Here is a 110,667-nt window from a genome sequence, read left to right on the forward strand (position 1 = left end):
GGGCCTGATGCTAGGCCTTCCGGCCGATGCCGACAATGGTGAAGCCGTGGCGGCTCACCTCCTCCGGCCGGTAGACATTGCGCAGATCGACCAGCAGAGGCGTCGCCACAGCCGACTTCAAACGCGCGAAGTCCAGCGCGCGGAACTGGTCCCATTCGGTCACGAGCGCAATGGCGGACGCCTCTTTCGCGGCCTCATAGGGATTCCGGCAATAGACCACGTCCGGCATGAGCTGCTTCGCCTGCTCCATGCCCTCGGGATCGTAGGCCTGAATCACCGCACCAGCATCCTGCAGGGCCTGCACGATCGAGAGTGAGGGCGACTCGCGCATGTCGTCGGTGTTCGGCTTGAACGTGAGGCCGAGGATGGCGATCGTCTTGCCGCGCACATCGCCGCCCATGGCCGAGATGATCTTGCGCGCCATGGCCCGCTTGCGCGTGTCGTTGACGGCGACCGTGGTCTCGATCAGGCGCAGTGGCGCGTCGTTGTCCTGCGCCGTCTTGACCAGCGCCACCGTGTCCTTCGGAAAGCACGAGCCGCCATAGCCGGGGCCCGCGTGCAGGAACTTGCCGCCGATGCGGTTGTCCGCACCGATGCCGCGCGCCACCTCCTGCACGTTCGCGCCGACCTTCTCGCAGAGGTCCGCAATCTCGTTGATGAAGGTGATTTTCATCGCCAGGAAGGCGTTGCCCGCATACTTGATGAGCTCGGCCGTGCGGCGCGTGGTGAACATCATCGGCGAAGCATTGATGAAGAGCGGCCGGTAGATCTCGTTCATGACCTGGCGCGCACGGTCGTCATCCGTGCCGACGACGATCCGGTCCGGTCGCTTGAAGTCGGAGATCGCCGCACCCTCGCGGAGGAACTCGGGGTTCGAGGCAACGGCGACATCGGCATTGGCGTTGGTCTCGCGGATGATGCGCTCGACTTCATCGCCCGTGCCGACCGGCACCGTCGATTTCGTCACGACCACGGTGAAGCCTTGTACCGCACGCGCGATCTCGCGCGCGGCCTCGTGCACATACGAGAGGTCCGCGTGGCCGTCGCCGCGCCGCGAGGGCGTGCCGACCGCAATGAAGGCGGCGTCCGCTTCGGCGACCGGCCCCTCGAGCTCGGTTGTGAAGGCGAGCTGGCCGCTCTTCGCGTTCTTGGCAACGAGCTCTGCGAGACCCGGCTCGTAGATCGGGATGCGGCCTGCCTGCAGCGCCTCGATCTTGCGCGCGTCCTTGTCGACGCAAGTGACGTTGTGGCCAAAGTCGGCAAAGCAGGCGCCGGACACCAAACCCACGTAGCCGGAACCAACCATCACGATGTTCATGAACCCCACCCGTCATCAATAGGCGCACCGCGCCGGCGACCGCCACGCGCTACGGCCCGAACATGTCAGCGTTGTGTCACAATCTGGCCGCAGCATCAGCACCCGCAGCCCCCATGGTCAAGCCTCGAAGACGGGCCGATCCGTTCGGTAGTGCTCACGCATCAGCGGGCGGTAATATTTCATGAGCGCCTCGTGCGGCCGCAGGTCCGGCTGGCGATCGAGCGGGATCATCGGCCGGTAGGTCGTCCCCGCGATCTCCTCCGAGAATGACGTCCTGACTTCCGCCCGGAGCGCCTCGTCGCACAGGCATTCGAGAATGCTGCCGGATAGTGCCTTCGCGGCGGCGATTATCCCTTTGTGCGCGATGGAGGTGGTGAGCATGGCGCCGCCACTCCAGTGATGGAAATGGATGTTCGGCACGCTTCCCGGGAACCACAGCCTGCCCATCGGCACTTTCCAGGATATATCACCGCAGTCGTTGGACGACATTTCGGGCTGGTCCGGGCCGCGCATTGGCGAGATCTCCGTGCGCAGGCCATCGACGCGCACGCCGGCAGACTGCTGCAGACGACGCGCGAACGAGACTTCCTCATCGGTCCAGACGGGCATTCCGATGTCGCGCATATTGCGGTCGAGAAGGGCCGCGAGCACACGATTGCAGCGCGTGGGCCAGACGGCGCTCTTCACGTCGACCGAGAGCGTCGTCCGCGTCATCTTCGCGGCGCCCTCGGCGATCTCGGTCGCACGCTCGAAGAGATCGCGCGTGTCGTCGGCCGAGAGGCCGCGGAAGTACCACCACGCGGCGGCCTTCTCGGTGATGACATTGGGCTGTGTGCCGCCGTGCGTGATCACGCGATGAGCGCGCATTTCCGGACGGATGTGCTCGCGGTGCTGCGCCATGCCGTTGTCCATCAGGATGACGGCGTCGAGCGCATCGCGGCCGAGCCACGGCGTGAGCCCGGCGTGGGTCGTCTCGCCGTGGAAGGTGAACTCGGCTGATATGAGCGAGATCTGCGTCTGGCCGACTTCGGTGTAGAAGGCATCGCGGATGTGATTGTGGAAGGCGATCTCGACATCGTCGAAATAGCCATCCCGCACGAAATAGGGGCGGGTGAGGACGAGCTCCTCGCCTGGCGCGCCGAACAGCTTCAGCGTGCCGGCGATCCCGAACTTTTCCATGGCGGATTTTGCTGCCAACGCGGAGGCGAGCATGACCGTCGAATTGGCCTGGTGGCCTTCGGCATGACCTGGCGCGCCCGGAACGATCGGATCGTGCGTCGCGCTCCCTGATTTCTGGGAGCCGCCGGGCGTTCCATCGTATTCGGCATGAAGCGCGATAACGGGACCGCCGCCCTTGTTGCTCCAGGTCGCAACGAACGCGGTCGGGAAGCCGGATATGCCGGTCTCGACCTCGAAGCCGGCCTCCTTCAGAAGCGCGACGAGGAAAGCGGCGGACTCGTACTCTTCCATCGACGGCTCGCCGAAGGAGAAAAGGCAGTCGTTGGTTTGGAGGATCGCTGGCGTGTTGCGATCGATCCAGGCCGTGGCTTGGGACTTTGCGTCTCTGATTGTGCTGAGCACCGCCGGCATGACAGCTCCTTCGATCGCCTTTGATGGCAAACACCGCTCACAAGGACATAAACGTCCACGACGCATCCGCAAGCGACAGCACCGAATTGGCGCGGCCCGGCATTGCCGCCGCGCGTGCAGCGCTTAGGAAGGATCAAGTCGTCTAGGACATGGCGCGCGCGACAAGTGTTGAACCTGCGCGCGCGCGCGAAGGGCAGCAGAGATTTCAGTACGTGCTGGCGGTCTTCTTCCCCGCGGCGGCCGGGGCGGAGCCCGTCAGCATTCCGCGCATGCCTTCGCCGTTGATGCGCCACCAGTCGTACAGGATCCGAACATCCCACCCGATGCAGAAATGCTTTACGCCCATTTCGATGTACGGCGCGGCGAGCGAGATGTCGGCGAGCTCCACGCGCGGATGCAGGCCCATCTTCAATGCCGTTTCAATGGTCTTGCGTTCCGCCTTGACGACATCGGGGTGTTTGCGCTGGCCGGTGAGGCCGAGGCTCATCGAATAATCGGACGCACCGAACTGCACCATGTCGATCCCTTTGATGGACAGGATCGCGTCGAGATCTTCGACGCATTCCCGCTTCTCGACCATGATGGCGATCACCACCTCGTTCAGCGCCTCGACATAGGCCGGCGAGCCGCCTTCGCGCACCGTGCCGACATCGCGCCGCATGCCGACGCCAAGGCGACCGCCGGTGCCTGGCGTCTCCGCGCGCACGGCCGCGATGCAGGCTTCGGCATCGGCGACAGTGCGCACGTCCGCGAACAGGATGCTCTGGAAGCCCGAGCCGATGGCCCGCATGGCCTGATGCGTCCATTGCGTTTGCTCGACCTTGATCATGCCGCCGAGGTTCTTGAGCTCCAGCGCGCGGCCGATATTGTCGAGGTCGTGCATCGTGAAAGGCGAGTACTCGGCCGTGAGCTCGACATAGTCGTAGTTGCCGGCATCGCCGATCAGCTCGACGAGCGTCGGCCAGGTGGACAGCAGATGCGTGCCGATCGTCGGCTGGTTCGCATTGAGCAGGGCGCGGAGGCGGTTAGGGCGCATGATGGGCGTTTCCTCATTTTTTTGGTTGGCAGAAGCCGGGATCAGACGAAGGTCGTCCAATATTGGCTTTTGATCAAGAATAGGTCTTCGCCGTGCGCTCATGCACTTTAGGCACGAGAGGGTTTCGATGGCCGGCCAACTGGGGGATTTTCGAGGACCATGGTGGGCGCGACAGGGATTGAACCTGTGACCCCACCCGTGTGAAGGGTGTGCTCTACCGCTGAGCTACGCGCCCGCTCTCTCTCGCTGCGCCGAACCGCCGGGCGCGAAAAAGCTCCCGCTCTTTATCGCAGGCCGCGAGGTCGCGCAACCTCAGTTACCGGGTTCAATTGCTTTGGGTCTCGCGGCCCTCCTGGAGGGCCAGCACGTGGCCCGCCAGATAGAGCGAGCCGCAGATCAGGATGCGCAGCGGCCCTTCCGCCGCGCGCGCCGCGACTTCCAGGGCCTCTTTTACGCCCTCAGCCGCCACCGCATTGAGGCCCACGCCGCGTGCGACCTCGGCGAGCACTTCGGGCTTCACGGGCGGCATGTGCGCGCCGGGAACGGGCACCGTGACCACCCGCCGCGTCAGGCCGGCGAAGGGCTGGAGGAAGCCCGCGGCATCCTTCTGGCCCATCATACCGACGATCAGCGCGAGCGGACGCGGCGAACGCTCCTCCAGATCGGCGAGCGTGCGCGCGAGCACCTCGCCGGCCGCCGGATTGTGTCCCCCATCGAGCCAGAGCTCGCAGTCGGGCCGCAGGTCTCGCGTGAGAGCGCCGCGTCCGAGCAGTTGCATCCGCGCCGGCCAGCGCGCGCCCGTCAGCCCCGCGGCGATGGCGCGCTCGTCGATGCCGAGCTCCAGCGCGGCCGCAACCGACGTGCCGGCATTGACGATCTGATGCGGGCCGATGAGCGCGGGCATCGGCAGGTCGAGCAAGCGGTCCTCGCGCTGGAAGACGAGGCGCCCACGCTGCGCGAAGGCATCGAAGTGCTCGCCCCAGCGAATGAGCGGGGCCCCACGCTTTTGCGCTTCCGCCGCAAGCACGTCATCGACCTCCGGCGTCTGACGCGCGACGACGCAGGGCGCGCCGCGCTTCATGATGCCGGCCTTCTCCGCCGCGATCTTCTCGACGGTATCACCGAGCTTGTCGGCATGATCCATGGAGATCGGCGTGATGATGGTGAGGGCCGGCTTGGCGACGACGTTCGTCGTATCGAGGCGGCCGCCGAGACCGACCTCCAGCAGCAAGAAGTCAGCAGGGTTCTCGGCAAAGGCGAGGAAAGCCGCCGCTGTCGTGATCTCGAAGAATGTAATCTGCTTGCCCGCATTGACAGCTTCGACGCGGCTCAGCAGGGCCGTGAGCAAATCCTCGTCGATCGGCTGCGCACCCTTGGGGCCTGCAAGCGCAATGCGCTCGTTGAAGCGCACGAGATGGGGCGAGGTGTAGGCGTGCACGCGCTTGCCGGCGGCCTCAAGCATCGCCCTGAGGAAAGCCGTCGTCGAGCCTTTGCCGTTCGTGCCGGCAATGTGGACGACGGCCGGCAAGCGCTCGTGCGGACTGCCGAGCTCGGCAAGCATTCGCTCGACGCGTTCGAGCGAGAGGTCGATGAGCAGCGGATGGAGCTGTTTCATGCGCGCGAGCACGTCATCAAGGCTGGTCATGGCGATGGCGCTTCGACCTCGCTGAACATGCGCAAACGACCGCTGCGGAAGCCCCGAGCAGCGGCCCCACGCGATAGGCCTCAGGGTGTGTTGGGGGCGCCCTTCGTCGGCGGCTTCGCTCCGGCCCCCTTCTTGGATTGCGTCACGAAGCGATCCTCGTCCGGCACCGGCTCGACTTCGATCGTCTCCGCATCGCGCGCACTCGTGCCGAGCAGCTTGGGATCGACGGGCGAGCCATTGGCGTGCCCATTCACGTGCTTCAGCGGATCAGACGACTTCGCCGCCGTCGCGATCTTGGCACGTCCGGCCATGAGAATGCCGACGATACGCGCCAGCGTCTCGGTGAGCTTGTGGCGATGCACGACCATGTCGATCATGCCATGGGCAAACAAGTACTCGGCGCGCTGGAAGCCCTCGGGAAGCTGCTCCCGGATGGTCTGCTGGATCACGCGCGGGCCGGCAAAGCAGATGAGCGCGCCGGGCTCGGCAATCTGGATGTCGCCGAGCATGGCATAGGAAGCGGTCACACCGCCGGTCGTCGGGTCGGTCAGCACAACGATGTAGGGAAGGCGCGCCTCGCGCAGCTTCTGCACCGCGATCGTCGTGCGCGGCATCTGCATGAGCGAGAGGATGCCTTCCTGCATGCGCGCACCGCCCGAGGCCGCGAACAGGATGAAAGGATGGCCCTTGGCCACCGCGTGCAGCATTCCGGTGATGATGGCTTCGCCCGCCGCCATGCCGAGCGATCCGCCCATGAAGCGGAAGTCTTGCGCCGCAACGGTCACGGCCTGGCCGCCGAGACGGCCATCGGCGAGCAGCACGGCATCATCGAGCCCGGTCGACGCCTTGCTGTCCTTGAGACGGTCCGTGTAGCGCCGCCCGTCGCGGAACTTCAGCGGATCGACGGGCACTGCAGGCACCGGAATGCGCGTGTAGCTCGCGCCATCGAAGATGTGCTTCAGGCGCTGGTCCGCGGACATGCGGTCATGATGGCCGCAGCAAGGGAAGACGAGCTGGGATTCCTCGAGCGTCCGCCGGTCCGACATCTGCCCGCAGCCGGGGCACTTTTTCCAGAAATCATCGGGCGGCTCACGACGGGTCGTGAGCAGGCTCCGAATCTTCGGACGGACGACGTTGTTGATCCAGTTCACGCGACTTCGGCTCCTCAGAGCAATCTTTCGAGCAGTTCTCGGCGAGCAGTCCTATCTCAGCCCGGCCGCTCCGCCTACTATGCCCGCGCGTCCAGCAGCACAGCGATCAAACGTCGCCCAATTGTGGCGAGCCTGTGGCGCGAGGACCTGTAAGTCTAGAGATCCTTAACCAAGAGGCCAATTCGCCGCCGCCGATGTGCACATCAAACACGCGCCGTCGCGCTGCGCAATCCCGCCGCCAGGTTCTGAACGATCCTGTGCACGGCGGAGATGGTATCCGGCCCGGCCCGGCCATCCGGCCCGAGCGTCGTGCGGATCGTCTCGACCAGGGCCGAGCCGACCACTACGCCATCGGCGCAGTCCGCGAGCGTCCGCGCCTGCTCCGGCGTGCGAACGCCAAATCCCACCACCACCGGTAGCGGCGTCGAGCGTTTGATGCGCGCCACCTGCGCGCGCACATCCGATACCACCGGGGCGGCGGCCCCGGTAATCCCGGTAATGGAAACATAGTAGACGAACCCCGACGTGTTCGCGAGGACCGCGGGCAGGCGTGCATCGTCCGTCGTCGGCGTAGCGAGGCGGATGAAGCTCAGGCCCCGCTCGATAGCCGGCAGGCAGAGCTCTTCGTCGGCTTCGGGCGGCACGTCGACGACGATCATGCCATCCACGCCCGAATCCCGCGCCTCATCGAGGAAGGCATCGTTCGGGTAGACATAGATCGGGTTGTAATACCCCATGAGGATGATCGGCGTGAGATTGTCCTTCTCACGGAATTCGCGCACGAGCTGAAGCGTGCGCTTCATGGTCTGGCCGGCCTTGAGCGCGCGCAATGAGGAGGCCTGCACGGCAGGGCCGTCGGCCATGGGATCGGAGAACGGCATTCCGATCTCGATCACGTCGGCGCCGGCTTCGGGAAGCCCGAGCAGGATCGCCTTGGAGGTTTCGTAGTCCGGATCGCCAGCCGTGACGAAGGTCACGAACGCCGGGCGCCCCTCGCGCTTCAGCGCGGCAAAGCAGCGGTCGATGCGGGTTTCGGGGCGCATTGGGGATCAGCTTTCGTTCTTAGCGGCCAGCTCGTTGAGCGAGGCCTGCAAGGCTTCGAGAATCTTGCCGCGCAATTCCTGCTCGGCTGGCTCGCGCTCGTTCATATCGGCAGGAATGAGCAGATTGGCGATGTCCTCACGCAGCGCATCGATCAGCTCTGCAGCCGCAAGACCACTGCGCACACTCGGCAGCACGACATCGTCGTTGTCGGCCTTGACCTCGCGCACCTCGCGCGTGCCCTGCGATGTGGCTTTGGAAACCGGCGCACCTGCCGCGGCATTGCGCCCGGGAAACATCTTCTTGTGCAGGCCCTCGATATAGCTCGCGTCCTCGGCGGCAAGCGTGCCAGCCTTGTGCTCGCCGAGTAGCTCGCGCAGCGTCTCCTTGGTCTCGTCCCACACGCCCGTGTGCTTGAGAAGGTCGTCGACGCGCTGCTCGATATCCACGGTCATTCTCTCCCCGTCCCTCCCAAGCCGATCAGATTTTCATCCCGAGATAGCCGGCGACCGCAAACACGTCCTTGTCGCCGCGCCCGCACATGTTCATGACGAGGAGATCGTCCTTCGGCAGTGTCGGCGCGAGCTTCATCACGTAGGCGAGCGCGTGCGAGGGCTCAAGCGCGGGAATGATCCCTTCGAGCTTGGCGCAGAGCTGGAAAGCTGCGAGCGCTTCGGTGTCGGTGATCGGGACATAGCTCACACGCCCCGTATCCTTGAGCCATGAGTGCTCGGGGCCGACGCCCGGATAGTCCAGGCCCGCCGAGATCGAATGGCCTTCGAGGATCTGGCCGTCCTCGTCCTGGATGAGATACGTGCGATTGCCGTGCAGAACGCCCGGGCGGCCACCATTCATCGATGCGTTGTGCCCGTTGGGCACATCAATGCCGTGACCGGCCGCCTCGACGCCGAAGATCTTGACGGACTTGTCGTCGAGGAAGGGATGAAAGAGGCCGATCGCGTTCGAGCCGCCGCCGATCGCCGCGACGAGCGTGTCCGGGAGCCGGCCTTCGCGCTCGAGCATCTGCTTGCGCACTTCGTTGCCGATCACGGCCTGGAAGTCGCGCACCATGGCAGGATAGGGATGCGGGCCCGCCGCTGTGCCGATGATGTAGTAGGTATCGCGGACGTTGGTCACCCAGTCGCGCAGGGCTTCGTTCATGGAGTCCTTGAGCGTTCCCGCACCCGCCGTCACCGAATTCACCTTGGCGCCGAGCATGTGCATACGCGCGACGTTCGGCGACTGACGAGCGACGTCCGTCGCGCCCATGTAGATCTCGCACGGCAGACCGAAGCGCGCGCATACGGTCGCGACCGCGACGCCGTGCTGGCCGGCGCCCGTCTCCGCGATAATGCGCGTCTTGCCCATGCGCCGCGCGAGCTGGATCTGACCGAGGCAATTGTTGATCTTGTGGCTGCCCGTGTGGTTGAGCTCGTCGCGCTTGAAGTAGATCTTGGCGCCCTTCAGGTGCTCGGTCAGGCGCTCGGCGTAGTAGAGCGGGCTCGGCCGGCCGCCGTAGTGCTCCAGGAGATCGCGTAGCTCGGCCTGGAAGGCCGGATCGTTCTTTGCCGCCTCGTAGGCCTTTTCGAGCTCGAGGATGAGCGGCATGAGCGTCTCGGCGACGAAGCGCCCACCGTAGAGACCGAAGAAGCCGTGATCGTCAGGCCCGGCACGGAAGCTGTTGGGGGCCTGAGGCTCGGATTTGGTCGGGGATGGCATGGTTGTGCGTATCCGGTTCTGGCGCGGTGTCGGCGCCTCAGGCTGGGGCGTGCACCGCGCGGGCGGCGTCGATGAAGCGGCGAATGAGATCAGGGCTCTTGATGCCGGGCGCCGTCTCGACGCCCGAGGAGACGTCGACGATCGTTGCGCCGGTCGCGGTGATCGCGGCGCCGACATTCTCCGGCGTGAGCCCGCCCGACAGCATGTACGGCACGCGGTCCTTCACGCCATCGAGCAGGTGCCAGTCGAAGGCGAGGCCGTTGCCGCCCGGGAGCGCGCCGGCGAGATCCTTCGGGGCCTTCGCGTCGAACAGGACGAGCCGCGCGATGCCGACATAGGCGAGCGCCTGCGCGGCGTCGGCGGCCGTCTCGACCTTGATCGCCTTGATCACGGATTTGCCCCAGCGGCGCGTGATCTCGATGACGCGCTCGGGCGTCTCCGATCCGTGGAGCTGGAGCATGTCGGGATTGACCGTCTGCACGATCCGCTCGATCTGCGCGTCATCGGCATCGACGATCAGCGCCACGATGGTTGCCTGGCCGCGGGCGAGCTCGGCGAGCTCTGCCGCAACCTCGGGTGCGAGGCTGCGTGGGCTCGGCGGGTAGAAGACGAAACCCACGAGATCGGCACGCGCGGCAAGCGCCGCCTGGAGCGCCTCCGGCGTCTTGATCCCGCAGATTTTGACTTTCACCGCCATTCAGCAGCCTAAGGAGCGATTGTCGTGCGGCCGAGGCCGCGGATGCCCGCATCCTATGCCGGTTTTTCGGACCCGGATCAACGTCTGCCGCCATCCTGGGGGCGCCCGGGACGGGCCCGGTAGGGCGGCAGCGACCAGCCGAACCAAAGGGCCAGCCCGCGCACGAGGAGGCAGGCAAGGAAGCCCGCCAGCAGGGCATTGGACTGGGCGAGGCCGAGCGCCTGACCGCCGACGAAGACGGCCGCCCCTGCCAGCGCCGCCGTCACGTAGATTTCCTTCCTAAGGAGCACCGGCACCTCGCCGCCGAGGATGTCGCGAATGATGCCGCCGAAGGTCGCCGTGATGACGCCCATCACGATGGCGATGACGGGGTTCGGGACCACCTCGAGCGCCCGATCCGCGCCGACCACGGCGAAGAGCGAGAGCCCGATCGCGTCGAACCAGAGGAGCAGGCGGTAACGGGACTCGGGCAGGTGGGCGGTGAAGAACAGGACGACCGCGACGATCACGCAGACGAGGATGTAGGCCGGCTCTTGCACCCAGAAGACAGGAAGGCGACCCAGCAGCAGGTCGCGCACCGTGCCGCCGCCGACGCCCGTCACGATCGCGAGCAGCGCGAAGCCGAAGACGTCCATCTCCTTGCGCGAGGCGACGAGCGCACCCGTCGCCGCGAAGACGGCGATGCCGAACCAGTCGAGCGCGATGAGAAGGGATGCGTGCATGCTTTATGGCCGCGGGCTGCTGGGAGGAAGGTGCTTCGCTTGCGATCCGTGGTGCTATGCCCGCGGCGGCCATACCGACAAGTCGAATGCGTAGCCGCGGGCTGTGCTTTCTTCCCCTTCTCCCCGTTCTGACGGGGAGAAGGTCGGGATGAGGGGCGGCGCCACTTACTGACGTCGGAGTATGCCGCCGCCCCTCACCCTAACCCTCTCCCCGCAAGTGCGGGGAGAGGGGATCCGCTGCGATTTGTTGGAAGCTTGTGCCTTATCGCCCCGCGACGGCGAGGGCCTTGCCGGCACCCTGCTCGCGCCGTTGAGCGGCGAGCGTCTGATCGCGCTCGCGGGCGAGGCGGTCGGCCTCGGCCTGCCAGCGCAGCGCCTCCTGGGCGCGGCGGCGGGCCGTGCGGCGCCATCGGGCCTGGGTCATCCAGGTCGCGGTCCCGCCGAGGGCGACGCCGATCACGAGCGCAGTAAGCAGGTAGACGTAGAAGGGGAGGTCGATCCAGAGGACGGGCGTCTCAGGCCGGAAAGGATCGAGCACGAGCCGGACCGCGTGCCGGTTGGCGACGGCCAAGGTCACGAGGATTGCGGCAGCCGGAAATGCCACCAGCAGCCAGACGATACGCCTCAGCACGATCTCACCCTCCGACCCCGGCCGGAGGAGACATCTCCGCCCGCCAACCACAAGCGCCACCACCCTCCGCCAGGGCGCGGCGCGTCACGCACGTTTACCCGGCGTCGCCGTTGAGCCGCTCGCGCAGCTCTTTTCCGGTCTTGAAGAACGGCACGAACTTCTGCCCGACCGAGACCGTCGCCCCGGTGCGCGGATTGCGCCCGGTACGCGGGGGGCGGTGCTTGACCGTGAAGGCGCCGAAGCCACGGAGCTCGACCCGGTCACCACGGGCGAGCGCCTCGACGATTTCGTCAAAAATGACGTTCACAATGCGCTCAATGTCACGATGAAATAAATGCGGATTCGCCGCGGCGATCCTCTGTATAAGTTCTGACTTGATCACGACAGCCTCGCTCCCCGGTGAACTTTCTTGAAATTCATCGATTTTCCAGAGGCTGCCAAACTGCAACAAGACCGTCAAGCTGCAACGTCGCAAGAACACGCGCATTCATCAACCGCGTCGCCGCATCTCCGAGCGGTCCCCCGATCCACTGCGCCATGGCCATGGCGGCATCCCCGAGGAGCCCCCAGGCCGGTTCCCGCGCCGGCTTCCAGTCGACGATCCTGAGGTCCTTGGTCACCCCTCGGGTCTCCTCGAGCCAGCGCCGCACCTCGTCCTCGCCGCCGATACGGTCGATGAGCTTATGGCTCAGTGCCTCGCGTCCGGAGTAGATGCGCCCCTGCATGAGGCCCGGCACGGCAGCCGTATCGATGCCGCGCCGCTCGGCGACGAGGCCCGCGAACCACTGGAAGGAGTCCGCGATCATGTTCTGCGCGACCTCCTTGCCCGCCTCGTCGGTCGGCTGGAAGGGCGAGGGCGTCGCCTTGAGGGGGCCGCTCTTCACCTCGTGCATCTTGACGCCGAGCTTGGACATGAGCTCCGTCACCTCGGCCCATTGGAAAATCACGCCGACGGAACCGGTGATCGAGTTGCCGCGGGCGACGATCTGGTCCGTCGCGAGGCCGGCGATATAGGCTGCCGAGGTCGCGACCGTACCGAACTGGGCGACGACCGGCTTCTTCTCCGAGACCTTGCGAATGGCGTCATAGAGCGCCTCGCCACCGGTGGTGGTGCCGCCGGGGCTGTTGATGAAGAGAATGAGCCCCTCGACATTGCGCGCGTCCGCGACCCGCCTGAGCAGCTCGAGCTGCTTGCGGTCCTCCGTGATGACGCCTTCGAGCGATACGCGGGCGATCTGCTTGGTGCCGATCCGCGATGTCTGGTCGGCCGTGAGGCCCACTGCGGCGCCGATCGCCAGCAGAACTGCGAGAATGGCAAGTCCCCGCCAGAAGGAGGCGCGCCGACGAAGTCTGCGGCGGTCGAGTACGGCTTCGGTTTCGAGCGACATGAGGGAGGCCTCTTCAGTTGGGCTGCGCTGCGCGCCGCCAACGCCCTTGGCGCACTGATAGCGGGATTATTCAGGTCCCTCAATGTAGTACCGCCCTCGACGGAAAGAAAGAAAAGCAGCGCACGGCTGGATAACGACTGGTTGAGCGTTCACCGCCGGTTCAGCCACGGGCCCACGATCCGCCGCCAAAAGGCCCGCCCCCATCCGCAATGCCTCCGAAATACGGCCCGGAACACCGGCTAGTTGCATGTGGGCTGAATTTTCTGGGAGTGACACTCAATGCATTTGCGCCTCGCCGCCCCGATCATGTTCGCCGCCGCCAGCCTCGGCATGGCCAGCGCCGCGACCGCGGCCCCCGACGCCGCCACCACGATCGCCGCCCCGCACACGCACGAGAACCTCGCCATCTTCCTCGTGCGCGGCCGCTCGATTGAAGGCGCCGCGCCGGCCACGCTCGAGGAGGCCCTCGCCAAGGGCTCTGTCGTCGTCCACGAGACCGGCAACGTGCGCGAGCTCAAGATCGAGAACACGGGCAATGAGCCGGTCTTCATTCAGTTCGGTGACCTCGTGAAGGGCGGCCAGCAGGACCGCGTGCTGACGACGAGCCTGCTCATTCCGCCGCGCTCGGGCCGGATCGCGATCGGGGCCTACTGCGTCGAGCAGGGGCGCTGGAACAGCCGCGGCACTGAGGACGTGACGAAATTCTCGGCGTCGAACGCTCAGCTCTTCTCGCGCAAGGCCAAGGTTGCGATCGCACGCGCGCCTGTCGCGGGGGCCGAGTCGCGCCCGGCCGCTCCCGCGGAACGTGGTACGTGGCGAAACAGCTTGAGCGCCGAGCCGCTCATCAACCAGGTCCGGCCTGGGGTCCAGCTCCCGGCCCCGGATTCGCAGCGCATCATCCAGGAGCGCAGGCCACGCAGCCCGAGCGGTCAGGGCGAGGTCTGGGACAGCGTCGCCGTGGCGCAGCACCAGCTCGCGGCGCGCCTCGCAGCGCCCATGGCTTCCGAGCAGTCCAAGACAAGCCTTCAGCTCACGATCGAGAACGAGCGGCTGAAGAAGGCGCAGGAGACCTTCGTCACGACGCTCGAGCCGAAGGCGCTCACGGACGATACGGTCATCGGCGTCGTGATCGCGATCAACGGCAAGGTCGCGAGCGCCGACATCTACCCGTCCAACGGGCTCTTCAAGAAGATGTGGCCGAAGCTCGTGCGCGCAGCCGCGACCGAAGCACTCGCCAATCCCCTCAGTGAGGCATCAAAGGCTCCCGAAATCGCGGAAGTCGAGGCGTTCCTGGCCGCCGCCGAGCGCAGCGAGGCCAACACGCGGGCGCTCGCGAACATCGCCCAGCACGAGACGCGCGAGAGCGCCGACGTCCTCAAGGTCGAGGCGCGCACCGCCGAGGGCCGCTGGATCCATCGCAACTACCTGGCTGCCAAGTAGGAGCGGCGAAGTAGGGAGGGCTCAAGCCGCCGCGGGGCGCGCTGCGGCCGGGCGCGCGGCCCTGTGCTTGTGCGGGTTCTTCATGAAGAGCAGCGCCGGCATGCACACCAGAATGACGACGGTGATGAGCTGATAGTCGGCGATGTAGGCGAGCAGCTTTGCCTGCTGCACCACCGCGCGCTCGAGCGCCGCCAGACCGACCGGATCGGTAAGGCTCCACGGCGCGGGCAGATGGATGTGGCGGAAGATCTCGTTGTCCGGCCGGACATGCTCGGTCAGCGTCGACTGATAGGTCTGGCTCGAGCGCACGAGGTAGCTCGAGAACAGCGCAACGCCGAGACTGCGGCCGATATTGTTCACCAGTGAATAGAACGAGGTACCGGCATCGCGCAGCTCGGGCTTCAGCGTGACGAAAGCCACCGAGTTCAGCGGCACCATGAACGCACCGAACGCCAAGCCCTGGACGAAGTTGTTGATGACGAAGGCCGTCATGTCGATGTCTTCGGTGAAGGTCGAGAGCTGCCACATGGTGGCGGCCATCACGATCATCGCCGTAGCGATCACCTTCCGAGGATCGACGTAAGGCAGCAGGTAGCCGACCAGGAACGAGGCGAGCATGGTGCCCGCGCCTCGCGGGGCCATGGCATAGCCGCTGAGCAGGGGCGGATAGCCGCCGATGTCCTGGATGAAGGGCGGCATGATCACGAGGCTGCCGAAGATGAGCACGCCGAAGAGCGTCCTCAGCACCGTGCCGGCGAGATAGTCGCGATCCTTGAAGAGCACAGGCTCGATGAAGGGCGTGCTGGTCGTGAAGACATTGACGATGAACAGCCAGAGGGCCGCGAAGCCGACCAGCGCGATCGTCACCATCATCGGCGACTCGAACCAGTCGTAACGCTCGCCGCGGTCGAGGATGAACTGGAGGGACGCAATCGCGATGCCGAGCGTGACGAAGCCGTAGTAGTTGAACTTGCGGAACGTGCGCACGCCCGTCCGCGGCACTAGAAAGGCCGTCATCAGGAAGGCGGTAACGCCGATCGGCAGATTGATATAGAACGCCCAGCGCCACGTCAGATACTCGGTGACATAGCCGCCGATCGTCGGGCCGAAGACCGGGCCGAACATCATGCCGACGCCCCACCACGCCATAGCAATGCCGAGCTTCTCGCGCGGGTAGATCGTCAGCAGAGAGGACATGCCGAGCGGCAGCAGCGCCGAGCCGAAGAAGCCCTGGACAGCGCGCCACACGAGGATCTCCGAGAGCGACATCGAGTGGCCGGCCAGCATGGCACTGCTCGTGAAGCCGGCGATGCAGATGAGGATCAGTCGCTTGCGACCGAACATGCCCCCGAGCACGCCCCAGACCGGCGTGAACACGGTGAGCGTAATGAGATAGGACGTGATGACCCAGGCAATCTGGTCCTGGGTCGCGGAGAGCTCGCCCTGCATGTGACGCAGCGCAATCGATACGGTCGCCGTATCGAACACTTGCACCAAGGGGCCCAGAATGAGGGCAATCGTGATTAGGAGCAGGCGGCCGCCACCATAGGCAGGGGGCATTCCCGCCGGTGACGCCGCAGTGCTCATTGTTTTGTTCCGGGCCGCGCTGCTTCTTCAGCCGACACGACATCCGCCCAGCCGAGGAAGCTCATTGCCCATTTGGGCACGGCGCGCCGATGCTCCGTGTCGATCGACACGACGACGCTCATGCCCGAGCGCAATGTTGGCGCGTCCTCGGCATCGATGCGCAGGCGCACAGGCAGCCGCTGCACGACCTTGACCCAGTTACCCGTGGCATTCTGCGGCGGCAGCAGCGCGAACTCCGCGCCCGTCGCCGCGCTGATGCTGGAAACTGACCCGCGGAACGCCCTACCCGGGTACATGTCCACGTGGATAGTCGCGCGCTGGCCGATCTTGACGTTGGTGAGGTCCGTTTCCTTGAAGTTGGCCTGCACCCAGATGTTTTCCGAGCCGACCATGCTGAAGACGACGCTGCCCGCCGTCACGTAGGTACCAGGCTGCAGATCGAAGTTCGTCACGACGCCGGCAACCGGCGCCCGGATCTCCGTGCGCTCGAGATCCCACGCGGCGCGGTCACGCACGGCACGCGCCTCGCGCACCGACGGCTGCTGCTCGGGCGGGCGTGCCGGATCACCGCCGAGACGCGCCTGCACCTCCGCGATCTCCTGGTGTGCAATCACGATCTGGTCGCGCGCGTTGCGCAAGCCCCGCTCCGCGAGATCCATGCCCGAGCGCGAGACGACGCCGGTCTTGGTGAGCGAGTCCTGGCGATCGAAGTGCTGCTGGTGGAAGGTGAGATCACCCTCGGCAAGTTTGAGGCGCGCAACCTTCTGATCGTAGAGCGAGCGCAGCGACTGCGCCTCCTGGGTCGCGGCGGCAAGCTGCGCTTCGGCGCGATCGAGCGCGATGCGGAAGGGCTGCGGGTCGAGACGGAAGAGCAGCGTGCCCTGCTGCACAACCTGGTCGGCGTCGACATAGACTTCGCTCACGCGGCCGGCGACGTCGGCGCTGACGGCGATCTTGTGCGCCTTCACATAGGCGTTGTCGGTCGCTACGTAGCGGCCACTGGCGAAGTAGTAGTAGCCACCCGCGATCGCCGCGACGAGCGGGCCGAGCAGGGCAATAGCCAGGATCGACAAGGTTCGTCGCGATGGCCTGAGCTGGAACCGCCGCGCTTGTGCGGCGCGTGCGGCCTCGACGTTTCCCACCGTTTCACGATCCGGCTCTGTCGCGCTCTTCTGCATTGGCGCGCCTCATTCTTCGTCCAGGGATTTGGCCTCATCCTCAGGCTTCGGCCCGGGCGGGTCGGCGGCCTCGAGAGCAGTCAGATTGGCTTTGATTTTCAGAAGGGTGTCGATCAGGGCCTCCGACTCCGCGAGCGGGATGCCCTGCAGCACTTCCTTGCGATTGGCGTTCGAGATGGTGCGGAGCCGGTCGAGCACCGGCTGCACCTCGGGCTTGAGAAAGAGGCGCCAGGCGCGCCGGTCACGCGGGTCGGGGCGCCGCTCGACGAAATCCTTCTCGACGAGCCGGTCGATGTGGCGGCCGAGGGAGATCGGCTCGATCTCCATGATCTCGGCAAGCGCGGTCTGATTGATGCCTTCGCGGCGCCGGAGCTGCGCCAGCACGCGCCACTGGGCGCGGGTGAGGCCGATTTCCCGGGCACGCTGATCGAAACGACGGCGCATGAGGCGGGAGACATCCGCCAGCAGGAAGCCCAGGGCCCGGGTCAGAAAGGGGTCTGTCGTCATAAAGTTGCAAAATATATACATAGCTTATTATAAGCCAGCATATACTTGGCCATCTGATACTGCACTTTGTGCATACCGGGCAGCGATTTTGCGCCGGTTTCGCCCCTAACCGTCTTCGAACTCGGCCTCGTTGTTGGCAGGCGCGAGCGCGCCGCGCGTCCATGTCGAGGGCCGCTTCAGGAAGTCGTGGAGGGTCTTGCCCCGCTCGGACTTGAAGGGGTCCTGGGTGACCGCAAATCCGTCCATGCGGTCGAGGCGGAAGGTCCTGAAATCGCTACGGAGTTCGCACCAAGCCGCCATCACCCACACCGGTCCGAAGAAGGCGAGCGACAGCGGCCGAACCGTGCGCTCGCTACCCTGGCGCAGCACATCCGTATAGCGGAACCGGACCTTCAGACGGCTCCTGACGGCGCGCCTCAGCTCGGCGAGATCGAACGCGATCGGCGCCATGTAGTGGGCACAGGGGGCGAGCAGCGCCGTATTGGCCATGTAGACCTTGAGCTGGTCCGGGATGACGGCCTCGATCTTGGCAATGGCATCGCTCGCGGCCTCGGCAAGCTCCGCATCCGCCCAGCTCTCGACGATCCGCGCGCCCAGGACCAGCGCCTCGATCTCCTGCTCCTTGAACATCAGCGGCGGCAGGTCGAAACCGGCCCTGAGCACGTATCCGACGCCGGCCTCCCCCTCGATCGGCACGCCGCTCGCGATGAGATCGCGCACGTCGCGGTAGATCGTTCGCTCGGAAACTTCGAGCGATTCGCTGAGCTCGCGCGCTCTCACGGTCGGCTTGCGCCGCATGTGCTGGATGATCTCGAAAAGGCGATCGGCTCGGCGCATGACGCGTCTCCCGGGAGGCGCTGGATTGGGGATAATTTTCGACCCCGCACCTCCTAGCGCAAGCCTCCTGACAGCACCCTGTCAGGAGCCTCCAGACCTGCTGACACAAGGCTGTCAGGGGCCCTCAGGCATTGTCCGCTCGTCGCCGGCGCTCGATGTCCGGCGGCGCTCACAAAACAAGAATAGCCCAGGAGATCGATCATGATGCAAGTCGTCCTGACACAAGCATTGAGCAGAGCCGAAGAGCAGGCCCGTCCAGGCCTTTGGGCCCGGGTGGTCGGTTGGGGCCATGGCCGGTGGGAGGCCCACCGCCAGCAGCGACGGTACCGGAACACGGTTCGCGCGCTGAGCGTCCTCGATGACCGGACCCTGCACGACATCGGGCTCGAGCGCAGCGAGATCACGTCCTACGCCACGCGTGGTGGCGAGGGCCGCCATCCCGTTGACCGGTTCATGCCTCGGTACATCACGCCGATGTTCTGAGGCAGCCTCGGCCGCGCGCCAGCTTTTGGCCCTTTCCCTGGCGCGCGGCCGACCCCATGTCGAGACTAGTGAGTACTGCAGGCCAGAGTGATCGAAGGAGTAGGACCATGATCAATCACATCTCGATTGGCAGCGCCGACCTCGCCAAGGCTCGCAAGTTCTATGACGCCGCCCTGAAGCCGCTCGGCTACACCTGTCTTACCAAGGACGACACGAGCGCCGGCTACGGAGAGGACGAAGCCCAGTTCTGGGTCCTGAAGTCGGAGCGGGCGTCTGCGCAGCATCCCGAGAGGGGCCTGCACCTCTGCTTCGATGCACCGACGCGCAAGAGCGTCGATGCCTTCCACAAGGCTGCGCTCGCAGCCGGCGGCAAGGACAACGGCAAGCCGGGCGTTCGCGAGAACTATTCGCCGAACTATTACGCGGCCTTCGTGATCGACCCGGACGGTCATCACATCGAAGCGTACTGCGGCGGCGCCGCGTAAGTATCCCCATGCCGCAGCCTGCTCGGCATCGCAAGGAAGCCGAGAATCACCACACTAGACGCAAGGAGCCCGACTCAGGAGTTGAGACCATGAGCCGCGATACGAACCAAGCCGACGAGCGCTACCTCCTCTTCCCGACGGCGTTCGGAACGTGCGGTATCGCGTGGACTGACGGTGGCCTGACGCGCTTGCAGCTTCCCGAGCGCGACGTGTCGGCCACCGAACGCCGCATCGCTCTGCGTGCGACGGCGGCGCTCCCCGACGAGGAGCCACCGTGGGTACAGTGGGCCATCGTCGCGCTTCAGCGCTATTTCGCCGGCCGGACCATCGACTTCAGCTCGATCCTCGTCGATCTCGAGCGTTGCACACCGTTCCACCAGCGCATTTATGCGGCCCTGCGCGAAATCGGCTGGGGCAAGACCACGACCTACGGTGCACTTGCCACTGTGGTCGGCGCCCCCGATGCGGCGCGTGCCATCGGGCAGGCCATGGGCCGCAATCCCGTGCCGATCATCATTCCCTGTCACCGCGTGCTCGCGAGCGGCGGCCGCATCGGTGGCTTCTCCGCGCCCGGTGGCGCGACGACAAAAGAACGGCTCCTCGAGCTCGAAGGCGTGAAGCGACCGAGACCGGAAACGCCGCCGCTGCTGGCGCTGTTGGAGCAGGGCCGGAGCTAGATCGCGCCTGACTAAGTGAGCTACGATCCTGCCAACTATGTCGGCTTGCGACACGCTCGATCGGAGCTATTCATCGCGGAGGCGCGCGATGTATCGCGCGACCGAGCCCGCGACCACCTGCTTGCCATTTGCATCTATCTGTCCCCGGCCCGAAAACGAGCCGTAAACGGCATCGAACGCGAACGGCTCGAGAATTTGCGCCATGCGCTGAACCTTGGCTGCGGAGAGCGGAAGCAGGTTCGGGTAGGACCACATGAAGCTGACGTGCCCGCTCGGGACCACCTGTAGGATATCGCCCGAAAGCAGTACGCCGCGCCCCTGGTTCCAGTCCGCCCAATGCAGAACGGTGCCGCCGTCGAAGTGCCCTCCCAGCCGTACCAGCGTGAGCCCTGGACCGATTGGTTTCGTGTCTCCCTCCCAGAGCTGAACGGCAGTGTCGGTCCGCATTACCCACTGCCGATCATCCCCGTGCAGGTAGATCGGCACATTGCCGAGCGCGCGGCTCCACTCCACCATGGTGGTGTAGTAGTGCGGGTGGGAGATTGCGATCGCCTTGACGCCACCAAGACCGTTCAGCACGTCGACCGTAGCGTCATCGATCAAGGCAATGCATTCCCACAATACATTCCCCGCCGGGGTGCGTACCAGGAACGCTCGTTGTCCGATGCCGAACGCTGGCGTGGTCTCGATCGTAGTCAGACCTGGCGCGAGACGGCGGAACTTGTTGCTGTACGCCTTCCGCATTCCCTCCAGCGTGGTCCAAGACTGCCCAGATGCGGGAACGAACTGCCGCTCGTCCGTGCAGACCCGGCAAACGCTGGGAGGCGCGTCGGATGGCGGATACTGCGTGCCACAGGCCGCACAGATGAAGCTCGTCATCGCACCGATGGTCCTTAGGTTGGGATCCCACAGTTCAGCCTCAGGCGAGAAGAACTCGCAGAAGCAGGCTGACGACGGCAACCATACCCACTTCATCGCGAGGAACAAAAATACATAATGAGCGCGTTCGTATAATCTCCAGTTATGAAACTGGAAGCCCGCTTACGCGCATTCGCGGCGTTTGCCCGGCAGAGATCCTTCTCTGCAGCCGCTGTAGAGCTGCGTATCAGCCAGCCGGCGATCTCGAAACACATCGCCGAGCTGGAGAACGCCTTGGGTCTCAAATTGGTCGAGCGGACGCGGCGAGGCGGTGCCCTCACCAGCGCCGGCGATTTCCTGGCCAACTACGTTCTTCGGGCGGAGGCCCTCCTGGTGCAGGCCGACCTTGGCGCCGCTCAGCTCCGCCAGAGCCGGCAAGGATGAACCGGCGTCCCTTGTGAGTATTGCATGGCGGCGTTCCAGCAGGCTCCTATCTGCCATTGTCCCGCCTATTGAAGACCCTATCTAGGAGTATCCAACGTCACGATGGCATCGAGCGAGATGCGGTCATGAAAATCGACATCAATAGCCAAGAGTACTTTCGGGATCCTGCTGCGTCTCTCGCGCGTCTGCGCACCATGGGCCCGGTCGTCGAGATCCGCTTTCCCATCGTCGGCAAAGTGTGGATCACGACAAACCAGGAGACTGCCGGGCGCGTCCTCAAGGACAGCGAGACGTTCACGCTCCGAAAGAACGGCGGTGCGATCGCGGGTCTCAGGTGGTGGATGCCGGGCGTCATCAGAACGATGGCCGACAACATGCTCACCATGGACGAGCCGGACCACACGCGGCTTCGAGGCATCGTCGATGAGGCCTTCCGGCGCCGCGCCATTCTCGATATGGAACCGCGCATTCGCGCCATTGCCGATGACCTCGCGAACGCGCTGTTCGCCGACGGCAGTCCCGCCGACCTCGTCGACCGCTACGCCCGCCGCGTCCCGCTCGCGGTGATCTGCGAGCTTCTGGGCCTGCCGCTCCGCGACCGGCCGCGCTTCATGAAGTGGACCAACAGGCTGTTGAACATCACCAATGCTGCCGGCTTCTTCGGCCTGATCCCGACCATGTATGTCATGAAGCGCTATCTGGGAGGCCAGCTTGAGGCTGCCCGCCGGGATGGCGGCGAGGGCCTGATTGCGGAGCTTATCCGTGTCGAGCGGGAGGGCGGCCGGATCAGCCCGGACGAGATGGTCGCGATGGTCTTCCTATTGCTCGGCGCCGGCACCGAAACCACCACGCACCTGATCAGCGGCTCCGCTTTCGAGCTGTTGCGCGATCCCAAATTGCGCGACTGGCTCGAAGAGGATTGGAGCCGCGCCAACATGGCCATCGAAGAGTTCCTGCGCTTCGTCTCGCCCGTGCAGTTCTCGAAACCGCGCTTCGTGCGCAAGGACGTGGAGCTCGATGGCGTTCGCCTCAAGGCGGGCGAAAGGGTCATGGCCATGGTCGCCGCCGCCAACATGGACCCGGCAGCGAACGAAGCCCCCGAACGGCTCGACCTCACGCGGCGCCCGAACCGCCATATGGCGTTCGGCACCGGCATTCATTTCTGCCTCGGCCATCAGCTCGCACGGATCGAGGGCAAATGTGCGCTCGAAGCCCTGCTGACGCGATGGCCGAAGCTCGCGCTCGCCGTCCCCGAGGATCAGATCAGGTGGCGCGAAAGGCCGGGCATCAGGGCGCTCGCCAGCTTGCCGGTCATCCCCGAGCGACATTGATGCAGGCATCGCCAGCAAGCAGTATCGGCAGCGATTGTGAGCGCAGTTATTTTTTCCGTTCATGAATTGGAGAACGATTGGATGACCTCATCACCGAAGGACATGGTCGCGGTCGTGAAACCTGGCCAGACATACGTCGGAAAGCAGGGGATCACGTATGGGGCAGGTGCGTCGGCCGAAACAGTGGGGACGAGCAAGATCTGCATGAACGTCATGCCGATGCCGCCCGGCGCAAGCGCCAAAGCCCACTATCACAAGAGCATCGAGACCATCGCCTACATGCTTGAGGGAGAATGCGTCGTCTACTACGGCGCGGGTCTCAAGAAGAGCGTGCTCATCAATCAGGGTGAGCAGTGCTTCGTTCCTGCCGACTTGCCCCACGCGCCGAGCAACGAGAGTGGGAAGCCGTGCACTTGGATCGTCGTGCATTCCTCTGCCAGCGACCAGGATGACATCGTGATGCTGCCGGAGCTCGATGCCGAGCTCGCCAAAAGGCTCAAGGGCGCGGCGTAGATTGCCCCCGGGCCATTCGTACGGCCTCGGCGCCTCGGAAAATGGGCTCTACCTCCCTGTCCTCACCGGCAGCGACTTCAACCCGCGCATGACGAGGCTGTCGAGCCAGACGGGCGGCGATGAGCCGGGCGACATGTTCGGGAAGCGCTCGATGAGCTGCGGGAGTGCAATGCGCGCCTCGAGCCGCGCGAGCTGGGCACCGAGGCAGAAGTGCGGGCCCTGGCCGAAGGTCAGATGGCGGTTCGGCTGGCGGCCGACATCCACCTTGTCGGGATCGGTGAACTGCGATCCATCGCGGTTCGCCGCATTGATGATTGCGAAGAGCCGGTCGCCTTCCTTGAGCGTGACGCCGCGCACCTCATGTGTCGTGCGCACGACGCGCCCCATGGCGTTCGTCGGCGCCTCGGTGCGCAGAAACTCCTCGACGGCCGTCGACGCCATATCCGGGCTGGCCGCAAGCCGAGCCCGCTGATCGGGATTGCGCATCATGGTCAGCGTCGCGGTGCTGAGCAGGTTCGTCGTCGTCTCGTGACCGGCGAACAGCAGAAGCATGGCCGTTGCGACCAGCTCGTCCTCGCTCAAGCGGTCCTGCTCGTCGCGCGCCGCGATCAGCAGGCTCAGGAGGTCGTCTCCCGGATCGGCGCGCCGCTTCTCGATCTCCTCGCGGAAAAGACCCGCCATCTCCACGGCTCCGCGGCGCGCGCGCTCGTACTTGTCCGGCGTCGCTCGGGCCGTGCCGATGAACAGCATGATGTCGTCCGACCAGCCCTTCACGTCGTAGAGGCGCTCCTCGGGCACGCCCATCATGGCCATGATGACGAGCGCCGGCAGAGGCATCGTGAAATCCGCGACGAGATCGGCCTCGTCCTTCTTGGCAAGCCTGTCGAGCTGGCGCGTGACGATCTTCTCGATGAGCGGCTTGAAGCTGAGGATCGTGCCTGGGAGGAAGGCCTTGGCCACGAGACCGCGGAGCCGCGTGTGCGCGGGCGGATCGCGGAACACGATCCAGAGGTTCAGGTAGCGCATCATCTCGGCGAGCAGGCTCTGGGTCTCACCGGGGAGCGCAGCATAGAAGGGCGTGAGCCGGTCCGGGCTCATGGCGGGGCCGGAAAGGGCAGCCGCCACATCCTCGTAGCGCGTCAGGATCCAGCACCTCAGCCCCGGGTGCCAGTGCACGGGATCCTCTTCGCGCAGGCGCGCGTAAGTCGGATGAGGGTCGGCGCGCACGACCGGATGAGCCGGATCGTAGATCATGGTCATGACTGGCATTTCCCCGCGGCAGCATTGTTGTTGTCGCGATCATACAGGCTTCTGCCTCCGACGGCAGGCCGGCAGACGCATCGCGCCAATGCAACGACCAATCGGCGGCGCGAGCAACGCCCGTTCGATCCTAAGGGGTCATTAAGTCGGCTGGCTGAGAATTTGTGTGATTCGTTCAGTTTCTTTCACACAAGCCATCAGGGGGGAGCATGCGCGCGCTGGTCATCGCAGGCCTGATTTTTGCTGCCTTTGCAAATGTATCGCAGGCCGCGGAGAGATCTTCCGTCTCCGGGTACAATTGGAGCGGATTTTACGTTGGCGCACATGTCGGCCGCGCCTGGGGAGAGGCTGGCAACTCGTGGCGCAACATATCGGCGGGCTATCCCAATTGGGGGCCGGATGGAGACATTTCCTACAGCAGCACAACGGGCGGTCTCCACGCCGGCTACCTCTGGCAACAAAGCTGGTTGGCCTATGGCATCGAGGGCGATTTCAGTTGGGCGTCCCTCAAGGGCGACGACAGCCAGTTCGCAGGCTACGTGAATGCCCTGGAGATCGACTACATCGGCACCATCAGGGCGCGCGCCGGTGTGGCGTACGGTCGTTCGCTCGTCTACGCGACAGGGGGCATCGCCTTCAGCTCCATCGAAAAGAAGGATCTTACCAACGGCCGCTCCGTGTCCAACGACCTTGTCGGCTGGACGCTCGGCGGGGGCTACGAGCTCGCGCTTGGCAAGGGCCTGCGCGGGCGGATCGAGTATCAGTATGTCGATTTCGGCAGTGTCGTCTCCGCTCTCGACTACGATCATCGCGCCGATGGCCTGAGCGTACATTCGGTCCGAGGTGGCTTGAGCTACGCCTTCTAGGTCGGGAGCGAAATCTCCAAGGCGGCCTCCGCGATGCGCGGCTTCATCGCCGTGCAGCACGCGCGATCGTGCATCCCGCCAATGCATCTTCCCAAATCACGATCATCGGGTACGATCGCGCCAACGAAAAAACCCTGCCTTTCCCCCGGAGGATCGCCGATGGACGCCCAGACGATCGAAACCCCTCTGCTCGAGCGCTTCTACGAGCAGATGCAGCGCGTGCGCCGGTTCGACCAGCGCGTACACGAGCTGTTCCTGGAAGGGGTCGTCAAAGGTACGGCGCATTCCTACGTCGGCGAGGAAGCCATCGCCGTCGGCGCCTGCGCGGCGCTCGAGGACAAGGACTACGTCGTCAGCCACCACCGGGGCCATGGACACTGCGTCGCCAAGGGCGCCGACCTCACGCGCATGATGGCCGAGCTGTTCGGCCGCGACACAGGCTATTCCAAGGGCCTCGGCGGCTCCATGCACATCGCCGACATCGAGCGCGGCATCCTCGGCGCGAACGGCATTACCGGCGCCGGTCTCGGGCTCGGTTCCGGCGCCGCGCTCTCGGCCAAGCTGCGCGGCAGCGGTCAGATCTGCGTCGTCTTCTTCGGCGATGGTTCCTCCAATGAAGGCATCTTCCACGAAGCGCTCAATATGGCGAGCATCTGGAAGCTGCCGGTCGTCTTCGTTCTGGAGAACAACCAGTTCGGGCTTTCGACCCGCATCACCGACGTTGCTGCCATCGACCGCTTCTCGCGTCGCGCCGCAGGCTACACAATGCCGGGCGAGACCATCGACGGCAACGACGTCGTGGCCGTCTACGATACCGTCAGCCGTGCCGCCTCGCGCGCGCGCAACGGCGAGGGCCCCTCGCTCATCGAATGCATCACGTGGCGGTGGGGCGACCATTCCATGCGCGCCAATCTCCCGGCCTATCGCGGCGAGGACGAGGACCGCGTCTGGCGCGAGGAGCGCGACGCCATTCGCCGCGCCGGCGACCGCCTGAAGGAGCGCCAGGTTACGGATACGCGGCTCGCCGAGATCCGCGCAAAAGTCGAGAGTGAGCTCGAACTAGCCATCGAGACGGCCAAGCAGGCCGCCGAACCCACCATCGCCGTGTTCGAGGATGCTGTCACGGCACCTCATCATGACTTCGGGCCCGAGCCGGGCCCGGGCCATGAATCCGCGCGCGAGCTCGGCTACGGCGAAGCCATCCGCGAGGCCATCGACCAGGAAATGGCGCGCGATCCACGCGTCTTCGTCATGGGCGAGGATGTCGGCAAGATCGGCGGTATCTTCGCGGCTACGCGCGGTCTCATCGACAAGTACGGCAAGGAGCGGGTGCGCGACACCCCGATCTCGGAGATGGCCATTTCCGGCTCGGCGGTCGGCGCGGCCATCACCGGAATGCGGCCGATCGCCGAGATCCAGATCTTCGATTTCATCACCCACATGATGGATCCGATCGTCAATCAGGCAGCGAAATTCCGCTACATGCTCGGCGGCGTGCCGAAGGTGCCGGTCGTCTTCCGCGGCCCGCAGGGTGGCGGCGTACGCCTCGCCGCACAGCATTCGCAATCGCTCGAGGCGTGGTTCTGCCACGTGCCCGGCCTCGTGGTGATGGCGCCGTCCACGCCATATGACGCCAAGGGCCTGCTCGCTGCCGCCGTGCGCGACGACAACCCCGTGATCTTCTGCGAGCACAAACTGCTCTATGTGCAGACCAAGGGGCCCGTGCCGGCCATCGAGTACGTCATCCCGGTCGGCAAGGCGGACATCAAGCGCCCCGGCAAGGACGTGACCGTCGTCGCGACGCTGGCACTGGTCGCACCGGCCTTGCGCGCAGCCGAGCAGCTCGCCCGCGAAGGCCTCGATGTCGAGGTCATCGATCCGCGCACGCTGCGCCCGCTCGATACCGAGACGATCATCAACAGCGTGAAAAAGACGGGCCGCCTCGTCATTGCGCACGAGGGCTGGAAGAAATGGGGCTTCGGCGCCGAGGTCGCGGCCGTCGTGCAGGAGGAGGCGTTCGACTATCTCGACGCGCCGATCGCGCGCGTCGGCATGCGCGACGTGCCCATGCCCTACAACGACACGCTCGAGCGCATTGTCATCCCCGGTCAGGAAGACATCCAGGCAGCGATCAAGGCCGTGGCGTATCGGTGATGGAGAAGTGAGGGCACGCCTCACTCCTCCCCCTGCTCGCCCACGGCATTCGCATCGCGCCACGTCGCCGGAGGGACGCCGACGGCGCGGCGGAAAGCGCGGCTGAAGGCGGCCTCGGATTCATAGCCCACACGCGCCGCCAGCTCGGCGAGACCGGCATTGCTTTCACGCAGCAGCCGTCGCGCGAGCTGCATCCGCCAGCCCGCGAGATACTGGATAGGCGCCTCGCCGATCAGATCGACGAAGCGCTTGGCCAGGGCCGAGCGTGAGGCTCCCGCCTCCTGCGCCAGGGTCTCCACTGTCCATGCACGCGCGGGATCGGCGTGCATGAGCGCCAGCGCGCGCCCCACGTGCGGGTCGTTCAGGCCGGCGAGCCAGCCGCCATGACCACCGCTGATGTACGTGAGCTGCCAGCGCAGAACCTCCATGAAGAGCAACTCGGACAGGCGGCCCAGGACCGCGCGATTGCCCGGCCCCGAGCGTTCGGCTTCGCGGGCCAGATGAACGATCGCTGCCCGCCACCAGTCCGGCAGCTCCGGTAGCTTGACCGGCGCGGAATAAGGCCCGCCGTCGGTATAGGCCTCGAGCCACAGCGCGCCATCGCGTGTCCGAATGCAGGTGAGTGCCGGCATGGCATCCATGAGCGGGCCAAAGCGCTGGTCCGAATGCAGGAAGCCGCAGATGAAGCGCGCCTCCTCGCCGCCGCCGCCGTGACGAAGCACGGTGACGCGATCTGCCGCCGGTCGGTAGATGTCCCTAATGGGAACGGGCGCGACGTCCTTCGCACTCGCGAGCACGTGCTGGGTGCCGCGCGCGAACACGACGACATCCCCGGCCTCGAACGCGATCGGCGCCACCTCTCCCCAGCTCAGCCAGCATTTGCCGCTCGTCGCCACATGAAAGGGCGTGATCGCTTCCGCGCCCGGAAAGAAGCGCTTGGCCAGCATCTCCGGGGGCGAGGAAAGAATGGCCCACGGGTGGGTGAACTCGGCGCAGAAATGAATCGCGCCTGAAAACCGTACAACACGCAGCACCTCGGACAGGACGTCCATGGCATCCCCTCAGAATTGCGCGAGCATCGAGCAGAAATGGCGTTCCGGCAAGGATTCTGGGTGTTGCGGTCATGGCGTCAAGGGTCACGTCGGATCAGACTTGGCGCGCTGACAACCCGTGGAACCCCACATGGACGCAAGACTGCAAAAGCGCGTGCAGCGATATGGCTGGGACAGGGCTGCGCCGCACTACGAGCGCTACTGGCAGGAGCAGCTCGAGCCGGCGCAAACCGCGCTTCTGGAAATGGCCCGCCTGATGGGGCGAGAGCGCGTCGTCGATATCGCCTGCGGAACGGGGCTGGTGACGTTCAGGGCCGCCTCGGAAGTAGGGCCGCACGGAGAGGTCGCGGGCGTCGATATCTCGGAGGAGATGATCACCGCAGCCTCGGCAATGGCGCACGCGCGCGGGGCGAGCAACATCACATTCTCGCGCATGGATGCCGAGGCCCTCGAATTCGATGACGCCTGCTTCGACGTTGCGCTGTGCGCGCTCGGCCTGATGTATACGCCCGACCCGGAGCGCGCCGTCGCCGAGATGCTTCGCGTAGTACGGCCCGGCGGGCGCGCAGTTTGCGCCGTGTGGGGCGAGCGCCGCATGTGCGGCTGGGCGTCGATCTTCCCCATTGTCGACGCGCGCGTGCAGTCCGAAGTCTGCCCGATGTTCTTCCGCATCGGCACGGGCGACGCACTGCGCCTCGCGTTCGCCTCCGCGGGTTTCAAGAACATCTCGCTCCGGCGACTGCAAACGACGCTCTTCCATTCGAATGCGGCGGAAGCCTGCGCCGCAGCGTTCGTCGGAGGGCCTGTCGCACTCGCCTACAGCCGCTTCTCGGAGGACGTGAAGGCAGCGGCGCAGCAGGATTATCTGCATTCGATCGAGGAATACCGCCTGGGTGATGGCTACGCGATCCCGGGCGAGTTCGTCATTGTCGCCGGCAACACATAGCGAGGAGATACCCCATGTCCAATTTGCGCGCCAAAGACGCTCTCGAGCGGGCGCACCGCCTCTTCCTGGAGAAACCGGCCGCAGCGAAGCGGCCCAATGCGATGGCGACGGCCGTGTGGCGCGACGGCCTGCTCTGCGAGGTCGCAGGGCCTACAGGAGAAAAAGCCACCACCGATATGCCCGAGCCTATGGGCGGCAGCGGCGCGGGCTCCAATCCTGGCTGGCTCTTGCGTGCCGGCATAGCTTCCTGTGCCGCAACCGCGATCGCCATGCGCGCCGCCATGCTGGGCATCGAGCTTCGTACGCTCGAGGTGAATGTGCAGAGCGAGTCCGATGCGCGCGGGCTTCTCGGCATTCCTGACGCGCCAACGACGCTCGGCAATATGCGCATGGCGATCAGGATTGCCGCTGAAGGGGCTGACGAAGCGACATTGCGAGAGTTGGCGGCATGGGGCGAAGCAAATTCACCCGTGAGCTGTACCCTTCGCGACAGCCCAGTGGTCGCCGTCGATGTCACGATAGCCTGAAGCAGTGGGCCGAGCGAGTTTGCCCGGCCGGGCGACGGCATGAATTTTATGGATCGGGAGCGAGCGGTCACCAATTCAGCCGCTCGCTCCGCGCGCACGCGCGCAAAGGCGAACTTACTGCTTCGGTTTCTCGGCTGCCTGCGCCGCGTCCTTGACCTCTGACTCCTTGAGCTTCAGCGTGAGGCTATCAGGCTTGACCTCCTGGATTTGGTCAGAGGTGATGCGGTAGCGCACAGCGCCGATGCCGAGGAAGTTGCCCGTGTCTATGAAAGCCTCGGTGACCTTGTTTTCAGGATCACGCCGGAGCTCGACAATCTCCCCGATCTTCTTGTTGTCGCTGCTGTAGACCGGTCTCGCGATCCAGTCCTTCACCTGATCTGCCGGCACGATGATGGTGACGCGTTCCGGCGCTGTGATGGGCGTCTCGACCTTGGTCGGCGGAAGCGTGGCAACGGTCTCGGTCGGACCCCGGAGCATGTACCAGGCAAGGCCGCCCAGCACGAGAAGTCCGAGCACGGGCAAGATCCAGCTAAGATGCCGCGAAGCCGGCTGCGGGCTCATATAAGAGGAAGGGCCGACGCGCGCCGTCGTTGCGCCGACGCGATCGAGAATGCCCGCACCGCTGAGATAGTCGGAGAAGCCAGAAGGCATGGCGCGGGCAATATTGTCCTTTTGTGAGATGAGCAGGTTTCCGAGACCTGCCGCATCGAGGCCACCTGCGCGCTGCTGTTGTCCGAGCACGCCCAACACGACCGGCCCAAGCAGGCCCATCAGGTTTCCCGAGGTCTCCGTCCCGATACCGACAAAGCGGCCGACAGCGCTCGTGAGTGCCGACATGGTCGGGGCTCCTAGAAGTGACGTCAGCGTGCTGCTGCCGCTGTCAGCAAGGGATGCTTGCCCCGAGCCGCCGAGCACGCCGGCCAGATTCGTCAGCACGCCGGGCTCTTGCTGCGCGACGGCCTTGCCCAGCATGGACGCGCCTCCGGGCTTGGAGACGAGAGACGTGAGCGCGGCCAGCAGGCCGGGGACACCCGCTTGGAATGCTCTTTCGACGAGTGATCGGTCGATGCCGAAGTTCGAGGCGAGTCGTGCCACGACATCGGTGCCGAGGACCTGAGCGATGGTCGAGACAAGATTCGTCGTCATGGGATCCTCCTTGCAACTGTCCCCCGAAGACGAAACCCTCCATCAGCAGAAAGCACGATTTCGCGCCCTCGATGCTTTCACATTCGTAAGCACGGGCAATCAATTCTTGGAGAGCGGCAGGCAAACGGCGTTCCAGCCGCCAGCTACCGCCGCCCTTTTCTCGAGAACCCGCCGAGGGGCTCTCAGGTCGCAAAGCGGCGATGCAGCGTCTCGGGCCACTGCGCCGTCAGATAGCGGTAGAACCAGTTGCCGCGGGTCTTGAGCCGCTGATAGCTGGACTTGAGATCTAGAACGAGCGTGATCCGCCGGCTCCCGCAGTTCAGCTCGCCATGATCGTGGGTGGCGATCTGCTGGAAGCCCATGACCCGCGTATGAAAACCGAGCGGGCTGTGCGGATCATCCTCGAATACGTCGGTGATCACGTGCGTGTAGCCGCGCAGCACCATCTCCCGCGTCGACGCGCGCATCAAGGCAGCCGCGAGCATCAGGTTGCCACGATGCTCGGGGAGCACCGCGAAGCGCCCGACTTCTGCAATGCGCGTGCCGCTGAGCAAGCGCTCGATGTCCATGCTCGGGTTGGTGAACTTCAAGCCATATTCGAGATACTGCTTCACCGGCGGATCGAAGAGCGTCCGCAGCACGCCAGCCGGTTGCCCGTCGACGCGCACGATGTACCAGGCGATGTCCCTGCGGCGCACATCGCTGCGGGGGATCTGGGCCTCGGGATCGCTCACCCAGCCCTTTTCGCCCTGATAGGTCGCAGCGAGCACGGCGAGAGCCGCGCGCCTGCCTGTTTCAGTGAAGATCCGTGCGGCTCTGATCCGCTTGCTTTCATCGGCCACGGCTCGCTCCATCGGTCCAGATCATGTTTGAAAGTCGCGCAATCTCGCCCATGATTGTCGCGTGCCAGGCACGCACCTCGCTCAGAGATGCACGCGCCTCTGCTACCTTCTCCGGAGCCATGGGCGCTCCGATCACCAGTTCCATCACTGATTTCGATCGTGTCCTTCGGCCTGCTTCGGCCTCAGGAAAGCGGATACCCATCGGAACTACGGGAACGCCTGTTTCGAGTGAGAGCCGCGCCGCCCCGTGGCGCCCGCGCAGCAAATTTTGACTGTCCTCGTTGACCTGCCCTTCGGGAAAGATGCCGATCGAGCGCCCCGCGACGAGGTGGTCTCTGGCATCGTGGCGCGGCGCCGGGAAATGCCTGTAGAGACCCTTGAGAAAATTCAGCGCCGGCGGCCGCGCCGGCTTGCGCAGGACAGTGACCACGCCCGCGCGCCGGTAGATGAGACCGATCCCGGGCACGAGCCTGTAGTTCCAGTCCGCAAGGAAATGGATTCGCTTGCCGCCTCTGTGGAGGAAGAGCATCGACGGCACCAGCACGGACTCGTGCATGGTGCTGTGGTTGGCGGCCAGAATGAAGGGATCACGGGCGGGGAGTATGTGCTGCAGACCCTCGATCGACACGATACTGCGCGAGGCGATGAGCGCCAGCCCACGCAACAGGACGCGATCGGGCGCGCCGATATGGGGGAGATCACATCCCAGTATCTGACCGAACGCCGGGGCTTGGGCGGCGGATCGGCTGAGTGCCGTCGTCTCGGCACTGTCGGTGGTCCACATGGCGGCACCTCCGGTGAGGCTTCCTCATATCCGGAGATTCCGTTGCAGGAGCATGACGTTACGGTTGCGGATTAGTGAAGGCACGCGGCCCGCGTCACGCCGGTGACATATGCCCGTCGATACCCGGGACGTAGTGAAGACAGTGACGTAGAATCGAGCCGTCGTGCCTCTCCATCTTCCCGATCCCGCTTCCCGATCCCGATAGGCTGTTGTCGCGAGGACGCTTCCTTGGACCTGAAGGCAAATGACGCCAACGCAAACGCCGCCCACTTCGACATGCGCGTCGACGACATCTTCGCGCGGATCGCGGGGCGTTACGATCTACTGTGCGATCTGTTCAGCCTCGGCCTCCACCGGCTGTGGAAGCGCCGTGTCGCCAATCTGATCGCGGTCGCGCCATGGGAGAGCATGCTCGACGCCGCAGCAGGAACCGGCGCGATCGCTTTGCGGCTCGCGAAACTCCATCCCGAGCGATGCCGGTCCGGTTCGATCGTCGTCTCGGACATCAGCCTGCCGATGCTCGCCATCGCCGAGCAGCGCACCGCCGCACTCGGCGTGCCGTTCGCCTTCCGGCGTCTCGATGCCCATGAGATGCCGGAGATTGCCGACGCGAGCGTCGATCTCTATTCGATCTCACTGGCATTGAAGATCTGCGACCGCCATCGCGTGTTCGCGGAGGCACTGCGCGTGCTGCGCCCGGGCGGCACATTCATCGCGCTCGAAGCATCGAGCATCGGAAGTGCCCGGATGCAGCAGCTCTATCTCATCTACATGCGGCTTTGCATGCCGCTGATCGGGTGGATCGCCACGCGCGGCGATGCATCCGCCTATCTCTACCTGCTGCGTGGCATCGAAGCCTTCCCCGACGCAGCGAACCTCGCCGAGGAAATGCGCGGCATGGGCTTCGAGAATGTCACCTTCGAGCGCATGACCCTCGGCATCGTCGCCATCCACATGGCAAGGAAGCCTGGCTGAAGCTGTTCAGATTAAGCCTATCCGTTGCGATAGGTGTAGCTGTAGCCGTTGATCGCCGGCGCCCCGCCGAGGTGCGCGTAGAGCACCTTGGATCCCTCGGGAAAGTGGCCTTTTTTCACGAGGTCGATCATGCCCTGCATGGATTTGCCCTCGTAAACCGGGTCCGTGATCATGGCCTCGGTGCGCGCGGCGAGACGGATCGCATCGTTCGTCTCCGCGCTCGGCACGCCATAGGCGGGATAGGCGTAGTCCTCGATGATGACGATCTCGTCGTCGCGCACTTTGCGGCCGAGCTCGACCAGCTCGGCGGTATTGTCGACGATCTCGCGCACCTGCGTGCGCGTCTGCGCCGGCGTCCCTGAAGCGTCGATGCCGATCACGCGGTCGGCACGGTTGTCATCCGCAAAGCCGACGATCATGCCGGCCTGTGTCGAGCCCGTGACGACACACACGATGATGTAATCGAACTTGATGCCCATCTGCTTTTCCTGGGCGCGCACTTCCTCGGCAAAGCCCACATAACCGAGCCCGCCGTACTTGTGCACGGAGGCGCCGGCCGGAATGCCGTACGGTTTGCCGCCCGCATCCTTCACGGACTGGATGGCATCCTCCCAGCTCTTGCGAATGCCGATGTCGAAGCCGTCCTCGACAATGCGGCTGTCCGCACCCATGAGACGCGTCATCAGGATATTGCCGACGCGGTCGTAGACGGCATCCTCGTGCGGCACCCAGCTCTCCTGGATGACGACGCACTTCATGCCGATCTTGGCCGCCGTGGCTGCGACCATGCGCGTGTGGTTCGACTGCACGCCGCCGATGGAGACGAGCGTATCGGCATTCGAGGCGATGGCATCCGGCACGATGTACTCGAGCTTGCGCAGCTTGTTGCCGCCCATGGCGAGGCCCGAGTTGCAGTCGTCGCGCTTCGCGTAGATCTGCACCTTGCCGCCGAGCGCGGCCGTCAGACGTGGCAGATGCTCGATGGGCGTCGGGCCGAAAGTGAGGGGGTAGCGTTCGAACTTGTCGAGCCTGAGCATGTCCGTCTCCTCGTCGCGCGAATGTGCCTGGAGACTAGCTCAGCAGCAGAGATAAGTGCTTTCAATATTGAGCCCCATACTACAAAATGGCCTCATACATCTCGGCGCAGACATGCATATCATCCGATCAGATCGCATAAAATGAAACAATCTTCCAATAGTCCAAACCTGGATCGCCTGGATCGCCGCATCCTCCAGCGGCTCCAACGCGACGGGCGCATGACGAACGCCGACCTCGCCAAGGCCGTGAACGCGAGCCCCGCGACGTGCCATCGCCGCACGGAGCGGCTCTTCAAAGATGGCTACATCCGCCGCGTGCGCGCCGAGATCGCGCCCGAGAAGGTGGACCGCGGCACGCTCGTCATTGTCGGCGTGGTGCTCGACCGCTCGACACCCGAAAGCTTCGGTGCCTTCGAAGCCGCCGTGCGGAAGCTTCCCTTCGTGCTCGACTGCCATCTGGTGGCCGGAGACTTCGACTTCTTCCTCAAGATCCGCGTGCGCGACATCGCCGACTTCAATCGCCTGCACGGCGAGCAGCTCATCGCGCTGCCCGCCGTCCGCCAGACGCGCACGTTCTTCGTGATGAAGGAAGTCGTCGACAACGCGATCCTGGACTTCTAGCGCTTCGGCCGTGGGCGCGGCCTCGGCTGCTTGCCGACAGCCTCACGCGCGGCCTGCCCAAGACGGCGCGCCGCTTCGCGCAACTCACCAAGCGGATGACCCGAATAGCCGAGGATGAACCCTTCGGGGCCTGCTGCCGTGAGGCGTGTCTCGGAAAGAAGCTTCGCGTCGACATTGGCGCTCGCGCGAATGCGTACGGCATCGTCACGCGACAGCCCGCCCGGCAGGCTCGCCACGAGATGAAGTCCCTGCACCGGCCCGTAGAGCTGAAGCGCATCGCCTGCCGCCTCGCGGAGGGTTGCAACGACGGCATCGCGCGCCTCCCGATATCGGCCGCGCATACGCCGCGTGTGACGCGCAAGCGAGCCGTCCGCGAGCAGGTCGGCGACGGCATCCTGCATGAAGCGCGGCGGGAAGCGGTCCAGCGTCGCGCGGATCGCGATCACGCGCGCAGCTATTTCGGGCGGCAGAACCATGTAGGCAAGACGCAGGCCGGCGAAGAGGATCTTGGTGAAGGTGCCGACGTAGATAACGCGCTCACCTCCGATGCCGGCCAGGGCCGTCAAAGGCGGACCAGCGAACCGATACTCGCTGTCGTAGTCATCCTCGATGATCCAGCTTTCGTTCGCCCGCGCCCAGTCGATGAGGGCTATGCGCCGGCGCATGCTCATCGTAACGCCGGTCGGGAACTGATGCGACGGCGTGACGTAAGCCGCGCGCGCCTTCACTTTCATGCAAAGCCCGGCAGCAACGTCGATGCCTTCGTCATCCACCGCCACAGGCACGAGCTTCAGACCCGCTGTCCGCAGCGTGGCCTGCGTGGCGTAATAGCCTGGATTCTCCATCCAGATGGCATCGCCACGCGCGAGGAGTGCCTCCACGCACAGGCGGAGCGCGTGCTGGGTGCCGCTGACGATCATGATACATTCGGGATCGCAGCGCACGCCGCGGTGGACAGCGAGATGCTGTGCAATCTCGGCGCGGAGCCGCGCACTACCGCGCGGATCGCCGTAGCCGATCTCCTCCGCGCCTGCCGTCAGCACATGATGACGCAGATAGCCGCCGAGCCTGCGAAGTATGTCGTCCTCCACGAACGTATGCCCGAGGGCGAAGGCTCGCCGTCTCGGCGGAGCAAAACTCAGCTCAACAGGCGACGCCTCGCCGACGGGCATGGGCAGGTCCTTCGCCACGTACGTGCCGGCGCCGTGCCGCGCATCGAGGAGGCCATCGCTCGCGAGATGCTCGTAAGCCGCGACGATCGCATTTCGCCGCACGCCAAGCTGCTCGGCCAGGCTCCGGCTCGATGGCAGTTGCAGGCCCGCCTGAAGGCGCCCCTCCACGATGGCCGACCTCAGCGCAGCGTGCACGCGGGCGCTCTGGTTGCGGATGGAGCTGTCGAGCGCGATCGGCAGATCGGATATACGGCTGCCGCCGCGCGAAGTGGTTGCTGATTTCATGGCAAAGTGGACCTCGATTTCGACCACTCTGCGCATTCATTCTAAGGAGGTCAACGCCCAAGGAGCCCACCATGGCTGACGGCCAGAGCTATCCCGTCGATGAGGTCAACAAGGTCAAGCGGCGGCACGACCGCGGTCACTACGACCACGAGACTGTCCATGCGCTGCTCGATTCAGCCGTGCTCTGCCACGTCTCGTACGTGATCGACGGCCAGCCGTTCTGCACGCCGACCCTGTACTGGCGCGAGGGTACGCGCCTCTACTGGCACGGCAGCAGCGCGAGCCGGATGCTGCGCAATCTCTCCGAGGGCGAGCCCGCCTGCCTGACCGTCACGCATCTCGACAGCCTCGTTCTCGCGCGGTGCGGCTTCAATCACTCGGCCGACTACCGCTCGGTCATGGCCTTCGGCAAGGCGCGCATCGTCGAGGATCAGGCGGAGAAGGAACAGGCGCTCGTCATGATGGTCGACCGCATCTTCCCAGGCCGCACGGCGCAGCTCCGCCAGAGCGACAAGCAGGAGATCAAGGCGACGGCCGTCATCTACATGGATATCGAGAAGGCCTCGGCGAAGATCCGCGCCAAGGGCGTCGCGGATGACGACGAGGATTATCTCCTGCCCATCTACGCCGAGCGCCTGCCCATCTACACGGTCATTGGCAAGCCCGAGCCCTGTCCGCGCCTCATGGATGGCGTCGCGCGGCCGGCCAATCTGGCGCCCTACGCTACGGGACGTCTGCTGGAAGAGGCCGCAAAGGAATCGTACGCCGCAGCGTATGCGGTGACGGAGAAGGCCTGAGCCACCGAGGTGCTTGTCCAGCGGAGCCAAAAAACCCCGCTGGACTCAGACCTTTTACGCCGGCAGGCGCCGCTCGTATTCCTTCTGCAGGCGGTTGTAGGCCGACCAGAAGGTCGTGGGCTTGCCGCCTGAAGCACGCAGAACCAGCACATCGAGATGGCTGTGCCAGCCTGGGGCGACCTTGAGCAGCACGTCGCGACTCGGAATGCCGCGGTGCGTAACCGTGAGCAGCACGCGCTCGCCGCGCGGCGCGAGCTCGAAGGTCACGCTGCCGCTGCTGAACCAGGTGAACGTGATCCGATTGGGCGGATCGAGCTCGGTGATCCGGCTCTCCATGCTGTGCTCTTCCGACTGGCCGGGCGGCCTGACTTCAGGCGGGTCCGTCAGCTCGCTGTTGCGCCACGTCAGCGTGAACGGCGCGCCGACCTCCATCTTCATGTCGCCTGCCGCGAGCCACTGACGGCGCAGGTCGCTCTCAGTCAGGAAAGCCCACACGCGCTCGATGGGGCCGGGCAGAAAGCGCTGGATGACCAGCGTCGAAGGCTCCGTCAGGACACCGTATCCGTCGTTGGGTGCGAGATCACTCATGACTTAACTCCTCTCTTCGGGGCAGGTGATTTGCGGGCAGGCGCGGATTGTTTGCGGGCGTCGTCCTCGCGAAGAAGACGTTCGAGGGCGTCGAGATGATCCGTCCAGAATCGCTCGTAGAAGCTCAGCCAGTCGTGCGCGCCGGCCAGCGGCGCCGGGGCAAGGCGACACATGTGCGTGCGTCCGCGCACCTCGCGGTGGATGAGCCCGGCGCTCTCCAGGGCCTTGATGTGCTTCGAAGCTGCCGCGAGCGACATATCGAAGGGCTCGGCGAGCTGGCTCACAGTGCGTTCGCCTTGGGTCAACGCGCGAAGCATCTTCCGGCGCGTGGCATCGCCAAGAGCGTGGAAGACAGCGTCGAGCTGAGCGGGATTATGTTCAACCATGAGGTTGAATGTAGAGGCGCGCGCAGCAATAGTCAACCACATAGTTGAATATTATCGCGGCGCTCGAAGAAGCCGCCGAAATGCCCGCATCTGCGGCCTTTGCGGAGGGCCCGTAGGTAGTTGCGACCTCGAATACGGGGGTTGCCCCGAATTCTGAGCCGGCGCCCCGATGACACTATTCGTGCTCGGCCTGCTCACAACGAGGATTGCCAAGCCATGAAGCGCAAACTCTCGCATCCGGGGTCAGGAACGCAGGCAAACAGCGGCACGCCCAGCGTCCTCCCCCGAGCCGATTTCCATTTTCCCGGAGAGGTCGGACGCACCTATCTCGAGTCCGATCCGGCACAGTTCCCGAAGCCCGTGCAGGCGCCCAAAGGCGCACCCAACATCCTGCTGATCCTCATCGACGACTGCGGCTTCGGCCAATATGGGACGTTCGGCGGCGGCATACCCTCGCCCACCATGGACAAGCTTGCCGCTGAAGGACTTCGCTACAATCACTTTCACACGACCGCCCTTTGCAGTCCGACGCGCGCCGCGTTGATCACGGGCCGCAATCATCATTCGGCATCGTTCGCCGGCATCACGGAGCTCGCCACCGGATACGACGGCTATACCTGCATCCTTCCGCGAAGCTGCGGCACGGTCGGCGAAGTCTTGCGCCAGAACGGCTACATGACCGCGTGGATCGGCAAGAACCACAACACGCCGACCTGGGAGACGAGTGCTGCTGGTCCGTTCGATCGCTGGGCCAATGGTCTCGGGTTCGACTACTTCTACGGATTCAACGCCGGCGATATGAACCATTGGAATCCGGTGCTGTATCAGAACCGCGATCTCGTGCCGGCTTCGACCGACCCGAACTATCACCTCACGACCGACCTTGCCGACAAGGCGATCGCCTGGGTGCGGCAAGCGAAGAGCATCGCGCCTGACAGGCCGTACTTTCTCTACGTGGCGACCGGCGCGACACATGCGCCCCATCACACGCCCAAGGACTGGATCGAGAAGTTCAAGGGCAAATTCGACGGCGGTTGGGACAAGTATCGCGAGGAGACGCTGGCGCGGCAGAAGAAGCTCGGCGTGGTGCCGAAGGATACCAAGCTCACCGTGCGCTCGAAGGGACTGCCTGCGTGGGACCAGCTCAATGCCGAGCAGAAGCGCCTCTATGCGCGCATGATGGAGGTGTTCGCGGGGTACGCCGCACACTGCGACCACGAGCTCGGGCGCGTTGTCGAGGCTTGCAAGGAGATGCCCGACGCCGACAACACGCTCGTCATCTACATAGCAGGCGACAACGGCGCGAGCGCCGAGGGCGGTCTCGAAGGATCGCTGTGCGAGAACATGTTCTTCAATGGCTTTGCCGAGAAATGGCAGGACAACATCAAAGCCATCGACGAGCTCGGCGGCCCGAAGCACTTCAACCACTTCCCTTCGGCTTGGGCCCACGCCATGAACACACCCTTCCAGTGGACGAAGCAGGTCGCGAGCCATTTCGGCGGCACGCGCAATCCGATGATCATTTCATGGCCCACGCACATCAAGGACAAGGGCGGATTGCGCAGCCAGTTCCTGCATACGATCGACATCGTGCCGACACTGTACGAAGTCTGTGGCGTCACACCGCCGACCGAGCTCAACGGCGTGCAACAGAAGCCGATTGAAGGGCTGAGCTTCGCCCATACATTCGACGATGCAAATGCCGAGAGCCGGCGCAAGACACAGTACTTCGAGCTGGCCTGCAATCGCGGGCTCTATCACGAGGGCTGGATGGCCTCATGCCCATCCTTCGTGCCCTGGGATCCGAACCGTGGCGATTGGGATCCCGACAAGGCGCCGTGGGAGCTCTACAAAGTCGACGAGGACTTTTCACAGGCGAACGATCTCGCCAAAAAGCACCCGGAGAAGCTGCGGCAGCTCCAGGACATGTGGTGGGTCGAGGCCTCGAAGTACAACGTCCTGCCGCTCGACTGGCGCGGCACGATCCGCATGAACGCCGAGGCCATGGGCCGCCCGAGCCTCACGCGTGGACGCACCAAGATGACGTACTATCCGGGCACCGTCGGCCTGCCGGACGCGGCCTCTCCACCCATGTGCAACAAGTCCTGGACGATCACCGCCGAGATCGAAGTGCCTGCCGGCAAGGCGGAAGGCATGATCATCACGCACGGGGGACTCGAAGGCGGCTACGGTCTCTATCTGCGCGATGGCAAGCCGACGTTCGTCTACAATTTCCTGTCGGTCGAGCGCATGACGTTCGCCAGCACCGATCCCCTCCCCAAGGGCAAGACGAAGCTCGTCGTGGATTTTGCCTATGACGGCGGCGGCATCGGCAAGGGCGGCGACATCACGATGAAGGCCAACGGCAAAAAGATCGCCGGCGGCCGCTTGAAGCGCACCATCCCGATTCAATTCTCGCTCGGCGAGGGCATCGACATCGGCATGGACCTCGGCTCGCCCATCGACTTCACGTACGAGCTGCCCTTCGCGTTCACGGGCAAGATCGAGAAGGTCACCATAGAACTGAAACCTGCCCATGCGGCCGGCATGGCCGAAGCGGCCGAATAGCAAGCGCCCTATTGCGACGAGCAACCGATAGAACGGCGGCGCCTTCTTCGAGATGAGGAAGGCGCCGCATTACCTCCTGAGGTTTTGCGCCCGATCATTCCGGGTTCTCCCCCATTCTCCGACGCGCCCATTGCAGCAACCATCCGACGCTGCAGCAACGGCTTCACGTTCGCGGCCTCAAACAGGCCTCCGCGCAGGCTCGAGCCAAAGGAGACTTTGCCGTGAGAGTTCTCAACACACACTTGCTGGCAACGGCGCTGATGACGGCGGCAACTTCAATCGCGCTGGCACAAGCGCCCACCGGGAAGGCCGTTCCTGTCACGGTCGATAACTTCCCGCGCGCCGAGTCGGACATGTACATGGGCCGGACTGTGAAGGACGGCGGCTTCGGCAAGTTCATGCATTACCGCACGCCGACGGAGATCGACAAACAGACGGTCATCCGCATGAACCGCGACACGCTCTATTCAGCAGCCGTGTTCGATCTTGATGCCGCCCCGGTGACGGTCACCCTGCCGAATGCCGGCAAGCGCTTCATGTCCCTGCAGGTCATCAACGCGGATCACTACGTGCCGCTCGTCGTCTACGGGATCAAGCCTGTAACCCTGACCAGGGACTCCGTCGGCACGCGGTACGTGATGGTCGCCGTGCGAACGCTCGTCAATCCAACGGATCCCAAAGATCTCGATCAGGTCCATGCGCTGCAGGACGGGATCAAGGTCAACCAGAAGAGCACTGGCACGTTCGAGGTGCCGAACTGGGATGAGGCATCGCAGAAGCAAATTCGCGATGCGCTGTTGGTGCTCGCATCAAAGATCGACGGGTTCAAGAATGCGTTCGGGCCGAGAGGAAAAGTCGATCCCATCCGGCATCTCATTGCTACGGCAGCCGGCTGGGGCGGCAACCCCGACAAGGACGCGACGTATTTGAGCTTCGTCCCGGCTCAGAACGATGGTGCGACCGTCTACAAGCTCACCGTCGGTCAGGTTCCGGTCGACGGGTTCTGGTCCATCAGCGTCTATAACAGCGAGGGATACTTCGAGAAGAACCCCTACAATGCCTATTCGATCAATAATCTGACCGCCGCGAAGGACCCCGGCGGTGCGGTCACGGTCCAATTCGGAGGATGCGACGGACGCACGCCGAATTGCCTGCCGACCATGAAGGGGTGGAACTACACCGTGCGGCTCTACCGCCCGCGCCCCGAAATCCTGGCCGGAAAGTGGAAGTTCCCCGAGGCGCAGCCGATCGAATTCACATCGCGCGCTCTTCAGTAGGCCCGTCGTGCGGCCAGCGCGCAACTGGCAGGTCGTGCAGGACGATTGCAATCACATTCGGATGTGCGAATATCCGAATCCACCTGTCAGACGTCCCCAGCGGAGCGGCCCTTGTCCTGCCTGAAGAAAGAGATCGCGCTCCCCTCGCGGGCTGGCATCGGCGGCCTCGACTTCAACCCCTATGATGTCATGGCGCCGCGCAAGCCTGGTGCGACGCCGGCCGCTGCGAAAAATGGCGCGCGCGTGAAGCACAACAATGTGCCGCCCGAGGGCGTGTACCTACCGAACAACAACCGGCTGGCGCCGCACATGCGCTCGCCGGACTACGTGCAGATGTCGACCGCCGCGGCCATCACGCTCGGCGTCATGCCGGGCAAGATGCACCGCTGCTCCTGCACGCGCTGCCTGAACCTGCTGCTGACCTATCCCGAAGGTTGCCGCGCGAACTGCGCCTACTGCGGACTCGCCCGCCATCGCGAGGCCGACCGCGACTACGCCGACCGCAATTTCATCCGCGTGGACTGGCCCGCCGTGCCCATGGATCAGGTCGTGGAGATCGTCGCGGAGCAAGGCGAGGCGACGCCCTTCCACCGCATGTGTATTTCCATGATCACGCACCCGCGCTCCGACGAGGACACGGTGACGGTGCTGCGCAATTGGACGAACCGCATTGATCCGGCGACCGTGCCCGTCTCGATCCTCTCGAATCCGACGACCATGACGCGCGCCGACGTGCAGCAGCTCCGCGATCTCGGCGCGGACATCTTCACGGTCGCGCTCGACGCAGCGACGCCTGACCTCTTCGATCGCACGCGCGGCAAGGGCGTCGCGAGCCCGCATTCCTGGGCCAAATACTGGGAGATCCTGGAGGACGCGCGCGACATCTTTGGCGCTGAGAAATTCGGCGCGCACATCATCGTCGGCATGGGCGAGACGGAGCACGACACGCTGACACTGATCCAGCGCCTCGTGGACATGGGCGGGCACAGCCACATGTTCTGCTTCTTCCCGGAGAAGGGGTCGCTCATGGACCACCTTCCGGCAACGCCGCGCGACCAGTGGCGGCGCGTGCAGCTCGCGCGCTATCTCATCGACTACCGTGGCGTGCGCGTCGAGCACATGCGCTTCGACGAGCAGGGCCGCGTCGCCGACTTCGGCGTTCCCAAGACTGAGCTCGATTCAACCATTGACGAGGGCGTTGCGTTCCGCACGTCGGGATGTCCTGGCAAAGTGCGCGAGGACATCTCGGCGTGCGATCGCCCATACGGCGACAGCCCGCCTTCGAACATCGCGAGCTATCCCTTCCAGCCCGTCGCGGTGGACATCCGCAAGATCCGCCACCAGCTCGACATGGAAAAGCCGGGCGAAGCCTACGTCGAGGGCGAGGAGTTGGAGGTGTAGGGGAGTCACCGGCGACGCCCACTTCCCCTTCTCCCCGTCCTTCACGGGGAGAAGGTCGGGATGAGGGGCGGGAGCTGGTTGAAACGTCGGCGTTTGCCGCCGCCCCTCACCCTAACCCTCTCCCCGCACGCGGGGAGAGGGGACAGGTCGCGTTCGTTGCGAGCGCTTCCTCACTACCCCTTCCACGTCTCTGGATCGCGGACCGCGTCGACGAGCGCATCGCGGCACACGTCCATGAGACGTTTTCCCTTGTCGGCCGTCGATCGGCGGGCGTCGCCGACGACGCCGGTGGGTGTGAACTCGCCATAAGAGCGATGGCGCAACACCTGCAGCGGCAAAGGCGTCTGCCGCGCAGGCCCGACAGCCTCGGGAAGCTTCTCGGCGCGCACGAGATCCGGCGCCACGGCCATCATCATGGAGGTCTCGCCTTCGCAGGCGTGCCGCACGCGTTCCTGATCCTCGAGGATGGCCGGCATACCCGGCTGCGCGAGCTCGAAATACGTCGTCACGCGGATGGTGAGGCCCGTCTCGCGCACGAAGTCCGGCAGGAAGGCCGAGAGCGCGCTGATGTTGCCGCCGTGACCGTTCACGATGAACACGCGCTTGAAACCGTGCCGCTCGATGCTCTTGAGGAAGGCGAGCAACACCGCGCGATAGGTCGGGATGTCGAAGGTGAAGGTGCCGCCGCGCGGCATGTGGTGCTCGGCCATGCCGCACCAGAGCGTCGGCGCGACGACGATCGGCATCTCGGCTGCGAGCGCCTCGGCCGCGCGCTGACACACGGCCTCGCAGAGCACAGTGTCCACGCCGACGGCCATGTGCGGCCCGTGCTGCTCCATGGAGGCAACGGGCATCACGACCAGCGCGCCGGCCTTGGACTTCTCGACCAGCTCCGGCGCCGTCAGCTCCTTCCACATCACCGACTTCGCCATCGCCGCATTACTCCTTGATGACCTGGCCGGTCTTCTGCCAATCCGCCATGAAGGCTTCGAGGCCCTTGTCGGTGAGCGGATGCTTGATGAGCGCCTGGAGGATCTTCGGCGGGATGGTCGCAACGTCCGCGCCGGCGAGCGCCACCTGCTTCACATGCTCTTCCGAGCGGATCGAGGCCGCGAGGATCTCCGTCCCGAGTTCCGGGTAGTTGTCGTAAATCGTGCGGATGTCCTGGATGAGCTCGACGCCGTTCTGACCGATGTCATCCAGGCGGCCGATGAAGGGCGAGATGAACGTTGCGCCGGCTTTGGCGGCGAGCAGCGCCTGGTTCGCGGAGAAGCACAGCGTCACGTTGACCATGATGTCGTCGTCGGTCAGCGCGCGGCAGGCCTTGAGGCCGTCCCACGTCAGCGGCACCTTCACAGCGACGTTGTCGGCGATGTCGGCCAGGATCTCGCCCTCGCGGATCATGCCCGCGGCATCGAGCGCCGTGACCTCGGCCGAGACCGGCCCCTCCACGATGTCGCAGATCTCCTCGATGATGGTCTTGAAATCACGCCCCGTTTTCGCCACCAGGGAGGGGTTCGTGGTCACGCCGTCGAGGAGGCCCAAGGAGGCCAGCTCACGGATTTCGGCGACATCCGCCGTATCGACGAAGAACTTCATGGGTACTCCTCCTGGGGACCAGCCGGGACCGCCCTCGGATCGCCGCCCGTGAGCGGCTAAAGTGGCGGGCTGATTCGAGCTGTAGTCCTAGTCTGAGTGTAGGGTCTTTGGAAGACTTGCTTGCAACGATGCTTGGTCCACCCGCCGTCGCGCGCCCGCGCGTGCCGGTGCTGCTGCCCGTTGCCCTCGACCAGACCTACGACTACGCCGTACCCGCCGGTTTGGAGATCGAGCCCGGCGATTTCGTGATCGTCCCCTTCGGGCCGCAGACCCGCATCGGCCTCGTCTGGGACCAGCCGGTCGGGGACCAGGGCAAGCCCGTCGACGAGAAGAAACTCAAGGCCATTATCGAGCGGATGGACGTGCCAGGCCTGCCGGCCATCTCGCTGCGCTTTGCCGAGTGGGTCGGGCGCTACACGCTGGCGCCGCTCGGTATGGTCGTGCGCATGATGATGAGCGCGCAGGCGGCCTTCGAGCCGGCCAAGCCGCGCCTCGGCGTCGCGCGCGTCGAAGGGGCCGCCGAACCGCCACGCATGACGCCGGCCAGGAAGCGGGCACTGGACATTGCGGCCGACGGCCTGATCCGCGCCAAGAGTGCGCTGGCTTCCGAGGCGGCGTGCAGCGCGGGCGTGATCGATGGACTAATCGAAGCGGGCTGTCTCGTCGAGGTCGTGATCCCGGAGCGGCGCTTTCCACGTCCCGATCCCGCGCACGCGACCGTCACGTTCACGGATGCCCAGCAGGAGGCAGTCGAGACGCTGGCCGCTGCCGTCGAGGCCGGGACGTTCTCCGTCTCGCTGCTCGATGGCGTGACCGGCTCGGGCAAGACGGAAGTCTATTTCGAGGCCGTCGCGCGCACGCTCGATCAGGGACGGCAGGCACTGATCATGCTGCCCGAGATCGCGCTCACCAGCCAGTTCATGGACCGCTTCAAGGCGCGCTTCGGTGCGCCCCCGGCGGAGTGGCACTCGGCCCTTTCCGGCCCCGAGCGCGGGCGCGTGTGGCGCGCCGCAGCGACCGGCGAAGCACGCGTGATCGTCGGCGCGCGCTCGGCATTGTTCCTGCCCTATGCGGACCTCGGCCTCATCGTCGTCGACGAAGAGCACGACCCGGGCTTCAAGCAGGAGGATCGCGTTCACTACCAGGGCCGCGACATGAGCGTCGTGCGCGCGCATCTCGGCCGCGCGGCCGTGGTGCTGGCCTCCGCGACGCCTTCCATCGAAAGCCACGTGAATGCCCGAACCGGGCGCTATCGCCATCTGATCCTGCCGGGTCGCTATACCGGCGTGGATCTTCCCGAGATCACGCCGATCGACCTGCGCTCAGCGCCGCCGGAAAAAGGCCGTTGGCTTTCGCCCGTGCTGGTCGAGGCCATGGCCGAGACCATGGCCAAGCGCCAGCAGACGCTGCTCTTCCTCAACCGGCGCGGCTATGCCCCGCTCACGCTCTGCCGCTCGTGTGGCCACCGCATTGAATGCCCGCAGTGCACGGCTTGGCTCGTCGAGCACCGCTTCCGCAATCGGCTGAACTGCCATCACTGCGGCTTCTCCATGCCGCTCCCTTCCAAATGCCCGAAGTGCGGGGAGGCCGACAGCCTCGTTGCCTGCGGTCCCGGCGTCGAGCGCATTGACGAGGAAGTGCGCGAGCGTTTTCCCGAGGCGCGCATTGCGCTCCTCTCCTCGGACCTCATTCCCTCGCTCACCGAGATGCGCGACATCATCAAGCGCATCGAGGGCGGCGAAATCGACATCATCATCGGGACGCAGATCGTGGCCAAGGGCCACCATTTCCCGGATCTCTCGATCGTCGGCGTGATCGACGGCGACCTCGGCCTCGCCCAGGGCGCCGACCCGCGCGCCGCCGAGCGCACCTTCCAGCTCCTCCATCAGGTGACGGGCCGCGCCGGCCGCGCGCTCGCCAAGGGCGCCGGCTACATCCAGACGCACATGCCCGAGCACCCGGTCATGGACGCCATCGTGCGCGGCGACCGCGAGGCCTTCATCGAGCGCGAGATCCGCACGCGCCAGCTCGCCATGCTGCCGCCCTTTGGCCGGCTGGCCTCGCTGATCGTCTCGGCCCGTCATAAGGAGACCGCAGAGAGCGTCGCCCGCGACATTGCCCGGCGCGCGCCCGCCGCCCCCCGCATCGAGGTGCTCGGCCCCGCGGAGGCCCCTATCTCCGTGATCCGGGGGCGCTACCGCTGGCGCCTCTTGCTGAAGGCCCCCCGCGAGCTGGACATCCAGGCCTATCTCCGTGCCTGGCTGGCCGAGATCCCCGAGATCAAGGGCGACCTGCGCCTCACGGTCGATATCGACCCCTACAGCTTTCTCTAGCTCGTGTGATGATCGAGAAATTCGCCAGATCTCGGGGCGCGGTACCGAGCGAATTTCTCGATCTGAATCACACGAGCAAGATTATGATTCTAGTGTCCCTTTTGATTCCGAAGTTCGCTCGGGACGCCAGCATCGAGGTGGGGCGAACTTCGGAATCGGGACACTAGCGGCCATCTGTCCCAGCCCTGCGGCGAACGGCTCAACGAGCGGGCCCAATACTGCCGTATTGAACGGAATTATGGCGCCGCAACAAGCATTGTTGCTCCGGGCTAAGATATCAGAATTGCTCGGAAATTATGCTTAACATAGCTGTCATTCGGGAGCAGTATTGTGCAACGCAATAGAGAACCCGATATGACAGTGTGAGACCGGTGCCGCCAAAGAGCACCGGCTCGCGTGTGCCAACTCAAGGGGTACATCATGAGCAACACAACATCGCGCGCCGTCATAGACCCTGACGACGCACCCGAGGCGCTGCAGCCCGGAACCCGCGCGATCTCGGCCGCGACCGTGCGCAAGCTTTGGCCGACCGAGGCCGAACTCTTTCGCAACCATCTGCTTCGGCTCGACAAAGACAGCCGACGGCTGCGCTTTGCGCATGGCGTGTCGGACAGCTTCATCGAGGACTATGCCGCGCGCATGAACGACATGGGCTCGATCGTCTTCGGCTACTTCGTCGATGGCGAGATCCGCGCGGCGGCAGAGTTGCGCAAGCTCGCCGATGACTGGGGCGTGGAGGCGGAGGCCGCTTTCTCGGTCGAGCGCACCTATCAGGATCAGGGCATCGGCTCGGCCCTCATGGGCCGCGTCATCCGCTCGGCGCGCAATCGCGGCATCAGGCTCCTCTTCATGAGCTGCCTCGCCGAGAACGCGAAGATGCAGGCCATCGCCAGAAAGCACGAGGCGGATCTGCGCTTCGAGTACGGCGAGGTGATCGGCGAGATCATCCCCGATGGGCCGGACTACTTCTCGCTCCTCGCCGAGGCCGCCGACGACCGCGTCGGCTACATGATGGCGGTTCTGGATCTCTCCTCGCGCCTCGTGAAGGCCGCCTAGTGTGATGATCGAGAAATTCGCCATATCAGGCGGCACGGTACCGAGCGAATTTCTCGATCTGAATCACACGAGCAAGATTATGATTCTAGTGTCCCGATTCCGAAGTTCGCCCCACCTCGATGCTGGCGTCCCGAGCGAACTTACGGATAGGGACACTAGTTACTGAACCGGGGATACTCGGACAATCGTCACAGGTTTGACCTGTTCCGACGCGATGGAATGTGCTGGCCGTGGTTGCCTCGCGAGGCACTGCGCGCTAGCACAACTACGAACGCACGGACCGGCGGCACCTGCGGATGACCGAAAGCCTCACACAGCTCATCAAGGAGAACCGCACGCTCGCCGTGGTCGCGGTGATCCTGCTGCTGCTCGTCTTCGTGCCGCCCGTGCGCGCGGCGACCAAGGTCGCACTGCGCATCCTGGCGCGAATTCTCCTGCTGCTGGCGCTCATTGCGCTCGTTAGTGACGGCACGCGCACAATCGCCAATGACAGCGGCATCGTGATCACCTCCGCGCTCCAGTACTGGAACGAGGCTGCCCCGACGATGCTCGAGAACCTGAAGCGGACGCTTTCGCTGAAGATCCATCCGCTTTTCTGGGACGGGTTGCTGGTGCCATTGCTGAGCCTGCCGGCCTGGCTCGTTCTCAGCGGGACGGCGCTCCTTATCCTCTATCTCGCCCGCAAGCGGCGCGAGACGAACATCTTCGCAAATGCCTGAACGAGGCGACCGATGAAGGTCCTGGTGACGGGCGCCAATGGCCATGTGGGGTTCGGCGTGTGCAAGGCCTTCGCTGCCGCTGGCCACGAGGTTCGCGCCTCGATCCGCTCGGCCAACGACGCGGCGAAGTCTGCGCCGCTGCGTGCGCTCGGCGTTGACGACATCGTCGGCCTCGACGTGCGGACGTTCGATCCGTTCGTCGAGGCCTGCCGCGGCGTCGATGTGCTGGTCCACGTCGCGGCGACGTACGCCATGCATGTTGCCGGCCCTGCCGAAACAGATGCCATGCTGCGCGACAGCACCGAAGGCGCCGCGAATGCGGTCCGTGCCGCCGCGAAGGCCGGCGTACCGAAAGTTGTGCTCACATCCTCGGTGGCGACGCTCCCGCGCGTCAGTCCCGATGCCGCGCCCGTGACCGAAGCCGATTGGGCGACCGACCTCGGCGTTCCCTACTTCCGCGCCAAGACCGAAGGCGAGCGCGCCGCCTGGAAGGCCGCCGAGGACACCGGCATCAAGCTCGTCACACTGCTGCCAGGCACGGTCGGCGGCCCCGATTTCCATCGCCGCACACCATCAATCGGCATGATCGAGAGCATCATGCTCGGCTCCATGCGGCTCGGCGCGCCGAACACGAACATTGCCTACGTCGACGTACGCGATGTTGCCGCCGCCCACGTGCTCGCCGCCGAGCGCGACGTCACGGGCCGCTTTATCATCGCCAATGATCATGCGCCCGAAATGCGCGAGCTGAGCCTGCTCATGCACTGGTCGGACGCGTCCATTCCGGCAGCGCCCGCCGTGCTCCCCGACTTCGTCATGAGTGCCGGCCCAGCTCTCGACTGGCTGCGCGCGAGCCTCACCCGGACACCCCGCATGGTGAGCCCGGAGCTCGTCGCGACCATGCGCGGCAAGGTCACCAAGCTCAGCAACGAGCGCGCCAAGAGCGAGCTCGGCTGGCACCAGGCCATTGGCCTCGACCGCAGTCTCTCCGAGACCATGGCCGCCATCCGGGCGCTCAGGCGCCGGGAAGGTCACAGGCGCGTCATCTAGCATTCCCGCATTCGAGGACATTCTCCTCGGAATTCGTTCGCCATTGACATTCGGGGGGCACTTCATCATGTTCCCGCGCATGAGCAACGGTTTCGCCCTCATCCGACGTATGCGCGCGCGCCCCCTGGCGCGGCAGCGATGACGGCTTGTTGTCCGAAGAAGCCCGTTAATCGTAAGCCGCGCCCTTGACGCGGCTTTTTTTGCGCCTTCGCGCACCTGCTCTCTGAATAGGACGACGACCATGGCCACCATGACCGCTGCCAAAACCAGCAATCCCGCCGGCATCAAGGGCAAAGTCCCGGCCGTCTTCATCGACGGCGAGGCCGGCACCACGGGCCTCGAAATCCGCCAGCGGCTCGCGGGCGCCAAGGGCATCGAGATCAAGTCGATCGATCCGGAAAAGCGGAAGGACCCGGCCGCGCGCAAGGCGCTCATGGCCGAGACCGATGTCGTCATCCTCTGCCTGCCCGATGACGCCGCGAAGGAGGCTGTGGCCCTCGCCGACGAGCTTGGCGGCAAGAGCCCCCGCATCATCGATGCCTCGACCGCGCACCGCGTCGCGCCCGGCTGGACGTACGGCTTTCCCGAGCTGACCAAGGGCCATGCCGAAGCCGTCGCGGCAGCGAAGCGTGTGACGAATCCCGGCTGCTATCCGACCGGCGCCATCGCGCTCATCCGCCCGCTCGTCGAGGCAGGGATCATGCCAGCCGACTATCCTGTGACGGTCAATGCCGTGTCGGGCTACTCGGGCGGCGGCAAGTCCATGATCCAGGCCTATGACGCGGGCACCGCGCCGTCCTTCGAGCTGTACGGCCTCGCCCTCACACATAAGCACGTGCCCGAGCTGCAGAAGTACAGCGGCCTCACGCGGCGGCCGATCTTCGTGCCCTCCGTCGGGAACTTCCGGCAGGGCATGCTCATCAGCATCCCGCTCCACCTCGACACGCTGCCCGGCAATCCGTGCCCCAAGGACTTGGAGCTGGCGCTCGACAAACACTACCAGGGACTGAAGCTCGTCAGCGTCCTCAAGGAGCCGGTCGCCACACTTCCGAGGATCGAGGCCGAAGCTCTGAATGGCACGGATCAGCTCGAGCTCTACGTGTATGGCAGCTCGGCGCTGCATCAGGCCGTGCTCGTCGCGCGGCTCGACAATCTCGGCAAGGGTGCGTCCGGCGCAGCCGTGCAAAGCCTCGGGCTGATGCTCGGGCTGAAGTTCTAAGCCTGCCACGCGTTCGCGCCTTCGGCGCGACGAGGGGTTAGCCGCGATCGCCCCGGCGTCCCTTCTCCCCGTCCTATACGGGGAGAAGGTTAGGATGAGGGGCGGGAGCTTGTGCGACGTTGGCATATGCCGCCGGCCCTCACCCTAACCCTCTCCCCGCAAGCGGGGAGAGGGGACAGCGGCACGCTCGCGGCTCGCTCCAAATCTACAAAAGACGGGGGTGCGGGGGTGTCCCCCGCGCGGGGCGTGGGGCCTGCGGCCCCACTCGCGCCGGAGGCGCGATCAGCTCACGGTAATCGGCGCGAAGCTCGCAGAAAGCTGCAGCACCAGTTCGTTGAGCACAAAGCGGCCGGCGCGCGTCGCGACAAGGCGATCGGGTGCGTGGTGCTCCACAAGCCCGAGCTTCTCGAGACGCTCGATAGCTACACGGGACGGCCGCACCCCGCCGAGGGCTTCGAGGCGCCGGAGATCGATGCCTTCGGCGAGTCTCAAGCCCATGAGCAGCATCTCGTCGGCCTCTTCGGATCGAGCGAGCGTCGTATCCTCGATGATGCCGTGGCCGTGCTGCTCCACGGACGCGGCCCACGCTTCCGGCTGGCGCTCCGTCACGAGCGCGTGGCGCACACCATCGATGACCAAGCGGCCGTGCGCGCCTGGGCCGACGCCGGCATAGTCGCCATAGCGCCAGTACGTGAGGTTGTGCCGGCTCTCAGCGCCCGCGCGTGCGTGATTGGAAATTTCGTAGGCAGGAATGCCGGCGGCTTCGGTCAGCTCCTGCGTGATCTCGTAGAGTGTGTCGGCCAGTTCGGGATCCGGCACGGCGAGCTTGCCCGCGCGATGCAGGCCGGCGAACGGCGTACCTTCCTCGATGGTGAGCTGATAGAGCGAGAGGTGATTGCGCATCATGGCGAGCGCTTCGGAAAGCTCCGCGCGCCAGGCATCGGGCGTCTGCGCCGGCCGCGCGTAGATCAGATCGAAAGAAAAGCGCTCGAAGGTGCGCGCGGCGATGTCGATGGCGCGACGCGCTTCGGCAACCGAGTGCAGGCGGCCAAGCGTTTTCAGGTCGCCATCATTGAGCGCCTGCACGCCGAGCGAGACGCGATTGATACCGGCAGCGCGATAGCCGGCGAAGCGTTCGGCTTCGACGCTCGACGGGTTCGCTTCCAGCGTGATCTCGGCATCGGACGCGATGGACCATGACGCGGCGATGCGGTCGAGAATACCGCCGACCGTCTCCGGCTTCATGAGCGACGGCGTGCCGCCGCCGAGAAAGATGCTCGTCACGGTGCGCCCCGGCGCGAGCGCGGCCATATGCGCGATCTCGCGCGCGAAGGCGGCGGCAAAGCGCGGCTCGTCGATGCCGGCCATGCGGACGTGGCTGTTGAAGTCGCAGTAGGGGCACTTGGACGCGCAGAACGGCCAATGGACATAGATGCCGAAGCCGGGATCTGCGGTTACCGGGCGATCCGCATCGCGATCGCGCGACGCCTGTCCCCCTCCCCCTTGTGGGGAGGGGTTAGGGGTGGGGGGAATCCCGACCGCAGATGTTCTGCGATCCCCCCCTCCCTTACCCTCCCCCACAAGGGGGGAGGGGATTGCGGAGCGGCCAGCCCTACCCATCGCTTCGATCCAGACAGGCGGCGACGAAGAGTGCGAAGGCGCGCGCGCGGTGGCTGATGGCGTGCTTGGCCTCGGCTTCCATCTCGCCAAAAGTCAGCGTCTCACCGTCGGCCAGGAACATCGGATCATAGCCGAAGCCCTTTTCGCCGCGCGGCGGCCAGACCAGATGGCCGAAGACCTTGCCCTCGAAGACTTCGGCCTCGCCATCCGGCCATGCGAGGCAGAGCGTGGCGGTGAAATTGGCACGGCGGCTCTCGGGATCGCGCGCGAACTTCTCCTGCAGCTCACTCTCCACACGCTGCATGGCGTAGTTGAAATCCTTCGCGGGACCGGCCCAGCGCGCGGAGTACACGCCCGGCGCGCCGCCGAGCGCCTCCACTTCGAGACCGGAGTCATCCGAGAGCGCAGGCAGGCCGCTCGCCTTCGCACTGTGCAGCGCCTTGAGGCGCGCGTTGCCGGCGAAGGTCGTCTCGGTTTCCTCGGGCTCACTGATGTTGAGCTCGCCCGCAGAAACAGCGCTCATGCCATAGGGGCGAATGAGATCGTTGATCTCGCGGATTTTGCCGGGGTTGTGGCTCGCGACCACGAGGCGGGTCCCGGCTTCGAGTTTGCGCATCAGCAGAATCCTTAAGAGTCCAGGCCCCAGATCTTGGGCTCAGCAAACTCGAGACAGTTGCCCGCAGGATCGCGGAAGTAGATGGAGCGCCCGCCGCTCGGCCAGATGAAATCCGCTTCGATGGCGACGCCCGCCGCTTCGAGGCGCCGCTTCCAATCGTCGATCTCATCGCGGCTCGCGCGGAAACAGACGTGCCCTTCACCTGTCGCGCCATGCGGCGGCACGGGGAGCTTCGCATCCGCATGCGGCGGCACGACCGTCGCCTTTGGATTGAAGATCAGCAGCACCTGATCGCCGCAGCGGTAGAAGAGCTGGCGCCCCGCGAGCTTGGAGAAGGGCACCATGCCGAGCACATTCGCGTAGAAGGCCTCTGCCGCGTCGAGGTCGATCGCGTACATGACGGTTTCGAGAATGCCGGACGGTGGTGCCTTCTCGCGCAAGTTCTCTGGCATGGGGCGGTCCCCAACTACTGCAACTCCTTAGCTCTTCTGCCCGCGATTGCGCTGTGCGAGCGTGCGCAGGCGAAGCGCGTTGAGCTTGATGAAGCCCTGAGCGTCCTTCTGATCGTACGCGCCCTGGTCGTCCTCGAAAGTGACGAGCGTCGAGGAATAGAGCGACTTCGGGCTCTCGCGGCCAGTGACGATCACATTGCCCTTGTAGAGTTCGAGCGTCACTTCGCCTTCGACGTGCTCCTGGCTCTTGTCGATCAGTGCCTGCAGCATCTCGCGCTCGGGGCTGAACCAGAAGCCGTAGTAGATCAGCTCCGCATAGCGCGGCATCAGCTCGTCCTTGAGATGGCTGGCGCCGCGATCGAGCGTGATGCTCTCCATGGCACGATGCGCGGCGAGCAGAATGGTTCCGCCCGGCGTCTCGTAGATGCCGCGCGACTTCATGCCGACGAAGCGGTTCTCGACGAGGTCAAGACGGCCAATGCCGTTGTCGCGGCCGAGATCGTTGAGCGCCTTGAGCAGCGTCGCCGGGCTCATCTTCTGGCCGTTGAGCGAGACGGCATCGCCCTTGGAGAAGCCGATCTTGATGGTCGTCACCTTGTCGGGTGCCGCCATGGGCGAGATCGTGCGCTGATAGACCATCTCCGGCGCCTTCTGCGCGGGATCTTCCAGCACCTTGCCTTCGGACGAGGAGTGCAGGAGGTTCGCGTCGACGGAGAACGGTGCCTCGCCCTCTTTGTCCTTGGCGATCGGGATCTGGTGGCTGCGTGCGAAGTCGAGCAGCTCCGTGCGGCTCTTGAACTCCCACTCGCGCCAGGGCGCGATGATCTTGATGCCCGGCTCGAGCGCATAGTAGCTGAGCTCGAAGCGCACCTGATCATTGCCCTTGCCGGTAGCGCCATGGCAAACGGCGTCCGCGCCCGTCTTGCGCGCGATATCGATCTGCGCCTTGCTGATCAGCGGCCGCGCGATCGACGTGCCGAGCAGGTACACACCCTCGTACACCGCATTCGCGCGGAACATGGGGAAGACGAAGTCGCGGACGAACTCCTCGCGCAGATCCTCGATGAAAATGTTCTCGGGCTTGATGCCGAGCATGAGCGCCTTCTCGCGCGCCGGTCCGAGCTCCTCGCCCTGGCCGAGATCGGCCGTGAATGTCACGACCTCGCAGCCGTACGCCTCCTGCAGCCACTTCAGGATGATCGAGGTATCGAGGCCGCCCGAGTAGGCGAGGACGACTTTCTTTACGGACTTCGGCGCAGACGACATGGCAGCTCGACCTCTCGGGCGCGGATATGGGTTTGCGCCGGCACTATAGGGAGCGGCGCGGCTACCGCAAGAGCCGCGGCAGGCGGCCAGTTCAATGGAACAGCCTGAACGATTTACCCTGAAGCGCGCGACGGGTGCTTCCTGAGCGATGGGTTGTCCGCGAGAACCTCGGCGAACCAGGGCACGAGCACTTCGGCGGATTTGTAGGCCTCCTCCGATGAGGCATAGACCGCACCGGAGAAATACTGGACCGGTGTCCACACTCCGCCGTCCTCGACGTCGCGTCTGAACTCTTCGAAGCCGAACGTCTGGTCAGGCCGCCAGAACACATCGACGCATCTGCTGTGGTCGTCGTTCTCGACGCTGGCGAAGACCACCCATGACTTGTCGATGCGCTGCGACATCGCTTGGCTCAGCCACCCCCGACGGACTGGCGGAAATAGTTCAGGCCCTGTCCTATGACATCGCCGAACATCAGGAGCACGAACGCCCAGAGAAAGGCCGAGGACCAGTTGGCGAGCTGGAATTTGGCGCGCGGCATCTCGACGATGCCGGCAACCAGCGGCACCGAGGCCCGGAGCGGCCCGGAGAAACGGCCGAGAACCACCGCCCAAGGCCCCCACCTTTCGAAGAAGGCATGACCTTTGGGAATGAGGTCGGGGTAGTTCCTGAGTGGCCACATGGCCGCGATCTGCTCGTGGTAGTGCCGCCCGAGCCAGTAGGAGACCCAGTCACCGAGCGCGGCACCAATCGCGGCCATGCTCAGAATGAACCAGAAGTCGAGGCCGCCGCTCGCGCCGATGAGCGTGCCGATCGTGACCAGGATGGCCCAGAATGGCAGCACGAGCGAGATGAATGCGAGGGACTCGCCGAATGCGAGCACGAAGACGGTCGGTCCCGCCCAAGCCTTGTGCTCTTTCACGAACGCGATGATGGCGTCCGCATAAGCTTCCAGTCCCATTCGCCCTCCCGAGATCTCCCCCTCCCCGCGCGCGGGGAGAGTGGATCAAGTAAGGCAACGCTGATTTGACCGCAACTGATTGCGCGCCGTGTCACACCCGGACCCGGCAGCCGCGCCGGCGGATCTCCGCGCCGAGCTCCTTGGAGACCTCGGCCGCGAGCATGGTGCCGCGGGACTTCTGAGCGGGCGAAAGGCCGCCCGAGTACGGACCGTTCAACACCGTCGGCGCCGCATCGGCCTCGCGCTTGCCGTGTGCAAGCTCGTCGCAGGAAAGCTCGCGCTTGCGGCTTCTGAACGCAAAGAGTCGCACGCCTGCCGCATAGGAATGTGCGCTCGCCGGCTCGCGGATCCAGGTCCGCTTCGGATCGGCCAGCATCTGCTTGAGGGCTTCACCGCGCCGCTGAACGCACGGCGGGCTGTCATCCACGCAATCCGCCCGCGGAGGCTCGGTCGCCGCGGTCTCGAGGTTGATCCCGGCACAGGAAGCAAGCGCGCTCGCGAGCACGGCCACCGAAGCTGGCATGAGAAGGCGCCCTGTCGGGCGTCGGACGGTCATGGATGGCCCTCTTGTAAGCAATGCGGTGCGGGCATAGAAGCCTCAGAAATGCGGCCATCTGAGCACCGGCCGCCGCGGAAATATCACAATTCAGTAACCGGAGTAACGGAATTCGGGCTAGGTCGCTAAACTTGGTAGGAAAAGTAGCCTAGCAGCCACCACTCATCATCACATTCAGGGAGAACGCTCTTCATGGCGCACGCCATTCGAGTTCACAAGTACGGCGGCCCCGAGGCCATGAGCTATGAGGCCGTCGACGTCGGCGCACCGGGTGCCGGTCAGGTCAAGCTCAAGCAGCACGCGATCGGCGTCAACTTCATCGACGTTTATCAGCGCACGGGTCTCTACCCGCAGCCATCCATGCCATTCACGCCGGGCAACGAGGGCGCGGGCGAGGTCACGGCCGTCGGCGAAGGCGTCACGGACCTCAAGGTCGGTGATCGCGTCGCCTATGCCGGTGCGATCGGCGCCTATGCCGACGAGCGCCTCGCGCCCGCCGACAAGCTCGTCAAGCTTCCCGACGCGATCCCCTACGAGACGGGCGCGGCCATGATGCTGCAGGGCATGACCGTGCAGTATCTGCTTCGCCGCACCTACAAAGTGGGTCCCGAGACGACGCTGCTGATGCACGCCGCTGCGGGCGGCATCGGCCTCATTGCATGCCAGTGGGCGAAGCATCTCGGCGCGACGATCATCGGCACGGCAAGCTCGGACGAGAAGTGCGCGCTCGCCAAGGCGGCTGGTGCGACGCACATGATCAACTACAAGACCGAGAACTTCGTCGAGCGCGTGAACCAGATCACGGGCGGCAAGAAGTGCGATGTCGTCTACGACTCGATCGGCAAGGACACGTTCCCGGCCTCGCTCGACTGCTTGAAGCCGCTCGGCCTGTTCGTGACCTTCGGCAATGCCTCGGGTCCGATCGATGCCTTCAACGCGGGCATTCTCGCGGCGAAGGGCTCGCTCTACATGACGCGGCCGACGCTCAACACCTACACGGCGACGCGCGCCGATCTCGTCGCGACGGCGAAGGACCTCTTCGATGTCGTGGCCTCGGGTGCGGTGAAGATCAACGTGAACCACAAGTTCGCGCTGAAGGACGCGGCGCAGGCACACAAGGATCTCGAGGGCCGCAAGACCACAGGCTCGATCATCCTGCTGCCTTGATTTTTGCTTGCCGCGGGCTGCTGGGAAGAGGTGCTGTCGCCTTCCTTCGCAGTGCCATGCCCGCGGCGGCCAGATCGACAGGACAGAGCAAGAGGCCACGGGCTGCTGCCTCCCGTCCCCTCTCCCCGCGTGCGGGGAGAAGAGGGACAAATCGATAGGACAGAGCAAGAGGCCGCGGGCTTGTTCCGCGGCCTTTGTTTATGGGCGCGCAACGATCAGGCGCAGCGAGCCATCGAACTCAGGCGCCGCGCGCAGATGACCGTGCTTGCGATCCCAAGTGCCGGACTGAAGATCACTGCGCAGGTGATCGACATAGCCCGCGGCGGTCTCCTCGCTCACGAAGCTCCACGCCGAGCACGCAAGGCGCGCCGCCGGCTCGAGCAGCCGCTCGGGTCGGCCGTAGTAAGCCTCGTTGAAACCATCGCGGCACATGAGCGGAATGGGGACCGGCACGATCTCCACTGAGCCACCGATGATTGCCGCCATGCGATCGCGCGCAGGATAGCGCCGCGCCTCGGCCGCAAGCACACCCGGCGCGTAGTCGTTCAGCCAGAAGCGCTGCACGAGATCGGGATCGCAGGAAAGAATAGCCACAGGTCCGCGCGTCACACGGCGCATCTCGCGCAGACCATCCTCGAGGCGCGTCCATTGATGCACGGAGAAGGTCGTCATCGATGCATCGAAATACCCATCCGGGAAGGGAAGGCTTTCGGCCACGGCATCGATTGCGGACGCAAGATGCGGCGGGCGCTGCGCGCGCATGGAAGCGGACGGCTCGACGGGCGTGACATCGCGATCGGTCGGTTCGTACGAGCCCGCGCCCGCACCGACATTCAGCACCGTCCGCGCCGCGCCCAGCACGCGCGCGATCAGCGCAGCAATGGCGGGGTCGGGCTGCCTGTAGCTCGCATAGTCGCGCCCGATCGTGCCGTAGTCGGCATCCCCGGCGCTGCCGTCGGCTTTCCGCTGCACCATGCTTCTCTCGAATGATTGGAGAGCAACGGCGCAGCGCGCCGTCAGACCTTTTCCTTGAGCGTCGTCGGCCCGCCGAGCGGTGCGGAAGCCTGCCGGCCGATCTGCGAGCCGGGCTTGGGCGGATTGCCGGAAGCAAAACCGTCGAGCACCTTCTCGAGAAGCTCAGGCGTCAGGTCCTCGTAGGTATCCTTGAAGATCTGCACCATGGGCGCATTGGCGCAGCTTCCGAGACACTCGACTTCTTCCCAGGAGAAATTGCCGTCCTTGGAAAGATGGTGCGGATCGTGGTGGATGCGCCGCTTGCAGACTTCCTTCAGCGCCTCCGAGCCGCGCAGCATGCACGGCGTCGTTCCGCATAGCTGGACGTGCGCCTTCTTCCCCACCGGCGCGAGCTGGAACATCGTATAGAAGGTCGCGATCTCGTAGACACGGATGTAGGCCATGTCGAGCATGTCGGCGACGTAGCGGATCGCCGGCTCCGGGAGCCAGTTGTCGTGCTGCTCCTGCGCCCGCCAGAGCAGCGGGATCACGGCCGATGCCTGCTTGCCTGCCGGATAGCGCTTGATGACCTCCTCGGCCCAGGCAAGGTTCTCGGGCGTGAAGTCGAACGTAGCCGGCTGATCGGGATACAGTCTGCGGACGGCCATTGGATTCCTGCTCGCTCGGTCGGTTGCTGCGACGCGACACGGTGAATGCCACGCCGGCGCGCCCAGGGCAACGGTTACGCGGCCGCGGCAGCCCCGCTCAGGCGACGAACCAGCTCCCCAGCAAGAGCACGACGGCGCCGGGTGCCAGCAGCAGGGCGCTCTGCGCGCCGACCTTGAACAGCACGACCCAGATGAATGCGCCGATCAGACCGAGCAGCATCACGAGCGGCACCGAGGCGCCGCCGAGAGCGAAGGCGACAGCGAGCGCGACGGCGATGGCGCCGAGGCCGATCAGAAGCGGTAGCAGCGGCCGCTGGGCCTGCCATGCGCCCATGGGCCAGGCATTCTGGAGTGCGATCCACCGGTAGGACGCGAGCGAGAGCCCCCAGGCAAAAGCTGCCACAGCGAGTACGAACACCATCACGCTGTACATGCTCCGTCCTCTGATTCGTCCCATCATGCCACGACACGCCGCGCCTGTGCATGCCGCTGCACGTCGTTAATCCGCGCGCGTCATAACTCGCCCTGTCGCAAGGCGCCAGCAGCCTCGACAACCATGTGGACAACTCCCACGTCCGGTCGCAGATCAGGCTCGGCGTGGCAAGAGATATCCGCATCCTTCGAAGGCGGCCACCGCGTCTCATGCGCGCGCCGCCATCGCGGGAATAATCATTTGATTTCAATCAATGATGGCAATTTGTCGCCAGCACTCTGCGCGGCCCATTTGGGGCCTCCAGGCACCATGCCGCGGCAAAATCTGTGACCTTTGCGCAACCCAAAGGCGCGGCCATGCAGTTTGACGGTCGCAAGAGGACGAACTAACCCTGACTTTGGCGTAAACCATATTAGTCTCCGGCGCGATGCCGCTTCGAGGTTCGCGAGCCATGCTTATACGTGTGCTGACTGCCATAGTGGCGACAGTGGCCCTTTCGGGCAGCGCCCTCGCTCAGCAGGAGCAGAGCTGCGGCCGGGAGACCTTTTCGAAAGCGGTGGACGATGCTGCCGCCGTGCTCCGCCGGCACAGCAGCGAGACACAGCCGCGTATCCAGGCCGGCATCCGTCAGCTCAAGACCCGTCACGGCTGGCGGGACGAGGAAGAGGCGGAGCGCGCGCGCGAGCTGCTGGCGAATCCGGAGTCCGAGGCGCTCGATCACAAGGCGGCTCAGCTCCTGGCCGCCATGGACCGGCTCTCCGAAGAGGGCAATCAGCGCCCCGGCGACTGCGCGAAGCTCGCCGAGCTGCGCGCGACAGCGTCAGCGCTGAGCACCACGGTCCGCAGGAAGAGCGATCTCGCCCTCATGCGCATCGATGCAGCCCTGGCGCTCCCTCCCGGGGGGCGCCTGCCGAGGCCGTCGGAAACCGCGCAGCCAAAGGCGCCGTCTCTCAGCGCGGCGCCGCGGATCCCTTCTGCGGCCCAGCCCATCGATGCGGTGCGCCCCATCGTCGAGACGCGTGCGCCCGAGACCGCGAGCGCTGCCGCCAGTGCACCTTGGACAGCCCCGTGGGCCGCACCTTTGGTGCCACCGCCGGCTGCCGCAGTGCCGCCCCTCGGCCAGTGGACCGTGACGACGACGCCTGAAGCGACGACGCCACCTGCGGGCGCCGTACCGCCACTGCCGGAGCCTCGCAGAGTTGCAGCCATCGCGCCAACCGTCGCAGCCATCCCGCCGACCGCGAAGCCCGGCAACGGCAAACCCGCCGGCGAGACCTATTCAATCGACGAGATCAAGACCGTCGCGCGTGGCGGCCTCCCCAATTGGTCGGCGAGTGTCGGGAGCGTGATCGAGCACGCCTTCTCCAACTATGGCCGCCCGACCGCCTACGTGATCGGTGAGGAGGGCGGCGGCGCCTTCATCGCCGGCGTCCGCTACGGCAAGGGCAAGCTCTACATGAAGGGCAAGCCGGTGGCGAAGATCTACTGGCACGGCCCCTCGGTCGGTTACGACTTCGGGGCCGCCGGCTCACAGACGCTCTTCCTGATCTATGGAATGCGCGAGGCGCGAGACCTGTACCGCGGCTTTTCGGGCATCGACGGCTCCGCCTACTTCATCGGCGGTGCCGGCATCACGTTCCTGAGCAACCAGGAAATCATCATGGCGCCGATCCGCACGGGGCTCGGCTTCAGGCTCGGCGCCAGTGTCGGCTATCTCCGCTTTTCGTCCAAGTCGACCTGGAACCCCTTCTGAGGGCCGCTCAGCTCATCGGGCAGGCGTGCGCGAACGAGCTTTGCGCAGTCACTGGTTGTCGTATTCCGGCGCTTCGAGCGCCGGCGGTGAAAGCGCATCGATCTCCTCGAGAGCCTTGCCCGCGATGCCCTGCAGGTCTCCGTACATGCCGACAGTGGCCTCGACGACGCCGCGGATCTGGGCTTCCCGCTTCGCCCACAAACGCGTGGTTGCCTTGCGCTCCTTGTCCAAGTCGGACTGCATGTCGGAGAACTTCTCGACGATCGCCTCGATGCGATGGCGGAAGCGCGGGCCGGTCAGGTACTCATAGACCAGCTCCATCTTGGTCTGCTGGCCATTGCCCGCCTGCCGCACCTTCGCGATCTCGATTAGCGACTGCCGCAAAGCGATGGCGACGGGGATCGCGCAGCGGTGCTCGGCAACCCAGATGCCATCCACATGGTCGAACGCTGTCACGCCCTTTGGCAAGGCGTTGGAGATCAAGAGCGCCAGCTCCGCATTGGCGGACCTTTGATCGTCACGAAGCTTGGCGAGCCAGCCGTCGCTCCAGTTCTTCGTCCGCTTGGATTCCCACAGTATGGTTCCGCAATGCTGGCCTGAAACGCCGAGGACGCGCTGCAGCACGTCACCGCCGAACTCGCCCTTCGGCACAGGTTCGATCGAATCCAACGGAAACTTGGAGCGTAGCAACGACTCGAGCTCCAGCTCCTGAACCTCGCCCTGGAGCTGCTGTGATCCCTGCTCGGCTTTGCGCTTCAACTCCTCGATCTGCCGCTGCATGGAGGAAATCTGCTCCTCCTTCTCCAGCACGCGCAGCTTGAGCGCCTCTTCGCCTTCCTGCCTCGCCTTGTCGCGCACGGCGATGAGGGATTCCTGCACCTTCTTCTCGATGGTGAGGTCCATCTCGCGCTTGGCATCGTCGAGCTCGCGCTGCTTGCGGATGAGCTCGGCCTGCGCCTTCTGCGCATCGGCCAGCTTGGCGTCCCGCTGCTTCAGCACTTCCTGCAGCTCGCCGAGCTCTTTCGTCTTCTGCTCGAGATCCGACGCTGCCAGAAGCTTGGCCTTCTTTGCCTCCTCGGCCGCGATGGCGGCGCGCTCGGCTTTCACCTTCGCCGCGACCTGCTCATCCATGGATGCCTTGGCCGCTGCAAGCTCACCCTCTCTCGTCTTGAGCGCGGCCTCGCGCTTCGCAACCTCGGCATCTTTGGCTGCGAGGGTCTGCTCGAACTGCCGGCGCGTCTCGGCAATAAGCGGCGCCGCAAGGGATTCGGTGAGCTTGATCTCGGTGCTACACGTTGGGCAGTGGATGACGGGTTCGTTCATAAGCTCCCATCCGGTGGGACCACCAGGAAAGCGGTGGTCACGTTCGTTATTTCAAAGCTGATCCACCCTAACACATGTTCTCTAATTGTTCTACGGAAATTTCGCAATTTTCCCCCGGCAATTTGGCCGAGGCGGCGAGCCAGAAAATCAATGGGGGATGGGTCCGGGGGGTGTGTCCCTCCCGGTGGAGGTTTGAGCAAATCGCGATTGCTCCGGCAATCCCGCTCGCGGGGAGAGGGCTAGAGTGAGGGGCAGCGGCATACGCTGACGTCCACACAAGCTCCCGCCCCTCATCCTAACCTTCTCCCCGTATAGGACGGGGAGAAGGGACGCCGGGGCGATCGTGGCGAATGGCGAAGTCATAAAGGCGGGTGGGTTCGGGAGGGTGTCCCTCCCGATGGGGGATCGGGGGCTAGCCCCCGTCGCGCCGAAGGCGCGAGCCCTCTCCCCGCAAGAGCAGGGAGAGGAGGATTTAGGAAGCGAACTACCGTCCGACGTTCGCAATACGCGTCGGTACGCCGAACTCGCGATTGCAGATCTCGGCGAGCTTGGCCACACCCTCGCGGATGGTCTGCTCGGTCGGATTGGCGAAGCAGAGACGCAGCCGCGACTGGCCGTACGCGGGATCGACCGACCACTCCGCCCCGGGGTTCAGTGTGACGCCTTCCTTGCTCGCCGCCTGGAAGAGCTTCGCCGTATCCACGCTATCCGGCAGCTTGATCCAGAGGAAGATGCCGCCGTCCGGATAGTCGAACTCTGCCGCCGTGCCGAAGTTCGCACCAACCGCCTCGACCATCGCGTCGAGCTTGCGTTTGAGCGTCTTGCGCAGCTTCACGACGTGATTGTCGAAGTGGGCCTCGCAATACTCCGCGATGACCATCTGATCGATGGCGCCGGTGCCGGAATCCGTTTTCAACGACAGCAGCCGGCTCATGAGCGGCCAGCCCGCGACGATGTAGCCGAGCCGCAGCGCAGGCGCGATCGACTTCGAGAACGAGCCGACGTAGATCACGCGATCATCGCCTGTGATGCCGCGCATGGCCTGCGGCCGCTTGCCGTCCCAAACGAGATCCGAATAGCACTCGTCCTCGAGGATCGGCACGCCGTAGCTCTCGCAAAGCTTGATCAGCGCGTGGCGCCGCTCCAGCGGCAGGATGCTCGCCGTCGGGTTCTGCACGGTCGGGATGGTGTAGAGATACTTCGGCCGGATGCCTTTGCTCTTCAGGTCGGCCAGAGCGCGCCCCACCGCCTCGATGTCGAGCCCCTGCTTGTCGAGCGGCAGCGGGACCATATTGACCCCGAAGCGCTTCACGCGGGAGAGAAAGCCGCCGTAGCTCGCCTCTTCGACGACGATCGTATCGCCCTTCTCGAGCAGCAGCGAGTTGACGAGTTCGAGCGCCTGTTGCGAGCCGCCGGTGATGAGGATGTCGTCGGCGGCGCAGGCGATGCCGGCGTCCCGGCCGAGCTTCTTGACGAGGAACTCGCGCAGCGCGCGATAGCCCTGCGGGCCGCTCTGCAGGCCGTACGTCGCGAGCGTCGAGCCTTCGCGCTTCAGGACATTGCTCGCCGCCGCGATGAGATCGTCGACCGGAACGCTCCCCGCATCATTGTGGCCGCCGACGAAGTTGTATTTCGGAAAGCCGTTGTACTTGACGGCAGCCGCCGGCAGGTTGGCGCGGAACAGCGTGGTGTAGTCGATCATGCGAGCATTTCCTCGGTTGGTTTGATTTTCGGGTTTTCTGGATCGGGCCTATTCGGCGGCATCCTTGCGCGCGCCGGCATAGCGGCTCTCGGCATCGTAGTAGGCATCGAAACCGACGGTGCGCTTCAGGTCGTCGAAGCTCATGAGCTGGTCCGCGGGATGGCGCTCCGTCTTCATGGCGGCGAGGCTTGTCGCGATCGCGCGCATGGAGGCCGAGAACAGGGTCAGCGGGAAGATCGCGAGATTGAAGCCGAGCTCGCGCAGGCGGCCCATGGGCGGGATCGGTGTCTTGCCGCCCTCGACCATGTTGGCCATGTGGATGCCCGGCGCTTCCTTCGTGATGCGCACCATCTCGGCCTCGGACTGCGGCGCTTCGACGAAGAGGATGTCGGCGCCGGCATCGCGGAAGGCATTGGCGCGCCAGACGGCCTCATCGAGGCTGTCGACACCACGCGCGTCGGTACGCGCCAGGATCAGGATGTCGCCCCCTGCACGCCGCACCTCGTCGCGGGCGTGGGCGGCAGCACGAATGCGATCGACGGCCTCGGCACGGTCGACCACCAGCTTGCCCTTGGTGTGCCCGCAGCGCTTCGGCGCGAGCTGGTCCTCGATCATCACGCACGCCGCGCCGGCCTGGGCATAGCCCCTGACGGTGCGCTCGACGTTGAGCGCGTTACCGTAGCCGGTATCGCCGTCGCCGATGACCGGGATTGGTGTCGCCGCGCAGATGTCGCGAAGCTGGCCAGCCATCTCGGCGTAGGAAATGAGGCCCGTATCGGGAAGCCCGAGGCGGGCCGCCGAGACCGCAAATCCCGACATGAATGTGAACGGAAAACCGGCATCGCCGATCATCTTGGCCGACAGGGCATCCCAGCAGCAGGGCACCATGTGGCAGCGATCCTCCTTCAGGCTCGCACGCAATTTTTCCGCCTTCGAGGCCATGCCCCCGCTTCCTCCTGACCGTCTTCTTTCTGAGCGGCTCGGGCCAACATCGCAGACGCCGGCCAGAGCGGCAAGCCGATGACCGGGGCCGATCTGCCATGCGCCGGCAAGGGTCTCCCGCACCTTGCCTCCCTACCAAGTCGGCCGCTATTGTCCAGACAATCATAACGAACCGGGAGAACGCTCATGGCCTCTGAAAATGCCGCCCCCGAGATCCGTGCCTTCTGGCAGCCGGGATGCACGAGCTGCCTGCGCATGAAGGAATTCCTCCAGCGCCATGGCGTGCCGTTCACCTCGGTGAACGTGCTCGAGGAGAAGGGCGCCATGGAGGAGCTCGCCTCGCTCGGCTACCGGACCGTGCCGATCATCCGTCGCGGCAATGACTCGGCCAACGGCCAGGTGCTGCGGGATGTGGCCCGTGTCGCCGGCATTCCCTATGGCGGCACCAAGATTCATCCGCCGGCAGAGCTGATGCGGCGCCTCAACGAGGTGCAAGGCGCGGCCCGCCGCTTCCTCGCGCAGCTTCCCGACGAGAAGATCAACAACTTCCTGCCGAACCGGCCGCGCACGTACGCGCAGCTCACCTACCACATCTTCAATATCGCCGATGCCTGGCTCGAGCATGAAGTGGATGGCGAGCCGCTCAAGGAAGGCGCTTATAATCGCGTGCCGCCGCCCGAGATGGACAGCAAGGCCAAGATCCTTGCTTACGGCGAAGGCGTGCAGCGCCGCCTCGACGACTGGTGGAAGGCGAAGAGCGCGACGACGAACTTCCAGGACAAGGCCAAGGTCTATTACGGCGACCAGTCGAAGCACGAGTTCTTCGAGAGGACGACGTGGCACTCGGGCCAGCATGTGCGCCAGTACAGGCTTCTCCTGGAGACGCTCGGCATCGCGCCGGATAAGCCGCTTCCCGATTCGATCTGGGAAGGCCTGCCGATGCCGGTGAAGGTCTGGGACGACGAGAAGCCCTTCGTAGCGGCTTGATTCTACTTGCCGCGGGCTGCTGGGAAGAGGCGCTGTCGCATTCCTTCCGCGGTGCTCTGCCCGCGGCGGCCATATCCACAGCGGTCAGGTGGGACCGCGGGCTGCTGGAAAGAGGTGCTGTCGCATTTCCCTCCGCGGTGCTCTGCCCGCGGCGGCCATGCGGACAGCGCGGCGCATGAGGCGCCCTACTTCCCCTTCTCCCCGTTCTGACGGGGAGAAGGTCGGGATGAGGGGCGGCACACATGCCGACGCTCGCGTATGCCGCTGCCCCTCACCCTAGCCCTCTCCCCGCAAGAGCGGGGAGAGGGGATGAGATGGGCGCTTACGACAAAGAAAAAGGCGGCGCACTCAGGGTGCGCCGCCTTCTTGTTTTCAACCGTCTGGCGCGGCTTAGTGCACGCCGTAGATCTCGAGCGTCGCGGCGCCGCGGAAGTTCGGGCGAGCGCGGTACACGAACTCGATGCGGTCGATCACGCGGGCCTCGTTGCCCCTGAGATCGATCGGCTCCGAGCGCTGGCCGGCGCGCAGAACGCGACGGAGCTGGATGTCATCGGGCGGGCCACCACGGCCGTAGAACACCTTCATGTCCAGGATCTCGATGTCGTTATCGAGCGCGCGCAGGGCGATCCGGCGGAAGCGACCTTCCTTGCGACCGACCCGAAGCACATCGCGGTCAACGGCGAAACCGATCTTCTGAGAGCCGAGCAGCTCGACCTGCGGGCCGGGGCCCGGGCCTGGGCCTGGCGGGCCGCGACGCGCTGCGAGCGCCTCGACGCGCAGCCTTGCCTCGCCCTTGAAGTTCAGCCGCGAACGATAGACGAACTCGATCTGCCGCAGAAAGCTCCGGTCACCACGCAGGTCGAGAGTGAAGCTCTGCCGCTGGCGGAGAAGCTGATCGATGCGGAAGTCCTCCGCAAAACCATTGAGGTACACGACCCGCACATTGATCATGTGGATGTCGTTGCCCTCGGCCGTGAAGCGGAGGGTGCTGAACGGCCCCTCGCGGCGGAACCAGTCCTCATTCTGGTTGATCCGCAGCACATCGCGATCGACCAGAAACCCGACGCGCTGCTCGCCCAAGGGCACCCAGCGATCACCGCCCGGCCCGCGCTGCGCCACAGACGGCCCAGCCAACAGCATCAACAGGAGTGCTGCTGCACTCGCAATGCGGAACATTGCCGAACTCCCTTCCTTGCGTTCTTCCCAGGAAATGCGGGCTGGCAGAGCCCGCCGAAAAGCCAAATCATAGAGACCACGCCCGAAGTACAGACGTGCCGGCATCGTGGCCGAGCTCATTGACACGCGTTAGACGACCCCCGCCCCGACGCCGCACCAGTACGGTCCAAATAAGGTTAAGTGGTGTACCACTTAAGTCAACAGGAAGAAGGTCCTTCTAATAATAACATCATAATAGGCCGATCATCCGGCGGATGTCGGCTGGCGTAGCCCCAGCCGCCCGAAGCTCAGCGAGACTCGTATCGCGTGCACTCTTGGCGAGCTTGCGCCCCGCCTCGTCGACGATGAGGCGGTGGTGCGCATAGAGCGGCTCGGGCAGATCGAGCAGCACCTGAAGCAGGCGATGGATGTCGGTCGCCGCGTAGAGATCGCACCCGCGCGTTACGTGCGTGATGCCCTGGCAGGCATCGTCGACAACTACGGACAGGTGATAGCTCGTTGGGACATCCTTGCGCTGGATCACGACGTCACCCCACCGCGCAGGATCACAGAGAATACGCTGCGCGGCCCCCTCCTCATCGAGCTCGACAAAATCGAGCGGCGCGCCATCGAGCCGCTCCGCTGCTATCGCGAGCGCGCGCTTCATGTCGAGACGCATGACGTGCGGCTCCCCGCGCCGGCGTCGCGCGGCAACCTCCTCGGCCGGCATGGCGCGATGCAGGCCGGGATAAAGCGGGGCACCATCAGGATCACGCGGCGCACCTTCGGCGGCGCTCGCCTCGGCAATCTCACGGCGGCTCGCAAAGCAGGGATAGAGAAGGCCAAGCCCGGCGAGCCGATCGGCGGCGGCTTCATAGCGATCGAGATGTTGCGATTGGCGCAGCACCGGCTCCTCCCAGGGTACGCCGAGCCAAGCGAGATCGCGGAAGATCCCCTCGATATGGGCCTCGCTCGAGCGCTCCGGGTCGATATCCTCGATGCGCACGAGAAAACGGCCGCCGAGGCGCTGCGCCCAGGCCCAACCCGTCAGCGCGGAGAGCGCATGGCCAAGATGCAGCGGCCCATTCGGGCTCGGGGCAAAGCGCAGCACCGGGCGGCTCGTCGTCGGCATTCTGCTCGTCTCATCCCTGCTCGAGCCTGCCTGGAAAAACTCCAGCATTCTCCGCCGTTGCCATGCCCGCGGCAGCTACCTACAAAGCCTGCGAACGAGATCGGCCTCAGCGCTCTGCTTCTCGACCATCACAAGCGCGCGGATCATAAGCGCACGCGAGGGCTCCGACATATCATGATCGACCGGACTGGCTTCATCCTCGCCAACACGCGGCTTCTGGCGCCGCCATTGGTGCCGGAGATCCGCCTGCACCTTGCCGAGGAATCTCTTCCGATCTGGCGCAAGACGGAAGAGGAGCTTGGCGAGATGGGGCTGCCGCCGCCGTACTGGGCCTTTGCCTGGGCGGGCGGGCAGGCGCTCGCGCGCTACATTCTCGACAATACCAGCCAGTTTGCAGCAAAGCGCGTCCTCGACATCGGCGCCGGCTCCGGCATCGCGGCCATCGCCGCTGCGAAGGTCGGCGCGGGGCAGGTCACGGCTGCCGACATCGATGCGCTTGCCGTCGCCGCCATGGGCCTCAACGCGACGGCCAATGACGTCGAGATCGCAGCCACAACCGACGACTGGCTGAGCGGCGCGGCGCCGTCGGGCGATATCGTGCTCGTCGGCGATCTCTTCTATGAGCGGCCGCTTGCCAAGCGCGTCATGGCATTCGTCCGCCAGCAGGCCGAAAAGGGCAGCCTCGTACTCGTCGGCGATCCGCGGCGGAGCTATTTTCCGACGGATGATTTCGCGCCTGTCGCGCACTACGAGGTGCCTGTGACGCGCGAGCTCGAGGATGCCGAGATCAAGCGCGCCGCCGTCTGGCAGCTTCGGAAGTGATGGAGGAGGGCAAGGACCATGCACGTCACAGGGATCAGCTACACGGCCGTTCTGGTCGCCGCAGTTGCGAGCTTCATCTTCGGCGGCATCTGGTACGGCATCTTCGCGCGGCAGCGCATGAGCGCCGCGAATGGTGCGGAGCGCGGGCCGCGCGCAGGCGGCCTGACGCCCATGCAGTTCGTCATCACGTTCATTGCGCAGCTCGTCATGGCTTGGATGCTCGCCGGCATCCTGCTCCACGTCACGCGCGGCGGCATTCCCTTGACGATGCGGAATGCACTCATCTCAGCCATCTTGATCTGGGTCGGCTTCGTGATGACGTCGCTGGCTGCGAGCAACGCGCTGCAGGGTACGCGTTTCAGCGTCACGCTCATCGACGGCGGGCATTGGCTCGGCGTGCTGCTGATCCAGAGCGCCGTGCTGGTGGCGATGGCGACCTAGCCGAAGCCGGTCGCCCACCGGAACGCGACTAGAGAGGCTCCCCGCCAAAGGCCGACACGCCGCATGTCACGCGCCGCGCGCGCAGCTCGCCGCACACGCGGTTCGCGGCCGTGGTGCTATCGATCGGCCCGGCGATCAGGCGGTACGCGGGACCGCTGCCGCTCGTCGAAGGCACGAAGCGCGGCTCGTAGCCACCGAGGATCTCCTTGTGCCGATCGGCAAGCAGCATCCAGCTAATGCGAAGGGCATCGACCGACGGACCGGTCGCGATCTGAATGCCCCTCGGTGTTTCGGGTGCGGCGGCCGCCGGCTTGACCTGCGGCGCACTGAACGTGATGCGTTCAGTCTCGCGTGGCGGTGGTGGACGACGCGTCGGAAGCTCGGCAGCCCGCGGAGGCTCCACGATCTGTCCCTCGATCGCGCTACCTGCCCCGTCGCTCGGCCCCCGATTGACGCTGGCTGTCGCGAGCGGCACCCCCTGCTCGCTCACGCGCTGCGCCTCGACGGCCGCTAGGCGCGCCGCAAAAGCCTGCTCCCGCTCATCGCGCGTGGCAATCTGCGTGCGAAGCGCGGTGATCTCACGCTGCAGGCCCTCGACGCCTTGGCGCAGTGCGGCAATGTCCGTGCGCACGCGCTCGTCACCGGCATCACCGGAGCGGCCCTCCACGCCGACGAGCGCCGCGACCTGATCGCCGACCCCTTCGGCAAGGTCTGGGCGAACAGAGAGCATGACAAGATACGTCAGCGCCATGCTCGATAGCACGACCCACACTGCAACATACGGACGCGGCAGACCGCTTCGGCGCCGCGACGATGCATGGCTGGCCGGACTACGTTCCACGATAACCCCCAATACTCCCCCGGAGAGCCTGCCGACCCCTCGGCAAGCCCGCCCCTCACGTAGCCGATCGCAACCCGAGTCGGGGGTGGGGGTCAACGAGGCCCCGGGCAGGATAGGGGGGCGGATTGTGGATTGTGGGCTGATCGATACACTTCGCAGCCGCTGCGTTGCATATCGGCCATTAGCGCGGCGGCCGGCATAAGTTTCAATTCAAATGGAAGTCGCCGGCGGCAATCCGCAGCTCCCGGGGAGAGATCAGCGCTTTGTGGGCCACGGTTATGCGGAAAAGCCGCCCTTCGAGATTGGCCGTCCAGAACCCGAGAAAAGCCATGAGCCGTGGAAAACGCGGGTGGAGATCATACTCCTGCCAAACATAGGTCTGCAGCAGGGAAGGATGATCGGGCAGGCGATAGAGTATTTCTGCCGTCGTCAGACTGAAGCCCTGCAATTGCGCGAGCGCATCACGATCCGCCATGCTCGGCCTCCATATGCCGTCGCTGCCGTCTCACCATCAGAATATCCAGGCCTACGGCGGCCGCAATCCCATTATCCAGGCATTTCAGCGTGTTAGCAGCGGATATTTGTGACTGCTAACACTGCCCGAAGCAGGTCCGCTCGACCCGATTTTACGAGGCCTGCAAACCGGCGAGCCGCCATTTCCGCTTCCGACAGGTCGCCATTCGCCATTGCGCGAGCATGGGTCATTTCGTCGAATGCGAACGTACTAAGACGGCGACAAATGCTCCGCGCGGTGAATGCACGCCGTTCGCATAGAGAGAAACAGCGCGTTACTCCGGGCAGTGATTGTCAATATATCTGTGGCGCCCGCGGCATATCCCATCGCACAACGCGAACCATCGCCAAAAATAACCGCAATTCGTATTGCGTGGCGCCCAAATTAGAAATAGAAAGCGGCAACAACCCGAGTTTCGGCATGACCCCAATCCGCACAAAGGGAGCGCGAGGTAAGAAGATGGCGACCGTGAATTACGATAAGATGCCCCTCAAAGAGCTGCTGGATCACGAGGCTCGGATCGCGAAGGCCATCGTCGCAGCTCGCCGCAACGAATTCAGCAATGCCCGCCAGAAGGTCATCGCGATGGCCGAAAGTCTCGGCTACAAGATCGAGGAGCTGGCTGGCGCGGCGCGTACCGGAAAGCGCGGGAACAGCTCGAAAGTTGCTGTGAAATATCGCAACAAAGACAATCCGGAAGAAACCTGGACGGGCCGTGGTCGCCAGCCGAAATGGCTCGCCGCAAAACTGGCCAAGGGCTCAAAGCTCAGCGATTTCGCCGTCTGAAGTTTGCAAATTGGGGAGTGGGCCAGAGTTTAGCCCACTTGCGATAAATACCTTGAACGTGGCCGCCGGATGATGCGCGTTTCGCGCGGAATCTTCGGCGGCCATTTGCTTTTCGGCCGCCGCTGGCAGCCAAACACTTCTCCGGCCAGACAGGTCCCCTGGAGCGGGCACCGTAGCACCCCGGCATCATCGCCCGGAAAAGCGGCGTTCGCGCCTGAACTCGCGGCAGGAAGCCGGCTATCCGAATGTCATACGAATCACCTATCATCCTAGAGAAAGCAGGGGTTTTTCTGCTTTCCACGATCCGGTCACAGGCCGGGGCGTTGGGTTGGTTGCGTCGCTTACCTGCAGCCGAGGTGGAAACCACCCCTGGCTAGGCAATGAGCGAGGGCATGCTGGCGAGTTACTCGAACAGCGCGACTGAGATCCGGCGGACATGGATGGGGCCGCCCCCGGATCTTCCCCCGTCTCGGACCAAGAAGCCCATCCTCACCAGCCTTCATTGCACCCGATACGACGGAAACTGCCGTCCGACCGAGGCCGTTACGCGCGCGTCGCGTGGCGCCAACCCCGTTCGGGCGTCTGGACTTTCTCGGCAGGGAAAGGTGGGGCTTCGCAACGACGATGGAGTGGCCAATGCCGACACGCCGTCTTCCACATCGCAGTCGCTCGGGTCCGACAACCGGCAAGTCCGGTTGGAACGGGCCCCGAAGCCGTAGGCTTTTCGAGTTCGAAGATCTGCGCTGGCGTGTCAAACCACAGCATCCGCCAACTAGGCCCTAGTCACGTACCCGCCGTTACGACGGCCACAAGTCAAAAGCCGGCCCGTAGGCCGGCTTTTTCTTTTTATGACCGCGGGCTTCGTTGATTTTCTGTACGGCCTAGCGGCCGGCGCGCGGTCGCACGCTCATGAAGCAGGTGCGGAACGGAGGCCCCGCAACGGCGCAGGCTCAGCGCTTCGGCTCGTAGTTGAGCACCGGAGCGAGCCAGCGCTCGACCTCGCCAACTGACCAGCCCTTGCGCCGCGCGTAGTCCTCGACCTGGTCGCGCTCGATACGGCCGACGCCGAAATAGTGGCTGTCCGGGTGCGCGAAATAGAGCCCCGACACGGAGGCGCCAGGCCACATCGCGAAGCTCTCGGTGAGCTTGATGCTGGTGGCCGTCTCGACGTCGAGGAGCTGCCAGATGGTCGCCTTCTCGGTGTGATCGGGCTGGGCGGGATAGCCGGGCGCCGGCCGAATTCCCTGGTAGGATTCGAGGATCAGCTCATCGTTCGACAGCGTCTCGTCCTTGGCATAACCCCAGAACTCGCGCCGCACGCGCTGGTGCATACGCTCGGCGAACGCCTCGGCAAGACGATCGGCCAGCGCCTTCAGCATGATCCGCCCGTAGTCGTCGGTCTTGCTGATGCGTGCATCGAGCGCCGCCTCCTCCCCGATGCCGGCGGTGACTGCGAACGCACCGATGTAGTCCTGCCGGCCGCTGTCCTTCGGCGCGATGAAATCGGCGAGCGCAGTGTGGGCGCGATTGCGGCCGGGATCCCGCGCGATCTGCTGGCGCAGCGTATGGAACACGGCGACCGGCGCGTTGCGGCCGTCCTCGGCATAGACCTCGATATCGTCGCCGACGGCACTCGCAGGCCAGAAGCCGATGACGGCATTGGCCGTCAGCCACTTCTCCTTGACGATGCGATCGAGCATCGCCTTCGCATCGTCGAGCAGCTTGCGCGCCTCGGGACCGAATTTCTTGTCCTCGAGGATCATCGGGTAGCGCCCCTTGAGCTCCCAGGTCTGGAAGAAGGGCGTCCAGTCGATGTAGGGCACGAGCTCGGCGAGATCGTAGGCTTCGAAGCGGGTGGGCCCCATCGCGGCAGGCCGCACGGGATCGAAGCTCGTCCAGTCGACCTCGAACCTGTTCTGCCGCGCCGCGTCGATCGAGATGCGCTGCTTGTTCTGCTCGGAGCGCAGATGCGCCTGCCGCGCCTTGTCGTACTCGGCGCGAATGTCCGCAATGTACGGCGCGCGCTCCGTATCCGACAGGAGCTTGGAGACCACGCCGACGGCGCGGCTCGCATCGAGCACGTGAATGGCCTGGTTGCGCACGTAGTTCGGACTGATCTTGACCGCGGTGTGCACGCGGCTCGTCGTCGCGCCGCCAATCAGCAGCGGCACGTCGAAACCCTCGCGCTCCATCTCAGCCGCGACGGTGCACATTTCATCGAGCGAGGGCGTGATCAGGCCCGAAAGACCGATCACATCCGCGTTCTCCTTCCGCGCCACCTCGAGGATCTTGGCCGCCGGCACCATAACGCCGAGGTCGATAACCTCGTAGTTGTTGCACTGGAGGACGACGCCGACGATGTTCTTGCCGATGTCGTGCACGTCGCCCTTCACCGTCGCCATGACGACCTTGCCCGCAGCGGGTCTGTCGACAAGGCCCGACGCCTCTTTCTCCGCCTGCAGGTAGGGCTGCAGATAAGCGACGGCCTGCTTCATCACGCGCGCCGACTTGACCACCTGCGGCAGGAACATCTTGCCGGCGCCGAACAGGTCACCGACGACGTTCATACCGGCCATGAGCGGCCCTTCGATCACGTGCAGGGGCTTGGCGGCGGCCTGCCGCGCTTCCTCGGTGTCGGCCTCGATGAAATCGGTGATGCCGTGCACGAGCGCGTGCTTGAGGCGCTCCGCGACGTCGCCCTGGCGCCACGTCAGATCGGCTTCCTTGCGCTTAGCGCCATCACCTTTGAAGCGCTGCGCCGCCTCGAGCAGACGGTCGGTGCCATCGGCACGGCGGTTGAGGATCACATCCTCGCAAAGCTCGCGCAGATCCGGGTCGATGTCGTCATAGACGGGAAGCTGGCCGGCATTGACGATGGCCATGTCCATGCCCGCCTTGATGGCGTGGTAGAGGAACACCGAGTGCATGGCCTGGCGCACGGTCTCGTTGCCGCGGAAGGAGAACGAGAGATTGGAGACGCCGCCCGAGATGTGCGCGCGAGGGCAAGCCTCCTTGATCCGGCGCGTCGCCTCGATGAAGGCGACGCCGTAGCCATTGTGCTCGTCGATGCCGGTGGCGACAGCGAAGATGTTCGGATCAAAGACGATGTCCTCAGGCGGGAAGCCGACCTTCTCCGTCAGCAGCTTGTAGGCCCGCGCGCAAATAGCGACCTTGCGCTCGACGGTATCGGCCTGCCCCTGCTCGTCGAAAGCCATGACGACGACTGCCGCGCCGTAGCGAAGCACGCGACGGGCGTGCGCGAAGAAGGCATCCTCGCCTTCCTTGAGGCTGATCGAGTTGACGATCGGTTTACCTTGAACGCACTTGAGGCCCGCTTCGATCACGCTCCACTTGGAGCTGTCGATCATCACCGGCACGCGCGCGATGTCGGGCTCGGAGGCGATCATGTTGAGGAACGTGGTCATGGCCTTCTCGCTGTCGAGAAGACCCTCGTCCATGTTCACGTCGAGGATCTGGGCGCCGCTCTCGACCTGCTCGCGGGCGACGGCGAGCGCGGCTGCGTAGTCGCCGGCCTCGATCAGCTTCCTGAACTTGGCCGAACCGGTGACGTTCGTGCGTTCACCAATATTGATGAAAGTCGCCGCGGTTGCGGGCGCGGACTCTTGAGTTGCAGTGTCCATGATGAGGAGCGGGATCCGCCGATGCTGCATCGAGGCCCGGACCAATTGGCGGTGCGGGCGGGCTGGCGGCTACGTGTATATGAAATCACCGGAAACTCAAGGACAGGGAACGCGGCCAATGGACCGATACGAGTCCGTCACACGGGCGCGCTGAGCCAACCGCGCATCGAAGCGCACAAAAAAGCAGAACGCCCGCTCCGGGGAGGGAGCGAGCGCACTGTTCGGTGATATCTGCTTCTGCCGGCCGCGCAAAATGCCGCTAGGCCAGCCAGAAATCAGCCGCCGCCGGCGCCGGCGCCGGCGGCACCCTTGTTGAGCTCCGTCGAGACGTTGGTGAACACGCTCGTCAGGCTGCCGCTCACCAGGTTGAGCGACGCAATGATGGCAACCGAGATGAGGGCGGCGATCAGGCCGTACTCGATGGCCGTGGCGCCCGACTCGCACTTCGCAAAACGAACGAGGGTCTTCATGACAATTACTCTCCCACTCTGACTAACTCCGCGACCCCGTAGGTCGAAGCCCGCCGTCCATTGTGTACCCGGCTGAACTTGAGGCCACACTACGCCGCCCGAATTAATGACAAGTAAAAATGACATATTTTCGCGAAAGAAATCCACATTGGCAAACAACGCATTAAATCTATGAGCGATGTTCTTTAGTAAACATCACCAATATCCACTCAAATATCATGGATTTTATTTTACACTACATCCTATGATTGGCAGTCACTCCGCGTATATCGTGGTTTATTACCAGTTAATATGATCATACAGAAAGTCATATGCGAGCATTTCGCCCACGCAGCACCCGAGCGGCCTGCTCGCTAGCCTGCCCAGACTGCCCCGGCGCACCAGATCTGCAGGAATGGCGGGCGCGCGCGCCAAGCGGATGCTTGGCCGGCTGCCGGCAGCGTGCTTCCATGCCCATCAAGAGTGCAAGAGCTGCTCGCCGACAGACAGGGAAGGAACGCCTCAATGAAATTGGGAGATGCCATAGCGACGATCCTCAAACAGGAGGGCGTCGAGTACATCATCGGTTATCCCGTCAATCACCTCCTCGAGCACGTAGCGAAGTTCGATATCCGCCCGATCATCGTCCGCCAGGAGCGGGTCGGCCTCCATATGGCCGACGCCGTGAGCCGCGTGACCTCGGGCAAAACCATCGGCATCTTCGCCATGCAGCACGGCCCTGGCACGGAGAACGCCTATGGCGGCGTCGCACAGGCCTGGAGCGAGAGCGTCCCCATCCTCGTGCTGCCCATGGGCTACCCGCGCCGCCTGGCTTGGGTCGAGCGCAACTACAATGCCTCGGTCTCCATGCGCTCCATCACCAAGACCGCCGAGCCGATCACCTCCGCCAAGGAGATCTCGAACATCTTCCGGCGCGCCTTCCAGAACCTGAAGTCAGGGCGCGGCGGCCCGGTGCTCGTCGAAATCCCGACCGACCTCTGGAATGAGGAATTCGATCCCAAGGACTACATTGTGCCGCAGCGGATCCGCACCGGCACCGACCTCTCGGCCGTTGCCGAGGCCGCCAAGATGCTCGTCGCCGCCAAGCGGCCGGTCATCTACGCCGGGCAGGGCGTACACTGGGCCGAAGCCTGGACCGAGCTCAAGGAGCTCGCCGAGCTCCTCGCCATCCCCGTCACGACGAGCCTCGAAGGCAAGAGCGCCTTCCCCGAGACGCATCCTCTGTCACTCGGCTCAGGCGGCCTCGCGATCCCCCAGGCCGTGCGCACATTCCTCGACAAGTCGGACCTCATCTTCGGCATCGGCTGCTCGTTCACCGAGACGAGCTTCGGCGTGAAGATGCCGGCCGGCGCGCGCATCATCCAGGCGACGCTCGATCCCGGCGACATCAACAAGGACGTGCCCGTCGTGCTCGGCATTGCGGGTGACGCCAAGATCGTGCTCGAGGCCATGCTTGCGGAAGTGCGCAAGCTCCACGGCAACAAGCCAAAGGATGCGAAGGCCGTCGCCAAGGAGATCAGCGACACGAACGAGCCCTGGCTTGCGAAGTGGATGCCGAAGCTCACCAGCAACGACGCGCCGCTCAATCCTTATCGCGTGCTCTGGGAGCTGCAGAAGACCGTCGATGTCGCGAACACCATCATCACGCACGACGCCGGCAGCCCGCGCGACCAGCTCTCGCCCTTCTGGAAGGCGATCACGCCGCTCTCCTACATCGGATGGGGCAAGACCACCCAGCTCGGCGCCGGCCTCGGCTTCGCGATGGGCGCAAAGCTCGCCAAGCCCGATAAGCTCTGCATCAATGTGTGGGGCGATGCGGCCATCGGCTTCACGGGCATGGACTTCGAGACTGCGGTGCGCGAACGCATCCCGATCCTTTCGATCCTGCTCAACAACTTCTCGATGGCGATCGAGCTCAAGGTGATGCCGGTCTCGACCGAGAAGTACCGCGCGACGGACATCTCCGGCGACTACGCGGCCATGGCCCGCGCCTTCGGCGGCTACGGCGAGCGGGTGGAGAAGCCGGGCGACATCGTCGCCGCCATCAAGCGTGGCGTTGCCGCCACCGAGAAGGGCCAGCCGGCGCTGCTCGAGTTCATCACGTCTAAAGAAGTCGAGGTCTCGCGGCTTTGATTTCTTTTTGCCGCGGGCTGCCGGGAAGGGGTGCTATCGCCTCCTACCGTGGTGCCATGCCCGCGGCGGCCACACGGACAGGTCCGCACTCGGGGCCGCGGGCTGCTGGGAAGAGGCGCTTCGCAACCCTTCCGCAATGCTATGCCCGCGGCGGCCAGACCGCGGGCTCATAGTTTGCTGCCGCGAGCTGCTGGGAAGAGGTGCTTTCGCCTCCCCTCTTGATGCCGTGCCCGCGGCGGACTTGCGGGCAGCTTGGCATTAGCCGCTGCGGGCGTTACTGCCGCGGCACGCTTGACGTGGTGATACGCGAGCGCTCCTGCTCATGAGCCACCTCGGCCGCGATGGCCTCGCGGATCAACACATCGGGATCCGCCTCGGCCACGGGAGCAGCAGGCACCCGCGGCCGGGCAGCAACGGCGCGAACGGGCGGAAGCTCGTTGCGCGCAACGGCCTGCTGCGGGGCCGGCATTGTACGCTCGGCCGTCGGCGCAGGCGCGACCACTCGCTGAGCGGCCGGCGCGGCGGACGCCACGTTCGCGGGCGCTGGCCGCGCTGCAATCGACACCGGTGCGGCCGCCGGCGGCAGCGGCTGGTCATATCCCATGGCCACCCGCGTCGCCTCCTCCTTCTTTCCCTGGAGCTGCAGGACCAGAGCGAGGTTCTGGCGCACGCGCGGATCGGCGCCCGTGCTGGCATTGGCCTGCCTCAGCATAGGCTCGGCCTGCGTTGCCTGCCCGTCCATGGTGTAGACGAGCGCGAGGTTGTTGATCACGCTCGGCTGGTTCGGCGCCAGGGCGCGCGCGCGCTCAAGGAACGGGACCGCCGCCTTGTAGTGCCCCTGCTGGGCAAGCGCGACGCCACGCGCTGAGAGAACGCGCCAGTCCGGCTTCGCAGGGTCGTCGGCCCGTTCCAGAAGCTGCTGCGCCATCGGGGCGTGGCCCTGATCCAGCGCCAGTCGTCCGAACTCCGAAAGGTACTCGCGATCCTGCGCATTATAGAGGTAGGACGACTGGAGCACCGCGAACGCCTCTGCCTTGCGATCGAGCGCCTTCAGGCTGCGGGCGTAGTTGAGCGCGGCCTTCCCGTTGCGCGGCTGGCCGGCATGCGCCTTGCCCCAATGCTCGGCGGCCTTCTCGGCTTCGGAACGCGGCACCTCAGCACCCGCGACCTTGGAGGTTCCAGGGACTTCAGGCTCGCTCGTGAGCAGACCGCTCGATTGTGAGCAGGCTCCCAGTGACAGCGCCAGCCCGGCGACCAGCGCCACCCGCGCCGCTGACGCGCGCGCCCGCAACGACAACCCGTACGTCATCGAAATTCATGCTCCCTGCCCAAGCCCGCGCATCGACCCCGCACGGACCGCCCTGGCGCGATATTTCGGCACAGCCGTCAATAAACATTTAAAGGATTCGGAGCACAACTGGAGGTTTAAATATAGAAGGGGATACACGCCATTGAGACGTCCCGAGAGCATCGAGAAATGCTCTTTGTCATCAATGTGCTAAATGCGCCAACCCGAGTGAATGGCAGCAACGCCGCCCGTCAGGTTGCGGACGCTGATATTTGCAAATCCGGCCGCCTTCACCAGCTCCGCAAAAGCTTGCTGATTCGGGAAATTGCGAATGCTCTCGACGAGATAGCGATAGGGCTCAGCAGCTCCGGCAGCGAGGGCGCCGAGGCGGGGAATGACCTCGAACGAGTGGAAATCATAGAGCTTGTCGAGGATCGGCACGTCGACGTGCGAGAACTCGAGACAGAGGAAGTGCCCGCCCGGCTTCAGCACACGATAGGCTTCCGCCAGCGCCCGATCGATGTGCGTGACGTTCCGAATGCCGAACGCGATCGTATAGGCGTCGAACGACCGGTCGGCGAAGGGGAGCGCCTCGGCATTGCCAAGGACAGTCCCGATGCGCTCCGCGTAGCCGGCTTCGGCGATCTTGCGCTTCCCAACGGCCAGCATTTCGGGACTGATGTCGCACACGACCGCGCTGACGCCCGTCCCGCCCGCCGCCAGGGCCTTGAGCGCAATGTCGGCCGTACCACCCGCCACGTCGATGAGCCGGAAGGGCGTCGCACTCTTGGGCGGATTGAGGCGGACGATGAGGTCGTCCTTCCAGAGCCGATGCAGGCCCCCAGACATGAGGTCGTTCATGAGGTCGTAGCGCTCGGCGACGCCACTGAAGACCTCGTTCACGAGCCCCTGCCGTTCGCCCTCCGCGACCTCGCGGAAGCCGAAGGTGGTGCGCGCCGCGTCAGTTGATTTCTCTTGAGGGCCGTTCATCCGCGGGACACTAGCGCCGCAGCGCGGGCCGCGATAGCCACTAAACCGCCGCGGCCCGCACGCTGCTCAGGTCTCGCGCGGGCCCTGCATTAGGCGCAGCGCATTCTCGATCCGGCGCCAGTCCGAGGCCCCGGCTTTGTCGCCGGACTGCTCACAGTCCTTGGCCTTCTTGTTGGCCTCGACGATCGCCCGTGCGCCGTGGGCTTCAAAAAGCATGCGCGCTTGCGTCTGAATCTCGACTGCCTGCATTCGGGTATCTCCTCACGCTGTTTCTTTCCGATGCATTCCAGTCCCCAACACCCAAAGTTGCATATGGAGCCTGCGCGGGATGTTTCAACCGCAGGGCGCGCTAGTGTGATGATCGAGAAATTCGCTACCCCTCGCGGCACGGTATCGAGCGAATTTCTCGATCTGAATCACACTAGCAAGCCTATGATTCTAGTGTCCCTTTTGATTCCGAAGTTCGCTCGGGACGCCAGCATCGAGGTCATGCGAACTTACGGATAGGGACACTAGCAGCAAGCCTCGCGCCCGTGCGCTGAGTGGGCTAGAAGAGGCGGTCTCATTGCTCCAAAGGAGTGCTGCTCCATGAAGCTCGCCGTGGCCCAGGGCATGGTCGAAGCCGCCCGCGCTCACGCCCGCCAGAAGGGCATGAACCCGCTCGTGATCGTCGTTCTCGATGCGCGCGGCGTGCTGAAGGTCGGTATTGCCGAGGATGGCACGAGCCTCCGGCGCGCCGACGTAGCCACGGGAAAGGCGCACGGCGCACTCGCCATGGGGCTCGGCTCGCGCACACTGCACACCCGCGCGCAGAACCAGCCCTATTTCATCGCGGCCGTAACGCACGCCGTTGGCGGCTCGCTCGTGCCTGTGCCCGGCGGCGTTCTCATCCGCACGAAAGAGGGCGAGCTTCTCGGCGCCATCGGCATCTCCGGCGACAGCTCCGACAATGACGAGGAAGCCGCCATGGCGGGGATCGCCGCTGTCGACCTCGTCGGCGATCCAGGAAGCTGAACCGCACATGCCCGAGCTGCCCGAAGTCGAAACCATCCGGCGCGGCCTCGAGCCCGTGCTCGTCGGCCAGCGTATTGCCCGCGTCGAGCAGCGCCGCGCGGATCTGCGTTTTCCTTTTCCGGAGAACTTCGGCAAGCGGCTCACGGGCCGCACGGTCGTCACGCTTCAGCGGCGCGCCAAATACCTCCTCGTGCATCTCGACGACGGCACGGTGCTCATCATCCATCTCGGCATGAGCGGGCGTATCAGCATCACAGGCCAGGGCCAACTCGGCGAGTTCACGCACAATCAAGGCAACCGCAACATCCACGATCATGTCGTGCTGCGCCTCGGGAGCGGCACCGAGATCGTCTACAACGACCCGCGTCGCTTCGGTCTCATGGATCTTGCGAGCGCCACCACGCTCGACACGCATCCCCTGCTTGCGGGCATCGGCATCGAGCCCCTCGGCCCGGACCTCACGCCCGAGTACCTTGCTCGCCATGCGGCCGGCCGCCGCAGCGACCTCAAGAGCTTCCTGCTCGACCAGCGCATCATTGCAGGGCTCGGTAACATTTATGTTTGCGAGGCCCTTTTCCGCACGCACCTGAAGCCCTCGCGCGCCGCGGCCTGTCTCGCAACGCCGACCGGCAAGCCGAATGCGCGCACCAGCGCCCTCATTCCGCTTATCAAGGCCGTTCTTGCCGACGCGATCGAAGCCGGCGGCTCGACGCTGCGCGACTATGCGCAGGCCGATGGTTCGCTCGGCTATTTTCAGCACAGCTTCCAGGTCTATGGGCGCGAAGGAGAGCCTTGCCTGACGCCGACCTGCCGGGGCATGGTGCGCCGCACTGTCCAGGGCGGACGCTCGACATTCTTTTGTCCCGTCTGCCAACGCTGACCACAATCGCGAGCGCCGACGCGCCGTACCAAATCACCGAGAGAAGAGGAAGCTCCCATGGCCTACACGAACATCATGGTCGAGACGCGCGGCAAGGTCGGCCTTATCACGCTCAATCGGCCGAATGCGCTCAACGCACTCAACGCCGCGCTGATCTCGGAGCTCTCTCACGCCATCGACGGCTTCGAGGCCGATGACAACATCGGCTGCATGGTCCTCACCGGCAGCGAGAAAGCCTTCGCCGCCGGCGCCGACATCAAGGAGATGCAGTCCAAGACCTACATGTCCGCCTACAAGGAGGACTTCATTGGGAGCTGGGATCGCGTCGCGCGTGCGAGGAAGCCCGTCGTCGCCGCGGTCGCCGGCTATGCTCTCGGCGGCGGCTGCGAGCTCGCCATGATGTGCGACTTCATCATTGCCGCCGACACCGCGAAGTTCGGCCAGCCCGAGATCAACCTCGGCGTCATGCCGGGTGCGGGCGGCACGCAGCGCCTCGCCCGCTTCGTCGGCAAGGCCAAGGCCATGGACATGTGCCTCACGGGCCGGATGATGGACGCCGACGAGGCCAACAAGTGCGGGCTCGTGAGCCGCGTCGTCCCGGCCGACAAGCTCATCGACGAAGCCCTCAAGGTGGCCGATGTCATCGCCGGCAAATCGACTGTGATCGCCATGATGACCAAAGAATCCGTCAACCGGGCCTTCGAAACCACCCTCGGCGAGGGCATCCGCTTCGAGCGCCGGGTCTTCCACGCCATGTTCGCGACCGAGGATCAGAAAGAGGGCATGACCGCTTTCGTTGAAAAGCGTAAACCCAACTTCAAGAATGCTTGAGCGGCGCTTATCCCTGGAATTCCACGCTTTTTTGCACGCTGCACTGCGAGATTTCCAGGCAAGCCGCCGTTCAATCCTGCAGAAGGCACTTGCAAGGCCGTCCAAGGCTCGCTATCTTGTGATCGCTCATGATCATCTCAACTCTGAGAGTGGGCCCGCAGGGTCCGCTCTTTTTGTTTTTGTAGCTCTGATCTGGCATTATCGGAAATCGTCATCGGGCACGGATGGAGCGCTTGAGCGGTCCGGCTGAAGAAGCACGTTTTGTTGTCGAGAACGGTGTAGCGGCGCGCGTGGCAAGCCTCATTGAGCCGGTTCTCGAAAGCATGGGCTATCGCCTCGTGCAGGTTCGCCAGATGGGCGGCACCGACGCCATTCTCGAGATCATGGCCGAGCGCTTGGACGGAACGATGACGGTCGAGGATTGCGAGGCTGTCTCGCACGCGATATCGCCGCTGCTCGACGTTCACGATCCCGTCGAGGGCAGCTACCGGCTCCAGATTTCCTCGCCCGGCATTGACCGTCCGCTGGTCCGCCCCGCTGACTTCGAGCGCTGGGCCGGCTATGAGGCCAAGATCGAGCTGAAGGAACCGGTCTCGGGGCGCAAGCGCTTCCGGGGACCGATCGAGGGATTTGCCGACGGCGAGGCGCGCATCGAGATCGAGGTGCCGGACGCCGGCCGACAGATCGTCGGGCTGCCGCTCGCGCTCATCGGCTCGGCGAAGCTCGTGCTGACCGACGAGCTGGTACGGGACACGCTCCGGCGCGCCAAAGGGAATGACACGACGGCCGAAAAGACCGACAAGCCGGCCCGGAAAGATGCACGAAGCAAAGACGCACGAAAAGATTCGAGACGAACTGACGTCACCAAAGTGAAGTGAAGGGTGCCAAAGCATGGCTCAGGCAGGCATCAGTGCGAACAGGCTGGAGCTTCTCCAGATCGCGGACGCGCTCGCACGTGAAAAGTCCATCGACCGCAAGATCGTCATCCAGGCGATGGAAGAGGCGCTGCAGAAAGGCGCCAAGGCCCGCTATGGCGCCGAGAACGATATCCGCTGCGAGATCGACCCGCGCACAGGCGAGACACATCTCTCACGCGTCATGACCGTCGTTGATGTGGTCGAGAACGAATCCCAGCAGCTCACGGTCGACGACGCCAAGCGCCGCAAGCCCGATGCTCAGGTCGGCGATCTCCTCGTCGACAAGCTGCCCCCGCTGGAGTTCGGCCGCGTCGCGGCGCAGAACGCCAAGCAGGTGATCGTGCAGAAGGTCCGCGAGGCCGAGCGCGAGCGCCAGCACAACGAATACAAGGATCGCATCGGCGAGATCGTCAACGGCACGGTGAAGCGCGTCGAGTACGGCAATGTCATCGTCGACCTCGGTCGTGCGGAAGGCATCATCCGCCGCGACGAGATGATCCCGCGCGAGAACGTGCGCCTCGGCGACCGCATCCGCGCCTATATCTACGACGTGCGCCGCGAGCAGCGCGGCCCGCAGATCTTCCTCTCGCGCACGCGCCCTGAGTTCATGGCCAAGCTCTTCGCCATGGAGGTGCCGGAGATCTACGACGGCATCGTGCGCATCATGGCGGTCGCCCGCGACCCCGGCTCGCGCGCCAAGATCGCCGTTATTTCGCGCGACAAGTCGATCGATCCCGTCGGCGCCTGCGTCGGTATGCGCGGCCAGCGCGTGCAGGCCGTCGTCGCCGAGCTGCAGGGCGAGAAGGTCGACATCATCCAGTTCCCCGAGAACAACGACGCCGCGACGCTGGTCGTGAACGCGCTCGCGCCGGCGGAAGTGTCGAAGGTCGTGCTCGACGAAGACTCCAACCGCATCGAGGTCGTGGTCGCGGAGAGCCAGCTCTCGCTCGCGATCGGCCGGCGCGGCCAGAACGTGCGTCTCGCTTCTCAGCTCACGGGCTGGGACATCGACATCCTCACGGATCAGGAAGAGAGCGAGCGCCGCCAGAAGGAATTCACCGAGCGCTCGCAGATGTTTATGGAAGCGCTCGACGTCGACGAGGTCATCGCGCAGCTCCTCGCGACCGAGGGTTTTGCCTCCGCCGAGGAAGTCGCGTTTGTCGATCCTTCGGAGATTGCCCATATCGAGGGCTTCGACGAGGATACGGCGACCGAGATCCAGACCCGCGCGCGTGAATATCTCGCCCGCATCGAGGCCGAGCGTGATGCACGCCGCGTCGAGCTCGGCGTGTCCGATGATCTCGCGAAGATCGAGGGTGTGACGACCGCGATGATGGTCGCCCTCGGCGAAGCCGGCATCAAGACGCTCGAGGACTTCGCCGACTGCGCGACCGACGATCTCGTCGGCTGGACCGAGCGCAAGAAGGACAAGGACTCCGAGCCCGTGAAGCACAAGGGCGCGCTCGACGGCTTCGAGGTCGGGCGCAAGGAGGCCGAGGCCATGATCCTTGCTGCCCGCGTCGAGGCGGGATGGATCAAGGCCGAGGACATCGCGCCGCCGGAGCCGGCGACCGAGGAAACTGCACCGGAAAGCGCTGAGGCCGGGGCTGACGCCCCCGCCAAGGCCTGATCCGGATTATGAGGACGGAGCGAACAGACTGGGTATGGGCGCCGAAGCGGCACCAGAGCGTGACATGGACGCAGGTCCTGCCGACAAGGCAGCGGCCGAGCGCACATGCGCGCTCACGCGCCAGCCGCTGACGCCTGACGAGGGTCTGCGCTTCGTCGTCGCACCGGACGGCAGCATCGTCCCTGATGTGGGGCGTCGCCTCCCGGGCCGCGGCGTCTGGCTCTCCAACAGCCGTTCCGTCGTCGCCGAGGCGGCCCGCAAGGGCGTCTTCCAGCGGAGCTTGAAGCGCCCCGTAACGGTGCCGGAAGACCTCCCCGACCTCATCGAAAACTTGCTGGTCAAGCGGGTGATCGAGGCGCTGAGCCTCGCCAACAAGGCGGGTCTCGTCACGACCGGCTTTACCAAAGTCGAGATCGCCGTTCAGCGGGGGACCTGCGCCTTTCTGCTGCATGCCAGCGATGCGGCCGAGGATGGAGTGTCCAAGCTGGACCGCAAATTTGCGGCAATCCAGGCGAGCTCGGAGGCCGGAAGTGCGGAGAATAGCCTCGAGAAGCCCAATACGGAGCAATTGAGGCAACTGGTTTGGGATTGCCTGTCATCGGCCGAATTGAGCTTGGCCATGGGGCGTTCGAATGTGGTACACGCTGCACTGGCACGTGGCGGTGCGGCCACCAGGTTTTCTCGCGAGGCAGAGCGGTTGAGGCGCTATCGGGCGCCCACTTCCGCTCATGCAACGCGCGAACCGGGTTCAAGGGCGAGATCGGAACAGGCATGAGTGAGACCAAGGAAACCCCGGATAAGGCCCCCGCGGCCGGCGCCCGCAAGCCGCTGAGCTTGAAGCGCACTGAGTCTTCCGGGCACGTCCAGCAGAGCTTCAGCCATGGCCGCAAGAACGTGGTCGTGGTCGAGCGCAAAAAGCGCCGGACGCTCACAGGCCCCGGCCAGGGCGAGGACGAGCCGCGTGGCCGCGCGGGTGGTGCCGCGACGGCTGGTGGTGCGCGCCTCGGCGATCTTTCCGCGGGTGAGCTCGACGCGCGCCGCAAGGCGCTCGAGCAGGCTGCCGTCGACGAGAAGATCCGCGTCGAGGAAGAGACCAAGCGCCGCGCTGAAGAGCAGCGTCTCGAAGCCGAGCGCGTGGCTGAGCGCGCCCGTGAGGAAGCTGCTGCTGCCGCCGCCGCCGCGGAGGCTGCGAAGAAGCAGCCCGTCAGCGAAGCTCCTCCCGCAACACCGGCTCCCGCTGCTCCTGCAGCCCCTGCGGCCGCCGCCGCGCCGGCTCCGCAGACGACAGCCCGTGCGCCGCAATCACCGGCCAGCGCACCGAAGCCCGCGAGCGGCGCAGGCGCACCCGCCGCGCAGAAGGCGCGCGACGGCGGTGCCCCCGCGACCGAGACACGCCGACCCGCCGAGACGACAGTCGTCAAGCGGCGCCCGATCGCCGACGAGACGCCGGACGACGATGACCGCAAGAAGAGGGGCGGCGCCAACCTCAAGGGCGCACCTCGCGCGCCCGTAAAGGTGGCCGACGATCGCCGCGAGCGCGGCAAGCTCACGGTCGACAAGCTTCTCAACGACGAGCAGCGCGAGCGCTCGCTCGCATCGCTCCGCCGCAAGCGCGAGCGCGACGCGCGCCGCGCCTCCGGCATCCAGATCTCGCGCGACAAGATCGTGCGCGAAGTAACGATCCCCGAGGTCATCACCATCCAGGAACTCGCCAACCGCATGTCGGAGAAGTCGGTCGACGTGATCCGCTTCCTGATGAAGCAGGGCGCGATGCATCAGATCAACGATGCGATCGATGCCGACACGGCCGAACTCATCGTGCAGGACTTCGGCCACACGCCGAAGCGCGTTTCGGAAGCCGACGTCGAGGAAGGCTTCGCGGGCGGTGAGGACACGGATGCAAACCTGCAGCCGCGCGCCCCGGTCGTCACGATCATGGGCCACGTCGATCACGGCAAGACGTCGCTGCTCGACGCGATCCGCCATGCCAACGTCGCGAGCGGCGAAGCCGGCGGCATCACCCAGCACATCGGCGCCTATCAGGTGTCGACGGACAAGGGCCAGAAGATCACCTTCATCGATACGCCAGGCCACGCCGCGTTTACGGCCATGCGCGCCCGCGGCGCCAAGGTCACGGACATCGTCGTGCTGGTGGTTGCCGCCGACGACGGCGTGATGCCGCAGACGATCGAGGCGATCAATCACGCCAAGGCTGCCGGCGTTCCGATCATCGTTGCGATCAACAAGATCGACAAGCCGCAGGCCGATCCGAACCGCGTGCGCACGGAGCTGCTCCAGCACGAGATCGTGGTCGAGAGCATGTCGGGCGAAACGCTCGAGGTCTCGGTTTCGGCACTCAAGGGGACGAACCTCGACAAGCTGCTCGAAGCCATCGCGCTTCAGGCCGAGCTGCTCGATCTCAAGGCCAATCCGGACCGTCTCGCCGACGGCTTCGTCATCGAGGCCAAGCTCGAGCGTGGCCGCGGTCCCGTCGGCACGCTGCTCGTGCAGCGCGGCACGATCAAGGTCGGCGACATCATCGTCGCTGGCAGTGCCTGGGGTCGCGTCAGGGCGCTCCTGGATGACACCGGCCACAATGTCGTGTCGGCCGGGCCGTCCGTGCCCGTAGAGGTGCTCGGCTTCGACACCGCACCCGAGGCCGGCGACCAGTTCGCCGTCGTCGAGAACGAGGCCCGCGCCCGCGAGATCACCGACTACCGTATCCGCAAGCGGCGCGAGACGCTCGGCACCGCGGGCACACCGCGCACGCTCGAGCAGATGATGCAGAGCCTCAAGGAGACCGGCAAGAAGGAGTTCCCGCTGGTCGTCAAGGGCGACGTGCAGGGCTCGGTCGAGGCGATCATGGGTGCGCTTGCGAAGCTTGGCAACGACGAGGTCATGGCGCGCATCGTCCATTCGGGCGTCGGCGGCATCACCGAGTCCGACATCAACCTCGCCAATGCCTCGAAGGCGGTCATCCTCGGCTTCAACGTGCGCGCCAATGCGCAGGCGAAGCTTGCGGCCGACCAGCACGGCGTCGAGATCCGCTACTACTCGATCATCTACGACCTCGTCGACGACGTGAAGGCGGCCATGTCCGGCCTGCTCGCGCCGACAAAGAAAGAGGTGTTCCTCGGCTACGCGACCATCAAGCAGGTCTTCAACATCTCGAAGCAGGGCAAGGTCGCGGGTTGCCTCGTCACGGAAGGCAAGGTCGAGCGCGGCGCCAAGGTTCGCCTGCTGCGCGACAAGACGGTCATCCACGAGGGCACGCTCGCCATCCTCAAGCGCTTCAAGGACGATGTGAAGGAAGTGCCGGCCGGCCAGGAATGCGGTATGGCCTTTGCCAACTACCAGGACATCCGCGAGGGCGACGAGATCGAGTGCTTCCAGGTGGAGACGATCGCGCGCACCCTCTGAGTACCGTCATGCTTCTGGAGGCGGATGGGCGATGAGCTCATCCGCCTTTCGCATACGGCAAATTGTCGAACTGGAATTATTGAGGAGCTGGCGACGGTCCGAGCCCGGTGCCAGAGTTGAGAATGTCACGACAGAAATCGAGCGCCGGCCGCGGGTCGGCTCATGGCGCTTCCGCCGGCCCGTCGCAGCGCATGCTCAGGGTCGGCGAGCTTGTACGCCATCGCCTCGCCGAGCTTCTGGCGCGCGGCGACATCCATGACGACGTGCTGGCCGCCGCGGTGGTCACCATTCCCGAAGTACGCATGTCGCCGGACCTCAAGCTCGCGACCGTCTACGTCATGCCGCTCGGCGGCAACGACGTTGCGCCCGTGCTCGCGGCGCTGAGGCGCAATCAGAAATACATCCGCGGCGAGGTCGCCCGTGCCCTGAACTTGAAGTTCGCGCCGGACGTCCGTTTCCGCGAGGACGAGAGCTTCGAGGAAGCAACGCGCATCGATCGCCTGCTCGACAGCGAGCGGGTGAGACGCGACGTGAAGGGCAAGAACGACGTGCAGGGGGATGAATAAGGTGGCGCGCCGCAAGAAGGGCAATCCGATCAACGGCTGGGTCGTGCTCGACAAGCCCGTCGGTATGACGTCGACGCAGGCTGTCGGCAAAGTACGCTGGCTCTTTCAGGCGCAGAAGGCCGGGCACGCCGGCACGCTCGACCCGCTGGCGACCGGCATCCTGCCGATCGCACTTGGCGAGGCGACGAAGACCGTGCCCTACGCGGTCGACGGCCAGAAGGCCTACCGCTTCACGGTCCGCTGGGGCGCCGAGACCGACACCGACGACGCCGAGGGCCAGATCGTCGAGCGCAGCGACCTGCGCCCGACCCGCGCTTCGATCGAGGCGCTGCTGCCGAGCTTCCTCGGCGAGATCCTGCAGACGCCGCCCGCCTTCTCCGCGATCAAGATCGACGGCCAGCGCGCCTATGACCTCGCGCGCCAGGGCGAGACCGTGAAGCTCGAAGCGCGCCCCGTGCAGATCGACCGTCTCGAGCTCGTCGAGATGCCCGATCACGAGACCTCGGTGTTTGAGGCCGAATGCGGCCGCGGCACGTACGTGCGCGCCATTGCCCGCGACATCGGCCGCACGCTCGGCTGTCTCGGCCATGTGACGGCGCTCCGGCGCACGCGTGTCGGGCCCTTCGAGGAAGCACAAGCGGTCACCATCGAGGAGCTGGAAGCTGCGGCTGGCCACGACGACGGCGGCGCCGAGATCAAGACGCTGCTGCGCCCGGTCGAGAGCGCGCTCGCCGAGCTGCTCGAAGTCAACGTCTCGCAGTCGGATGCGGCGCGCCTCGCGCGCGGCCAGCCGGTGCTGCTGCGCGGGCGCGATGCGCCGGTGATGAGCGGGGAGGCCTTTGCTCTCTCGAAGGGTACATTGATCGCGCTCTGCGAGATCGAGCGTGGCGAGCTGCGCCCGCTGCGCGTCTTCAATCAGGCCTGATAGCGAGATTATCTCGCCTACGCCGCCTTGGCAGTTCATGAGCGCGCGGGGCGCGCCGGCGCTGGCGCCGCCCCCGCGGAGCCGATGAGCGAAGCGAATAGCGGCGTGAGCGAAATAAACGCATGAGGCGCGGAGACCCTGGGCTCCGCGCCTCAAATCTTCACGCCGGGGAAGATGGTTTCTCCAGGGTACACCGATCATGCGCCGGTGGCCGTGAACTCGCTCTGAATGCAGCATTCATTGGGAATTCATTGGGGGGACGTCTGCCCTTCGGTGAACGGCCAAGCGCTTGCTTTGGCCGCCGTCCCTGCGGACCGAGTAGCGCCTACCAGAGCCCACGCCGCGTGCTGAGCGCGCGCGCATCCTCGCCGCGACCACCGCCGCGCTCCGTGCGCGGGGCCCAGCCGCCACCGGGCTGTCCCTGCTGGCCGCCCTCCTGATCGGGCTGCTGCTGCTGCACGAAGCCGCCGGTCTCGTCGGTGAAGCCGATGATCGAGTAGGGATCATCCGGCTCCTCGTCCGGCTTGAAAGCCTCGAGCACACTGCGCTGATCGGCCGACTGCACGCGCAGGCCGGTCGACGGGTTCACGCGAACGAGCTTGATGCCGGGCGGAATGCGGAAGGGCGTCGCCGGCTTGTCGGCGAGCGCCATCTTCATGAACGAGCCGAAGATCGGCACCGCGATCGCGCCGCCCGTCGCCTCTTTGCCCATGGGCTTCGGGATGTCGTAGCCGACGAACACGCCAACGACGAGGTCCGGCGAGAAGCCGATGAACCACGCATCCTTGGCGTCGTTGGTGGTGCCCGTCTTGCCGGCGAGCGGCTTGCCGACCGAGCGGAGCGCCGTCGCCGTGCCACGCTGCACGACGCCCTCCATCATCGAAGTGATCTGGTAGGCCGTGTGCGGGTCGATGATCTGTTTGCGGTCATCGGCAAGCTCGGGCTCCGGCTGGCCGTTCCAGCTTGCCTGCTGGCAGTCCTGGCATCCGCGATCGTCGTGCCGCCAGACGGCGCGGCCCCAGCGATCCTGGATGCGATCGATGAACGTCGGACGCACCTGGCGGCCGCCATTGGCGAGCATGGCGTAGCCAGCGGTCATCCTGAGCAGCGTCGTCTCGCCGGCGCCGAGCGCCATCGAGAGGACAGGCGTCAGCTCATCGTAGACGCCGAAACGGCGCGCATACTCGGTCACGAGCGGCATGCCCATGTCCTGCGCAAGACGCACCGTCATGAGGTTGCGCGAGTGCTCGATGCCGACCCGCAGTGTCGTCGGCCCATAGAACTGGCCGCTGTAGTTTTTCGGCCGCCACACATCGAGTCCGGCGCCCTGCTCGATGGTGATCGGGGCATCGAGAATCACGCTCGTCGGCTTGTAGCCATTGTCGAGGGCAGCGGCATAGACGAACGGCTTGAAGGACGATCCGGGCTGGCGACGCGCCTGCGCGGCGCGATCGAACTGGCTCAGCGCGAAAGAGAACCCGCCGATGCTCGCCAGCACGCGGCCGGTATGCGGATCCATGACGACGATGCCACCGCCGACCTCCGGGATCTGCATGAGCGACCACACGCCCTGCGTCTCATCGGGGTTCTTGGGCGCAACGTAGATGACATCGCCGACATTCAGGACATCGCCGGCGCCCGGCGGCTTGCCGGGCTTCCTGTTGGCCCAGCGGACCTCCTCATAGGGCACCTCGACGGCCTGACGCTCGGGAACGAGGCTGCCGTCCTGGCGGCGTGCCGGCCGCAGCCCAACCACGGCCTTCTCGCGCTCGGCCTTGAGCACGACCCCTAGGCGCCACGGATGGATATCGTTCGGCGTGTCGATGGCGCCGAGCGGCACGCCCCAGTCGCCCGTGACGGCAATCTTGTCGACGGGCCCGCGCCAGCCACTCTTGCGGTCGAACGCGACGAGGCCCTCGACGAGCGCGCGGCGCGCGAGATCCTGCAGGCGGGGCGAGAGCGTCGTGCGGACGGAAAGGCCACCGCTGTAGAGCTTCTGCTCGCCGAACTGGGCGATGAGCGTGCGGCGCACTTCCTCGGCGAAGTAGTCGGCGGCGCGAATCTGGGTGCCGAAGTTGCGGACGTTGACCTCGAGCGGCTTGGCCTGTGCTGCAGAGGCTTCGGCATCGGTGATGTAACCGTTCTCGGCCATGAGGGCGAGGATGGCATTGCGCCGGGCTACAGCCTCCTTGGCCCGCCGGAAGGGATGGTAGTTGTTGGGGCCTTTCGGGAGCGACGCGAGGTAGGCCATTTCCTCGAGCGTCAGATCCCTCAGCTCCTTGTTGAAATAGGTGAGCGCCGCCGCCGCCACGCCGAACGTGTTCAGCCCGAGGTAGATCTCGTTGAGATAGAGCTCGAGGATCTTCTCCTTGGAGAACGACCGCTCGATGCGGATGGCGAGGATGGCTTCCTTGAGCTTGCGATCGGCCGTGCGCTCGCTCGTCAGCAGCATGTTCTTGGCAACCTGCTGCGTGATCGTGGAGGCGCCTTCCGCACGCCGCCGGCCGCCCTGCGCCAGATTGGTCGCATACCGAAGGCCCGCGCGCGCCATACCCACGAAATCGAGGCCGTTGTGCTCGAAGAAGCGCTTGTCCTCCGCCGAGAGGTAGGCGCCGATCAGCAGCTTGGGCACGGTGTTGATCGGCACGAAAATGCGTCTGTCGTGCGCGTACTCGGCGATCAGCGAGCCGTCATGGGCGTGAATGCGCGTCGTGATCGGCGGCTCGTAGTTGGCGAGGCTCGCATGGCTCGGCAGATCAGCCGAGGCCTTCCAAAGGAAGTAGCCGCCGACCGCGGAGCCGGCGAGGAAGAGGACCACGCCCGAGGCGAATGCAAACCCGAGGAGGCTCAGCAGAAAGCTGCGGCGCTTGCGCTTCGGCTTGCGCTCCACGGGCGGCAATATCGGGGGTGGTCTCATAAATCTCGATCGATCCGGTCGTGCACGGATGGCTCTGTCTAGCCCCCGGCGTACGGAGAAGCAAGCACGCCTCCCGGTTTCATCCCGAGGTTACAATCGATTGTGTCATTAGCAGGTCACAGCGGGGTGAATGTCCGCAGCATTCTGCCGGCCATTGCACAAGACCTGCGCGTGCGTGGTTAATGCGCCTCTGCCCGCCCCCATTTTGTCCATCTTCTTGCTTCGCCGGGCCCCTGGATCGAGAGTTGGCGCCTCGACGACAGCACAGAATGGGGAAACACCATGGACATCGAGGACCAGCGCAAGAAGGGCCGGGAGATTCTGGGGGAGGTCATCGGCGCCGCCTATCTCGAGCGGCGCGATGCTTCGACGAACGATTTCAACAGGCCATTGAGAGAGTTTTCCGAAACCTACGCGTTCGGTGACATCTGGGCCCGGCCGGGCCTGCCGCGCAAGGTCCGCAGCATGCTCTGCATGGCCATGCTGACGGCCATGGGCAAACCCGCCGAGCTGCGCCTCCACGTCAATTCGGCGATCAACAACGGCTGCACCGTCGAGGAAATCCAAGAGGTGCTCTACCAGACCGTCGCCTATTGCGGCATTCCGGCGACGATCGAGGCCTTCAAGGTCGCCGAGGAGGTATTGGCCGAGCGCGGCCTTATCCAGCGCAAGGGCTGACCAAGGCCGGTATGGCCGGCGCGGACCGCGCCGGCCACAATCCAGCAATCAGCCGACAATGCCTTCCTTGCGGGCCCAGTCGAGGCCGCGGTCGAGGGCGCGCGCCATGCGATCGAACATCGTGTTGACCTGCTCGGTGCTGATGACGAGCGGCGGGCAGAGCGCGATCGTATCACCGCCGACGGCACGGCAGATCAGGCCCTCGTCCTGGGCGAAGACGCTCACCTTGGCGCCGACGCCCTGGCGCGGATCGAAGGACTGGCGGCTCCTCTTGTCCTTCACGAGCTCGATGCCGCCGAGCAGCCCGACGCCGCGCGTCTCGCCGACCAGCGGATGGCTGTCGAACTCCTTCAAACGCTTCAGGAAAGTCGGCGCCACCTTCTGCACATGGCCGACGATGTCGATGCGCTCGTAGATCTCGAGCGTCTTGACCGCCACGGCCGACGCCACGGGATGACCCGAGTAGGTAAAGCCGTGGGCGAACATGCCGAGCTTTTTGCTCTCGTCGACCATGGCCTGATAGACGTGCTCGGGCACCGTCACGGCGCCGAGCGGCATATAGGCGGACGTGATCGCCTTGGCCATGGACGCCGTGTCCGGCGTCATCCCAAAAGTCTGCGATCCGAACATGTTGCCGGTGCGCGCGAAGCCGCAGATCACCTCGTCGGCGATGAACGCAATGTCGTAGTGGCGCAGCAGCGCCTGCACCTTCTCGAAGTAGGTCTTCGGCGGCAGGATCACGCCGCCCGCGCCCATGACAGGCTCGGCGATGAAGGCGGCGATGGTGTCGGCCCCCTCGCGCTCGATCAGGGCTTCGAGCTTGCCCGCAAGGCGCGACGCAAACTCCTCCTCACTCTCGCCGTCCTTGGCAAAGCGCCAGTAGTGCGGCGTATCAGTGTGCAGGATGCCCGGGATCGGCAGGTCGAAGTCCGCGTGGAAGATCGGAATGCCGGTCAGGCTGCCGGAGCCGATCGTCACGCCGTGGTAGGCGCGCAGGCGCGAGATGATCTTCTTCTTGTTCGGCCGCCCAATGGCATTGTTGTAGTACCACTGGAGCTTGATCTGCGAGTCGTTGGCCTCGCTGCCCGAGCTCGTGAAGAACACTTTCGAGGTCGGGCAGGGCGCGATCTCCTTGATCTTTTCCGCGAGCTGGATGGCCGGCTCGTGGCTGCGCCCGCCGAAGAGGTGCGTGAACGAGAGCTTCCTCATCTGATCGGCTGCCGCGTCGACCAGCTCGGTATTGCCGTAGCCGAGACCCGTGCACCACAGTCCAGCCAGGCCCTCGATGTACTCCTTGCCCGCCGCATCCCACACGTGAATGCCCTCCGCGCGCTCCAGCAGCATGGGGCCGGTCGTGCGGTGCGAGGCGAGGTTGGTCGCCGGATGCAGCAGCGTCTCGACGTCGCGGGCGGCAAAGTTGGTGAGCGTAGCCATTGCGCCTATGTCCTGTTCTTGACGGGAACCGCGACTATGAGTAGCGCGGACGGGGCGGCTGACAAAGCCGATAAGGGCTGTGGAGCGCACAACGTTTGCGCACTTTGCAGTCAAAGATGCCGGTCACCTGGGACGATCCGCCGACGCCATGACGCTGGCTGCCTCAATGCCCCGGACGAAGTTCGCGACAACGGCGCGGCGCATTGCCTTGTTCAGCGCCGTGCTCATCCTGCTCGCGCTCGTCCTGCACAGGCTTGGCCGCATCGAGACGCCGCTCGCCATCGGCCTCGTGCTCACGGGATTTGCGGGGGCGGGCCTGGCGCTCATCAGCGGCATTGTGGCCGGCATCGTGATCTGGCGGAAGGGCTCGGCTGGCGCATGGAGCGCCGCCGCCGGTGTGGCAATCAGCCTTGCGATTTTCGCATGGCCTGCGAGCGTCGCTCCCATCTTCTTCAGGCTGCCCCCGATCAACGACATCACGACGGATCCCGAGCACCCGCCCGAGTTCGCCGCACTCGCCCGCGACCGGCCGAAGGCGGCGAACTCGATCGCCTACCATACGAACTTCGCCGAGATGCAGGAGCGCTACTACCCTGAGGTCCGCCCGCTGATCCTCGATCGCGCCGCCGAAGAAGTCTTCGACGCGGTCGGCGAGGCCGCGCGCCGTCTCAAATGGCGCATTGTCACCGAAGAGCCGCCGCAGGCTGACGGCACCGCCGGTCACATCGAGGCCGAGGACCGCACGCTCATTCTCGGCTTCACGGACGACGTGGTCGTGCGCGTCGAGAACGACGGCGGCTCGACCCGCGTCGACATCCGCTCGCTGTCGCGCTACGGCCACCACGACTTCGGCCGCAATGCGAGCCGCATCAAGGAATTCTACGCGGAGCTGCGGGCGCGGCTCGACGCCACCGTTCCGACCGCTGCCGCGCCACGCGGCAAAGCCAAGGCGCGCGGCACGAAGGTGCCGACTAGGGCACGGAAAGGCGCACAGGATCCAGCACAGGCCCCTCGCAGCGGAGCAGGCCCCGCTCAACCAGATGCTCGACGTGCGCTGCCACAGAAAGGGACGCGGCCTTGACGAGTCTCGGGTCGATCCCGCGATAGATCACGGCGACGATTTCCGGGATCGTCGTCTGCCCGTTCTTGACGCATTCGAGGATGGACTGCTCGCGCATGCGCCGGTGCAGAATGTAGGCCTTCACGAGCCGTTGCGGCTCGTACACGCGCCCGCCGTGTCCCGGGAAGTAGATCTCGTCATTACGCTCGAGCAGGCGCTCCATCGCCCCGAGATAGGCGCTCATGCTGCCCTCGGGCGGCGCGACGACGCTCGTATTCCAGCCCATGACGTGATCGCCCGAGAAGAAGAGCCGCGTGCCTTCGAGCGCAAAGCAGAGATGGTCCGGCGCGTGGCCCGGCGTGTGCAGGGCCTGCAGCGCGAAGTCGCTGCCCTCCAGGCGGTCGCCGTCCTTGAGCACGATATCGGGCCTGAAATCATTCTCCACGTACTCGCCGCCGGCCGGGCTCGATTTGGTGCGGCCGGGGTTGGCGACCGTACGGCCGAAGCCCGCCGTCAGCGCGCCCGTGCGCTCCCTGAGCGCATCGAGGCCATCGACGTGGTCGTGGTGCGTATGCGTGATGACGATGTGCGTAAGTTTGCGGCCCTGGAGCGCGGCAAGGATGGCGTCGAGATGCGCCGCGTCGGCTGGACCCGGATCGATGAGAAATACCTCGCGGCCCTCGCCGAGGAGATAGGTGTTCGTGCCCTTGTAGGTGAACGGGCTCGGGTTGTTGGCGACAATGCGCACGATGCCCGGCGCGAGCTGTTTCGCCTCGCCATAAGCGAACTCGATTTCTTTGCGGAAGGGCAGCTCTTCGGCCATCTGGTGTGTCCTGCGCTCACGTCAATCTAGTGTCCCGATTCCGAAGTTCGCCAAACCTCGATGCTGGTGTGCCGAGCGAACTTCGGAATCAATGGGGACACTAGAATCACAATTTTACTAGTGTGATTCAGATCGAGAAATTCGCTCCCTACTGTGCCGCGAGAGGCGGCGAATTTCTCGATCATCACACTAGCCTGTTGTCATAGCCGAGGCGGCGCCGATTGACCATCGGCAGGCGCGCAGGCCTAGTAGACGCCGAGATGCGCGAGCAGGGCCCTGCCGATCTGAATGCGCTTCGGCGCATCTGCGGATTTGCTCATATCCATATTCAGCGCGAAGGCGGTTTTCCGATCCCCTCGCTCGACCCAGCCCGCCCACCAGCCGATCTTGCCATCCCATCCGGTCTTGGCGAACAGCGCGCGGCTGTCCTTCTCCTCGATGCGGATGATGTCGCGGACGATCGCCTGCGAGCGCGCGCTCATGGGCAGGGTCTGCTCGGCGAACCGCGCAAGGAAGCGCGCCTGCTCGATCGCGCTGATCGCCAGCGGCCCATCGAGCCAGAAGCGATCGACGATCTCGCCGGTCTCGCGATTGCCATAGTCGAGCTTCGCGAGCCAGGCCTTGTAGCTCTCGAGGCCGACGCGCCGCGCGATCTCCTGGAAGACCGGCACATTCGAGGCCGCCACGGCCTCGCCGAGCGTCATATCCTTCTGCCATGCGGCGACCCTGCGCGGCTTGCCGTCATAGCGGAACACTTCATCCGCATCCTTCACGGCACCGACTTCAAGCGCGATCAGGCTGTTCGGGATCTTGAACGTCGAGGCAGGGACGAAGCGCGTCTCGGCGCGGCTCGCATTGAGCATGATGAGGCGATCGGCACGTGCGTCGAACGCAGCAAACGTCCCCGAAAAACCTTCGCGCGCGAACGCATCCTCGGCATCACCAAGCCTGATGATCTCGCTGGCACCTGCGGCGCCCGTTCCGGCCAGCGCAGCGGCCACAAAGCAACCGCCCGCCCTCAGCACGTCGCGCCGCGAGTGCCCTAAATGGCTTGTTTTGCGCATACTCAGAGCTTGTTCAGCGGCACTTTCAGATAGCGCACGCCATTGTCCTCGGGCTTCGGCAGATCGCCCGCGCGCATGTTCACCTGAATGGACGGGATGATCAACTTCGGCATTCCGAGCGTCTTGTCGCGTGCCTCGCGCATGGCGACGTACTCGTCCTCCGTCACACCGTCGCGCACATGGATGTTGGACTTGCGCTGCTCGGCGACCGTCGTCTCCCAGGCATATGCGTCGCGGCCCGGCGCCTTGTAGTCGTGGCACAGGAAGAGCCGTGTCTCGGGCGGTAGCGCCAGCACCTTGCGGATCGAGCGGTAGAGATCGCGCGCGCTGCCGCCGGGAAAGTCCGCCCGCGCCGTGCCGTAGTCCGGCATGAAGAGCGTGTCGCCGATGAAGGCCGCATCGCCGAAGACGTACGTCATGCAGGCGGGCGTATGGCCGGGCGTGTGCATGGCATGGCCCGTCATCTCACCGACGCGGATACGGTCGCCGTCCTTGAACAACGCATCGAACTGGCTGCCGTCGCGCTCGAACTCGGTGCCTGCGTTGAACACCTTCCCGAACACGTCCTGCACGATCGTGATGTTGGCACCGATCGCGATCTTCCCGCCGAGCTTTTCCTTCAAGTACGGCGCCGCCGAGAGGTGGTCCGCATGGACATGCGTTTCCAGCAACCACTGCACGTCGAAGCTGCGCTCTTTCACGAAGGCAATGACTTCGTCAGCCGCCTTGGTCGACGTGCGCCCGGCGGCTGCATCATAGTCCAGCACGCTGTCGATGATCGCGGCGGCGTTCGACGCTGGATCCTTGAGCACGTAGCTCGCGGTGTTGGTCGGCTCGTCGAAGAACGAGAACACCTCTGGATGGAGCATAGGAACCTCCGTTCCGTCCCTGCTAGAGCATTCTCTTTCATTTAGAAGGCGAATGACGAATATTCAATACTGCTGATATGCATGCGCCCAGGTGCCGTTGACGCTCGCGCATGGTGGGTGCACTGTTTGATGAAAATTGCGCATCAGGCGCCCGAGGAAACGCTGAAGGAGCCCCCATGACCGCCGGCATTCTGGCGTACGGCGCCTATATCCCGCGCCTCAGACTGCAGCGCCAGGCCATCGCCACCGCCAACACCTGGTTCAATCCCGCCCTCAAGGGCCTCGCCAAGGGCGAGCGCGCCATCTGCAATTGGGATGAGGACACGGTCACCATGGCCGTCGAGGCGGCGCGCGACTGCCTCACGGGGATCGACCGCAAGAGCGTGCGCGGCCTCCAGTTCGCTTCGACCTCATTTCCTTTCCGCGATCGCCTCAATGCCGGCATCGTCGCCGAGGCCCTCGACATCGCGAGCCATGTCGCAGCCCTCGACGTGACCGCAAGCCAGCGCGCGGCAACCTCGGCGCTGCTCAATGCGCTCATCGGCGGCGGGCCGACGCTGCTCATTGCCTCAGAGAAGCGCCGCGCCAAGACCGCGAGCCCCTATGAGATGACGAACGGCGACGGCGCTGCGGCCGTGCTCGTCGGCGAGGGCCCCGCCATCGCGCGCCTCGTCGGCTCGGCAAGCCGCACGGCCGATTTCGTCGATCACTACCGCACGGACGATCAGCCCTTCGACTACCAGTGGGAAGAGCGCTGGATCCGCGATGAAGGCTACATGAAGCTCGTGCCGCCGGTCATCGCGGAGGCGCTCTCGCGCGCGGGCCTCCAGGCGAGCGACATCACGCACTTCATCATGCCGGGCACGCTACCGCGCATTGCCGGCACCATCGCCAAGGCCGCAGGACTCCCCGAGACGAGCGTGCGCGACAATCTTCAGGCCCAGCTCGGCGAAACCGGCGTCGCGCACCCGCTCATGCTGCTCGGGCATACGCTGGAGCAGGCCAAGACAGGCGACCGCATTCTCGTCGTGGGTTTCGGCCAGGGCGCCGACGCGATCATCCTCGAAGCCACGGCGGAGCTCGCAAAGCTCCCCGCGCGCGCAGGCGTCAAGGGTCATCTCGCGCGCCGCAAGGAAGAGACCTCGTACAATCGCTATCTCGCCATCAACGATCTCGTCGAGATCGAGCGCGGCATGCGCTCGGAAGTGGACAAGCAGACGCCGCTCTCCTCGCTCTGGCGCAATCGCGCGCTGCTGACGAGCTTCCTCGGTGGTGAATGCACGAAGTGCGGGACGATCCAGATCCCGAAATCCAACATCTGCGTGAACCCGAACTGCAATGCCATGCACTCGCAGGTGCCGCACGCGTTCGCCGACAAGGCCGGCCGCATCAACTCCTTCACCGCCGATCGCCTGACGTTCTCGCCCTCGCCGCCGGCCTGCTACGGCATGGTGCAGTTCGATGGCGGCGGACGCATGATGCTCGACTTCACCGACGTCGATGCCGAAGCGCTCGAAGTCGGCCAGACCATGCGCATGATGTTCCGCATCAAGGACCACGACACGCAGCGCGGTTTCACCCGCTATTTCTGGAAAGCCGCACCGGCACCCACATCCTCGAAGGAGAGCTGAGCCATGGCTTCGGGCATCAAGGACAAGGTTGCGATCCTCGGCATGGGTTGCTCGAAGTTCGGCGAGCGGTGGGACAAGGAAGCCGACGACCTCATGGTCGAGGCTTACGAGGAAGCACTCGCCGACGCCGGCATCGAGACCAAGCAGATCAATGCTGCGTGGCTCTCGACGGCCATCGAGGACCAGCACGTCGGCAAGTCGGGCGTGCCACTCGCGATTGCGCTGCGCCTTCCCTACATCCCCGTGACACGCGTCGAGAACTACTGCGCATCCGGCACGGAAGCCTTCCGCGGCGCCGTCTATGCCGTCGCCTCGGGTGCTGCCGACATCGCGCTGGCCATGGGCGTCGAGAAGCTCAAGGACACGGGCTATGGCGGCCTGCCGCAGCGCTCGCGCGGCGTGCTAAATGCCATGTCCTGGGCGAACTTCTCGGCGCCCGGCGCCTTTGCCCAGCTCGCGGCCGCCTACCGCACCAAGCACGGCGTCGCGCAGGAGGACATCAAGCGCGCCATGGCGCAGATCTCCGTCAAGAGCCACGACAATGGTGCCAAGAACCCCAAGGCGCACCTCCGCAACAAGATCAACATCGACACCGTGCTCGGCGCGCCGACCGTCGCCGAGCCGCTCGGCCTCTATGATTGCTGCGGCGTCTCGGATGGCGCCGCCTGCGCGATCGTGACGACGCCCGAGATCGCGAAGAGCCTCGGCAAGCATGACATCGTCTCGGTGAAGGCGCTCCAGCTCTCGGTCTCGAACGGTCAGGAGGCGAGCCACAATTCCTGGGATGGCAGCCACTTCGTGACGACGCGCACGGCCTCCAAGCGCGCCTACACCGAAGCCGGCATCGCCGATCCGCGCAAGGAGCTGTCGCTCATCGAGGTGCACGACTGTTTCTCGATCACCGAGCTCGTCACCATGGAGGACCTCTTCATCTCCAGGGAAGGCGAGGCGGTGAAGGACGTGCTCGACGGCTTCTATAACGCCGATGGCGGCGTGCCCTGCCAGATCGACGGTGGCTTGAAATGCTTCGGTCACCCGATCGGCGCCTCGGGCCTGCGCATGATCTACGAGATCTATCTGCAGATGCTCGGCCGCGCCGGCCCCCGTCAGCGCCAGGACGAGCCGCGCCTCGGCCTCACGCACAATCTGGGCGGCTTCCCGCACCAGAATGTGTGCTCGATCTCCATCATCGGCCGCTACGGCGCCTAAAGCGTCGGACCTTAAATGCGACCCACGCCTGGGCCGATCTCAAAGTCGCATTTAAGGTCCAAAGACGCTTTAGATTCATAATGTTCTAAAGCAACTTTGGACTTGAAATTCACTCCCCGCCCAGCCTCGAACTGAGGTGAATTTCAAGTCCGTTGCTTTAGGGCCGCCTCGCGCTAGCGATGGGCGGCTTCCTCGCGCCAGCAGCCGCCTTGCGCACGACCTCGGCCGTTGCCTTGTCGGCCGGATAGAACGCTTCGATCGCGATCTCGGCGAGCGTGATGTCGACCGGCGTGCCGAACACGGTCACCGTGCTGAAGAACGAGAGCAGGCCGTCAGGCGTCGCCAGTTGCAGCGGCACGACCACATTGCCGTAGTCGCGTTTGGGCGCCGGCATCCTGATCGCCCCGCCACGAGGACGCGGAAAGGCCTTCAGCTCGGCGAGCAGATCATTGAGCTTGGCATCCGCTGACGCATCCACCTGCTGCGCAACACTCGCGATGATGAGCGCGCGCCACTCGTCGTAGTTCACGATCCGCGGCGCCATGCCTTCGGGATGGAGGCTGATCCGAAGCACATTGAGCGGCGGCTCCAGGAGCTTTGCATCAATGCCGGCAATAAGCGGCCCGATCGCTGCGTTCGCGGCAACCAGAGTCCAATAGCGATCGACGGCGAGCGCGGGAAATGGCTCGTGGCTCTTGAGAACGACATCGATCGCCTCACGTTGCGCGGCGAGCGCGGGATCATCGAGACTGCGCTCCTGGTAGATGGGCGCAAAGCCGGCTGCGACGAGCAGGATATTGCGCTCGCGCAGCGGGATCGAAAGCCGCTCGGCCAGATGCAGGATCATCTCGCGGCTCGGCGCGGAGCGTCCTGACTCGACGAAACTCAGATGGCGCTGCGAGACCTCGGCCTCGAGCGCCAGCTCGAGCTGGCTCATGCGGCGGCGCTGGCGCCAGGTCCGCAGCAGGTTTCCGGCAGTGGGTGCATCGTTCGGCATGGTGGCGACCCTAGCGATGGCCTGATCTCGATCCAATTACCTGGAGCGTAATCGACCACACGCACGGCTGTCGCCATCTTCGAGGGCATGAAGCCGCATCGAGGCTTCTTCACAAAGCCCACGGAGAGACACCATGAGCCCCATCCACTCTAACAACACCCTCCAGAACATCCTCCTGCTCGACGCCGCAACGTGTGTCGGCGCCGGTGCCCTGATGGCTTTCGGATCGAAGTTCGTCGCCGGTCTCACCGGCATTCCGGTGCCGCTGCTCTATTGGGCGGGCCTGATCCTGTTCCCCGTCGCGGCGTTGATGATCTTCGCCGGCCTCCAGTCATCGCCGTCGCGCCCGATCGTCTGGCTGATCGTGCTTGGCAATGTCGGCTGGGTGATCGCGAGCCTCGGCGTGTTTGCCTTCGTCGCGCCGAATGCGCTCGGCACCATCTTCATTCTCGCACAGGCCGCCGTCGTCGCCGTGCTGGCACTCCTCGAGCACAATGCGTTGCAGCGACCTCACACGGCCACCGCCTGAGACGTACAAATCAGGCCAGCTCAAGAGAGGCGGGCGACCGCCTCTCTCAGCGCGTTCGCAGTCGTGTCGTCGAAGGCGACGAGTTTCACCGCGAGATTGTGCCGCGGCGCTTCGACAGCGCACACCGATACCGCCTCCGCGCACGCCTCGCGCAGCGGATAGCCATAAATGCCGGTGCTGATCGCGGGAAAGGCAATACTGCGGCAGCCGTTCTCCGCAGCAACTTCGAGCGCCGACGCATAGGCACCGCGCAAGACCGCCGCGGCCTTCTCCGGCACGTACTCCGCATAGATCGGCCCAACCGCGTGCACGATGAACTGCGCCGTCTTGATACCGAAGGCCGGCGTGATCACCGCATGTCCTGTCGCGCATTCACCGATCGCGCGGCACGCAGCATTCAGCTCCGCAACGCCCGCAGCGCGGAAGATCGCGCCGCACACGCCGCCACCCATGGCGAGCGCGCTGTTTGCTGCATTGACGATCGCATCCGCGGGAACGCGCGTGATGTCGCCTTGGATGACGTCGATTTGTGCTTTCGACATGGCTTTACCTCCACGCCGGCCGGCTCGCGGCGACAATCACTGGGTTTCGACCCGGATATGCGGCCACCTCGCTGCGAGCTTCCTGGCCCAGGCCTCGAAGGGTGAGGGTATGACCTCACCGTCGAAATAGGGCTGCCGCACACCATCGAGATCATACAGATGGACTTCGTCCATGTTGTCGCTTTGCGAGACGATGCGGATCGCACTTATGCGTGATGGGTGAATGCGCCCTTCCTTGCCCCCCTTCGCGCCGAACCGGTTCTGCCACCAGATCAGATCGCCGCTCACGAGATCGATCCGGCTTCCGCGCCTCGGATTCGCGACAAGGTGCGCGAGCCCTGCGAGCCCGAAGACGGCACCCATCCACCTTGCAATCGGCACCAGCCAGGGCGCACATTCGCGTCCCGAAGGATCGCAGTTCGTCGCCGGGTCGACCACCAAGCCGGCATAGAGAAACATGGCGCCCACGAGAAACAGTCCCCACCAGCGTAAGTCCTCGCGGGCGGTCCGTTCGTAGTGCATCGGGCAACACCGCTTGTCAGTGGATCGGAGATCAACCCCAGGCGATGGGCTTTCCTTCCATGTCGTCCGCAGGCAGGCCGAGGAACGTCAATATCGTTGGCGCGATGTCGATCAGCGACGTGCGCTCCGTGCGTCGCGCGGGCTTGCCGGCGGGATGATCGACAATCAGGAACGGCCGCGTCTCGTCCGGCCCCCAGCCACCATGCTGGCCGAAGCCGAGACCTTTGAACTCCGAGCCATTGAAAGCGGCCCACCGCTGCCCGGCGACGCCAAAGTCGTTGGGCTCGGGCTTGCGGGCTAGGCTGATGCCCGCGACGAGCCCGCCTTCTGGCGCAATGCCGAGCTGCTCCAGCTCCACGCCCGTCGCGATGCCGCCGACCCAGGGTTCGTCCTTAAGCTTCCCGAGCACACTCTGCACGACGCGCTCGGCCTCGCCGATGGCGTAGAGAAGCGTCGCGGTTCCTTGCGTCGCAAAGCCGAGCTGACCTGCTTCGCGCAGCGCGCTGTAGCCATTCTCGTCGAGCCACGCGGTAACATTGATGCCGTTGCCGACGGTCTCGTGCCCGTGATCGGAGCCGACGATGAGAAGAATGTCCTCGCCCTTGGCGCGCAGCGCATCGACCGTCGCCGCGACCTTCCCGACCAACTCGTCGATCTGCGCGAGCGCGGCCATGTGCGCGGGCGAGCCGATCGGCGCGTTGTGCATGGTGAGATCGGGATCGCCGAACCACATGACGGAGATCGCGCGCGGCCTTCCGCGCAGCACCTCGTCACAGAAGAGATCCGCCATGGCGATATCGCCTTGGAGACCTGCCTTGACCGGCAGCGGCGGCACCACCAATCCGCCGGGGCCGTAGGAGCCGGCACGATGGCGCACCTCGCCGTGCTCGTCGGGATCGAGGAAGTACGCCGCACCCGGCGACACATTCGAATAGGCGACGAAACCACCCTGCTTCGCCACGCGCTGCGACATGGTCGGCACGCGCAACGTGCGTCCGAGCGCCTTGCGCATGTGGCCGCGGAAGTCGGGCGGGCCGGCATCGCGCACGACAATGCGTCCGTCCTCCAGAAGCCCCATGCGGTTGCCATGCAGACCATGACGGATCGGCCGGCAACCCGTCGCGACCGCAGCGGCGGACGCTCGCGTCACCGAAGGGAAGATCGCGCGGTGCTCGGCGCAACGCAGGCCGCGCGCGGAAAGCGCTGCAAGCGCCGGCGTCCGCTCGGCACTGATCCAGTCGGTGCACAGGCCGTCGCAGTTGACATAGACCGCGCGCTTCATACGGGTTCCCCTCTCACTTCTTCTTGCTTGCGACACGCGCCTCGATCTGGCTGACGAGCTTGTCACCGATCGGCGGATCGTTCGGGATATCGAGCGTTTCCGTCAGCCGCGCGAGCATGATGTAGAAGCCGGCGACGAGGATCAGCTCGACGATCTCGCGCTCGGAGAGATGCTTGCGCGCTTCCGCGAGCGAAGCCTCCGACGCACCGACATCGACGACGACCTCGCGCGTGAAGCGGAGCGCCGCCTTCTCGGCCTCGCTGAAGCAGGCAGCCCGGTCATCACCCGCCTTGAGCGCATCGATCTGCGCCTGCGTGCCGCCGAGCGCCAGCACGATCGGCACGTGCTGCACCCACTCGTACTCGCCACCTTCGAGATTCACAGCGTGCAGGATGACCAGCTCGCGCAACAGCGGATCGAGCTTGAGCTTGCCGAGAAACGTGCCGCCGAGCTTCATGAGCGGCTTCAACGCGGTCTCGGCGTGCGCGATCATGTTGAAGATCCCGACCGGTGCCGGCAAGCGCGCGAGCATTTCGCGGACCTCGGCGGGCGCCTTGTCGAGGTCGGGATAGGGAATGCGGGTCATTGAGCTCCTCGGCTGTCTTCGATCCCGATCATACCGGGTCGAACTCCTGATCCTTCTTCGGGATGAGATCATAGGGGAGCGCGAAACCGGGCATGGCCTTCAGCCGCTCCGACCACGCGAGCAGGTTCGGCCAGCGGTTGATGTCGAGGCCGCCTTCGGCCATGAACACCATGCGCCCCCAGCAGGCGATATCCGCGATCGTGCACTGCTCGCCGACGAGCCATTGCCGGCCCTTGAGCCACTTGTCGATGAAGGTCAGTGCCGCCTCGGCCTCGGGCCGGAAGTAGGCCATGACCTCGGGGTGCACCTCGCGGAAGCGGCTGTAATGGCGCACCTTCGCGACATTGCTAATCGCATCAGCCTCCCAGGCGCACCACTCGCGCGCCGTCCAGCGCTCCTGCTCGTTCGCACCCTCGAAGTGGCCGGTCGTGCGCGCGAGGTAGTCGAGAATGATGTTCGAGTTGACGATCGTCAGGCCTTCGTGCTGCAGGACCGGCACCTTGCCATAGCGATTGCGCGCAATGTGCTCGGGCTCGTTCTGCACGCCCTTCTTGAGATTGACCGTGCGGAAGGAGAACGGCAGCCGCGAGAGCGAGAGATAGAGCATCGGCTTGTAGCTCGAGCTCGACGTGAAACTGCCGTAGATCGTGAGGCGTGACGACATTTGGGCGTATCCTTTGCTGGCTCGCCTCTGTTCGCCGAGACGTTGCCTGGTTTCTTGTGAGACCCTGCTACTTCATCACCGGGATCGAGAACTCCGCACCTTCCTTCACGCCAGACGGCCAACGCTGCGTGATGGTCTTCGTGCGCGTGTAGAAGCGGATCGAGTCCGGTCCGTGCTGATTGAGATCGCCGAACGCGCTCTTCTTCCAACCGCCGAAGGTGTAGTAGGCGAGCGGCACGGGGATCGGTACGTTGATGCCGACCATGCCGATATTGATCTTCGAAGCGAAGTCGCGCGCCGTGTCGCCATCGCGCGTGAAAATCGCGGCGCCATTGCCGTACTCATGATCCATCGCGAGACCGAGTGCCTCGCTGTAGTCCCGCGCACGCACGACCGACAGCACAGGCCCGAAGATCTCTTCATTATAGATGCGCATGTCGCGCGTCACTTCGTCAAAGAGGCAGCCACCCATGTAGAAGCCGCCCTCATAGCCCTGCAGCTTGAAGTTCCGGCCATCCACGCGGAGCTTGGCGCCTTCCTTGACGCCGAGGTCCACGTAGTCCTTGACCTTCTGCAGATGCGCGGCCGTGACGACAGGTCCGAAGTCCGCTTCCTGCGACATCGACGGTCCGATCTTCAGGTTCTCGACGCGCGGAATGAGCTTGTCCATGAGCGCATCGGCCGTCTTCTTGCCGACCGGCACCGCGACCGACACGGCCATGCAGCGCTCGCCCGCCGAGCCATAGCCCGCACCGATCAGCGCGTCGACGGCCTGATCGAGATCGGCATCCGGCATGATCAGCATGTGGTTCTTGGCGCCGCCGAAGCACTGCACGCGCTTTCCCGATGCCGTGCCGCGCGCATAGACGTACGCCGCAATCGGCGTCGAGCCGACGAAGCCCACGGCCTCGATCTGCGGATGGTCGAGGATGGCGTCGACGGCTTCCTTGTCACCATTCACGACATTGAGAATGCCGGCAGGCAGGCCCGCTTCCATCATCAGCTCGGCGAGCATGAGCGGCACGCTCGGATCGCGCTCCGAGGGCTTCAGGATGAAGGCATTGCCACACGCGATGGCGGGGGCGAACTTCCACATGGGGATCATGGCCGGGAAGTTGAACGGCGTGATGCCGGCAACGACGCCGAGCGGCTGGCGGATCGAGTAGATGTCGATGCCGGGGCCGGCGCCATCCGTGTACTCGCCCTTGATGAGATGCGGAATGCCGGTCGCGAACTCGCAGACCTCGAGGCCGCGCTGGATATCGCCCTTGGCATCGGGCACCGTCTTGCCGTGCTCGCGCGCCAGCACATCCGCGAGCTTGTCCATGTCGCGGTTCAGCAGCTCCACGAACTTCGCGAGCACGCGGGCGCGGCGCTGCGGATTGACGGCCGCCCAGGCCGGCTGCGCGGCGCGCGCGTTCTGCACAGCGGCATCGACATCGCTCGCGGACGCGAGGGGAACGCGGGCCGCGACCTCGCCCGTCATGGGCCAGAACACATTGCCGAAGCGACCGCTCGTGCCCTTGACCTTCTTGCCGCCGATGAAATGGGTGAGCTCTTGCGCCATGGGACTTGAGATCCTGTCGAGAGTTACTGTCGCCGCCGAATGCATGGTGAAGTGGCGGCCGCCAGACTAGGCCCCGAGGTAGGCCCCGGCAAGGCGGCCAAACTGCGGCTCAGATGCCCGGCCCGCGCCGGGCAAGGATGCTGCCGGCTACATCACGATCACGCCCTTGCCGGTGGTCTGCTTGTCGAAGAGTTTATAGGCCTCGTCGGCCTGCTCGAGCTTCCAGCGGTGCGTGAAGAGATCATCGACCTTGATCTTGCGGTCGGCGACGAATGTCGCGCATTCCGCCTGGCCAACCGTCGAGAACGTCCACGAGCCGATCAGCGTCACCTGCCGACGCAGCAGATCGGGGCTTACGTCGAGCGTCACCTGCCCGCCCTCGCCGACGAAGCAGGCCTTGCCCCACGTGCGCACGCTCTGCACAGCCTGTCGCCGCGCCTCCGGAGAGGACGAGGCATCGAGCGTCGCATGCGCGCCGAGCCCGTGCGTTGCCTGCTTGATGGCGCCGACGACATCGTTCGTGCTCGCGGGATTGATGGTGAGATCGGCGCCGAACTCC

Annotated in this window: 107 protein-coding genes and 1 tRNA gene (1 of these 108 only partly in view); 43 read left to right on the plus strand and 65 right to left on the minus strand. The window is 65.0% G+C overall.

The genetic code is table 11. The annotated features are described in order from the left end of the window. Nucleotides 1-10: 10 nt before the first annotated feature. The 14 genes from CS1BSM3_RS01045 to sppA all read right to left on the minus strand — a co-directional run bounded on the left by CS1BSM3_RS01045 (nt 11) and on the right by sppA (nt 12,938). Entirely contained in the window at nt 11-1,318 is a 1,308-nt protein-coding gene (locus tag CS1BSM3_RS01045) for a UDP-glucose dehydrogenase family protein (protein ID WP_072385107.1), read from the minus strand. A 117-nt stretch (nt 1,319-1,435) separates the two neighbouring features. After that, nucleotides 1,436-2,908, minus strand: a complete 1,473-nt coding sequence (locus tag CS1BSM3_RS01050; RefSeq protein ID WP_072385108.1) for an amidohydrolase — start codon at nt 2,906-2,908, stop codon at nt 1,436-1,438. A 205-nt stretch (nt 2,909-3,113) separates the two neighbouring features. Then, nucleotides 3,114-3,944, minus strand: coding sequence for an HpcH/HpaI aldolase family protein (locus CS1BSM3_RS01055; RefSeq protein ID WP_072385109.1), 831 nt, complete (start codon nt 3,942-3,944; stop codon nt 3,114-3,116). Between the two features lie 160 nt (nt 3,945-4,104). Continuing rightward, nucleotides 4,105-4,179, minus strand: a tRNA-Val gene (locus CS1BSM3_RS01060). 90 nt (nt 4,180-4,269) lie between these two features. Next, nucleotides 4,270-5,589 (minus strand): bifunctional folylpolyglutamate synthase/dihydrofolate synthase, encoded by a 1,320-nt coding sequence (locus CS1BSM3_RS01065; protein ID WP_072385110.1) that lies wholly within the window; start codon nt 5,587-5,589, stop codon nt 4,270-4,272. 80 nt (nt 5,590-5,669) lie between these two features. Continuing rightward, complete coding sequence (gene accD / locus CS1BSM3_RS01070) at nt 5,670-6,740, minus strand: acetyl-CoA carboxylase, carboxyltransferase subunit beta (RefSeq protein ID WP_072385111.1); 1,071 nt, start codon at nt 6,738-6,740, stop codon at nt 5,670-5,672. A 203-nt stretch (nt 6,741-6,943) separates the two neighbouring features. After that, nucleotides 6,944-7,783: a tryptophan synthase subunit alpha gene (gene trpA / locus CS1BSM3_RS01075; protein WP_072385112.1), complete on the minus strand. Its 840-nt coding sequence runs from the start codon at nt 7,781-7,783 to the stop codon at nt 6,944-6,946. A gap of 6 nt (nt 7,784-7,789) precedes the next feature. Beyond that, a complete protein-coding gene (locus tag CS1BSM3_RS01080; protein WP_072385113.1) occupies nt 7,790-8,236 on the minus strand; it encodes a hypothetical protein in 447 nt (148 codons plus the stop codon). A gap of 25 nt (nt 8,237-8,261) precedes the next feature. Then, on the minus strand, nt 8,262-9,500 hold the full coding sequence (gene trpB, locus CS1BSM3_RS01085) for a tryptophan synthase subunit beta (RefSeq protein WP_072385114.1): 1,239 nt from the start codon (nt 9,498-9,500) through the stop codon (nt 8,262-8,264). A gap of 37 nt (nt 9,501-9,537) precedes the next feature. Continuing rightward, nucleotides 9,538-10,197, minus strand: coding sequence for a phosphoribosylanthranilate isomerase (locus tag CS1BSM3_RS01090; RefSeq protein ID WP_072385115.1), 660 nt, complete (start codon nt 10,195-10,197; stop codon nt 9,538-9,540). Nucleotides 10,198-10,274: 77 nt separating this feature from the next. Next, nucleotides 10,275-10,919 (minus strand): trimeric intracellular cation channel family protein, encoded by a 645-nt coding sequence (locus tag CS1BSM3_RS01095; RefSeq protein ID WP_072385116.1) that lies wholly within the window; start codon nt 10,917-10,919, stop codon nt 10,275-10,277. A 262-nt stretch (nt 10,920-11,181) separates the two neighbouring features. Beyond that, the gene (locus CS1BSM3_RS01100) at nt 11,182-11,550 is read right to left on the minus strand and encodes a lipopolysaccharide assembly protein LapA domain-containing protein (RefSeq protein WP_072385117.1); all 369 of its coding nucleotides are present in this window, start codon (nt 11,548-11,550) and stop codon (nt 11,182-11,184) included. Nucleotides 11,551-11,644: 94 nt separating this feature from the next. Beyond that, nucleotides 11,645-11,932, minus strand: coding sequence for an integration host factor subunit beta (gene ihfB / locus CS1BSM3_RS01105; protein WP_072385118.1), 288 nt, complete (start codon nt 11,930-11,932; stop codon nt 11,645-11,647). Between the two features lie 34 nt (nt 11,933-11,966). After that, complete coding sequence (sppA, locus tag CS1BSM3_RS01110) at nt 11,967-12,938, minus strand: signal peptide peptidase SppA (RefSeq protein WP_072385119.1); 972 nt, start codon at nt 12,936-12,938, stop codon at nt 11,967-11,969. A gap of 279 nt (nt 12,939-13,217) precedes the next feature. Between sppA and CS1BSM3_RS01115 the strand changes: the two genes are divergently transcribed. Next, entirely contained in the window at nt 13,218-14,378 is a 1,161-nt protein-coding gene (locus CS1BSM3_RS01115) for an ARPP-1 family domain-containing protein (protein ID WP_072385120.1), read from the plus strand. 21 nt (nt 14,379-14,399) lie between these two features. Here CS1BSM3_RS01115 and CS1BSM3_RS01120 read toward each other — a convergent pair whose 3' ends face one another. From CS1BSM3_RS01120 to CS1BSM3_RS01135, 4 genes are all read right to left on the minus strand, one after another. Next, entirely contained in the window at nt 14,400-15,965 is a 1,566-nt protein-coding gene (locus CS1BSM3_RS01120) for a DHA2 family efflux MFS transporter permease subunit (RefSeq protein ID WP_072385121.1), read from the minus strand. Next, on the minus strand, nt 15,962-17,143 hold the full coding sequence (locus tag CS1BSM3_RS01125) for an HlyD family secretion protein (RefSeq protein WP_072385122.1): 1,182 nt from the start codon (nt 17,141-17,143) through the stop codon (nt 15,962-15,964). Before CS1BSM3_RS01125 ends, CS1BSM3_RS01120 begins: the two co-directional genes overlap by 4 nt. A 9-nt stretch (nt 17,144-17,152) precedes the next feature. Continuing rightward, on the minus strand, nt 17,153-17,650 hold the full coding sequence (locus tag CS1BSM3_RS01130) for a MarR family winged helix-turn-helix transcriptional regulator (RefSeq protein WP_072385123.1): 498 nt from the start codon (nt 17,648-17,650) through the stop codon (nt 17,153-17,155). A gap of 105 nt (nt 17,651-17,755) precedes the next feature. Beyond that, nucleotides 17,756-18,487 (minus strand): helix-turn-helix transcriptional regulator, encoded by a 732-nt coding sequence (locus CS1BSM3_RS01135; RefSeq protein WP_072385124.1) that lies wholly within the window; start codon nt 18,485-18,487, stop codon nt 17,756-17,758. A 201-nt stretch (nt 18,488-18,688) separates the two neighbouring features. Here CS1BSM3_RS01135 and CS1BSM3_RS01140 point away from each other — a divergent pair, with 201 nt between their 5' ends. The 3 genes from CS1BSM3_RS01140 (at nt 18,689) to CS1BSM3_RS01150 (ending at nt 20,132) form a co-directional block, all read left to right on the plus strand. Beyond that, on the plus strand, nt 18,689-18,970 hold the full coding sequence (locus CS1BSM3_RS01140) for a DUF1127 domain-containing protein (protein WP_072385125.1): 282 nt from the start codon (nt 18,689-18,691) through the stop codon (nt 18,968-18,970). 107 nt (nt 18,971-19,077) lie between these two features. Continuing rightward, nucleotides 19,078-19,455 (plus strand): VOC family protein, encoded by a 378-nt coding sequence (locus CS1BSM3_RS01145; protein ID WP_072385126.1) that lies wholly within the window; start codon nt 19,078-19,080, stop codon nt 19,453-19,455. 89 nt (nt 19,456-19,544) lie between these two features. After that, the gene (locus CS1BSM3_RS01150) at nt 19,545-20,132 is read left to right on the plus strand and encodes a methylated-DNA--[protein]-cysteine S-methyltransferase (protein ID WP_072385127.1); all 588 of its coding nucleotides are present in this window, start codon (nt 19,545-19,547) and stop codon (nt 20,130-20,132) included. Nucleotides 20,133-20,198: 66 nt separating this feature from the next. Here CS1BSM3_RS01150 and CS1BSM3_RS01155 read toward each other — a convergent pair whose 3' ends face one another. Next, complete coding sequence (locus tag CS1BSM3_RS01155) at nt 20,199-21,011, minus strand: MBL fold metallo-hydrolase (RefSeq protein WP_072385246.1); 813 nt, start codon at nt 21,009-21,011, stop codon at nt 20,199-20,201. A gap of 144 nt (nt 21,012-21,155) precedes the next feature. On the opposite strand from CS1BSM3_RS01155, the gene CS1BSM3_RS01160 reads away from it, so the two are divergent. The 3 genes from CS1BSM3_RS01160 to CS1BSM3_RS01170 all read left to right on the plus strand — a co-directional run bounded on the left by CS1BSM3_RS01160 (nt 21,156) and on the right by CS1BSM3_RS01170 (nt 23,278). Beyond that, entirely contained in the window at nt 21,156-21,434 is a 279-nt protein-coding gene (locus CS1BSM3_RS01160) for a helix-turn-helix domain-containing protein (RefSeq protein WP_072385128.1), read from the plus strand. Between the two features lie 125 nt (nt 21,435-21,559). Further along, a complete protein-coding gene (locus CS1BSM3_RS01165; RefSeq protein WP_072385129.1) occupies nt 21,560-22,765 on the plus strand; it encodes a cytochrome P450 family protein in 1,206 nt (401 codons plus the stop codon). 81 nt (nt 22,766-22,846) lie between these two features. After that, nucleotides 22,847-23,278, plus strand: a complete 432-nt coding sequence (locus tag CS1BSM3_RS01170) for a cupin domain-containing protein (RefSeq protein WP_072385130.1) — start codon at nt 22,847-22,849, stop codon at nt 23,276-23,278. A 48-nt stretch (nt 23,279-23,326) separates the two neighbouring features. Here the strand turns inward: CS1BSM3_RS01170 and CS1BSM3_RS01175 are convergent, their stop codons facing one another. Then, nucleotides 23,327-24,538, minus strand: coding sequence for a cytochrome P450 (locus CS1BSM3_RS01175; protein WP_083528129.1), 1,212 nt, complete (start codon nt 24,536-24,538; stop codon nt 23,327-23,329). Between the two features lie 209 nt (nt 24,539-24,747). Here CS1BSM3_RS01175 and CS1BSM3_RS01180 point away from each other — a divergent pair, with 209 nt between their 5' ends. Next, nucleotides 24,748-25,404, plus strand: coding sequence for an outer membrane protein (locus CS1BSM3_RS01180; RefSeq protein WP_072385132.1), 657 nt, complete (start codon nt 24,748-24,750; stop codon nt 25,402-25,404). 159 nt (nt 25,405-25,563) lie between these two features. After that, nucleotides 25,564-27,558, plus strand: a complete 1,995-nt coding sequence (locus CS1BSM3_RS01185) for an alpha-ketoacid dehydrogenase subunit alpha/beta (protein WP_072385133.1) — start codon at nt 25,564-25,566, stop codon at nt 27,556-27,558. Nucleotides 27,559-27,578: 20 nt separating this feature from the next. Here CS1BSM3_RS01185 and CS1BSM3_RS28755 read toward each other — a convergent pair whose 3' ends face one another. After that, nucleotides 27,579-28,610 carry an AraC family transcriptional regulator gene (locus CS1BSM3_RS28755; RefSeq protein WP_072385134.1) on the minus strand — a complete coding sequence of 344 codons (1,032 nt, stop codon included), beginning with the start codon at nt 28,608-28,610 and terminating at the stop codon, nt 27,579-27,581. 130 nt (nt 28,611-28,740) lie between these two features. Between CS1BSM3_RS28755 and CS1BSM3_RS01195 the strand changes: the two genes are divergently transcribed. Then, nucleotides 28,741-29,556 carry a class I SAM-dependent methyltransferase gene (locus CS1BSM3_RS01195; RefSeq protein WP_072385135.1) on the plus strand — a complete coding sequence of 272 codons (816 nt, stop codon included), beginning with the start codon at nt 28,741-28,743 and terminating at the stop codon, nt 29,554-29,556. Nucleotides 29,557-29,570: 14 nt separating this feature from the next. Beyond that, a complete protein-coding gene (locus CS1BSM3_RS01200; protein ID WP_072385136.1) occupies nt 29,571-30,083 on the plus strand; it encodes an OsmC family protein in 513 nt (170 codons plus the stop codon). A 114-nt stretch (nt 30,084-30,197) separates the two neighbouring features. Here the strand turns inward: CS1BSM3_RS01200 and CS1BSM3_RS01205 are convergent, their stop codons facing one another. The 3 genes from CS1BSM3_RS01205 to CS1BSM3_RS01215 form a co-directional block, all read right to left on the minus strand. Further along, entirely contained in the window at nt 30,198-31,229 is a 1,032-nt protein-coding gene (locus CS1BSM3_RS01205; RefSeq protein WP_072385137.1) for a DUF937 domain-containing protein, read from the minus strand. Nucleotides 31,230-31,411: 182 nt separating this feature from the next. Beyond that, complete coding sequence (locus CS1BSM3_RS01210; RefSeq protein ID WP_210188729.1) at nt 31,412-32,071, minus strand: GNAT family N-acetyltransferase; 660 nt, start codon at nt 32,069-32,071, stop codon at nt 31,412-31,414. Next, nucleotides 32,061-32,855: a lysophospholipid acyltransferase family protein gene (locus tag CS1BSM3_RS01215; RefSeq protein WP_072385139.1), complete on the minus strand. Its 795-nt coding sequence runs from the start codon at nt 32,853-32,855 to the stop codon at nt 32,061-32,063. The genes CS1BSM3_RS01210 and CS1BSM3_RS01215 overlap by 11 nt, the downstream gene beginning before the upstream one ends. Before the next feature lie 228 nt (nt 32,856-33,083). Here CS1BSM3_RS01215 and CS1BSM3_RS01220 point away from each other — a divergent pair, with 228 nt between their 5' ends. Beyond that, a complete protein-coding gene (locus CS1BSM3_RS01220) occupies nt 33,084-33,830 on the plus strand; it encodes a ubiquinone/menaquinone biosynthesis methyltransferase (protein ID WP_072385140.1) in 747 nt (248 codons plus the stop codon). 17 nt (nt 33,831-33,847) lie between these two features. Here the strand turns inward: CS1BSM3_RS01220 and CS1BSM3_RS01225 are convergent, their stop codons facing one another. Continuing rightward, entirely contained in the window at nt 33,848-34,867 is a 1,020-nt protein-coding gene (locus tag CS1BSM3_RS01225) for a 1-aminocyclopropane-1-carboxylate deaminase (RefSeq protein WP_072385141.1), read from the minus strand. Nucleotides 34,868-35,008: 141 nt separating this feature from the next. Between CS1BSM3_RS01225 and CS1BSM3_RS01230 the strand changes: the two genes are divergently transcribed. Next, nucleotides 35,009-35,488, plus strand: a complete 480-nt coding sequence (locus tag CS1BSM3_RS01230; RefSeq protein WP_072385142.1) for an Lrp/AsnC family transcriptional regulator — start codon at nt 35,009-35,011, stop codon at nt 35,486-35,488. Here the strand turns inward: CS1BSM3_RS01230 and CS1BSM3_RS01235 are convergent. Beyond that, nucleotides 35,485-36,945 (minus strand): MocR-like pyridoxine biosynthesis transcription factor PdxR, encoded by a 1,461-nt coding sequence (locus tag CS1BSM3_RS01235; protein ID WP_072385247.1) that lies wholly within the window; start codon nt 36,943-36,945, stop codon nt 35,485-35,487. The genes CS1BSM3_RS01230 and CS1BSM3_RS01235 overlap by 4 nt on opposite strands. Nucleotides 36,946-37,016: 71 nt before the next feature. Here CS1BSM3_RS01235 and CS1BSM3_RS01240 point away from each other — a divergent pair, with 71 nt between their 5' ends. Continuing rightward, complete coding sequence (locus tag CS1BSM3_RS01240) at nt 37,017-37,742, plus strand: pyridoxamine 5'-phosphate oxidase family protein (RefSeq protein ID WP_072385143.1); 726 nt, start codon at nt 37,017-37,019, stop codon at nt 37,740-37,742. A gap of 54 nt (nt 37,743-37,796) precedes the next feature. On the opposite strand, the gene CS1BSM3_RS01245 is transcribed toward CS1BSM3_RS01240, so the two are convergent. Next, the gene (locus CS1BSM3_RS01245; protein WP_072385144.1) at nt 37,797-38,330 is read right to left on the minus strand and encodes an SRPBCC family protein; all 534 of its coding nucleotides are present in this window, start codon (nt 38,328-38,330) and stop codon (nt 37,797-37,799) included. Beyond that, complete coding sequence (locus CS1BSM3_RS01250) at nt 38,327-38,716, minus strand: ArsR/SmtB family transcription factor (protein ID WP_072385248.1); 390 nt, start codon at nt 38,714-38,716, stop codon at nt 38,327-38,329. Before CS1BSM3_RS01250 ends, CS1BSM3_RS01245 begins: the two co-directional genes overlap by 4 nt. Before the next feature lie 216 nt (nt 38,717-38,932). Here CS1BSM3_RS01250 and CS1BSM3_RS01255 point away from each other — a divergent pair, with 216 nt between their 5' ends. The 3 genes from CS1BSM3_RS01255 (at nt 38,933) to CS1BSM3_RS01265 (ending at nt 43,962) form a co-directional block, all read left to right on the plus strand. After that, nucleotides 38,933-41,284: an arylsulfatase gene (locus CS1BSM3_RS01255; protein ID WP_072385145.1), complete on the plus strand. Its 2,352-nt coding sequence runs from the start codon at nt 38,933-38,935 to the stop codon at nt 41,282-41,284. A gap of 260 nt (nt 41,285-41,544) precedes the next feature. Beyond that, nucleotides 41,545-42,561 carry a DUF1254 domain-containing protein gene (locus tag CS1BSM3_RS01260; RefSeq protein ID WP_072385249.1) on the plus strand — a complete coding sequence of 339 codons (1,017 nt, stop codon included), beginning with the start codon at nt 41,545-41,547 and terminating at the stop codon, nt 42,559-42,561. Nucleotides 42,562-42,672: 111 nt separating this feature from the next. Next, nucleotides 42,673-43,962, plus strand: coding sequence for a radical SAM protein (locus tag CS1BSM3_RS01265; RefSeq protein WP_210188730.1), 1,290 nt, complete (start codon nt 42,673-42,675; stop codon nt 43,960-43,962). Nucleotides 43,963-44,135: 173 nt separating this feature from the next. On the opposite strand, the gene CS1BSM3_RS01270 is transcribed toward CS1BSM3_RS01265, so the two are convergent. Then, entirely contained in the window at nt 44,136-44,894 is a 759-nt protein-coding gene (locus CS1BSM3_RS01270) for a creatininase family protein (RefSeq protein ID WP_072385146.1), read from the minus strand. A gap of 7 nt (nt 44,895-44,901) precedes the next feature. Continuing rightward, the gene (gene fsa, locus CS1BSM3_RS01275; RefSeq protein ID WP_072385147.1) at nt 44,902-45,561 is read right to left on the minus strand and encodes a fructose-6-phosphate aldolase; all 660 of its coding nucleotides are present in this window, start codon (nt 45,559-45,561) and stop codon (nt 44,902-44,904) included. Between the two features lie 128 nt (nt 45,562-45,689). Here fsa and CS1BSM3_RS01280 point away from each other — a divergent pair, with 128 nt between their 5' ends. From CS1BSM3_RS01280 to argC, 5 genes are all read left to right on the plus strand, one after another. Continuing rightward, nucleotides 45,690-47,894 carry a primosomal protein N' gene (locus CS1BSM3_RS01280; RefSeq protein ID WP_143149031.1) on the plus strand — a complete coding sequence of 735 codons (2,205 nt, stop codon included), beginning with the start codon at nt 45,690-45,692 and terminating at the stop codon, nt 47,892-47,894. Nucleotides 47,895-48,314: 420 nt separating this feature from the next. Further along, complete coding sequence (locus CS1BSM3_RS01285; protein WP_083528149.1) at nt 48,315-48,950, plus strand: GNAT family N-acetyltransferase; 636 nt, start codon at nt 48,315-48,317, stop codon at nt 48,948-48,950. A 296-nt stretch (nt 48,951-49,246) separates the two neighbouring features. Further along, nucleotides 49,247-49,669 (plus strand): hypothetical protein, encoded by a 423-nt coding sequence (locus CS1BSM3_RS01290; RefSeq protein WP_072385149.1) that lies wholly within the window; start codon nt 49,247-49,249, stop codon nt 49,667-49,669. 12 nt (nt 49,670-49,681) lie between these two features. Next, on the plus strand, nt 49,682-50,719 hold the full coding sequence (locus tag CS1BSM3_RS01295) for an NAD-dependent epimerase/dehydratase family protein (RefSeq protein ID WP_072385150.1): 1,038 nt from the start codon (nt 49,682-49,684) through the stop codon (nt 50,717-50,719). Between the two features lie 250 nt (nt 50,720-50,969). Continuing rightward, complete coding sequence (gene argC, locus CS1BSM3_RS01300; RefSeq protein WP_072385252.1) at nt 50,970-51,938, plus strand: N-acetyl-gamma-glutamyl-phosphate reductase; 969 nt, start codon at nt 50,970-50,972, stop codon at nt 51,936-51,938. A 282-nt stretch (nt 51,939-52,220) separates the two neighbouring features. Here the strand turns inward: argC and hemW are convergent, their stop codons facing one another. The 7 genes from hemW to CS1BSM3_RS01335 all read right to left on the minus strand — a co-directional run bounded on the left by hemW (nt 52,221) and on the right by CS1BSM3_RS01335 (nt 57,409). Continuing rightward, a complete protein-coding gene (gene hemW, locus CS1BSM3_RS01305; protein WP_072385253.1) occupies nt 52,221-53,372 on the minus strand; it encodes a radical SAM family heme chaperone HemW in 1,152 nt (383 codons plus the stop codon). Nucleotides 53,373-53,550: 178 nt separating this feature from the next. After that, nucleotides 53,551-54,174, minus strand: a complete 624-nt coding sequence (rdgB, locus tag CS1BSM3_RS01310; RefSeq protein ID WP_072385151.1) for an RdgB/HAM1 family non-canonical purine NTP pyrophosphatase — start codon at nt 54,172-54,174, stop codon at nt 53,551-53,553. 11 nt (nt 54,175-54,185) lie between these two features. Next, entirely contained in the window at nt 54,186-54,626 is a 441-nt protein-coding gene (locus tag CS1BSM3_RS01315) for a VOC family protein (protein WP_072385152.1), read from the minus strand. Between the two features lie 27 nt (nt 54,627-54,653). Beyond that, nucleotides 54,654-55,892: an argininosuccinate synthase gene (locus CS1BSM3_RS01320; protein WP_072385153.1), complete on the minus strand. Its 1,239-nt coding sequence runs from the start codon at nt 55,890-55,892 to the stop codon at nt 54,654-54,656. Between the two features lie 113 nt (nt 55,893-56,005). Next, a complete protein-coding gene (locus CS1BSM3_RS01325; RefSeq protein WP_072385154.1) occupies nt 56,006-56,296 on the minus strand; it encodes a ubiquitin family protein in 291 nt (96 codons plus the stop codon). A gap of 8 nt (nt 56,297-56,304) precedes the next feature. After that, nucleotides 56,305-56,847 (minus strand): DedA family protein, encoded by a 543-nt coding sequence (locus tag CS1BSM3_RS01330; RefSeq protein WP_072385254.1) that lies wholly within the window; start codon nt 56,845-56,847, stop codon nt 56,305-56,307. Between the two features lie 97 nt (nt 56,848-56,944). Continuing rightward, nucleotides 56,945-57,409, minus strand: a complete 465-nt coding sequence (locus CS1BSM3_RS01335; RefSeq protein WP_244540396.1) for a hypothetical protein — start codon at nt 57,407-57,409, stop codon at nt 56,945-56,947. Nucleotides 57,410-57,601: 192 nt separating this feature from the next. Here CS1BSM3_RS01335 and CS1BSM3_RS01340 point away from each other — a divergent pair, with 192 nt between their 5' ends. Continuing rightward, nucleotides 57,602-58,576 carry a quinone oxidoreductase family protein gene (locus CS1BSM3_RS01340; protein WP_072385156.1) on the plus strand — a complete coding sequence of 325 codons (975 nt, stop codon included), beginning with the start codon at nt 57,602-57,604 and terminating at the stop codon, nt 58,574-58,576. A gap of 198 nt (nt 58,577-58,774) precedes the next feature. On the opposite strand, the gene CS1BSM3_RS01345 is transcribed toward CS1BSM3_RS01340, so the two are convergent. The 3 genes from CS1BSM3_RS01345 to CS1BSM3_RS01355 all read right to left on the minus strand — a co-directional run bounded on the left by CS1BSM3_RS01345 (nt 58,775) and on the right by CS1BSM3_RS01355 (nt 60,631). Next, entirely contained in the window at nt 58,775-59,551 is a 777-nt protein-coding gene (locus CS1BSM3_RS01345; RefSeq protein ID WP_143149032.1) for a class I SAM-dependent methyltransferase, read from the minus strand. Between the two features lie 41 nt (nt 59,552-59,592). Then, a complete protein-coding gene (gene nuoE, locus CS1BSM3_RS01350) occupies nt 59,593-60,198 on the minus strand; it encodes an NADH-quinone oxidoreductase subunit NuoE (RefSeq protein WP_072385157.1) in 606 nt (201 codons plus the stop codon). A gap of 97 nt (nt 60,199-60,295) precedes the next feature. Beyond that, entirely contained in the window at nt 60,296-60,631 is a 336-nt protein-coding gene (locus tag CS1BSM3_RS01355) for a hypothetical protein (protein ID WP_083528131.1), read from the minus strand. A 451-nt stretch (nt 60,632-61,082) separates the two neighbouring features. Here CS1BSM3_RS01355 and CS1BSM3_RS27650 point away from each other — a divergent pair, with 451 nt between their 5' ends. Next, nucleotides 61,083-62,384: an EipA family protein gene (locus CS1BSM3_RS27650; RefSeq protein WP_174263592.1), complete on the plus strand. Its 1,302-nt coding sequence runs from the start codon at nt 61,083-61,085 to the stop codon at nt 62,382-62,384. A 48-nt stretch (nt 62,385-62,432) separates the two neighbouring features. Here the strand turns inward: CS1BSM3_RS27650 and CS1BSM3_RS01365 are convergent, their stop codons facing one another. The 3 genes from CS1BSM3_RS01365 to CS1BSM3_RS01375 all read right to left on the minus strand — a co-directional run bounded on the left by CS1BSM3_RS01365 (nt 62,433) and on the right by CS1BSM3_RS01375 (nt 66,351). Next, nucleotides 62,433-63,707 carry a DUF2130 domain-containing protein gene (locus CS1BSM3_RS01365; RefSeq protein WP_072385158.1) on the minus strand — a complete coding sequence of 425 codons (1,275 nt, stop codon included), beginning with the start codon at nt 63,705-63,707 and terminating at the stop codon, nt 62,433-62,435. 484 nt (nt 63,708-64,191) lie between these two features. Then, the gene (locus CS1BSM3_RS01370; protein ID WP_072385159.1) at nt 64,192-65,409 is read right to left on the minus strand and encodes an aminotransferase-like domain-containing protein; all 1,218 of its coding nucleotides are present in this window, start codon (nt 65,407-65,409) and stop codon (nt 64,192-64,194) included. A 48-nt stretch (nt 65,410-65,457) separates the two neighbouring features. Further along, nucleotides 65,458-66,351, minus strand: coding sequence for an isocitrate lyase/PEP mutase family protein (locus tag CS1BSM3_RS01375; RefSeq protein ID WP_072385160.1), 894 nt, complete (start codon nt 66,349-66,351; stop codon nt 65,458-65,460). A gap of 186 nt (nt 66,352-66,537) precedes the next feature. Between CS1BSM3_RS01375 and CS1BSM3_RS01380 the strand changes: the two genes are divergently transcribed. After that, nucleotides 66,538-67,338, plus strand: a complete 801-nt coding sequence (locus CS1BSM3_RS01380) for a glutaredoxin domain-containing protein (RefSeq protein ID WP_072385161.1) — start codon at nt 66,538-66,540, stop codon at nt 67,336-67,338. A 390-nt stretch (nt 67,339-67,728) separates the two neighbouring features. Here the strand turns inward: CS1BSM3_RS01380 and CS1BSM3_RS01385 are convergent, their stop codons facing one another. Together CS1BSM3_RS01385 and gluQRS are read right to left on the minus strand one after the other, a co-directional pair. Next, nucleotides 67,729-68,514 (minus strand): hypothetical protein, encoded by a 786-nt coding sequence (locus tag CS1BSM3_RS01385; protein WP_072385162.1) that lies wholly within the window; start codon nt 68,512-68,514, stop codon nt 67,729-67,731. A gap of 229 nt (nt 68,515-68,743) precedes the next feature. Continuing rightward, nucleotides 68,744-69,625 carry a tRNA glutamyl-Q(34) synthetase GluQRS gene (gene gluQRS / locus CS1BSM3_RS01390; protein ID WP_072385163.1) on the minus strand — a complete coding sequence of 294 codons (882 nt, stop codon included), beginning with the start codon at nt 69,623-69,625 and terminating at the stop codon, nt 68,744-68,746. Between the two features lie 174 nt (nt 69,626-69,799). Between gluQRS and CS1BSM3_RS01395 the strand changes: the two genes are divergently transcribed. Both CS1BSM3_RS01395 and CS1BSM3_RS01400 read left to right on the plus strand, forming a co-directional pair. After that, nucleotides 69,800-70,447 carry a class I SAM-dependent methyltransferase gene (locus CS1BSM3_RS01395; protein ID WP_072385164.1) on the plus strand — a complete coding sequence of 216 codons (648 nt, stop codon included), beginning with the start codon at nt 69,800-69,802 and terminating at the stop codon, nt 70,445-70,447. Nucleotides 70,448-70,465: 18 nt separating this feature from the next. After that, entirely contained in the window at nt 70,466-70,888 is a 423-nt protein-coding gene (locus CS1BSM3_RS01400; RefSeq protein WP_072385165.1) for a DUF1761 domain-containing protein, read from the plus strand. 28 nt (nt 70,889-70,916) lie between these two features. On the opposite strand, the gene CS1BSM3_RS01405 is transcribed toward CS1BSM3_RS01400, so the two are convergent. After that, nucleotides 70,917-71,729, minus strand: a complete 813-nt coding sequence (locus CS1BSM3_RS01405; RefSeq protein ID WP_174263593.1) for an SPOR domain-containing protein — start codon at nt 71,727-71,729, stop codon at nt 70,917-70,919. A 205-nt stretch (nt 71,730-71,934) separates the two neighbouring features. Beyond that, a complete protein-coding gene (locus tag CS1BSM3_RS01410) occupies nt 71,935-72,204 on the minus strand; it encodes an usg protein (protein WP_072385167.1) in 270 nt (89 codons plus the stop codon). A 498-nt stretch (nt 72,205-72,702) separates the two neighbouring features. Here CS1BSM3_RS01410 and CS1BSM3_RS01415 point away from each other — a divergent pair, with 498 nt between their 5' ends. Beyond that, nucleotides 72,703-73,029: an H-NS histone family protein gene (locus tag CS1BSM3_RS01415; RefSeq protein WP_072385168.1), complete on the plus strand. Its 327-nt coding sequence runs from the start codon at nt 72,703-72,705 to the stop codon at nt 73,027-73,029. 950 nt (nt 73,030-73,979) lie between these two features. Here CS1BSM3_RS01415 and metH read toward each other — a convergent pair. Together metH and CS1BSM3_RS01425 are read right to left on the minus strand one after the other, a co-directional pair. Next, nucleotides 73,980-76,700, minus strand: coding sequence for a methionine synthase (metH, locus tag CS1BSM3_RS01420; protein WP_083528133.1), 2,721 nt, complete (start codon nt 76,698-76,700; stop codon nt 73,980-73,982). A 245-nt stretch (nt 76,701-76,945) separates the two neighbouring features. Further along, nucleotides 76,946-77,140 carry a Flp family type IVb pilin gene (locus tag CS1BSM3_RS01425; protein WP_072385169.1) on the minus strand — a complete coding sequence of 65 codons (195 nt, stop codon included), beginning with the start codon at nt 77,138-77,140 and terminating at the stop codon, nt 76,946-76,948. 462 nt (nt 77,141-77,602) lie between these two features. On the opposite strand from CS1BSM3_RS01425, the gene CS1BSM3_RS01430 reads away from it, so the two are divergent. Continuing rightward, nucleotides 77,603-79,273: a thiamine pyrophosphate-requiring protein gene (locus CS1BSM3_RS01430; RefSeq protein WP_280174702.1), complete on the plus strand. Its 1,671-nt coding sequence runs from the start codon at nt 77,603-77,605 to the stop codon at nt 79,271-79,273. A 274-nt stretch (nt 79,274-79,547) separates the two neighbouring features. Here CS1BSM3_RS01430 and CS1BSM3_RS01435 read toward each other — a convergent pair whose 3' ends face one another. From CS1BSM3_RS01435 to CS1BSM3_RS01445, 3 genes are all read right to left on the minus strand, one after another. Further along, complete coding sequence (locus CS1BSM3_RS01435; RefSeq protein WP_083528134.1) at nt 79,548-80,582, minus strand: tetratricopeptide repeat protein; 1,035 nt, start codon at nt 80,580-80,582, stop codon at nt 79,548-79,550. Nucleotides 80,583-80,771: 189 nt separating this feature from the next. Next, a complete protein-coding gene (ubiE, locus tag CS1BSM3_RS01440) occupies nt 80,772-81,551 on the minus strand; it encodes a bifunctional demethylmenaquinone methyltransferase/2-methoxy-6-polyprenyl-1,4-benzoquinol methylase UbiE (protein WP_072385172.1) in 780 nt (259 codons plus the stop codon). A gap of 66 nt (nt 81,552-81,617) precedes the next feature. Next, the gene (locus CS1BSM3_RS01445) at nt 81,618-81,800 is read right to left on the minus strand and encodes a hypothetical protein (RefSeq protein ID WP_072385173.1); all 183 of its coding nucleotides are present in this window, start codon (nt 81,798-81,800) and stop codon (nt 81,618-81,620) included. A 339-nt stretch (nt 81,801-82,139) separates the two neighbouring features. On the opposite strand from CS1BSM3_RS01445, the gene CS1BSM3_RS01450 reads away from it, so the two are divergent. From CS1BSM3_RS01450 to truB, 9 genes are all read left to right on the plus strand, one after another. Beyond that, nucleotides 82,140-82,565, plus strand: a complete 426-nt coding sequence (locus CS1BSM3_RS01450) for a GlcG/HbpS family heme-binding protein (RefSeq protein ID WP_072385174.1) — start codon at nt 82,140-82,142, stop codon at nt 82,563-82,565. 7 nt (nt 82,566-82,572) lie between these two features. After that, nucleotides 82,573-83,445 (plus strand): bifunctional DNA-formamidopyrimidine glycosylase/DNA-(apurinic or apyrimidinic site) lyase, encoded by an 873-nt coding sequence (mutM, locus tag CS1BSM3_RS01455; RefSeq protein ID WP_072385175.1) that lies wholly within the window; start codon nt 82,573-82,575, stop codon nt 83,443-83,445. Between the two features lie 57 nt (nt 83,446-83,502). Beyond that, entirely contained in the window at nt 83,503-84,276 is a 774-nt protein-coding gene (locus tag CS1BSM3_RS01460; RefSeq protein ID WP_072385176.1) for an enoyl-CoA hydratase, read from the plus strand. A gap of 224 nt (nt 84,277-84,500) precedes the next feature. Then, nucleotides 84,501-85,154: a ribosome maturation factor RimP gene (rimP, locus tag CS1BSM3_RS01465; protein ID WP_072385177.1), complete on the plus strand. Its 654-nt coding sequence runs from the start codon at nt 84,501-84,503 to the stop codon at nt 85,152-85,154. A gap of 13 nt (nt 85,155-85,167) precedes the next feature. After that, the gene (gene nusA, locus CS1BSM3_RS01470; RefSeq protein ID WP_072385178.1) at nt 85,168-86,823 is read left to right on the plus strand and encodes a transcription termination factor NusA; all 1,656 of its coding nucleotides are present in this window, start codon (nt 85,168-85,170) and stop codon (nt 86,821-86,823) included. Nucleotides 86,824-86,887: 64 nt separating this feature from the next. After that, entirely contained in the window at nt 86,888-87,598 is a 711-nt protein-coding gene (locus tag CS1BSM3_RS01475) for an RNA-binding protein (RefSeq protein ID WP_143149033.1), read from the plus strand. Then, the gene (infB, locus tag CS1BSM3_RS01480) at nt 87,595-90,243 is read left to right on the plus strand and encodes a translation initiation factor IF-2 (RefSeq protein ID WP_072385180.1); all 2,649 of its coding nucleotides are present in this window, start codon (nt 87,595-87,597) and stop codon (nt 90,241-90,243) included. Before CS1BSM3_RS01475 ends, infB begins: the two co-directional genes overlap by 4 nt. Before the next feature lie 122 nt (nt 90,244-90,365). After that, on the plus strand, nt 90,366-90,809 hold the full coding sequence (rbfA, locus tag CS1BSM3_RS01485; RefSeq protein ID WP_072385181.1) for a 30S ribosome-binding factor RbfA: 444 nt from the start codon (nt 90,366-90,368) through the stop codon (nt 90,807-90,809). A 1-nt stretch (nt 90,810) separates the two neighbouring features. Continuing rightward, nucleotides 90,811-91,734: a tRNA pseudouridine(55) synthase TruB gene (gene truB, locus CS1BSM3_RS01490; protein WP_072385182.1), complete on the plus strand. Its 924-nt coding sequence runs from the start codon at nt 90,811-90,813 to the stop codon at nt 91,732-91,734. A gap of 325 nt (nt 91,735-92,059) precedes the next feature. Here truB and CS1BSM3_RS01495 read toward each other — a convergent pair whose 3' ends face one another. After that, the gene (locus tag CS1BSM3_RS01495; protein WP_083528135.1) at nt 92,060-94,651 is read right to left on the minus strand and encodes a penicillin-binding protein 1A; all 2,592 of its coding nucleotides are present in this window, start codon (nt 94,649-94,651) and stop codon (nt 92,060-92,062) included. Nucleotides 94,652-94,933: 282 nt separating this feature from the next. Here CS1BSM3_RS01495 and CS1BSM3_RS01500 point away from each other — a divergent pair, with 282 nt between their 5' ends. Next, entirely contained in the window at nt 94,934-95,329 is a 396-nt protein-coding gene (locus CS1BSM3_RS01500; protein WP_174263595.1) for a carboxymuconolactone decarboxylase family protein, read from the plus strand. Between the two features lie 48 nt (nt 95,330-95,377). Here CS1BSM3_RS01500 and CS1BSM3_RS01505 read toward each other — a convergent pair whose 3' ends face one another. Then, nucleotides 95,378-96,763: an aminotransferase gene (locus CS1BSM3_RS01505; RefSeq protein ID WP_072385184.1), complete on the minus strand. Its 1,386-nt coding sequence runs from the start codon at nt 96,761-96,763 to the stop codon at nt 95,378-95,380. A gap of 166 nt (nt 96,764-96,929) precedes the next feature. Here CS1BSM3_RS01505 and CS1BSM3_RS01510 point away from each other — a divergent pair, with 166 nt between their 5' ends. Continuing rightward, nucleotides 96,930-97,844, plus strand: a complete 915-nt coding sequence (locus CS1BSM3_RS01510) for a DUF1499 domain-containing protein (protein WP_174263596.1) — start codon at nt 96,930-96,932, stop codon at nt 97,842-97,844. Here CS1BSM3_RS01510 and CS1BSM3_RS01515 read toward each other — a convergent pair. The 3 genes from CS1BSM3_RS01515 to CS1BSM3_RS01525 form a co-directional block, all read right to left on the minus strand. After that, nucleotides 97,735-98,646 (minus strand): MBL fold metallo-hydrolase, encoded by a 912-nt coding sequence (locus tag CS1BSM3_RS01515; RefSeq protein WP_072385186.1) that lies wholly within the window; start codon nt 98,644-98,646, stop codon nt 97,735-97,737. The genes CS1BSM3_RS01510 and CS1BSM3_RS01515 overlap by 110 nt on opposite strands. A 245-nt stretch (nt 98,647-98,891) precedes the next feature. Beyond that, nucleotides 98,892-99,647, minus strand: a complete 756-nt coding sequence (gene blaOXA, locus CS1BSM3_RS01520) for a class D beta-lactamase (RefSeq protein WP_174263597.1) — start codon at nt 99,645-99,647, stop codon at nt 98,892-98,894. Between the two features lie 65 nt (nt 99,648-99,712). Then, complete coding sequence (locus CS1BSM3_RS01525) at nt 99,713-100,579, minus strand: MBL fold metallo-hydrolase (protein WP_072385187.1); 867 nt, start codon at nt 100,577-100,579, stop codon at nt 99,713-99,715. Between the two features lie 176 nt (nt 100,580-100,755). Here CS1BSM3_RS01525 and CS1BSM3_RS01530 point away from each other — a divergent pair, with 176 nt between their 5' ends. Beyond that, nucleotides 100,756-102,210 carry a hydroxymethylglutaryl-CoA synthase family protein gene (locus CS1BSM3_RS01530; protein ID WP_072385188.1) on the plus strand — a complete coding sequence of 485 codons (1,455 nt, stop codon included), beginning with the start codon at nt 100,756-100,758 and terminating at the stop codon, nt 102,208-102,210. 3 nt (nt 102,211-102,213) lie between these two features. Next, nucleotides 102,214-103,419, plus strand: a complete 1,206-nt coding sequence (locus CS1BSM3_RS01535) for an acetyl-CoA acetyltransferase (protein ID WP_072385189.1) — start codon at nt 102,214-102,216, stop codon at nt 103,417-103,419. Nucleotides 103,420-103,576: 157 nt separating this feature from the next. Here CS1BSM3_RS01535 and CS1BSM3_RS01540 read toward each other — a convergent pair whose 3' ends face one another. Next, a complete protein-coding gene (locus tag CS1BSM3_RS01540) occupies nt 103,577-104,416 on the minus strand; it encodes a helix-turn-helix domain-containing protein (protein ID WP_072385190.1) in 840 nt (279 codons plus the stop codon). A gap of 133 nt (nt 104,417-104,549) precedes the next feature. Between CS1BSM3_RS01540 and CS1BSM3_RS01545 the strand changes: the two genes are divergently transcribed. Further along, nucleotides 104,550-104,945, plus strand: coding sequence for a hypothetical protein (locus tag CS1BSM3_RS01545; RefSeq protein ID WP_072385191.1), 396 nt, complete (start codon nt 104,550-104,552; stop codon nt 104,943-104,945). 20 nt (nt 104,946-104,965) lie between these two features. Here the strand turns inward: CS1BSM3_RS01545 and CS1BSM3_RS01550 are convergent, their stop codons facing one another. The 7 genes from CS1BSM3_RS01550 to CS1BSM3_RS01580 form a co-directional block, all read right to left on the minus strand. Then, the gene (locus CS1BSM3_RS01550; RefSeq protein WP_072385192.1) at nt 104,966-105,487 is read right to left on the minus strand and encodes a macro domain-containing protein; all 522 of its coding nucleotides are present in this window, start codon (nt 105,485-105,487) and stop codon (nt 104,966-104,968) included. Nucleotides 105,488-105,523: 36 nt separating this feature from the next. Beyond that, nucleotides 105,524-106,009: a hypothetical protein gene (locus tag CS1BSM3_RS01555; RefSeq protein WP_072385193.1), complete on the minus strand. Its 486-nt coding sequence runs from the start codon at nt 106,007-106,009 to the stop codon at nt 105,524-105,526. A 31-nt stretch (nt 106,010-106,040) separates the two neighbouring features. Next, entirely contained in the window at nt 106,041-107,291 is a 1,251-nt protein-coding gene (locus CS1BSM3_RS01560; protein WP_072385194.1) for an alkaline phosphatase family protein, read from the minus strand. A 13-nt stretch (nt 107,292-107,304) separates the two neighbouring features. Beyond that, the gene (locus CS1BSM3_RS01565; protein WP_072385195.1) at nt 107,305-107,877 is read right to left on the minus strand and encodes a carboxymuconolactone decarboxylase family protein; all 573 of its coding nucleotides are present in this window, start codon (nt 107,875-107,877) and stop codon (nt 107,305-107,307) included. A 28-nt stretch (nt 107,878-107,905) separates the two neighbouring features. Next, a complete protein-coding gene (locus CS1BSM3_RS01570) occupies nt 107,906-108,541 on the minus strand; it encodes a glutathione S-transferase family protein (protein ID WP_072385196.1) in 636 nt (211 codons plus the stop codon). Between the two features lie 67 nt (nt 108,542-108,608). After that, complete coding sequence (locus tag CS1BSM3_RS01575; RefSeq protein WP_072385197.1) at nt 108,609-110,108, minus strand: CoA-acylating methylmalonate-semialdehyde dehydrogenase; 1,500 nt, start codon at nt 110,106-110,108, stop codon at nt 108,609-108,611. 147 nt (nt 110,109-110,255) lie between these two features. Then, nucleotides 110,256-110,667, minus strand: the 3' end of a protein-coding gene (locus tag CS1BSM3_RS01580; RefSeq protein WP_072385198.1) for a zinc-dependent alcohol dehydrogenase family protein. Its footprint extends 641 nt past the window's final position; 412 of the gene's 1,053 nt are visible here — the last part of the coding sequence; the start codon falls outside the window, past its right edge; it ends in the stop codon at nt 110,256-110,258.

The organism is Hyphomicrobium sp. CS1BSMeth3 (assembly GCF_900117415.1).
Taxonomy (GTDB): domain Bacteria; phylum Pseudomonadota; class Alphaproteobacteria; order Rhizobiales; family Hyphomicrobiaceae.

What these genes read in the sequence shown, in the direction of transcription:
- CS1BSM3_RS01045 (WP_072385107.1), bottom strand. Translation starts at nt 1,318, where the DNA reads ATGAACATCGTGATGGTTGGTTCCGGCTACGTGGGTTTGGTGTCCGGC.
- CS1BSM3_RS01050 (WP_072385108.1), bottom strand. Translation starts at nt 2,908, where the DNA reads ATGCCGGCGGTGCTCAGCACAATCAGAGACGCAAAGTCCCAAGCCACG.
- CS1BSM3_RS01055 (WP_072385109.1), bottom strand. Translation starts at nt 3,944, where the DNA reads ATGCGCCCTAACCGCCTCCGCGCCCTGCTCAATGCGAACCAGCCGACG.
- CS1BSM3_RS01065 (WP_072385110.1), bottom strand. Translation starts at nt 5,589, where the DNA reads ATGACCAGCCTTGATGACGTGCTCGCGCGCATGAAACAGCTCCATCCG.
- trpA (WP_072385112.1), bottom strand. Translation starts at nt 7,783, where the DNA reads ATGCGCCCCGAAACCCGCATCGACCGCTGCTTTGCCGCGCTGAAGCGC.
- CS1BSM3_RS01080 (WP_072385113.1), bottom strand. Translation starts at nt 8,236, where the DNA reads ATGACCGTGGATATCGAGCAGCGCGTCGACGACCTTCTCAAGCACACG.
- trpB (WP_072385114.1), bottom strand. Translation starts at nt 9,500, where the DNA reads ATGCCATCCCCGACCAAATCCGAGCCTCAGGCCCCCAACAGCTTCCGT.
- CS1BSM3_RS01090 (WP_072385115.1), bottom strand. Translation starts at nt 10,197, where the DNA reads ATGGCGGTGAAAGTCAAAATCTGCGGGATCAAGACGCCGGAGGCGCTC.
- CS1BSM3_RS01095 (WP_072385116.1), bottom strand. Translation starts at nt 10,919, where the DNA reads ATGCACGCATCCCTTCTCATCGCGCTCGACTGGTTCGGCATCGCCGTC.
- sppA (WP_072385119.1), bottom strand. Translation starts at nt 12,938, where the DNA reads ATGTCGCTCGAAACCGAAGCCGTACTCGACCGCCGCAGACTTCGTCGG.
- CS1BSM3_RS01115 (WP_072385120.1), top strand. Translation starts at nt 13,218, where the DNA reads ATGCATTTGCGCCTCGCCGCCCCGATCATGTTCGCCGCCGCCAGCCTC.
- CS1BSM3_RS01120 (WP_072385121.1), bottom strand. Translation starts at nt 15,965, where the DNA reads ATGAGCACTGCGGCGTCACCGGCGGGAATGCCCCCTGCCTATGGTGGC.
- CS1BSM3_RS01125 (WP_072385122.1), bottom strand. Translation starts at nt 17,143, where the DNA reads ATGCAGAAGAGCGCGACAGAGCCGGATCGTGAAACGGTGGGAAACGTC.
- CS1BSM3_RS01130 (WP_072385123.1), bottom strand. Translation starts at nt 17,650, where the DNA reads ATGACGACAGACCCCTTTCTGACCCGGGCCCTGGGCTTCCTGCTGGCG.
- CS1BSM3_RS01135 (WP_072385124.1), bottom strand. Translation starts at nt 18,487, where the DNA reads ATGCGCCGAGCCGATCGCCTTTTCGAGATCATCCAGCACATGCGGCGC.
- CS1BSM3_RS01140 (WP_072385125.1), top strand. Translation starts at nt 18,689, where the DNA reads ATGATGCAAGTCGTCCTGACACAAGCATTGAGCAGAGCCGAAGAGCAG.
- CS1BSM3_RS01145 (WP_072385126.1), top strand. Translation starts at nt 19,078, where the DNA reads ATGATCAATCACATCTCGATTGGCAGCGCCGACCTCGCCAAGGCTCGC.
- CS1BSM3_RS01150 (WP_072385127.1), top strand. Translation starts at nt 19,545, where the DNA reads ATGAGCCGCGATACGAACCAAGCCGACGAGCGCTACCTCCTCTTCCCG.
- CS1BSM3_RS01155 (WP_072385246.1), bottom strand. Translation starts at nt 21,011, where the DNA reads ATGACGAGCTTCATCTGTGCGGCCTGTGGCACGCAGTATCCGCCATCC.
- CS1BSM3_RS01160 (WP_072385128.1), top strand. Translation starts at nt 21,156, where the DNA reads ATGAAACTGGAAGCCCGCTTACGCGCATTCGCGGCGTTTGCCCGGCAG.
- CS1BSM3_RS01165 (WP_072385129.1), top strand. Translation starts at nt 21,560, where the DNA reads ATGAAAATCGACATCAATAGCCAAGAGTACTTTCGGGATCCTGCTGCG.
- CS1BSM3_RS01170 (WP_072385130.1), top strand. Translation starts at nt 22,847, where the DNA reads ATGACCTCATCACCGAAGGACATGGTCGCGGTCGTGAAACCTGGCCAG.
- CS1BSM3_RS01175 (WP_083528129.1), bottom strand. Translation starts at nt 24,538, where the DNA reads ATGACCATGATCTACGATCCGGCTCATCCGGTCGTGCGCGCCGACCCT.
- CS1BSM3_RS01180 (WP_072385132.1), top strand. Translation starts at nt 24,748, where the DNA reads ATGCGCGCGCTGGTCATCGCAGGCCTGATTTTTGCTGCCTTTGCAAAT.
- CS1BSM3_RS01185 (WP_072385133.1), top strand. Translation starts at nt 25,564, where the DNA reads ATGGACGCCCAGACGATCGAAACCCCTCTGCTCGAGCGCTTCTACGAG.
- CS1BSM3_RS28755 (WP_072385134.1), bottom strand. Translation starts at nt 28,610, where the DNA reads ATGGACGTCCTGTCCGAGGTGCTGCGTGTTGTACGGTTTTCAGGCGCG.
- CS1BSM3_RS01195 (WP_072385135.1), top strand. Translation starts at nt 28,741, where the DNA reads ATGGACGCAAGACTGCAAAAGCGCGTGCAGCGATATGGCTGGGACAGG.
- CS1BSM3_RS01200 (WP_072385136.1), top strand. Translation starts at nt 29,571, where the DNA reads ATGTCCAATTTGCGCGCCAAAGACGCTCTCGAGCGGGCGCACCGCCTC.
- CS1BSM3_RS01205 (WP_072385137.1), bottom strand. Translation starts at nt 31,229, where the DNA reads ATGACGACGAATCTTGTCTCGACCATCGCTCAGGTCCTCGGCACCGAT.
- CS1BSM3_RS01215 (WP_072385139.1), bottom strand. Translation starts at nt 32,855, where the DNA reads ATGTGGACCACCGACAGTGCCGAGACGACGGCACTCAGCCGATCCGCC.
- CS1BSM3_RS01225 (WP_072385141.1), bottom strand. Translation starts at nt 34,867, where the DNA reads ATGCTCAGGCTCGACAAGTTCGAACGCTACCCCCTCACTTTCGGCCCG.
- CS1BSM3_RS01230 (WP_072385142.1), top strand. Translation starts at nt 35,009, where the DNA reads ATGAAACAATCTTCCAATAGTCCAAACCTGGATCGCCTGGATCGCCGC.
- CS1BSM3_RS01235 (WP_072385247.1), bottom strand. Translation starts at nt 36,945, where the DNA reads ATGAAATCAGCAACCACTTCGCGCGGCGGCAGCCGTATATCCGATCTG.
- CS1BSM3_RS01240 (WP_072385143.1), top strand. Translation starts at nt 37,017, where the DNA reads ATGGCTGACGGCCAGAGCTATCCCGTCGATGAGGTCAACAAGGTCAAG.
- CS1BSM3_RS01245 (WP_072385144.1), bottom strand. Translation starts at nt 38,330, where the DNA reads ATGAGTGATCTCGCACCCAACGACGGATACGGTGTCCTGACGGAGCCT.
- CS1BSM3_RS01250 (WP_072385248.1), bottom strand. Translation starts at nt 38,716, where the DNA reads ATGGTTGAACATAATCCCGCTCAGCTCGACGCTGTCTTCCACGCTCTT.
- CS1BSM3_RS01255 (WP_072385145.1), top strand. Translation starts at nt 38,933, where the DNA reads ATGAAGCGCAAACTCTCGCATCCGGGGTCAGGAACGCAGGCAAACAGC.
- CS1BSM3_RS01260 (WP_072385249.1), top strand. Translation starts at nt 41,545, where the DNA reads ATGACGGCGGCAACTTCAATCGCGCTGGCACAAGCGCCCACCGGGAAG.
- CS1BSM3_RS01270 (WP_072385146.1), bottom strand. Translation starts at nt 44,894, where the DNA reads ATGGCGAAGTCGGTGATGTGGAAGGAGCTGACGGCGCCGGAGCTGGTC.
- fsa (WP_072385147.1), bottom strand. Translation starts at nt 45,561, where the DNA reads ATGAAGTTCTTCGTCGATACGGCGGATGTCGCCGAAATCCGTGAGCTG.
- CS1BSM3_RS01280 (WP_143149031.1), top strand. Translation starts at nt 45,690, where the DNA reads ATGCTTGGTCCACCCGCCGTCGCGCGCCCGCGCGTGCCGGTGCTGCTG.
- CS1BSM3_RS01285 (WP_083528149.1), top strand. Translation starts at nt 48,315, where the DNA reads ATGAGCAACACAACATCGCGCGCCGTCATAGACCCTGACGACGCACCC.
- CS1BSM3_RS01290 (WP_072385149.1), top strand. Translation starts at nt 49,247, where the DNA reads ATGACCGAAAGCCTCACACAGCTCATCAAGGAGAACCGCACGCTCGCC.
- CS1BSM3_RS01295 (WP_072385150.1), top strand. Translation starts at nt 49,682, where the DNA reads ATGAAGGTCCTGGTGACGGGCGCCAATGGCCATGTGGGGTTCGGCGTG.
- argC (WP_072385252.1), top strand. Translation starts at nt 50,970, where the DNA reads ATGACCGCTGCCAAAACCAGCAATCCCGCCGGCATCAAGGGCAAAGTC.
- rdgB (WP_072385151.1), bottom strand. Translation starts at nt 54,174, where the DNA reads ATGCGCAAACTCGAAGCCGGGACCCGCCTCGTGGTCGCGAGCCACAAC.
- CS1BSM3_RS01315 (WP_072385152.1), bottom strand. Translation starts at nt 54,626, where the DNA reads ATGCCAGAGAACTTGCGCGAGAAGGCACCACCGTCCGGCATTCTCGAA.
- CS1BSM3_RS01320 (WP_072385153.1), bottom strand. Translation starts at nt 55,892, where the DNA reads ATGTCGTCTGCGCCGAAGTCCGTAAAGAAAGTCGTCCTCGCCTACTCG.
- CS1BSM3_RS01325 (WP_072385154.1), bottom strand. Translation starts at nt 56,296, where the DNA reads ATGTCGCAGCGCATCGACAAGTCATGGGTGGTCTTCGCCAGCGTCGAG.
- CS1BSM3_RS01335 (WP_244540396.1), bottom strand. Translation starts at nt 57,409, where the DNA reads ATGACCGTCCGACGCCCGACAGGGCGCCTTCTCATGCCAGCTTCGGTG.
- CS1BSM3_RS01340 (WP_072385156.1), top strand. Translation starts at nt 57,602, where the DNA reads ATGGCGCACGCCATTCGAGTTCACAAGTACGGCGGCCCCGAGGCCATG.
- CS1BSM3_RS01345 (WP_143149032.1), bottom strand. Translation starts at nt 59,551, where the DNA reads ATGGTGCAGCGGAAAGCCGACGGCAGCGCCGGGGATGCCGACTACGGC.
- nuoE (WP_072385157.1), bottom strand. Translation starts at nt 60,198, where the DNA reads ATGGCCGTCCGCAGACTGTATCCCGATCAGCCGGCTACGTTCGACTTC.
- CS1BSM3_RS01355 (WP_083528131.1), bottom strand. Translation starts at nt 60,631, where the DNA reads ATGTACAGCGTGATGGTGTTCGTACTCGCTGTGGCAGCTTTTGCCTGG.
- CS1BSM3_RS27650 (WP_174263592.1), top strand. Translation starts at nt 61,083, where the DNA reads ATGCTTATACGTGTGCTGACTGCCATAGTGGCGACAGTGGCCCTTTCG.
- CS1BSM3_RS01365 (WP_072385158.1), bottom strand. Translation starts at nt 63,707, where the DNA reads ATGAACGAACCCGTCATCCACTGCCCAACGTGTAGCACCGAGATCAAG.
- CS1BSM3_RS01370 (WP_072385159.1), bottom strand. Translation starts at nt 65,409, where the DNA reads ATGATCGACTACACCACGCTGTTCCGCGCCAACCTGCCGGCGGCTGCC.
- CS1BSM3_RS01375 (WP_072385160.1), bottom strand. Translation starts at nt 66,351, where the DNA reads ATGGCCTCGAAGGCGGAAAAATTGCGTGCGAGCCTGAAGGAGGATCGC.
- CS1BSM3_RS01380 (WP_072385161.1), top strand. Translation starts at nt 66,538, where the DNA reads ATGGCCTCTGAAAATGCCGCCCCCGAGATCCGTGCCTTCTGGCAGCCG.
- CS1BSM3_RS01385 (WP_072385162.1), bottom strand. Translation starts at nt 68,514, where the DNA reads ATGTTCCGCATTGCGAGTGCAGCAGCACTCCTGTTGATGCTGTTGGCT.
- gluQRS (WP_072385163.1), bottom strand. Translation starts at nt 69,625, where the DNA reads ATGCCGACGACGAGCCGCCCGGTGCTGCGCTTTGCCCCGAGCCCGAAT.
- CS1BSM3_RS01395 (WP_072385164.1), top strand. Translation starts at nt 69,800, where the DNA reads ATGATCGACCGGACTGGCTTCATCCTCGCCAACACGCGGCTTCTGGCG.
- CS1BSM3_RS01400 (WP_072385165.1), top strand. Translation starts at nt 70,466, where the DNA reads ATGCACGTCACAGGGATCAGCTACACGGCCGTTCTGGTCGCCGCAGTT.
- CS1BSM3_RS01410 (WP_072385167.1), bottom strand. Translation starts at nt 72,204, where the DNA reads ATGGCGGATCGTGATGCGCTCGCGCAATTGCAGGGCTTCAGTCTGACG.
- CS1BSM3_RS01415 (WP_072385168.1), top strand. Translation starts at nt 72,703, where the DNA reads ATGGCGACCGTGAATTACGATAAGATGCCCCTCAAAGAGCTGCTGGAT.
- metH (WP_083528133.1), bottom strand. Translation starts at nt 76,700, where the DNA reads ATGCAGCATCGGCGGATCCCGCTCCTCATCATGGACACTGCAACTCAA.
- CS1BSM3_RS01425 (WP_072385169.1), bottom strand. Translation starts at nt 77,140, where the DNA reads ATGAAGACCCTCGTTCGTTTTGCGAAGTGCGAGTCGGGCGCCACGGCC.
- CS1BSM3_RS01435 (WP_083528134.1), bottom strand. Translation starts at nt 80,582, where the DNA reads ATGACGTACGGGTTGTCGTTGCGGGCGCGCGCGTCAGCGGCGCGGGTG.
- ubiE (WP_072385172.1), bottom strand. Translation starts at nt 81,551, where the DNA reads ATGAACGGCCCTCAAGAGAAATCAACTGACGCGGCGCGCACCACCTTC.
- CS1BSM3_RS01445 (WP_072385173.1), bottom strand. Translation starts at nt 81,800, where the DNA reads ATGCAGGCAGTCGAGATTCAGACGCAAGCGCGCATGCTTTTTGAAGCC.
- CS1BSM3_RS01450 (WP_072385174.1), top strand. Translation starts at nt 82,140, where the DNA reads ATGAAGCTCGCCGTGGCCCAGGGCATGGTCGAAGCCGCCCGCGCTCAC.
- mutM (WP_072385175.1), top strand. Translation starts at nt 82,573, where the DNA reads ATGCCCGAGCTGCCCGAAGTCGAAACCATCCGGCGCGGCCTCGAGCCC.
- CS1BSM3_RS01460 (WP_072385176.1), top strand. Translation starts at nt 83,503, where the DNA reads ATGGCCTACACGAACATCATGGTCGAGACGCGCGGCAAGGTCGGCCTT.
- rimP (WP_072385177.1), top strand. Translation starts at nt 84,501, where the DNA reads ATGGAGCGCTTGAGCGGTCCGGCTGAAGAAGCACGTTTTGTTGTCGAG.
- nusA (WP_072385178.1), top strand. Translation starts at nt 85,168, where the DNA reads ATGGCTCAGGCAGGCATCAGTGCGAACAGGCTGGAGCTTCTCCAGATC.
- CS1BSM3_RS01475 (WP_143149033.1), top strand. Translation starts at nt 86,888, where the DNA reads ATGGACGCAGGTCCTGCCGACAAGGCAGCGGCCGAGCGCACATGCGCG.
- infB (WP_072385180.1), top strand. Translation starts at nt 87,595, where the DNA reads ATGAGTGAGACCAAGGAAACCCCGGATAAGGCCCCCGCGGCCGGCGCC.
- rbfA (WP_072385181.1), top strand. Translation starts at nt 90,366, where the DNA reads ATGTCACGACAGAAATCGAGCGCCGGCCGCGGGTCGGCTCATGGCGCT.
- CS1BSM3_RS01495 (WP_083528135.1), bottom strand. Translation starts at nt 94,651, where the DNA reads ATGAGACCACCCCCGATATTGCCGCCCGTGGAGCGCAAGCCGAAGCGC.
- CS1BSM3_RS01500 (WP_174263595.1), top strand. Translation starts at nt 94,934, where the DNA reads ATGGACATCGAGGACCAGCGCAAGAAGGGCCGGGAGATTCTGGGGGAG.
- CS1BSM3_RS01505 (WP_072385184.1), bottom strand. Translation starts at nt 96,763, where the DNA reads ATGGCTACGCTCACCAACTTTGCCGCCCGCGACGTCGAGACGCTGCTG.
- CS1BSM3_RS01510 (WP_174263596.1), top strand. Translation starts at nt 96,930, where the DNA reads ATGCCCCGGACGAAGTTCGCGACAACGGCGCGGCGCATTGCCTTGTTC.
- CS1BSM3_RS01515 (WP_072385186.1), bottom strand. Translation starts at nt 98,646, where the DNA reads ATGGCCGAAGAGCTGCCCTTCCGCAAAGAAATCGAGTTCGCTTATGGC.
- CS1BSM3_RS01525 (WP_072385187.1), bottom strand. Translation starts at nt 100,579, where the DNA reads ATGCTCCATCCAGAGGTGTTCTCGTTCTTCGACGAGCCGACCAACACC.
- CS1BSM3_RS01530 (WP_072385188.1), top strand. Translation starts at nt 100,756, where the DNA reads ATGACCGCCGGCATTCTGGCGTACGGCGCCTATATCCCGCGCCTCAGA.
- CS1BSM3_RS01535 (WP_072385189.1), top strand. Translation starts at nt 102,214, where the DNA reads ATGGCTTCGGGCATCAAGGACAAGGTTGCGATCCTCGGCATGGGTTGC.
- CS1BSM3_RS01540 (WP_072385190.1), bottom strand. Translation starts at nt 104,416, where the DNA reads ATGCCGAACGATGCACCCACTGCCGGAAACCTGCTGCGGACCTGGCGC.
- CS1BSM3_RS01545 (WP_072385191.1), top strand. Translation starts at nt 104,550, where the DNA reads ATGAGCCCCATCCACTCTAACAACACCCTCCAGAACATCCTCCTGCTC.
- CS1BSM3_RS01550 (WP_072385192.1), bottom strand. Translation starts at nt 105,487, where the DNA reads ATGTCGAAAGCACAAATCGACGTCATCCAAGGCGACATCACGCGCGTT.
- CS1BSM3_RS01555 (WP_072385193.1), bottom strand. Translation starts at nt 106,009, where the DNA reads ATGCACTACGAACGGACCGCCCGCGAGGACTTACGCTGGTGGGGACTG.
- CS1BSM3_RS01560 (WP_072385194.1), bottom strand. Translation starts at nt 107,291, where the DNA reads ATGAAGCGCGCGGTCTATGTCAACTGCGACGGCCTGTGCACCGACTGG.
- CS1BSM3_RS01565 (WP_072385195.1), bottom strand. Translation starts at nt 107,877, where the DNA reads ATGACCCGCATTCCCTATCCCGACCTCGACAAGGCGCCCGCCGAGGTC.
- CS1BSM3_RS01570 (WP_072385196.1), bottom strand. Translation starts at nt 108,541, where the DNA reads ATGTCGTCACGCCTCACGATCTACGGCAGTTTCACGTCGAGCTCGAGC.
- CS1BSM3_RS01575 (WP_072385197.1), bottom strand. Translation starts at nt 110,108, where the DNA reads ATGGCGCAAGAGCTCACCCATTTCATCGGCGGCAAGAAGGTCAAGGGC.